This is a genomic window from Neptuniibacter sp. QD37_11 (assembly GCF_047778105.1).
Lineage (GTDB): Bacteria > Pseudomonadota > Gammaproteobacteria > Pseudomonadales > Balneatricaceae > Neptuniibacter.
In genome coordinates, this window is sequence record NZ_CP180552.1 from 2,363,447 (window position 1) to 2,478,500 (window position 115,054).

Annotated in this window: 118 protein-coding genes (2 of these 118 cut by a window edge); 50 read left to right on the forward strand and 68 right to left on the reverse strand. The window is 43.2% G+C overall.

What is annotated here, in order from left to right:
• Positions 1-533, forward strand: partial view of an exodeoxyribonuclease III gene (gene xthA, locus ACMXYT_RS10895; protein ID WP_415898674.1) — the 3' portion only. It extends 283 nt beyond the left edge of the window; the window shows 533 of its 816 coding nt (coding positions 284-816); its start codon lies off the left edge, out of view; it ends in the stop codon at positions 531-533.
• Positions 534-581: 48 nt separating this feature from the next.
• Here xthA and ACMXYT_RS10900 read toward each other — a convergent pair whose 3' ends face one another.
• Positions 582-1,019 carry a BLUF domain-containing protein gene (locus ACMXYT_RS10900; protein ID WP_415911422.1) on the reverse strand — a complete coding sequence of 146 codons (438 nt, stop codon included), beginning with the start codon at positions 1,017-1,019 and terminating at the stop codon, positions 582-584.
• 134 nt (positions 1,020-1,153) lie between these two features.
• Between ACMXYT_RS10900 and ACMXYT_RS10905 the strand changes: the two genes are divergently transcribed.
• Complete coding sequence (locus ACMXYT_RS10905; RefSeq protein ID WP_415898676.1) at positions 1,154-2,428, forward strand: DEAD/DEAH box helicase; 1,275 nt, start codon at positions 1,154-1,156, stop codon at positions 2,426-2,428.
• Between the two features lie 102 nt (positions 2,429-2,530).
• On the opposite strand, the gene ACMXYT_RS10910 is transcribed toward ACMXYT_RS10905, so the two are convergent.
• Together ACMXYT_RS10910 and ACMXYT_RS10915 are read right to left on the reverse strand one after the other, a co-directional pair.
• Complete coding sequence (locus tag ACMXYT_RS10910) at positions 2,531-4,084, reverse strand: methyl-accepting chemotaxis protein (RefSeq protein ID WP_415898677.1); 1,554 nt, start codon at positions 4,082-4,084, stop codon at positions 2,531-2,533.
• A 171-nt stretch (positions 4,085-4,255) separates the two neighbouring features.
• Positions 4,256-4,537, reverse strand: coding sequence for a hypothetical protein (locus tag ACMXYT_RS10915; protein ID WP_415898678.1), 282 nt, complete (start codon positions 4,535-4,537; stop codon positions 4,256-4,258).
• Between the two features lie 368 nt (positions 4,538-4,905).
• Here ACMXYT_RS10915 and arsB point away from each other — a divergent pair, with 368 nt between their 5' ends.
• Complete coding sequence (arsB, locus tag ACMXYT_RS10920; RefSeq protein WP_415911423.1) at positions 4,906-5,928, forward strand: ACR3 family arsenite efflux transporter; 1,023 nt, start codon at positions 4,906-4,908, stop codon at positions 5,926-5,928.
• A gap of 48 nt (positions 5,929-5,976) precedes the next feature.
• Here arsB and ACMXYT_RS10925 read toward each other — a convergent pair whose 3' ends face one another.
• Complete coding sequence (locus ACMXYT_RS10925; protein WP_415911424.1) at positions 5,977-6,396, reverse strand: BLUF domain-containing protein; 420 nt, start codon at positions 6,394-6,396, stop codon at positions 5,977-5,979.
• A gap of 180 nt (positions 6,397-6,576) precedes the next feature.
• On the opposite strand from ACMXYT_RS10925, the gene ACMXYT_RS10930 reads away from it, so the two are divergent.
• Positions 6,577-6,909, forward strand: a complete 333-nt coding sequence (locus ACMXYT_RS10930; protein WP_415911425.1) for a hypothetical protein — start codon at positions 6,577-6,579, stop codon at positions 6,907-6,909.
• A 30-nt stretch (positions 6,910-6,939) separates the two neighbouring features.
• Here the strand turns inward: ACMXYT_RS10930 and ACMXYT_RS10935 are convergent, their stop codons facing one another.
• A complete protein-coding gene (locus ACMXYT_RS10935) occupies positions 6,940-7,545 on the reverse strand; it encodes a LysE family translocator (RefSeq protein ID WP_415911426.1) in 606 nt (201 codons plus the stop codon).
• 112 nt (positions 7,546-7,657) lie between these two features.
• Positions 7,658-8,581 carry a LysR family transcriptional regulator gene (locus ACMXYT_RS10940; RefSeq protein WP_415911427.1) on the reverse strand — a complete coding sequence of 308 codons (924 nt, stop codon included), beginning with the start codon at positions 8,579-8,581 and terminating at the stop codon, positions 7,658-7,660.
• Positions 8,582-8,871: 290 nt separating this feature from the next.
• Here ACMXYT_RS10940 and ACMXYT_RS10945 point away from each other — a divergent pair, with 290 nt between their 5' ends.
• The gene (locus ACMXYT_RS10945; RefSeq protein WP_415911428.1) at positions 8,872-9,489 is read left to right on the forward strand and encodes a LysE family translocator; all 618 of its coding nucleotides are present in this window, start codon (positions 8,872-8,874) and stop codon (positions 9,487-9,489) included.
• A gap of 53 nt (positions 9,490-9,542) precedes the next feature.
• Here the strand turns inward: ACMXYT_RS10945 and amt are convergent, their stop codons facing one another.
• The 3 genes from amt to ACMXYT_RS10960 all read right to left on the reverse strand — a co-directional run bounded on the left by amt (position 9,543) and on the right by ACMXYT_RS10960 (position 13,577).
• Positions 9,543-11,837 carry an ammonium transporter gene (gene amt, locus ACMXYT_RS10950; protein WP_415911429.1) on the reverse strand — a complete coding sequence of 765 codons (2,295 nt, stop codon included), beginning with the start codon at positions 11,835-11,837 and terminating at the stop codon, positions 9,543-9,545.
• Positions 11,838-12,041: 204 nt separating this feature from the next.
• The gene (locus tag ACMXYT_RS10955) at positions 12,042-12,659 is read right to left on the reverse strand and encodes a nitroreductase family protein (protein WP_415911430.1); all 618 of its coding nucleotides are present in this window, start codon (positions 12,657-12,659) and stop codon (positions 12,042-12,044) included.
• Positions 12,660-12,668: 9 nt separating this feature from the next.
• Complete coding sequence (locus ACMXYT_RS10960; RefSeq protein ID WP_415911431.1) at positions 12,669-13,577, reverse strand: EamA family transporter; 909 nt, start codon at positions 13,575-13,577, stop codon at positions 12,669-12,671.
• A 113-nt stretch (positions 13,578-13,690) separates the two neighbouring features.
• Here ACMXYT_RS10960 and ACMXYT_RS10965 point away from each other — a divergent pair, with 113 nt between their 5' ends.
• Positions 13,691-14,191: a MarR family winged helix-turn-helix transcriptional regulator gene (locus ACMXYT_RS10965; RefSeq protein ID WP_415887601.1), complete on the forward strand. Its 501-nt coding sequence runs from the start codon at positions 13,691-13,693 to the stop codon at positions 14,189-14,191.
• Between the two features lie 268 nt (positions 14,192-14,459).
• Here the strand turns inward: ACMXYT_RS10965 and ACMXYT_RS10970 are convergent, their stop codons facing one another.
• The gene (locus ACMXYT_RS10970; RefSeq protein ID WP_415911432.1) at positions 14,460-15,392 is read right to left on the reverse strand and encodes a universal stress protein; all 933 of its coding nucleotides are present in this window, start codon (positions 15,390-15,392) and stop codon (positions 14,460-14,462) included.
• Positions 15,393-15,604: 212 nt separating this feature from the next.
• On the opposite strand from ACMXYT_RS10970, the gene ACMXYT_RS10975 reads away from it, so the two are divergent.
• The 9 genes from ACMXYT_RS10975 (at position 15,605) to ACMXYT_RS11015 (ending at position 23,609) form a co-directional block, all read left to right on the forward strand.
• Positions 15,605-16,018 carry a DUF2892 domain-containing protein gene (locus ACMXYT_RS10975; RefSeq protein WP_415911433.1) on the forward strand — a complete coding sequence of 138 codons (414 nt, stop codon included), beginning with the start codon at positions 15,605-15,607 and terminating at the stop codon, positions 16,016-16,018.
• A 243-nt stretch (positions 16,019-16,261) separates the two neighbouring features.
• On the forward strand, positions 16,262-17,476 hold the full coding sequence (locus tag ACMXYT_RS10980; protein WP_415911434.1) for a GGDEF domain-containing protein: 1,215 nt from the start codon (positions 16,262-16,264) through the stop codon (positions 17,474-17,476).
• 177 nt (positions 17,477-17,653) lie between these two features.
• Positions 17,654-18,100 (forward strand): hypothetical protein, encoded by a 447-nt coding sequence (locus ACMXYT_RS10985; protein ID WP_415911435.1) that lies wholly within the window; start codon positions 17,654-17,656, stop codon positions 18,098-18,100.
• 48 nt (positions 18,101-18,148) lie between these two features.
• Positions 18,149-21,124: a DUF3857 domain-containing protein gene (locus ACMXYT_RS10990; RefSeq protein WP_415911436.1), complete on the forward strand. Its 2,976-nt coding sequence runs from the start codon at positions 18,149-18,151 to the stop codon at positions 21,122-21,124.
• 160 nt (positions 21,125-21,284) lie between these two features.
• A complete protein-coding gene (locus tag ACMXYT_RS10995; protein ID WP_415911437.1) occupies positions 21,285-21,584 on the forward strand; it encodes a hypothetical protein in 300 nt (99 codons plus the stop codon).
• 55 nt (positions 21,585-21,639) lie between these two features.
• Entirely contained in the window at positions 21,640-21,936 is a 297-nt protein-coding gene (locus ACMXYT_RS11000) for an antibiotic biosynthesis monooxygenase family protein (RefSeq protein WP_415911438.1), read from the forward strand.
• 30 nt (positions 21,937-21,966) lie between these two features.
• Entirely contained in the window at positions 21,967-22,665 is a 699-nt protein-coding gene (locus ACMXYT_RS11005) for an esterase/lipase family protein (RefSeq protein ID WP_415911439.1), read from the forward strand.
• A 121-nt stretch (positions 22,666-22,786) separates the two neighbouring features.
• A complete protein-coding gene (locus ACMXYT_RS11010) occupies positions 22,787-23,146 on the forward strand; it encodes a hypothetical protein (RefSeq protein ID WP_415911440.1) in 360 nt (119 codons plus the stop codon).
• A gap of 124 nt (positions 23,147-23,270) precedes the next feature.
• Entirely contained in the window at positions 23,271-23,609 is a 339-nt protein-coding gene (locus tag ACMXYT_RS11015) for a zinc ribbon domain-containing protein YjdM (RefSeq protein ID WP_415887586.1), read from the forward strand.
• Positions 23,610-23,687: 78 nt separating this feature from the next.
• Here the strand turns inward: ACMXYT_RS11015 and ACMXYT_RS11020 are convergent, their stop codons facing one another.
• From ACMXYT_RS11020 to ACMXYT_RS11040, 5 genes are all read right to left on the reverse strand, one after another.
• Positions 23,688-24,068, reverse strand: coding sequence for an NUDIX hydrolase (locus tag ACMXYT_RS11020; protein ID WP_415911441.1), 381 nt, complete (start codon positions 24,066-24,068; stop codon positions 23,688-23,690).
• Positions 24,069-24,146: 78 nt separating this feature from the next.
• On the reverse strand, positions 24,147-24,494 hold the full coding sequence (locus tag ACMXYT_RS11025; protein ID WP_415911442.1) for a Fis family transcriptional regulator: 348 nt from the start codon (positions 24,492-24,494) through the stop codon (positions 24,147-24,149).
• Between the two features lie 57 nt (positions 24,495-24,551).
• Complete coding sequence (locus tag ACMXYT_RS11030; protein WP_415911443.1) at positions 24,552-25,841, reverse strand: hypothetical protein; 1,290 nt, start codon at positions 25,839-25,841, stop codon at positions 24,552-24,554.
• Complete coding sequence (locus ACMXYT_RS11035) at positions 25,841-26,659, reverse strand: outer membrane lipoprotein-sorting protein (protein WP_415904075.1); 819 nt, start codon at positions 26,657-26,659, stop codon at positions 25,841-25,843. The genes ACMXYT_RS11030 and ACMXYT_RS11035 overlap by 1 nt, the downstream gene beginning before the upstream one ends.
• A complete protein-coding gene (locus ACMXYT_RS11040; protein WP_415911444.1) occupies positions 26,652-29,222 on the reverse strand; it encodes an efflux RND transporter permease subunit in 2,571 nt (856 codons plus the stop codon). Before ACMXYT_RS11040 ends, ACMXYT_RS11035 begins: the two co-directional genes overlap by 8 nt.
• Before the next feature lie 355 nt (positions 29,223-29,577).
• Here ACMXYT_RS11040 and ACMXYT_RS11045 point away from each other — a divergent pair, with 355 nt between their 5' ends.
• From ACMXYT_RS11045 to ACMXYT_RS11055, 3 genes are all read left to right on the forward strand, one after another.
• Positions 29,578-29,862, forward strand: coding sequence for an ArsR/SmtB family transcription factor (locus ACMXYT_RS11045; RefSeq protein WP_415884646.1), 285 nt, complete (start codon positions 29,578-29,580; stop codon positions 29,860-29,862).
• A 130-nt stretch (positions 29,863-29,992) separates the two neighbouring features.
• Positions 29,993-30,394, forward strand: a complete 402-nt coding sequence (locus ACMXYT_RS11050) for a hypothetical protein (RefSeq protein ID WP_415911445.1) — start codon at positions 29,993-29,995, stop codon at positions 30,392-30,394.
• A gap of 155 nt (positions 30,395-30,549) precedes the next feature.
• On the forward strand, positions 30,550-32,397 hold the full coding sequence (locus ACMXYT_RS11055; protein ID WP_415911446.1) for a methyl-accepting chemotaxis protein: 1,848 nt from the start codon (positions 30,550-30,552) through the stop codon (positions 32,395-32,397).
• A 74-nt stretch (positions 32,398-32,471) separates the two neighbouring features.
• Here the strand turns inward: ACMXYT_RS11055 and ACMXYT_RS11060 are convergent, their stop codons facing one another.
• A complete protein-coding gene (locus ACMXYT_RS11060; RefSeq protein WP_415911447.1) occupies positions 32,472-32,771 on the reverse strand; it encodes a DUF1330 domain-containing protein in 300 nt (99 codons plus the stop codon).
• Between the two features lie 129 nt (positions 32,772-32,900).
• Here ACMXYT_RS11060 and ACMXYT_RS11065 point away from each other — a divergent pair, with 129 nt between their 5' ends.
• Positions 32,901-34,181, forward strand: coding sequence for an MgtC/SapB family protein (locus tag ACMXYT_RS11065; RefSeq protein WP_415911448.1), 1,281 nt, complete (start codon positions 32,901-32,903; stop codon positions 34,179-34,181).
• A gap of 62 nt (positions 34,182-34,243) precedes the next feature.
• On the opposite strand, the gene ACMXYT_RS11070 is transcribed toward ACMXYT_RS11065, so the two are convergent.
• The 4 genes from ACMXYT_RS11070 to ACMXYT_RS11085 all read right to left on the reverse strand — a co-directional run bounded on the left by ACMXYT_RS11070 (position 34,244) and on the right by ACMXYT_RS11085 (position 39,824).
• Positions 34,244-34,939 carry a response regulator transcription factor gene (locus ACMXYT_RS11070; protein WP_415898701.1) on the reverse strand — a complete coding sequence of 232 codons (696 nt, stop codon included), beginning with the start codon at positions 34,937-34,939 and terminating at the stop codon, positions 34,244-34,246.
• Positions 34,936-36,444, reverse strand: coding sequence for a sensor histidine kinase (locus ACMXYT_RS11075; protein WP_415898702.1), 1,509 nt, complete (start codon positions 36,442-36,444; stop codon positions 34,936-34,938). The genes ACMXYT_RS11070 and ACMXYT_RS11075 overlap by 4 nt, the downstream gene beginning before the upstream one ends.
• A gap of 54 nt (positions 36,445-36,498) precedes the next feature.
• A complete protein-coding gene (locus ACMXYT_RS11080) occupies positions 36,499-36,900 on the reverse strand; it encodes a hypothetical protein (RefSeq protein ID WP_415898703.1) in 402 nt (133 codons plus the stop codon).
• A gap of 182 nt (positions 36,901-37,082) precedes the next feature.
• Positions 37,083-39,824, reverse strand: coding sequence for a GNAT family N-acetyltransferase (locus tag ACMXYT_RS11085; RefSeq protein WP_415898704.1), 2,742 nt, complete (start codon positions 39,822-39,824; stop codon positions 37,083-37,085).
• A gap of 370 nt (positions 39,825-40,194) precedes the next feature.
• Here ACMXYT_RS11085 and ACMXYT_RS11090 point away from each other — a divergent pair, with 370 nt between their 5' ends.
• Together ACMXYT_RS11090 and ACMXYT_RS11095 are read left to right on the forward strand one after the other, a co-directional pair.
• Entirely contained in the window at positions 40,195-40,782 is a 588-nt protein-coding gene (locus ACMXYT_RS11090) for a HupE/UreJ family protein (RefSeq protein WP_415898705.1), read from the forward strand.
• A gap of 251 nt (positions 40,783-41,033) precedes the next feature.
• A complete protein-coding gene (locus ACMXYT_RS11095; protein ID WP_415898706.1) occupies positions 41,034-41,255 on the forward strand; it encodes a PA3496 family putative envelope integrity protein in 222 nt (73 codons plus the stop codon).
• A gap of 51 nt (positions 41,256-41,306) precedes the next feature.
• Here the strand turns inward: ACMXYT_RS11095 and ACMXYT_RS11100 are convergent, their stop codons facing one another.
• Positions 41,307-41,528 carry a hypothetical protein gene (locus tag ACMXYT_RS11100; protein ID WP_415898707.1) on the reverse strand — a complete coding sequence of 74 codons (222 nt, stop codon included), beginning with the start codon at positions 41,526-41,528 and terminating at the stop codon, positions 41,307-41,309.
• Positions 41,529-41,656: 128 nt separating this feature from the next.
• On the opposite strand from ACMXYT_RS11100, the gene arfB reads away from it, so the two are divergent.
• Positions 41,657-42,070, forward strand: coding sequence for an alternative ribosome rescue aminoacyl-tRNA hydrolase ArfB (gene arfB, locus ACMXYT_RS11105; RefSeq protein ID WP_415898708.1), 414 nt, complete (start codon positions 41,657-41,659; stop codon positions 42,068-42,070).
• Between the two features lie 153 nt (positions 42,071-42,223).
• On the opposite strand, the gene ACMXYT_RS11110 is transcribed toward arfB, so the two are convergent.
• Entirely contained in the window at positions 42,224-42,802 is a 579-nt protein-coding gene (locus ACMXYT_RS11110; protein WP_415911449.1) for a YaeQ family protein, read from the reverse strand.
• A 61-nt stretch (positions 42,803-42,863) separates the two neighbouring features.
• On the opposite strand from ACMXYT_RS11110, the gene ACMXYT_RS11115 reads away from it, so the two are divergent.
• Positions 42,864-43,931, forward strand: coding sequence for a nucleoid-associated protein (locus tag ACMXYT_RS11115; RefSeq protein WP_415898710.1), 1,068 nt, complete (start codon positions 42,864-42,866; stop codon positions 43,929-43,931).
• Between the two features lie 54 nt (positions 43,932-43,985).
• Here the strand turns inward: ACMXYT_RS11115 and ACMXYT_RS11120 are convergent, their stop codons facing one another.
• Positions 43,986-44,351, reverse strand: coding sequence for a VOC family protein (locus tag ACMXYT_RS11120; protein WP_415911450.1), 366 nt, complete (start codon positions 44,349-44,351; stop codon positions 43,986-43,988).
• Between the two features lie 210 nt (positions 44,352-44,561).
• Here ACMXYT_RS11120 and ACMXYT_RS11125 point away from each other — a divergent pair, with 210 nt between their 5' ends.
• Positions 44,562-44,810 carry a hypothetical protein gene (locus tag ACMXYT_RS11125; protein ID WP_415911451.1) on the forward strand — a complete coding sequence of 83 codons (249 nt, stop codon included), beginning with the start codon at positions 44,562-44,564 and terminating at the stop codon, positions 44,808-44,810.
• Between the two features lie 15 nt (positions 44,811-44,825).
• On the opposite strand, the gene ACMXYT_RS11130 is transcribed toward ACMXYT_RS11125, so the two are convergent.
• Positions 44,826-45,755 carry an AEC family transporter gene (locus ACMXYT_RS11130; protein WP_415898713.1) on the reverse strand — a complete coding sequence of 310 codons (930 nt, stop codon included), beginning with the start codon at positions 45,753-45,755 and terminating at the stop codon, positions 44,826-44,828.
• A gap of 222 nt (positions 45,756-45,977) precedes the next feature.
• Between ACMXYT_RS11130 and ACMXYT_RS11135 the strand changes: the two genes are divergently transcribed.
• The 3 genes from ACMXYT_RS11135 to ACMXYT_RS11145 all read left to right on the forward strand — a co-directional run bounded on the left by ACMXYT_RS11135 (position 45,978) and on the right by ACMXYT_RS11145 (position 48,199).
• Entirely contained in the window at positions 45,978-46,283 is a 306-nt protein-coding gene (locus tag ACMXYT_RS11135) for a hypothetical protein (RefSeq protein WP_415890744.1), read from the forward strand.
• 150 nt (positions 46,284-46,433) lie between these two features.
• Complete coding sequence (locus tag ACMXYT_RS11140; RefSeq protein WP_415898714.1) at positions 46,434-47,636, forward strand: EAL and HDOD domain-containing protein; 1,203 nt, start codon at positions 46,434-46,436, stop codon at positions 47,634-47,636.
• A gap of 164 nt (positions 47,637-47,800) precedes the next feature.
• Complete coding sequence (locus ACMXYT_RS11145) at positions 47,801-48,199, forward strand: hypothetical protein (protein WP_415898715.1); 399 nt, start codon at positions 47,801-47,803, stop codon at positions 48,197-48,199.
• A gap of 218 nt (positions 48,200-48,417) precedes the next feature.
• Here ACMXYT_RS11145 and maoP (ACMXYT_RS11150) read toward each other — a convergent pair whose 3' ends face one another.
• The 5 genes from maoP (ACMXYT_RS11150) to maoP (ACMXYT_RS11170) form a co-directional block, all read right to left on the reverse strand.
• Complete coding sequence (gene maoP, locus ACMXYT_RS11150; RefSeq protein ID WP_415898716.1) at positions 48,418-48,765, reverse strand: DUF413 domain-containing protein; 348 nt, start codon at positions 48,763-48,765, stop codon at positions 48,418-48,420.
• A gap of 114 nt (positions 48,766-48,879) precedes the next feature.
• Positions 48,880-49,110 (reverse strand): hypothetical protein, encoded by a 231-nt coding sequence (locus tag ACMXYT_RS11155; protein WP_415898717.1) that lies wholly within the window; start codon positions 49,108-49,110, stop codon positions 48,880-48,882.
• A gap of 56 nt (positions 49,111-49,166) precedes the next feature.
• Positions 49,167-51,212 carry a flavohemoglobin expression-modulating QEGLA motif protein gene (locus tag ACMXYT_RS11160; protein ID WP_415911452.1) on the reverse strand — a complete coding sequence of 682 codons (2,046 nt, stop codon included), beginning with the start codon at positions 51,210-51,212 and terminating at the stop codon, positions 49,167-49,169.
• Entirely contained in the window at positions 51,196-52,233 is a 1,038-nt protein-coding gene (gene gshB / locus ACMXYT_RS11165; RefSeq protein ID WP_415885240.1) for a glutathione synthase, read from the reverse strand. Before gshB ends, ACMXYT_RS11160 begins: the two co-directional genes overlap by 17 nt.
• 119 nt (positions 52,234-52,352) lie before the next feature.
• Positions 52,353-52,622, reverse strand: a complete 270-nt coding sequence (gene maoP, locus ACMXYT_RS11170) for a DUF413 domain-containing protein (RefSeq protein ID WP_415898719.1) — start codon at positions 52,620-52,622, stop codon at positions 52,353-52,355.
• A gap of 132 nt (positions 52,623-52,754) precedes the next feature.
• Between maoP (ACMXYT_RS11170) and ACMXYT_RS11175 the strand changes: the two genes are divergently transcribed.
• Entirely contained in the window at positions 52,755-53,633 is an 879-nt protein-coding gene (locus ACMXYT_RS11175; protein WP_415911453.1) for a LysR family transcriptional regulator, read from the forward strand.
• A 100-nt stretch (positions 53,634-53,733) separates the two neighbouring features.
• On the opposite strand, the gene ACMXYT_RS11180 is transcribed toward ACMXYT_RS11175, so the two are convergent.
• From ACMXYT_RS11180 to ACMXYT_RS11250, 15 genes are read right to left on the reverse strand one after another with little or no spacing between them, the layout of a single operon-like run.
• Positions 53,734-55,479, reverse strand: a complete 1,746-nt coding sequence (locus tag ACMXYT_RS11180) for a hydrogenase maturation protein (protein ID WP_415911454.1) — start codon at positions 55,477-55,479, stop codon at positions 53,734-53,736.
• A complete protein-coding gene (hypE, locus tag ACMXYT_RS11185) occupies positions 55,479-56,525 on the reverse strand; it encodes a hydrogenase expression/formation protein HypE (protein ID WP_415898721.1) in 1,047 nt (348 codons plus the stop codon). Before hypE ends, ACMXYT_RS11180 begins: the two co-directional genes overlap by 1 nt.
• Positions 56,526-56,541: 16 nt before the next feature.
• Positions 56,542-57,699 (reverse strand): hydrogenase formation protein HypD, encoded by a 1,158-nt coding sequence (hypD, locus tag ACMXYT_RS11190; RefSeq protein ID WP_415898722.1) that lies wholly within the window; start codon positions 57,697-57,699, stop codon positions 56,542-56,544.
• The gene (locus ACMXYT_RS11195; RefSeq protein WP_415898723.1) at positions 57,696-57,944 is read right to left on the reverse strand and encodes a HypC/HybG/HupF family hydrogenase formation chaperone; all 249 of its coding nucleotides are present in this window, start codon (positions 57,942-57,944) and stop codon (positions 57,696-57,698) included. Before ACMXYT_RS11195 ends, hypD begins: the two co-directional genes overlap by 4 nt.
• Positions 57,935-60,391: a carbamoyltransferase HypF gene (gene hypF / locus ACMXYT_RS11200; protein WP_415911455.1), complete on the reverse strand. Its 2,457-nt coding sequence runs from the start codon at positions 60,389-60,391 to the stop codon at positions 57,935-57,937. The genes ACMXYT_RS11195 and hypF overlap by 10 nt, the downstream gene beginning before the upstream one ends.
• 11 nt (positions 60,392-60,402) lie before the next feature.
• Positions 60,403-61,857: a sigma-54-dependent transcriptional regulator gene (locus tag ACMXYT_RS11205; RefSeq protein WP_415898725.1), complete on the reverse strand. Its 1,455-nt coding sequence runs from the start codon at positions 61,855-61,857 to the stop codon at positions 60,403-60,405.
• Entirely contained in the window at positions 61,857-62,780 is a 924-nt protein-coding gene (gene hypB / locus ACMXYT_RS11210; protein ID WP_415898726.1) for a hydrogenase nickel incorporation protein HypB, read from the reverse strand. The genes ACMXYT_RS11205 and hypB overlap by 1 nt, the downstream gene beginning before the upstream one ends.
• Complete coding sequence (gene hypA / locus ACMXYT_RS11215; RefSeq protein WP_415888098.1) at positions 62,780-63,112, reverse strand: hydrogenase maturation nickel metallochaperone HypA; 333 nt, start codon at positions 63,110-63,112, stop codon at positions 62,780-62,782. Before hypA ends, hypB begins: the two co-directional genes overlap by 1 nt.
• A gap of 11 nt (positions 63,113-63,123) precedes the next feature.
• Positions 63,124-64,242 (reverse strand): nickel-dependent hydrogenase large subunit, encoded by a 1,119-nt coding sequence (locus ACMXYT_RS11220; RefSeq protein ID WP_415898727.1) that lies wholly within the window; start codon positions 64,240-64,242, stop codon positions 63,124-63,126.
• A gap of 8 nt (positions 64,243-64,250) precedes the next feature.
• The gene (gene hybE, locus ACMXYT_RS11225; protein WP_415898728.1) at positions 64,251-64,787 is read right to left on the reverse strand and encodes a [NiFe]-hydrogenase assembly chaperone HybE; all 537 of its coding nucleotides are present in this window, start codon (positions 64,785-64,787) and stop codon (positions 64,251-64,253) included.
• A gap of 2 nt (positions 64,788-64,789) precedes the next feature.
• Complete coding sequence (locus tag ACMXYT_RS11230) at positions 64,790-65,014, reverse strand: rubredoxin (protein WP_415898729.1); 225 nt, start codon at positions 65,012-65,014, stop codon at positions 64,790-64,792.
• Positions 65,011-65,880: a hydrogenase expression/formation C-terminal domain-containing protein gene (locus tag ACMXYT_RS11235; RefSeq protein ID WP_415898730.1), complete on the reverse strand. Its 870-nt coding sequence runs from the start codon at positions 65,878-65,880 to the stop codon at positions 65,011-65,013. The genes ACMXYT_RS11230 and ACMXYT_RS11235 overlap by 4 nt, the downstream gene beginning before the upstream one ends.
• A 12-nt stretch (positions 65,881-65,892) precedes the next feature.
• Positions 65,893-66,324: a hypothetical protein gene (locus ACMXYT_RS11240; protein ID WP_415898731.1), complete on the reverse strand. Its 432-nt coding sequence runs from the start codon at positions 66,322-66,324 to the stop codon at positions 65,893-65,895.
• A gap of 11 nt (positions 66,325-66,335) precedes the next feature.
• Positions 66,336-66,623, reverse strand: coding sequence for a HypC/HybG/HupF family hydrogenase formation chaperone (locus ACMXYT_RS11245; protein WP_415898732.1), 288 nt, complete (start codon positions 66,621-66,623; stop codon positions 66,336-66,338).
• 17 nt (positions 66,624-66,640) lie between these two features.
• The gene (locus ACMXYT_RS11250) at positions 66,641-67,279 is read right to left on the reverse strand and encodes a HyaD/HybD family hydrogenase maturation endopeptidase (protein WP_415898733.1); all 639 of its coding nucleotides are present in this window, start codon (positions 67,277-67,279) and stop codon (positions 66,641-66,643) included.
• A gap of 289 nt (positions 67,280-67,568) precedes the next feature.
• Between ACMXYT_RS11250 and ACMXYT_RS11255 the strand changes: the two genes are divergently transcribed.
• On the forward strand, positions 67,569-67,787 hold the full coding sequence (locus ACMXYT_RS11255) for a hypothetical protein (RefSeq protein WP_415904103.1): 219 nt from the start codon (positions 67,569-67,571) through the stop codon (positions 67,785-67,787).
• 107 nt (positions 67,788-67,894) lie between these two features.
• Positions 67,895-68,998, forward strand: coding sequence for a phosphoribosylaminoimidazolesuccinocarboxamide synthase (locus tag ACMXYT_RS11260; protein ID WP_415898735.1), 1,104 nt, complete (start codon positions 67,895-67,897; stop codon positions 68,996-68,998).
• 64 nt (positions 68,999-69,062) lie between these two features.
• Here ACMXYT_RS11260 and ACMXYT_RS11265 read toward each other — a convergent pair whose 3' ends face one another.
• On the reverse strand, positions 69,063-71,306 hold the full coding sequence (locus ACMXYT_RS11265) for an ABC transporter substrate-binding protein (RefSeq protein WP_415911456.1): 2,244 nt from the start codon (positions 71,304-71,306) through the stop codon (positions 69,063-69,065).
• Positions 71,307-71,718: 412 nt separating this feature from the next.
• On the opposite strand from ACMXYT_RS11265, the gene ACMXYT_RS11270 reads away from it, so the two are divergent.
• Both ACMXYT_RS11270 and ACMXYT_RS11275 read left to right on the forward strand, forming a co-directional pair.
• Complete coding sequence (locus ACMXYT_RS11270) at positions 71,719-73,353, forward strand: methyl-accepting chemotaxis protein (RefSeq protein ID WP_415898737.1); 1,635 nt, start codon at positions 71,719-71,721, stop codon at positions 73,351-73,353.
• A gap of 67 nt (positions 73,354-73,420) precedes the next feature.
• The gene (locus ACMXYT_RS11275; RefSeq protein WP_415898738.1) at positions 73,421-73,783 is read left to right on the forward strand and encodes a DOPA 4,5-dioxygenase family protein; all 363 of its coding nucleotides are present in this window, start codon (positions 73,421-73,423) and stop codon (positions 73,781-73,783) included.
• On the opposite strand, the gene ACMXYT_RS11280 is transcribed toward ACMXYT_RS11275, so the two are convergent.
• From ACMXYT_RS11280 to ACMXYT_RS11305, 6 genes are all read right to left on the reverse strand, one after another.
• The gene (locus ACMXYT_RS11280; protein WP_415885260.1) at positions 73,764-74,633 is read right to left on the reverse strand and encodes a patatin-like phospholipase family protein; all 870 of its coding nucleotides are present in this window, start codon (positions 74,631-74,633) and stop codon (positions 73,764-73,766) included. The two genes, ACMXYT_RS11275 and ACMXYT_RS11280, sit on opposite strands and share 20 nt — an antisense overlap.
• A 67-nt stretch (positions 74,634-74,700) precedes the next feature.
• A complete protein-coding gene (locus ACMXYT_RS11285) occupies positions 74,701-76,152 on the reverse strand; it encodes a nickel-dependent hydrogenase large subunit (protein WP_415911457.1) in 1,452 nt (483 codons plus the stop codon).
• A gap of 2 nt (positions 76,153-76,154) precedes the next feature.
• The gene (locus tag ACMXYT_RS11290) at positions 76,155-77,150 is read right to left on the reverse strand and encodes a HupU protein (RefSeq protein ID WP_415898740.1); all 996 of its coding nucleotides are present in this window, start codon (positions 77,148-77,150) and stop codon (positions 76,155-76,157) included.
• Positions 77,143-78,471, reverse strand: coding sequence for an ATP-binding protein (locus tag ACMXYT_RS11295; RefSeq protein WP_415898741.1), 1,329 nt, complete (start codon positions 78,469-78,471; stop codon positions 77,143-77,145). The genes ACMXYT_RS11290 and ACMXYT_RS11295 overlap by 8 nt, the downstream gene beginning before the upstream one ends.
• 48 nt (positions 78,472-78,519) lie before the next feature.
• The gene (locus ACMXYT_RS11300; RefSeq protein ID WP_415892008.1) at positions 78,520-78,879 is read right to left on the reverse strand and encodes a TraR/DksA family transcriptional regulator; all 360 of its coding nucleotides are present in this window, start codon (positions 78,877-78,879) and stop codon (positions 78,520-78,522) included.
• A 256-nt stretch (positions 78,880-79,135) separates the two neighbouring features.
• Positions 79,136-79,432, reverse strand: a complete 297-nt coding sequence (locus ACMXYT_RS11305; protein WP_415890717.1) for a c-type cytochrome — start codon at positions 79,430-79,432, stop codon at positions 79,136-79,138.
• Positions 79,433-79,616: 184 nt separating this feature from the next.
• On the opposite strand from ACMXYT_RS11305, the gene ACMXYT_RS11310 reads away from it, so the two are divergent.
• The 3 genes from ACMXYT_RS11310 (at position 79,617) to ACMXYT_RS11320 (ending at position 82,870) form a co-directional block, all read left to right on the forward strand.
• Complete coding sequence (locus ACMXYT_RS11310) at positions 79,617-81,275, forward strand: EAL domain-containing protein (RefSeq protein WP_415911458.1); 1,659 nt, start codon at positions 79,617-79,619, stop codon at positions 81,273-81,275.
• 281 nt (positions 81,276-81,556) lie between these two features.
• Positions 81,557-81,901 carry a hypothetical protein gene (locus tag ACMXYT_RS11315; protein WP_415898743.1) on the forward strand — a complete coding sequence of 115 codons (345 nt, stop codon included), beginning with the start codon at positions 81,557-81,559 and terminating at the stop codon, positions 81,899-81,901.
• 72 nt (positions 81,902-81,973) lie between these two features.
• Positions 81,974-82,870 carry a LysR family transcriptional regulator gene (locus tag ACMXYT_RS11320; protein WP_415911459.1) on the forward strand — a complete coding sequence of 299 codons (897 nt, stop codon included), beginning with the start codon at positions 81,974-81,976 and terminating at the stop codon, positions 82,868-82,870.
• Positions 82,871-82,957: 87 nt separating this feature from the next.
• Here the strand turns inward: ACMXYT_RS11320 and htpG are convergent, their stop codons facing one another.
• Together htpG and ACMXYT_RS11330 are read right to left on the reverse strand one after the other, a co-directional pair.
• Positions 82,958-84,883 (reverse strand): molecular chaperone HtpG, encoded by a 1,926-nt coding sequence (gene htpG / locus ACMXYT_RS11325; RefSeq protein WP_415911460.1) that lies wholly within the window; start codon positions 84,881-84,883, stop codon positions 82,958-82,960.
• 164 nt (positions 84,884-85,047) lie between these two features.
• On the reverse strand, positions 85,048-85,761 hold the full coding sequence (locus ACMXYT_RS11330) for a DUF599 domain-containing protein (protein ID WP_415898746.1): 714 nt from the start codon (positions 85,759-85,761) through the stop codon (positions 85,048-85,050).
• A gap of 103 nt (positions 85,762-85,864) precedes the next feature.
• On the opposite strand from ACMXYT_RS11330, the gene ACMXYT_RS11335 reads away from it, so the two are divergent.
• Complete coding sequence (locus ACMXYT_RS11335) at positions 85,865-86,185, forward strand: DUF3301 domain-containing protein (protein WP_415898747.1); 321 nt, start codon at positions 85,865-85,867, stop codon at positions 86,183-86,185.
• A gap of 95 nt (positions 86,186-86,280) precedes the next feature.
• Here the strand turns inward: ACMXYT_RS11335 and ACMXYT_RS11340 are convergent, their stop codons facing one another.
• The 5 genes from ACMXYT_RS11340 to ACMXYT_RS11360 form a co-directional block, all read right to left on the reverse strand.
• A complete protein-coding gene (locus tag ACMXYT_RS11340) occupies positions 86,281-86,484 on the reverse strand; it encodes a cold-shock protein (RefSeq protein ID WP_415883947.1) in 204 nt (67 codons plus the stop codon).
• A 312-nt stretch (positions 86,485-86,796) separates the two neighbouring features.
• Positions 86,797-87,114, reverse strand: coding sequence for a hypothetical protein (locus ACMXYT_RS11345; RefSeq protein WP_415904115.1), 318 nt, complete (start codon positions 87,112-87,114; stop codon positions 86,797-86,799).
• 55 nt (positions 87,115-87,169) lie between these two features.
• Positions 87,170-87,799: a glutathione S-transferase family protein gene (locus ACMXYT_RS11350; RefSeq protein WP_415898749.1), complete on the reverse strand. Its 630-nt coding sequence runs from the start codon at positions 87,797-87,799 to the stop codon at positions 87,170-87,172.
• Positions 87,800-87,838: 39 nt separating this feature from the next.
• The gene (locus ACMXYT_RS11355; protein WP_415898750.1) at positions 87,839-88,282 is read right to left on the reverse strand and encodes a MarR family winged helix-turn-helix transcriptional regulator; all 444 of its coding nucleotides are present in this window, start codon (positions 88,280-88,282) and stop codon (positions 87,839-87,841) included.
• 55 nt (positions 88,283-88,337) lie between these two features.
• Positions 88,338-89,804: a protein adenylyltransferase SelO gene (locus ACMXYT_RS11360; protein WP_415898751.1), complete on the reverse strand. Its 1,467-nt coding sequence runs from the start codon at positions 89,802-89,804 to the stop codon at positions 88,338-88,340.
• Positions 89,805-89,903: 99 nt separating this feature from the next.
• Here ACMXYT_RS11360 and ACMXYT_RS11365 point away from each other — a divergent pair, with 99 nt between their 5' ends.
• Positions 89,904-90,227, forward strand: a complete 324-nt coding sequence (locus ACMXYT_RS11365; RefSeq protein WP_415904117.1) for an MGMT family protein — start codon at positions 89,904-89,906, stop codon at positions 90,225-90,227.
• Here the strand turns inward: ACMXYT_RS11365 and ACMXYT_RS11370 are convergent.
• The 5 genes from ACMXYT_RS11370 to ACMXYT_RS11390 all read right to left on the reverse strand — a co-directional run bounded on the left by ACMXYT_RS11370 (position 90,224) and on the right by ACMXYT_RS11390 (position 95,223).
• Positions 90,224-91,228, reverse strand: coding sequence for a class I SAM-dependent rRNA methyltransferase (locus ACMXYT_RS11370; RefSeq protein ID WP_415898753.1), 1,005 nt, complete (start codon positions 91,226-91,228; stop codon positions 90,224-90,226). The two genes, ACMXYT_RS11365 and ACMXYT_RS11370, sit on opposite strands and share 4 nt — an antisense overlap.
• Positions 91,229-91,291: 63 nt before the next feature.
• Positions 91,292-91,876, reverse strand: coding sequence for a DNA-3-methyladenine glycosylase I (locus tag ACMXYT_RS11375; RefSeq protein ID WP_415898754.1), 585 nt, complete (start codon positions 91,874-91,876; stop codon positions 91,292-91,294).
• Positions 91,877-91,903: 27 nt separating this feature from the next.
• The gene (locus ACMXYT_RS11380) at positions 91,904-92,473 is read right to left on the reverse strand and encodes a phosphoribosyltransferase (protein ID WP_415898756.1); all 570 of its coding nucleotides are present in this window, start codon (positions 92,471-92,473) and stop codon (positions 91,904-91,906) included.
• A 98-nt stretch (positions 92,474-92,571) separates the two neighbouring features.
• The gene (locus ACMXYT_RS11385) at positions 92,572-92,979 is read right to left on the reverse strand and encodes a hypothetical protein (protein ID WP_415898757.1); all 408 of its coding nucleotides are present in this window, start codon (positions 92,977-92,979) and stop codon (positions 92,572-92,574) included.
• Positions 92,980-93,210: 231 nt separating this feature from the next.
• Complete coding sequence (locus ACMXYT_RS11390) at positions 93,211-95,223, reverse strand: methyl-accepting chemotaxis protein (protein ID WP_415898758.1); 2,013 nt, start codon at positions 95,221-95,223, stop codon at positions 93,211-93,213.
• Between the two features lie 443 nt (positions 95,224-95,666).
• Here ACMXYT_RS11390 and ACMXYT_RS11395 point away from each other — a divergent pair, with 443 nt between their 5' ends.
• Both ACMXYT_RS11395 and ACMXYT_RS11400 read left to right on the forward strand, forming a co-directional pair.
• Positions 95,667-96,188: a cytochrome P460 family protein gene (locus tag ACMXYT_RS11395; protein WP_415898759.1), complete on the forward strand. Its 522-nt coding sequence runs from the start codon at positions 95,667-95,669 to the stop codon at positions 96,186-96,188.
• A 93-nt stretch (positions 96,189-96,281) separates the two neighbouring features.
• Positions 96,282-96,695 (forward strand): MmcQ/YjbR family DNA-binding protein, encoded by a 414-nt coding sequence (locus tag ACMXYT_RS11400; RefSeq protein WP_415898760.1) that lies wholly within the window; start codon positions 96,282-96,284, stop codon positions 96,693-96,695.
• A 6-nt stretch (positions 96,696-96,701) separates the two neighbouring features.
• Here ACMXYT_RS11400 and ACMXYT_RS11405 read toward each other — a convergent pair whose 3' ends face one another.
• Together ACMXYT_RS11405 and dctP are read right to left on the reverse strand one after the other, a co-directional pair.
• Positions 96,702-98,969, reverse strand: coding sequence for a putative bifunctional diguanylate cyclase/phosphodiesterase (locus tag ACMXYT_RS11405; RefSeq protein ID WP_415898761.1), 2,268 nt, complete (start codon positions 98,967-98,969; stop codon positions 96,702-96,704).
• Positions 98,969-100,039, reverse strand: a complete 1,071-nt coding sequence (dctP, locus tag ACMXYT_RS11410; protein ID WP_415898762.1) for a TRAP transporter substrate-binding protein DctP — start codon at positions 100,037-100,039, stop codon at positions 98,969-98,971. The genes ACMXYT_RS11405 and dctP overlap by 1 nt, the downstream gene beginning before the upstream one ends.
• A 295-nt stretch (positions 100,040-100,334) precedes the next feature.
• Here dctP and ACMXYT_RS11415 point away from each other — a divergent pair, with 295 nt between their 5' ends.
• The 4 genes from ACMXYT_RS11415 to ACMXYT_RS11430 all read left to right on the forward strand — a co-directional run bounded on the left by ACMXYT_RS11415 (position 100,335) and on the right by ACMXYT_RS11430 (position 106,604).
• Complete coding sequence (locus tag ACMXYT_RS11415; protein WP_415898763.1) at positions 100,335-101,213, forward strand: AraC family transcriptional regulator; 879 nt, start codon at positions 100,335-100,337, stop codon at positions 101,211-101,213.
• Between the two features lie 263 nt (positions 101,214-101,476).
• The gene (locus tag ACMXYT_RS11420) at positions 101,477-103,087 is read left to right on the forward strand and encodes a methyl-accepting chemotaxis protein (protein ID WP_415898764.1); all 1,611 of its coding nucleotides are present in this window, start codon (positions 101,477-101,479) and stop codon (positions 103,085-103,087) included.
• 177 nt (positions 103,088-103,264) lie between these two features.
• Positions 103,265-104,311: a spermidine/putrescine ABC transporter substrate-binding protein gene (locus ACMXYT_RS11425; protein WP_415898765.1), complete on the forward strand. Its 1,047-nt coding sequence runs from the start codon at positions 103,265-103,267 to the stop codon at positions 104,309-104,311.
• Positions 104,289-106,604 carry a putative bifunctional diguanylate cyclase/phosphodiesterase gene (locus ACMXYT_RS11430; protein ID WP_415898766.1) on the forward strand — a complete coding sequence of 772 codons (2,316 nt, stop codon included), beginning with the start codon at positions 104,289-104,291 and terminating at the stop codon, positions 106,602-106,604. The genes ACMXYT_RS11425 and ACMXYT_RS11430 overlap by 23 nt, the downstream gene beginning before the upstream one ends.
• 1 nt (position 106,605) lies before the next feature.
• Here the strand turns inward: ACMXYT_RS11430 and ACMXYT_RS11435 are convergent, their stop codons facing one another.
• Together ACMXYT_RS11435 and ACMXYT_RS11440 are read right to left on the reverse strand one after the other, a co-directional pair.
• On the reverse strand, positions 106,606-107,064 hold the full coding sequence (locus ACMXYT_RS11435) for a CreA family protein (protein ID WP_415898767.1): 459 nt from the start codon (positions 107,062-107,064) through the stop codon (positions 106,606-106,608).
• A 58-nt stretch (positions 107,065-107,122) separates the two neighbouring features.
• Positions 107,123-109,588, reverse strand: a complete 2,466-nt coding sequence (locus ACMXYT_RS11440; RefSeq protein ID WP_415911461.1) for a methyl-accepting chemotaxis protein — start codon at positions 109,586-109,588, stop codon at positions 107,123-107,125.
• Between the two features lie 219 nt (positions 109,589-109,807).
• On the opposite strand from ACMXYT_RS11440, the gene ACMXYT_RS11445 reads away from it, so the two are divergent.
• Together ACMXYT_RS11445 and ACMXYT_RS11450 are read left to right on the forward strand one after the other, a co-directional pair.
• Complete coding sequence (locus tag ACMXYT_RS11445; protein WP_415904121.1) at positions 109,808-110,656, forward strand: substrate-binding periplasmic protein; 849 nt, start codon at positions 109,808-109,810, stop codon at positions 110,654-110,656.
• A 179-nt stretch (positions 110,657-110,835) separates the two neighbouring features.
• The gene (locus tag ACMXYT_RS11450; RefSeq protein ID WP_415898770.1) at positions 110,836-111,258 is read left to right on the forward strand and encodes a hypothetical protein; all 423 of its coding nucleotides are present in this window, start codon (positions 110,836-110,838) and stop codon (positions 111,256-111,258) included.
• A gap of 65 nt (positions 111,259-111,323) precedes the next feature.
• Here the strand turns inward: ACMXYT_RS11450 and ACMXYT_RS11455 are convergent, their stop codons facing one another.
• Entirely contained in the window at positions 111,324-111,869 is a 546-nt protein-coding gene (locus ACMXYT_RS11455) for a TetR/AcrR family transcriptional regulator (RefSeq protein WP_415898771.1), read from the reverse strand.
• A 519-nt stretch (positions 111,870-112,388) separates the two neighbouring features.
• On the opposite strand from ACMXYT_RS11455, the gene ACMXYT_RS11460 reads away from it, so the two are divergent.
• The 5 genes in view from ACMXYT_RS11460 to ACMXYT_RS11480 are tightly spaced (at most 52 nt apart) and all read left to right on the forward strand, a layout consistent with a single transcriptional unit that may run on beyond the window.
• Positions 112,389-112,865, forward strand: a complete 477-nt coding sequence (locus ACMXYT_RS11460) for a YHS domain-containing (seleno)protein (protein WP_415898772.1) — start codon at positions 112,389-112,391, stop codon at positions 112,863-112,865.
• A 52-nt stretch (positions 112,866-112,917) separates the two neighbouring features.
• Positions 112,918-113,205 carry a DUF2282 domain-containing protein gene (locus tag ACMXYT_RS11465; protein ID WP_415883922.1) on the forward strand — a complete coding sequence of 96 codons (288 nt, stop codon included), beginning with the start codon at positions 112,918-112,920 and terminating at the stop codon, positions 113,203-113,205.
• Between the two features lie 27 nt (positions 113,206-113,232).
• A complete protein-coding gene (locus ACMXYT_RS11470) occupies positions 113,233-114,144 on the forward strand; it encodes a DUF692 domain-containing protein (protein WP_415898773.1) in 912 nt (303 codons plus the stop codon).
• Positions 114,134-114,916, forward strand: a complete 783-nt coding sequence (locus ACMXYT_RS11475) for a putative DNA-binding domain-containing protein (RefSeq protein WP_415898774.1) — start codon at positions 114,134-114,136, stop codon at positions 114,914-114,916. The genes ACMXYT_RS11470 and ACMXYT_RS11475 overlap by 11 nt, the downstream gene beginning before the upstream one ends.
• Before the next feature lie 15 nt (positions 114,917-114,931).
• Positions 114,932-115,054 carry the beginning of a DoxX family protein gene (locus ACMXYT_RS11480; protein WP_415898775.1) on the forward strand. Its footprint extends 357 nt past the window's final position, so 123 of the gene's 480 nt are visible here — the first part of the coding sequence; it begins with the start codon at positions 114,932-114,934; its stop codon lies off the right edge, out of view.

Here is a 115,054-nt window from a genome sequence, read left to right on the forward strand (position 1 = left end):
ACTACGAAACTGACGAAGGCAACGTAGTGACAGTTTTGAATGGCTATTTCCCTCAAGGTGAGAACATTGAGCATGAAGTTAAATTCCCAGCTAAGCGTAAGTACTATGCAGATTTACAGAGCCACTTAGAAACAAACTACACACCTGATCAAAACATTGTGGTGATGGGCGATCTAAACATCTCACCAGAAGATAAAGATATAGGTATTGGTGAGCCAAACCGTAAGCGTTGGTTAAAAACGGGTAAAGCCAGCTTCCAACCAGAAGAGCGTGAATGGTACGGTAAACTAACAGGCTGGGGCTTAACCGATTGCTTCCGTCATCAGAATCCAGATGAAGATCAGGTATTCAGCTGGTTTGATTACCGCTCTCGCGGTTTTGACGCTGAGCCAAAGCGCGGCCTGCGTATCGACGGTATTCTGCTAACAGCACCGCTTCTAGAAAAGTGCACTGACTCAGGCGTCGATTACGAAATTCGTGGCATGGAGAAACCATCTGACCATGCACCTATCTGGGCAGAGCTAAGCGTTTAATTCAGTTTTTTCGGGGCTGGTTTACAGAGCAAAAGTAAGCAGCCCTGTTTATGGCAGATCAAAAAACTTATCGTCCATCTCGCTAAACTCAACCAAAGCATCATGAGCAAGCTGACCATTCGGGTTAGATATTCTCAATAAGCGCTTCACCCGTTCATCTAGATGCTGGTAAGAGCATTCATCTCCTGTCCCTAAAAACCTAAAGCCCATCCGCCAACGGGAAAACTCGCGCTCTGCTAAATTATCATTGTTGTAGATGATATCCATATCTCGATGGCGCTTATCTGCTTTGATATCTGCGGCGATCTGCTTAATGGAGACTTCCGGCCCTTCAAGCACTTGAAAGAACAATGGAGGATCAAACAGCAGCAAACCGGTTAGCTCCAAGCGCTTATTCTTCGCCCGAGACTGAACCATCAGCTCTCTCAAGCCTTCCAACGTAAATTCATCAACCTGATGACTGATGTAAACAAACTGATGTAGCATCCTTCACCTCAGTATCATTACCTCACAAAACTTTGGCTCCTTATAATCAGACTAGCTCAAGAACAATCTTCTGATAGCGACTTCTGTTAGAATAGCCCATCACTTTATCTTCCACCTTGAGTTATCACTTCAATATGTCGTTTTCTGCGCTCGGTCTATCTGATTTCTTGCTATCTGCACTGTCTGATTTAGGCTACGAACAACCTACGCCTATTCAGCAACAATCTATCCCTGTGACACTAGAGGGAAAAGATGTTTTAGCTGCAGCAGAAACAGGATCCGGTAAAACCGCCGCATTTACATTGCCGATTTTACAAAGCCTAGCGACAGCCCTACCGCCACGAAATAACTTAGTTACCGCACTGGTATTAGTGCCTACGCGTGAACTGGCAGTACAGGTGGAAGAAGCGATCCGTCAATACGGGCGTAACTTCCCAAGAAAGCTTAAGTCTCTGGCGATTTACGGCGGCGTATCCATCAATGCACAGATGCAGGCGATGCGCGGTGGCGCAGATATTGTGGTAGCAACACCCGGGCGACTGATCGATCTATTCGAGCGTAATGCCGTAGATCTACGTAATGTCAGTACCCTAGTACTCGATGAAGCTGATCGCATGTTGGATCTAGGTTTCGCTGATGAACTGGATGACATCCTTGATGAACTGCCAGAGCAACGCCAAAACTTGCTGTTCTCAGCGACCTTCCCAAAAGGTGTGCAGGAACTTACCGACGATTTTCTGGATAACCCAGTCAAAATTAAGATCGAGCAAGAGAGCACAATCCCAGAACAATTGGTTCAACGTGCGATTGAGGTCGACCACAACAACCGCACTATGCTGTTGAAGCACCTGCTTAAACAGCAAAATTGGGCTCAAATTCTGATCTTTGTTGCCAGCAAACGTACCGCTAACAATGTCGAGATGAAGCTTTACCGCTCCGGTATTCAAGCGAAAACCCTACATGGTGATCTAACACAGAAAGAGCGTAACCAAGCGCTTCAAGAGTTTAAATCAGGCGAATGTAAAATCCTGATTGCGACCGACCTTGCAGCCCGTGGTATCGATATTCCAAACCTACCCTGCGTACTTAACTACGATCTACCTCGTGCCGCTGCCGATTACGTTCACCGTATTGGACGTACTGCTCGTGCGGGTGAGATCGGTGAAGCGATCTCTTTTGTCGATCACGAAGGCGACGCTCACTTTAAATTGATCGAAAAGCGCACTCAGCAAAAGATACCGCGCGAGCAAATCGAAGGCTTTGAACGCTCCAAAGAAGTACCCAAAGAAGTGTTAGCTAAAAAAGGTAAAGCGCCTGTGAAAGGTAAACGTAAAAGCAAGAAAGACAAACTACGCGAAGCGGCTGCGGCTGAGAAGAAAGGCATCGTTAATCCATGGAAGAAGTCATAGCCAAAGTAACGAGTAGCTACTGTAAAGATCAAGGCTTAATCGGCTCAGCCCTAATTGAAGCCCTCAATGCTAACTTAGGGCTCCTTTCGACTAAATCAAAGCCTATCTCTTAAACCCGTTCACCAGCTCTTTCATCTCTGCAGCCACCTGAGTAAGCGAATCTACTTTACCTGTAGTTTGATTCACTTTATCGAGGCAATGGGTGGCTAGAGAGGAAATATTAGTAATCTGTCCGTTAATCTCTTCAGACACCTGCGCTTGCTCTTCTACAGCAGCCGCCATCTGCAAAGTCATCTGAGCAATATTACTCATAGCTTCTGAAGTTTGTTTAAACATAGATTCTGATTCCAGAACCTTCTGTAATCCCTCTTCTGCACCTACCTGCCCTTTATCTGCAGTATTGATAGCATCTTGAGAGCGCTGATGTAGCCCTTGAAGTATTGCGTGGATCTCTTTGGTGGTTGATTGGGTTCGCTGGGCGAGCTCTCGAACCTCTCCTGCAACAACAGCAAAACCTCGACCTTGATCCCCCGCCCTAGCAGCCTCAATTGCAGCATTAAGCGCCAACAGATTAGTCTGCTCTGCTATATCATCAATAACTTGGGCGGCCTTTACTATAGCCTCAGTTTCCTCAGTTAACTTGGTCACTGAATCGGAGATATCCTGAACGGTCATTTTAAGGTGCTGCATCTGTTGGATATTGGAATCCGACATATTCAGCCCTTCAATGGCCAACTTATCGGCATTATCGGCTTTGTCCGCAACACTCTGAATATGACCGGAAACTTCCGAAATGGTAGTAGACATCTCATGCATCGCCGCTGCAATTTGATCCGTCTCGGCTTGCTGGCGCTGCATATCGATTTCTGACTCCTGTGCAAGCGAGTGTGCAACATCAGCGTTATTAGCAACATTCTCAGCGGAATCTTCTATACGGGTTAACACCGTGGTTAAGTGAGACTTTTCGCTCATAATGGACACCCTGACATCACCCAAAGTGACCGGATCATCAGTATATGTCGCTACGGCAACCGGATGGCTAAAAGCTAAAGACAGTTCGGATTTAAGTGATGAAAGCTCTTTTTTACGACCAAACAACTGTAATCCTACAAATCCCAAAGCCAAAACAGACCACAGATAGAGCCCTGCAGCCTCACTGATAGCCAAAGCTACAACGACAGAAACAAGTAACGCAACAACAAGCCCTATTTGATCAAGACGGCCACTCAAAGGACTTATAAATGACTGGCCTTTATTTATTTTGGCGTATATTTTTTCGGCACGTTTTACATCTTCCCTATTGGGAGGTACACGTACAGATTCATAACCAATCACCTCGCCATTTTGGGTAATTGGCGTGACATAAGCATTAACCCAGTAATAATCACCATTCTTACATCGATTCTTTACCAGTCCCATCCAAGGCCTACCGGCCTTAATATGATCCCAAAGAATGCTAAACGCTGCTTCAGGCATATCAGGGTGCCGAACGATATTGTGTGATTTACCGATAAGCTCTTCTTTAGAAAAGCCACTAATCTGAACAAACGCGTCATTACAATGCGTAATAACACCACGCTTATCCGTTGTCGAAATTAGCTTAACGTGTTCTGGGAAGGTTTGTTCATTTTCTGTGACTGGCAGATTCTTCTTCATTGAAAGCACCAAAACGTCATCAAATACTTGTCCATGAACTACAGAATAGACCAAAATTAGTGACTAATAGCTCAAAAAAAAACGAACTATAAATCTCAAAAATTTTAACGAATAAAAAATATCACTAAATCATGAATTGATCCCAAAAACGATAAGGTAGGGCTGATAAGATCAGTGTGTTTGGATATCGTCGTCTACTTTAGAACACAATCGATCGGCATATTCTTCAAGAGCTGTTTCATACATTTCTCTCCAAGAATTAAAGCTCGTATGCGTTGCTATGACTTTATCAAGTTGCTCGTTTTGTGTATTAGGATAAAGCTCTGACTTTATATTGCACTTATGCAGCATCTGCCACAGATTTGTAAAACAACTATTACTGGAAAGAAAAGCCCTAGGGAATAGCTTTTCTAGCTCGCCATCATCTAAGCTAGCATCATCAAATCTGTTCATTTTGAAAATCCTTTCCCATCAACAGTACACACATAAAGTGTAGGCCTTTATTTATCAGTTTTACTATGAAACTTAGGTACTCGCCCAAAAGGCTTAAGAATACAGCTCTATTAAGTAAGCGTATTACACCGTTAATAGACGCCAAAAATGCGTAATACGCTCTGCTTTTACACCATTCAAAATAGCTGTGTAAGTAAACACCACGTTTATAAGCAGGAATTAACTATTGAGAACAATTACGTCAGAAAGTAGCTACCAGATCAGCCTTTGTATTAACAGAGATCCTTATATATGGAATTACATATATATGATTTTGCGTATATAATCTAAACTCTCTTTCTTATCAAACAAGATTAGGTTTTAGCTTTATGGGCATATTCGAACGCTTCCTCACCCTTTGGGTAGGTGTCTGTATTCTGGTGGGTGTCGTACTGGGAAATCTTATCCCAACCTTCTTTGAGCAGATCGCAGCGCTAGAATTTGCACATGTAAATCTAGTGGTCGCTGTATTTATCTGGGTGATGATCTACCCGATGATGGTCCAGATCGACTTCACAGCGCTACGAGATGTTGGTAAACGACCAAAAGGTATCGCGCTGACGCTAGTGGTAAATTGGCTGATTAAACCCTTCTCTATGGCACTCTTAGGTTGGCTGTTCTTCCGGGTACTCTTTGCAGATCTGGTCGACCCTGAAAGTGCCAGTGAATATATTGCAGGTATGATTCTACTGGGCGTCGCTCCATGTACCGCAATGGTGTTTGTCTGGAGCCAACTCACCAAAGGCGATCCTAACTACACCTTGGTTCAGGTATCGGTAAATGACGTTATTATGGTGTTTGCCTTTGCACCGATCACCGCCTTTCTTCTCGGTGTGAGTGATATCAGCGTGCCGTGGGATACCCTACTGCTATCCGTCGTTCTATACGTATTATTGCCGCTAATTGCTGGCATCTGGACAAGGCATAAACTGGAACAAGCAGATAACGGCCAGCGTCTAGAATCATTCTTAACCACGCTAAAGCCTTGGTCGATCCTCGGCCTACTAGCCACTGTAGTTCTTTTATTTGGTTTCCAAGCAGAGAAGATCGTTAACCAACCGCAGTCGATTCTGCTGATTGCAATCCCGCTACTAATCCAAACCTACGGTATTTTTGCACTGGCCTACTTTGCCGCGAAGTGGATGAAACTCCCTCACAACATCGCTGCCCCTGCCTGTATGATCAGTACCTCTAACTTCTTTGAGTTAGCTGTGGCCGTGGCTATCTCCCTATTTGGTCTGCATTCCGGTGCAGCATTAGCAACGGTGGTGGGTGTATTGGTGGAAGTGCCTGTAATGTTGTCGCTGGTGGCGTTTGCTAATCGGACAAGGCATTGGTTTCCCACGGCTTAAAGGCCGTGGCTAGAGGCTAGCAAATAAAGGGAGGAGAGCCCTTTAATCTCACAACGATGGAACAGACTCTCTTAGTGCTAGCAGCATTTGGAATGCGCTTTCTCCAGACATTTTATAGGGATCGAATTCAGGTGTGCCCGAGAACTTTAGATTAATAGGTGCGGTTAGACTCGATTCCGGAATATAGCCCATAGACCATTCACTAAACTCCCTCGAAGTTATCTCTTTGTAATCGAGCATGATGATATTACTGTGCCGCGGGTCATTTAAAATATTGTAATAGATTTTATTAACCTGCGTGCGGGAGCCTTCGAGGCACTGGAGGAAGTACTTTCGGTTGAAACAGAGCATGCCGGTCACATTGTGCTTTCTGTTATTCTTCCGAGCAATCTCTATTATGGCTTCTATGTCCTGCGGAGAAAAATTATCTGCGATTGTGCTCGTGTACACTAACCTTGTTAAGAACATAGTGGCCTCCTAGCTTTGTTTTAGTTAAACATAGTGTATTAAGCATTATTCTCAAGGCGACACTAACAATTTGGTTTATAAGCTTTAGTTGTAATTGGGAGCTAACATTCAGTACGGAGCCAGTTCACCTTATAATAAGTTATAATATAACTTTTCTTGTCAGCATTAAGGCTCTACCCCATGTCATTTAAATTTTTCTACACCGACTACTCTACTGATAAGCATGTGCGCTCGGATGAAGCTGTATCTGAAATCTTAGAGAACGTGATTGAGCATATGCAGAATATGCTGAATGAACCGGATAACTTTATCGGTTTGATTGATGAGAACAATCTGATGCTGCAGTTTATGGTTGAGGATGATGGTTCGATTCTTGTAGATGTACCGATGCATGAACGTAAAGGTTCGTTTACTAAACATGCTGACCTGAATGAGTCGATTGAGATTGTGCGCAGTCTGAATGATGAGATTGTGTGGGAAGAGATCGACGGTCTTCAGTTTAAGAGCTGGTAAGCCGGATACCGGAAATGAAAAACGGATCGCTTATAAAGCGATCCGTAGTGCTAGACCAATCATCACCAAACCACTCACTTGATCGATCTCTTTGGCCTTTTTCTGTAGGGCTTTGATCACCTTCTCTTTCGACAGTACCACTGCCACGCTGCATAGCCACAGCATATCGATACATACCACTGTGCCCATATAGATCAGCTTTTCGGTCACCGATTGATCGGCTGAGACAAACTGCGAGAACAGAGCGATAAAGAACAGCGCCAGTTTCGGGTTCAGGACGGAAATCATTACCCCGTCACGTACCGCTTCTGAATACGGCCCTACGGTTTTGTCTTTACCGAAGTTAGCATTGCCTTTTGAGCGAATCGCTTTTAAACCAAGCCATGCTAGATAAAGCGCGCCAACATAAGTGATCACTTGGTAAAGCATTGGGTGTTCCGATACCACAACGCCCAAGCCCCAGAGGGTTAAGATCGCCCAAACCGCTACGCCAGTTGAGTGACTTACTGCGGTGATCACACCATGTTTACGGCCATTTCCTAATGTCTGACGCAATACCACCGCCAAGCTTGGGCCTGGAGACATAGTGCCTAATAGACATACAACAACAAATGAAAGCCAGATGGCCAGATTCATGGGAGTCACCTCGATCAGTAGATGGAGGAATTGTAGTTAGCTGAAAGGAATTACAAAAATGCAAATATTAAATACCGACTATGATTTAAAATCATATCCGGTTTAATAAGTGCTATTCCGTTGCATGAGTGTCGATATGCATCTCGTCACGGAGTAGATCTGCGATCAAATTGCGTAACCAACGGTGGGCTGGATCTTGATCGTGAAGTGCATGCCAGCAGAGGTGGTAGTTGTTCTGCGGCACTTCATCTAACGGTAGTTCAGCGTAACTCAGAGGGAAATGCACCAAAGCATTGCTAGCGATATGCTGCGGCAGGATCATCAGCATCGGCTCGCTTGATAACACCTGAAATGCCGCGGAGAAGAACGGTACTTCAAACTGGATGCGACGTTGTAAGCCTTGGGCTTCAAGTGCACGATCAAAGAAGGAGTCTTTATCGCCACCGCTATTTAAACGCAGGAATGAGTACTCCAGCATCTTTTCTATAGTGAGGCTTTCACCCGCGAGCGGATGGTCTTTTGCCATTAAACACACAGGGCTGTCTTGGCCGATATGAATGCTCAGTACATTCTCTGGCAGACTGTTGGTAGTGGTTGAAGCGAGATCGAGGGGAAGCTGGCCTAAACGTGTTAATAGCTCCGGTCGCCACATCTCGTAGCTAATATCGATCCCCGGTGCTTCTTGGCGGAGCTTTTGCAAAATATCTGGAAAGATAAACTGCGCCACATGATCGGTACAGGCAAAACTAAATCGGCGCACACACTCAGCGGGGTTAAAGCTGTCGCCCTCCCCTAGTTCATCTACCTCAGCCAGAATGGCCTGCACTTTAGGCAGTAACTCTTTAGCTTTGGCGCTTAACAGGTAGTCATTACCTTCGCGAATAAGCAGTGGATCGGCAAAGTGATCGCGTAGCTGACTTAACTGTCGGCTCATGGCTGATTGCGTAAGATGTAACCGATCCGCAGCACGGGTTACATTGCGCTCTTCCAACATGATGACTAATGCACGCAGCAGGTTCAGATTAAGTCGATTCACAAAGATTCAGCCATAGCTCTAAAAGCTTAATCATAATCTATCTGATCCGATCCATCGAACACTAGAGTATGCCCATGAAAAGCTAGGGGCTATCCAGTAAACGCTAGAGCCTATCTGTACCCTTTTTAAGAGCAATACAGTGCAACTGTATTGGATCTGTGACGGTTAATTATCTCTTTTCTGCCTCTGCATCTAGAACTTTACTTATACGACACTATATAGCTTACGAACATTTCCACTTTTGTATTTAGTTGCCTGTTACAGAACTTATAAGTTACGGAACTCTTTTTATGGAAATCTACTTAGCGATTTTAGTTTTTGCGATCTCATCCACGGTAACGCCAGGCCCCAACAATATTATGATTATGACCTCAGGGCTTAACTTTGGGGTTAAGCGCAGCATGCCTCACCTGCTAGGCATCTGCTTGGGCTTCCCACTGATGGTTGTGGCTGTAGGTTTGGGTTTTAGCGCGGTATTTGAGAAGTTTCCGATTGTTCACGAGATCATCAAAGTACTTGGCGTGACTTATCTGCTTTACCTTGCGTGGCTGGTGGCTTCTTCTGCCCCTACGTCGATGGAGGGAGATCAGAAATCTAATCCGCTGACCTTCATGCAGGCGGCACTTTTCCAATGGGTAAACCCGAAAGCATGGGTGATGGCGACCGGCGCGATTGCGGCTTATACCTCGCAAGATACAACGATGCTGCTGCAAGTCATGGTGATTAGCCTGTCCTTCTTTGTTGTGAGCTTCCCTTGTGTAGGCGTATGGCTAATCTTTGGGTCAGGGCTGAAACGCTTTCTAAAAGAGGCAAAGTACCAGCGAGTATTTAACATCTCGATGGCACTTTTATTGGTGGTTTCGGTATTGCCGGTATTGAACGAGTTGAGAATAACTTACCTCGCTTAAAACAAAGAAAAGGCCGCATAATGCGGCCTTTTGTTTCATTCCCATTTATAGTTTTAAGCTGCGCGTCTATTGGTTTTAAAGCTGGCAACCACGCTTTCCAGCTGCTCCATATCAGAATGCATGTGACTCGCATGCGTTTCCAATTCAGAACTTAGACCTTGAGCGTTATTTGCTTCTGTGTGAATACCCTGTAATCGGTCTTTTAGCATCTCAGATGACTGTTTCTGCTGTTCTGCAACTACAGCTATCTGCTGATTCATATCATTGATCTGTAAAACAGAATGGGTAATTGCACGCAAAGATTCTGCGGCGGATAGAGAGCGATTGACACTCTCTTCTGCAACTTGCTGACCGGATTGCATAGTCGTGTCTAATTTACCGATCTCGCCTTGTAGGCTCAGAATTTTCTTTTGTATCTCTTTAGTCGCTTTTTCAGTTCGTACTGCTAGGTCACGCACTTCATCAGATACAACCGAGAACCCTCGACCTTGATCTCCTGCACGAGCAGCTTCAATCGCAGCATTAAGTGCAAGTAAGTTCGTCTGCTCTGCAATGGTTTGAATAAGTTGGATGATTTCACCAATAGACTGACTTTCATCTTTCAAACGCGTAGTGTATTGAGAAGCCTGTAGGATATTATCTGCAAGTTCGTCAATTTTGAGTTTCACCTGCTCTACTTCAGATTCACCCTGACTCACCATATCCGATACACGACTAACCTCAGAAGCCCCCTGCTGAGTGCTAACTGCGGTCTGTTCTGAAGTAACGGCAAATTCCCGCATAAGCTCAGTCGCAGCTTCGGTCTCATAAGTTTGGGAGTCCATACCCATCGCCGTAGACTGAGAGGCTGATCTAACCCGCTTTGCTGCATGCAGTCCCCTTTGGGAGACCTGAGCCATAGTATTTACCGCTTGTTCCAGTTGATCTAGAAGAGCGTTAAACGCTTGTGCGGTTTCACCTGCCTCAGTTCCAGCTTCAACCTCTGCCCTTAAGCTCAAGTCACGGCTAGCAATAATCTTCTGAACTGTATTCATGGTGTCTAACCATGCAGTTCTGGCATTGTGTTCTGCGACGTTAAGTCCTACCTGCTCCTCTTCTGGAGAGATACGTAATTTGCCAAACGTTCTCAGCAACCAGAAGAAGATCAAACCTGTTGTAAACGCCCAAACAAAGACACTAAACGCACCGGTTAGCTGCACAACAAACTGATCAAAACGACTATCTAGAGGTAAGTTTTCAATTGGAGCGAATAGCGCCAAGGCAATCGTTCCCCAAACGCCACAAACGCCATGAACAGCTACCGCACCAATTGGATCATCAACCTTCATCCAATTTAGTAATACATACTCAGCCATATAAAGAACCATGCCTGAGATAATACCTGTAATAATGGCACCCCAAGGGCCCAAAACCTGACAACCTGCAGTGATACCTACAAGACCACCTAAGGCACCATTGAGTACCTTGAGGATGTTAACTTTACCTTCATCCATTACCAGAGAGATCAATAACACAGTCAAACCACCTGCAGCCGCAGATAGGTTGGTGTTCACTAAAATCATCGGTACATCTTCATTAACGGCTAATGTGCTGCCGCCGTTAAAGCCAAACCAACCAAACCAAAGTAAGAATACACCTAAGGTTGCCAAAACTAGGTTATGGCCTGGAATGTCCTGAACTTCACCTCGGTCATTAAATCGACCTAAACGCGGCCCTAAGACCAAAGCGCCAGCCAAGGCAACCCATCCACCAACAGAATGGACAACTGTAGAACCTGCAAAATCGACAAAACCTTGCTGCTCTAACCAACCGCCATCACCGCCAACTAGGGCACTACCCCAGATCCAATGACCGGACACCGGATAGATCACACAAGAGATCAGCACAGAGATATATAAGTAGTCCTGAAAGCGCATCCTTTCAGCAACTGCACCCGCCACAATAGTAGCGGCAGTACCTACAAACATTGCCTGGAATAGGAAGAAGGCATAATCTTGAGGACCAGATATATGGTGATCAGCCGAAACAAATTCGCCTATAAATCCACCACTATCAAGACCAAACATTATGCCAAAGCCAAGCAACCAGAAGCCTAAAAAGGCAATGACAAAGTCAGCTATATTTTTTATAGCGACGTTGTAACTGTTTTTAGCTCTGATACATCCAGCTTCTAAAGCGGTAAAACCGGCCTGCATTAGAAAGACTAAAGCAGCAGCAAGAATTACCCATAAACTATCGATCCACACCTTTGCATCAACCAGCTCTTCAGCCGCTTGTACTGGCAACGATAGAACTAAAGCTACTACGGGTCCCCACCTAAGTAGCTTAGTCTTTTTAAGTGCTTTCATGTCATATCCCCCTAGAAAGCGTAAAACTTTATTTCGCAGTCGCAAAAAACAAGCCAGCTTTGCAAAAAAGGGCTGAAAGCCTTAAACCATGAAGTTTATAAGGAAAACGCGATTTATCTATAATTTACAATGAACTACCGCAACGCACAAAAACGCAGCATTACACGCACCACCTGCTTACAAGCGCACCACTTAAGTGCAACACTAAACAAACATAGTGACATCTTCCATTGGCTGGCGTGGTTTCTGCGGCCAGCTCTGTTTCGCTGGGTAGCCAAGCGTTACCAGCATTACTGGAATATCGGTCTCTTTAAGCTCAAACTCAGCGTGCAATTGACCTGGATCGAAACCGGTCATAGCACCTGATGCGATGCCCATGCCATGAGCCGCCAACATCATAGTCATGCCCGCTAGTGAACCCGAACGTAGTGCTTCATCTCTCTGAAGGGTGTAATTGTCTTCATGTGAGTTCGTTGCCATCTCAATCCAACCATCCGCCACTGCTTGCGACATGATTTTAGCTTCTACCACTGGGCTTAGCTGTTTCGGCAACTGCTGATACCCCTTAAGCGTGCCGCAGATAATCACTGTGGCAGATGCGTCTAAAATTTGTGGCTGGTTAAATGCAATTGGATGCAGCTTCTGCTTCGCTTCTTCACTGCTAACAACAATAAACTTCCAGTTCTGCATGTTATAAACCGAAGGTGATAGCGTCGCTAATCGCAATAGCTCCTTAAGCTGAGAATCTGATAACTGCTTGTCTGCATCGTAACGTGCTACTGAGGCACGGGTTTCAATCAGTTGGGTAATCATATCTTTCATAACAACTCCTTACTCTTTAGCTTCAGCAACAACAGGCTGTTTAGAACGTGAAATAGATTTCGGGGATGAAGAGATTTGCACGACTAAAATACTGACCAACACTGTGATCAGACCAAGTAATGCAAAGCCCTGTAAACTTTGATCTAACAACCACCAGCCCAGTACCACTGCAGTAACAGGGCTCAGCAGTCCTAAAGATGACACTGCGACTGGCGGCAGTGTCGCAATACCTTTAAACCACAGTAAATAAGCGATTAACGCTCCAAATATGGACAGGTAGGCGTAACTAAGTATTTCTGTACTGCCCAACGCAGGCAGAGCAGGATCGAGAAAATAGGCAGCGGGTAGCAACATCAGTCCACCCAGCAATAACTGCCAGCCGGTAAACGCCAATACCGGAAGCGAGCTATGCCAGCGTTTCGCTAAGTAGGTTCCGGCCCCCATGGAACACGCGCCAAGAAATGCCGCAATAATTCCCCATAGATCCCACTCAGCATTCGGCGACAGAAGCAATGCAGCCATGCCGATAACACCAAAGGTGGCTGCAATCACTGTAACTACACGTGGCGCTTTGCTATCCACCAGCCAGATCAACAACATCAGCAATAGCGGCTGAATAGCTCCGACAACAGCCGCGATCCCGCCGGGTAAGCGATATGCCGCTACAAACAATAACCCTTGGAACAGTCCAATATTTAGCGCGGAGAGAATGATCAACCTTCCCCACTCTTTGCGCTTAGGCAGATAAAAACTCATCAATAACAGCAAGAGCCCCGCAGGAAGTACACGAATCAATGCAGCGGTATAAGGACGATCAGCAGGTAAAAGCTCGGTCGTAACGATATAAGTCGAGCCCCAAATTATGGGTGCTAGTGCCGTTACAACAATGCTCACGCTGTTAAGTAATTTACCGATCATCCTCGTCACCTTGGTTATTTTATATCGATGAAGAATTTATCTTGAATTCAAGATATAATTAAACAATGACAGCAAACTATCTTGATATCAAGATAAATTTTCAGGTGTAGCAAATGACAGATAAATCAGCGGATGCCGTAGATAAGATAATTTCGCAGTGGAAATCAGAAAGACCAGAGCTTAATTCTGAGCTGATGTCCGTAACGGGGCGTATCAAACGAAGCTCGGCATTAGTGCAGCAAAGGCTAGAAAAAACCTTTTTAGAATATGGACTTAACTACTGGGAGTTCGATGTTCTGGCAACACTTTGTCGATCTGGCGCACCCTATTGCTTAGCACCGACCGCGCTGTTTTCTACCCTGATGGTGACCTCTGGCACAATGACCCATCGTCTTAAAGGATTGGAAAAAAGGGGTTTAATCAGCCGCTGCACTAATCCCGAAGATGCGCGCAGCATGTTGGTTAAATTAACCGATGAGGGTTTAGAACTGATTAACGAAGCAGTAAGCGCCCACGTTGATAACCTTGACCGGTTAATGAGCGCCTTCTCTGAAGAGGAGAAAATTCAGATGGACAAAAGCTTAAAACGCTTACTAGAAGTACTAGAGCAATAAACTAAAATCTATAAAAACAGGGTCAAAATACAGAAAAATGGCGCTATCACCGCCAAAGTAAAGCACTTCCCCATCACCTGAAATAAACTATGTTGCGGATTCTTCCAAACGTAGAGCCCGTTAATTAACAAGGTAATAGGGATGGCGAACATGCCTATCAAAAAAGCAGCCAAGCCAGCCCAGGAACCATTACCTTGATTCATACTGGCAATAATAAAAATTACTAATGCCTGAAACGACGAAGGCAAAATAACACCAATAAATACCCTCATGATTCTGGTACAGGGCAAACAAAATCCGGATGCTTAACAATCATCACGTCACAATCCACATGATCGACTACATGCTCCGTTGTGCTGCCGACTAATAACCGATCCAGAATAGTACGGGCCACACCACCCATCACAACCACATCGATATTATTGTGTTTTGCATAATTGCTGATGGTCAGATCCGCTTCGCCTTTGATGATGTCGACCAGATCAGATTCGATACTCAAACCGTATTCTTGGAGAAGTTCATCACAGGAGCTAAAGTGACTTCGTTCCACTCGCTTCTGCAACGCTTCGTAGTCTGTAACTACATGCTCATCAAAAATCACTTCTTGGGGTAAGGTGTTATAGCAATGCAAAATCCTTAACTCGCTATAGCCATCATCCATCATTTCACGGGTTCGCTGTATCAGTTCCCGATCTAATACACCTTTCTCATCACCTTTATGTAGGGGGTCGATACAAGTCACAACACGTTTATGGTCGCCCCAGGGGCGCTGCTTCACAAACAGAACAGGTACGGGGCATTTCCTCGCTAGTTGCCAATCAACAGGGGCAAATAGGTAATGGCCCAATCGAGTATGCGGCTGAATTGAATGAAGGACTAAATCTGGTTGAAAACGCAGAACCTTTCGAACAATCCCCTCGCCAGTATGACGATTCCAACTGGCATCAAACCCCGTTTTTATACCTAAAGCTTCGATATTTAGGCAAAGCTCTTCAAGCTTGGCTTCGGTTTGTTTAACGTAGGCATGCTCGGCTTTTAATTCTTGCTTGGAATCAAACATGTGACTGTGTTTGAGCGAGCGGTTGTAACAGCAACTAAACAGCTCTAGAAAAGCAGAATGTTGTTCAGCTAGGTTTACTGCTTTCTCTATAAGGCTGGAGTTATCGTGTTTAAAATCGATATTAACCAGTAACCTATCCATCTCTTCCTCACCAGCAAGTGGTTGATATTCCTCTCTCTATACTTGCAGTCTGGATCCTAAACTGAAGGTTTTCCAGTTCGTTTATTCTCTGCCTTATAACAAAGCATGCTTTCACTACATTTAATTATAAAAACTTGAACTAAGCCCGATCTTTATATTAGATATAACTCATATATAATATTTCTAACGACTTTCTACTTAAAGGAATCATCATGTCTCTTAACGCCGCGCTTCGTCTGATGGCTGGCAGTGTCATATTAGCTAGCTTAGTTTTAGGTACTTACGTGAATGCTAACTGGTACTACCTCACCGGTTTTGTTGGCCTTAACTTATTCCAATCAGCTTTTACCGGCTGGTGCCCTGCCGTGTTTATTTTTCAGAAGCTGGGGTTAAAAGCAGAAAGTTGCAATTGTGAAGGCATGACTATAAACCAAGGCCTGCACATTATTGCTGGATGCGTGGTGATGCTAACAGTTGCTCCAGTGATGTTCTTACAAGCACCGCAAGCGTTATTAATCGTAACGGCTATCGTAGGTGTGAGTCTGACCCAATCGGCACTAACTGGCTGGTGCCCAGCTATGATGATTGCGAAATTTTTAGGTTTTAAAAGCACGCAAGCGAGCTAACTTAATCCGCTTCCCATCGACCTAGCTTCCCCACCCCTTGTGCTAGGCCACAAAAACAAGCCGGAATATATCCGGCTTGTTTAACTTCCTTCATTTTGTTGTCTAAAAACAATATTTTTATTTGTGATGCAGATACAATAACGAATCTTATTTAGCTTCAGAATTTTATAGATATACATGCTATTGCGATCTGCCGGTTTAATACTGCCCTCTTTTATTCTGCTGTGTGCGGCAGGCCTGTTATTGCCTATTACTGCTCAACTGAGTGAGGAATACCAACAGATTCTCACTCTGACGCCTTATCCTCTGGCGATCATTGTTGCGCTTCTCGGTTATGGGTTTAACCGCAGTCGCATCTTATTTGCCGCTGTAAACCTTTGCGGAGCCTATTGGTTAATTCAAAATGGTCTCCAAACTAGTCTGAATCAGCCAGATGCCTTTGTCCTTTTTAGCTGTATATCGATATTGCTCCCTTTCCATCTTGGCTGTATTGCGCTGTATAAAGAGCGAGGCTTATTTACCCCTGTTGGCATCATTAGACTGTCTATCATCCTGATTAGTTACGGGGTTTTGTATCTAATTTGGTCGAATGGGTCCTTAGGACTCTACCTAGCGAATCTGCCGATGATGATGTTAGAAATGCTGTTGCACGAGTATTACCTAAGCCAAGCAGCCGCACTAGCATTTGGCCTTGGGCTCGTACCAATTATGCTCTCGTTTGTCTTTAGGAAGACATATACAGATGCCGCTTTGCTGGCGAGTTTATTGTCTGCCCTGATTATGCTGAGCTGGTTCCATCAGCCGATGATCTCTGCGCTATTTATTTCGGCAAGCATGATCGCACTGGCTATTTCGGTTGTTCAAAACTCTTATCAAATGGCATTTATTGATGAACTCACCTGCATTCCTGCCCGTCGTGCATTGCTTGATAAGTTCTCAACCCTAGGTAAAAAGTACACACTGGCGATGTGTGATATCGACCACTTTAAAAAGTTTAACGATACCTACGGCCATGATGTCGGCGACCAAGTTTTGAAAATGGTTGCAGCCAAACTAAACCAAGTCAGCGGTGGCGGTAAAGCCTACCGCTATGGCGGTGAGGAATTCACTCTCGTGTTCCCAGGGAAGAGCGAAGCAGAAGCCCTGCCGTACATAGAACAACTGCGTGAAACCATCGCCAATTACCCTATGCATATTCGTAATAATGACCGCCCAGACGATAACGAACAGGGCCAAAAGATGCGCAAAAATGCCCCTGAAAGCGAAATTGTCAGTGTCACCATCAGCATAGGCTTCTGTGAAAAAACACCTGAAATTCCTGACCCAATGGCAGTCATGAAAAAGTCCGACGAAGCTCTGTATGAATCAAAACGTAATGGCCGAAACTGCTCTACCGCTGTTCATTACAAACCGAAGCCTAAGACTCAAAAGCGCGGTCATCGGAAGGATTATGCTTAAGAGGATTCAGCCTCTGTTGTTTTGCTGATAACCTCATTGGTTAGCAGCTTACCCTTCCCCGCTCTCTAGCAAAGGCACTTTTATACACTGTACTTTTTTACGCTTTTATAGCATCAGTAGATGTGTAACCATATGTTAGCCAAGGAGATATTGGCAGCCTGCTTTAAAGGAATAAATGTGAAAAGCATTCTACGTTTAATCACTAAAATATCGTTTTCTTCTTTAGCAGCTCTTACATTGTTCGGTTGCGTCCATACTCAGCAAAGCGAATTTAGTAAGGCTGAAGATTTTGTAAAGCCTATAGATTCCGGTCTCTACTTTCTTAGAGAAATGGCTGGAGGTCTATTGGGTAAAGAAGGTAGTACGAGCGATAGGTGGAATAACAGAGCTCTAGAACTCTGCCCTCAGGGATATAAGGTTCTGCTTATCAATGACGATGACCTATTTTCACAAGGTATTAGCGTCAGCGCAGCCGGTGGATTTATCTTAGCCTTACCCGACATACACAGACACTCTGTTATTGATGGTGTCGTTTTATGTAATTCTTCACCTTTAACTGAAACTCAGGCAAGACAAGCACTCATCGATAAACATTATATTTTTCCTGAGAATACCGATCAGTAGCGGATTCATTAAATACTCTTGTACGGATAAATTTAAAGGACTAAAACGTTGCCCGTAGTAAATTCTAAAACCCCAAATTGGCTAAACTCTTTCTTTGCTTTTTTTTGCTTAATCCAAGCTCATTTGTGCTTAGCAGAAAGCGATATCAATGTAGCGCCTTACCCTAACTGGGTTACCCCTCAAGCCTTACCCAAAACAGATGATATTCCCCTAGACCACATTCAAAATGGAGTTCATTACCTACTCGTAGATGCTCAGATATCGGTAAATCCTAAGCAAGAACCGCACTACTTTTATCACTATGCAGAACACATAGTGAATCAGGCCGGCGTGGAAGGTAGCTCACAATTAAACCTAGATTATGATCCCAGCTACCAACAAATCGTATTGCACGACCTACGTATCGTGAGAGAGTCAGAGGCAATCGATAAAACAAAAACAGCGCTGATGAAGCTCATCCAACGAGAAGAAGATATGGATGATCTCATCTATAACGGGCGTACAACGCTTAATATTATTCTCGACGATGTCCGTATAGGCGATACTATTGAATACAGTTATTCAATCATCGGTATGAACCCTGTATTCCAAGGCATCTTTGCTTACCGTCACAATGTAAATTGGGCTGTACCAGTAGAACAACTTTATCTGCGTCTGCTTTGGAATAAACCATCAAAGCTTCAATACCAGCTAGAAAAAACCAACATCAACGTAACTCATACCAACACCACTAAAGGCAGTGAGTATGTTATCCAAGCAAACCAATTGCCCTCGATTCAAATAGATGAAGGTGCTCCATCTTGGTTCTCTCCTTGGGGGCGGGTCTATTTTAGTGAATTAAAATCTTGGGGGGATGTCGTCAATTGGAGTGAAGAACTATATACCAATGCGATTAAAGCTGATAGCAATACCAATCAACTCATAACAGATATCAAAAACAAGCACCCTGAAAAAGATGCCCAGATTTCAGCTGCCCTCCGCTTCGTTCAGGATGAAGTTAGGTATCTAGGTATTGAACTTGGGCAAAACTCTCATTTACCGAATGCCGCACATGAGACGCTTCAAAATCGCTATGGTGACTGTAAAGACAAAGCCGTTCTTCTCTTAACCCTACTTGAAGGCCTTGGTGTGGAAGCCTCTCCAGCTCTCGTTAATACCGAGGAAAAACTGGATAACGTGTTGCCAAGCATCCATGCATTCAATCACGTCATTACCTATATGGAACATAATGACAAAGGCTACTGGCTAGATCCTACTCGAACCTACCAACATGGCAGCATCGATACTATCCACCAGCCTGATTTCGGTCATGCGCTTATTCTAAAAACAGGCAGTAAAGACCTAACCCCGATGCAACCCGATCAATCGATGCATGGAACATTCGTAAAAGACACCTTTACGCTATCATCGGAGCACGGTGCCTCATTTACCTCCATAACAGATTTTTACGGCTGGAACGCAGAACGCGAACGTAGCCGTTTAGAGGAACAAGGCAGAGATAAATTCCAAGAAAACTATCTGGAATTTTTTAAGTCTTACTATCCGAGCATTAACACCGAGAAGCTTATTGAACACAATGAGCGCCCTCTATACAACGCGTTAACATCAACGGAAAATTACAAAATTCCAGACTTTTGGCAAGAAAGCCAAGATAAACAACGTATCGAGGGGGATTTTCATCCCAATTTGATCTCGCCTTATCTAAAAGTTCCTGATGAACTGGAACGATCGCATCCCCTCTATTTAACTCACCCACTTCATTTAGAACAGACTATAACGGTCAATTTTGAAAAGGATGACTGGAACTTTAATAATGAATATTTTGCTGAACGAAATCCATTTTTCACATTCACAACGGATATCAAATTTGTACCTGAAAATCAGCAGTTGATCCTGACTTACGGTTACCAAAGTAAAACAGATACTGTTTTGCCTGAAGACTACCCGGAGTATCTTCAAGCACTAAAAAATACAGCTAATTATAAATATTTTGGTATTCAACGACCGATCGTTTCTGGTCAAACCAGCACAGAGGCAACTTGGTATTCGGCTTACTTGACCCCAACCTATGTCATCATCGCCTATTTATTGCTCTACGTATTAATCTTAGTTCTGTGGTTACTTGATAAAGATAGGAAAGCTAAAGGGGACTCAATCTTTTATCCCGTCTCTGCAACAAAATTAACGATAATGTGGGTTCTCACATTCGGATTTTATGGTGCCTTTTGGTTCTATCGAAACTTCCGTTATATCAAAGAAATAGAGAATAACGCGTCAATGCCTGTCGCGCGTGGCATTTTCTTCAGCTTTTGGTATTACAGTCTGTGGCAAAAACTAAAAGAAGACTGTGATGAAAGATTTACCTGCTCCCATCTTCCGAGCCGTTCAATCGTCACCGTTTTAGCTGTCGCTTTTTTTGCCTCTATATTCGTAGGTAATGCGGATGTACTCATGGTCCCTTCGTTACTAGTGAGTGCTGCACTTGTATTACCTTTAGCGAATTATATTCAATTCGTTAATGGCCAAGATTCCGCAAGCCTAAAAACAAATTCAAAATGGAAAATTCGCCATATACTCCTCGCAATTCTCAGTCTGCCTCTCTGTGTTCTATCAGTAGGCTCTGAGATCGGTTTTCTGCCAAGCGAATCAGTTATAAAAGGCGACAAACTATGGTCATCAGATATCACAACAATGCAAAGACGAGGCATTATCAGTCCAGGTGATACTATCGAGTATTTCTATAGCGATGCGTTTTTAACCATCGGTGATGACGGTAATGGCTTTACCCAACGTCACGTTTTCTCTTACTGGAAAAATGAGGATGGTTCAGTTGAACAACAATTGGCTGAATACAGCCATATTCAAGACATTCAGATCCAGTGGAATACAGAATTTGCAGGGAACTCTATAGTCACAATTGTAAGAGAAGATGGTAGTCAATTTTTACTGTTTGTTGCTAACGCCGAACGCAAAGATAAGGTTTTTGTCAAAAAGCTAAAAGCGAACTGGATTCGTTATAGATAACCTATATTTGAAGTTGTTTAAGCTCGAGTTGTTTAAGCTCGAATAGAGGGATGACATGGAATATCCTCACACTGAATTTGTTACTTTAATCTTAAGCGCTGCGACTATTAAGTTTTATGAATCGATCGCTTCAAATATATTGTTGTAGGATAAAGTCGCTATGATCTTTGCAGAGATAGCATCCGATATTAGCTACTACGATATCTATCCCAAGCTGCTTCAGCTTGTGCAACAGGCATTCTCAAATGTTGAGTCTGGGGTACAAGGTGATGCTTGGATTTGGATCTATGAGGGTGAAGAAAAGGTCGCTCTAGATACCTTTACCAGTATGCGCTTTCAAATTAAGTCCGATAGTATTAACTGCCTTTTGGTACAGAAAGTCATTTCGAAAATAGACGAACACTACGAACTTTATATTTACGATGAGCCCGAGTTAGAAGGTGACGAAGATACGTTTTAACTCTTAAAGCTAATCCTCAAAGTTGTAGTATGACGATAAGAGATCGGAGATAAAAATGGTAAGAGTCGTTTATCGTTGGCAGGTTCCAGTAGAGAACTTTGAAGAGTTTAAAGCGATCTGGACCGATACAACCAATCATATTCATGAAACTGTTAACGGTGCCCTTGGTAGTTTTATGCTGAAGTCCGTTGAAAATGAAAACGAAGTGATCACCATCGCAAAGTGGGACTCCCTTGAATCCTGGAAAAATTTTTGGGGAAATAAAAACCCAGAACAGATGCAGAAGATGAGAACACTAGGCAAACGTATATCTGCGGATGCATACGAAGAGATAGAAGACTATACCCGCTAGACCAATTAAGGATGATATGGACTAATCAATATGAAAGGACTATTGGCATTTTTCTTACTCGCTTTTTCCATCAGCACTCAAGCCTCTTGCGTGATTCTAATTCATGGCCTCGCCCGCTCCTCTAGCTCGATGGAAACGTTAGAAGAACCTTTGATCAAAGAAGGTTTTCTACCGATTAACATCGACTACCCTTCCAGAGATTATCCGATAGAACAGCTTGCCGAATTAGCCATTAAACCGGCACTAGGTCAGTGCCCTAAGAACATGAAGGTTAATTTTGTAACTCATTCCCTTGGTGGAATTTTAGTTCGCCAATACCTAAGAACTCATGAAATAAACAATTTAAACAGGGTTGTTATGCTTGGGCCACCCAATAAAGGAAGTGAAATTGTCGATAAGCTTGGCAAAGTTCCAGGGTTTCATTTTATCAATGGTGACGCAGGCCTACAGCTAGGTACTGGAGAGCTAAGCGTTCCAAATACTCTCGGCAAAGCAAACTTTGACGTAGGGATTATAGCCGGTACCCGTAGTATAAATTTGATATTGTCCACACTGATCCCAAGCACAGATGATGGCAAAGTTTCAATCGAAAACACAAAGCTCGAAGGCATGAACGATCATATAGCAATGCCTGTCACTCACCCTTTTATGATGAAAAACAAGAAAGTAATCGCTCAAGTGGTGAACTATTTAAAGAACGGTAACTTTGAGCATAGTAAAAACCTCTGATCTACCTAACAGCTAACATTTGCATGTGAAATTCAAAACACATATATAGACTAAAACGTTTGAGCGATGGTAGGTCACGCTCTGCGGCACTTCTAGCAATGATGATAAGGGAATTATCGAAATGAACATGGTTGGATATCTACTAGCAGCCATTGGTTTATACGCACTTTACACAGATGGTATCGTTTTAGGCTGTGCAATATTTTTCATCGGTGGTCTTCTCGCCGGCAAGCTATTTTTCTGCTTACGCAGCCTTGGAGTCATCATCATTGCAGCCACTGTTGCACATGGCTATCACAATAGCTTCACCCCAGAAGTGTTGTTTTGCCTTGCTGTAGGCGTATTTTTAGCCACCTTTAATCGAAATCGATCCTCACGGAATAACGACGGTGATAACGGCTGGGGGATTGATTTTGATTTTTCATCTTCAGGATCAGATGGAGGGAGTTGTGGCGGTGACTCCGGTGGTGGCGGTGATTAATCCTCTAAAGGAGAGCCATCTCAATTAACTGGAAAATTTCGTAATATCGGCGGTGTAAATCACTCGCTTAGTTTTCTTATAACTATTACCATTCACACTCAACTAATTTAAAGAAGTAGAAAGTATGTCTTTACCACCTTGCCCTGAGTGTAATTCTGAATTTGTTTACCAAGATCAAGAGCTATTGATCTGCCCTGAATGCGCTCATGAATGGAACCCTGCTGAAGCAGATGCTGAAGAGGACGTCTTTGTTGTTAAGGATTCCAACGGCACCCAGCTAGCTGATGGCGATAAGGTGACTTTGATCAAAGACCTTAAGGTTAAGGGCAGCTCTATCGTTTTGAAGATCGGTACCAAAGCGGTAATCAAACGTATCGTTGAAGGTAAAGATCACGAGCTTGACTGCAAAGTAGATGGTGCAGGCGATATGATGGTGACAGCTAAGTTTGTAAAACGCGCTTAATTTTATTACCTACCAGCGCTCCATCTGCAGGCTGAAACCCTCAGCCTGCTCAAAGGATTATGCATTATTAGATGCTTCTCACATTAACTCAGCAGCTACTAAAGCTTTTTTATCCGCTTCGCTGATACTTAAATTGTGACTAGGCTTAACCCACTCAACATCTTGCGCCTCCAGTGCCATCACCTCTCCAGCCCATTTATCAACTAGGTAATAATGCAACATCTGATCAGGCGACGCTGCAAATGGATGCGAGCCTAAAAACTTATAAGATAACGGTATAACTGAAAGCTCTTCCTCTACCTCTCTCTTCAAGGCTTGTATGTGGGATTCGTCTGGTTTGATATGCCCACCCGGTATATTAATAGCTGCTGTTCCAGTTTTATCATCAGCCCAGCGATGTTCAAATAAAACTTGGTCATCCGTCGTTAAAACAAAGCAAACACAATCTTGTACTGACACAGAGATCTCCCCAAATAAAACTGAGGTTTGTACGTAAGAAATAACAAATTAGAGCTATTTATATGGGTAGAAGGAGCTTCATAAACGACTAAGCCTTAAATTCCAATCTCCGCCACAAACTTCTTCGCAGGCTTCTTCTGAATCAAAAATAATCTGTTGGGTGGGCTTATTAAGCTTTACACCCGCTTGAGCCAGCTTCTCGGTGATTAAACTTTTTAAAAACTGATCCTCATGGGCGTTTCTAGCAAGCGTTAGAAGTGATTCATCATCAAAGACAGCAACAACCTTTAGCGATTCTGGGTAACGAGAAAAATCCACTTTATGAGTGACCCAGCAAAAGCCTGGTACTGATTCCAACGCAATATCACAAACGTCGGTCAGCGTTTCACGAAGTGTTTTTTCTAGTTTTTTATCTGATTTTTTCATGTGGCTTATTCGAAATAACCATAGCATCTAGGAAAGATGATCATAACTGATTTAGCATTAATAACCCCACCTGATCCTCGCATAAAGATTAGATGCATCTTCAAACTGACCGAAGAATGTATGTGCTTCTTGACCACCAAAAAGATTCGCGCCAACGATCAGTTGTAACTCATCACTGAAACGATATTTTGCCGAAGGTCGATGATAGTAATCATCATCTGTCGGTGAATAAAAACTAAACCAACCGAGTGTTAGATTATCCTGTAAAGCCCGATAACTTAGGCGTAGGGTCCATAGCTCTCGGTTCTGATCAGATCGATAAGGTGAGTTGCCATCATTAGCAATCAGCGCGGCATAATCTTGTGTGTGTTCAAGATAATACTGCAGCCCTACTGTAAATTTCGGCAATAGCTCCTGCTCATATCCAACTAGAAAGCGCACTTGGTTATTGGGTAGCAGCGGATTTGATCCTTGATCGTCTTCACCCTTATACCAAGCAATTTCACCGTGCCCTATTCCCTTCCCAATATTCGCTCTTAAGCTTGCCCCAACAGCTTTTAGTGGCGAGAAATAGGCATGGCCTTGGACGTTCAGTGTATTGGGCTGTTTCCAAAAACCTCTATAGGCATATAAAGCCCATTCGGTATTACTCGCTCCCCATTGCGCATTCCCATAGAAACGCGCCGCGAATTCACCGTTTGAAAAGTTCTCTTGGGGATAATCCGAAACCAACGTAGATTCAGGTGAGGCTACCTGCTGACCAGCCAAAGGTGAGAAATAGGAATAACGCTCACCGTTAATAAATTGATCATTAGTAAAAACAGGCGTCCAAACCAGATCTAAATTCGCTTTATTACCATAATAAGCAAGTTTGATGCTGGTCGATGGCGCTTTTAAGTATTCATCATCGCGCCCAGAAAAAAATGACTGCCAATCCTTTGCAAATAGATCATTCAGGAACAACAAATCACCCGTTCCCCAAGTTAATACCTGATGCCCTAAACGTAGATCCAACGAATCACTGAGTTGTAGATCAACCAATGCTTCCCTTAGATTAAATTCAGTCGCTCCTTCCACCCCATCAGTGTAGAGATCGGCTTTGAAGCTATAACGGTTATCGTTCGAGAAGTATTCTGTTTCTACCCGTCCTCGAAGTTCAGTAAGGGTTTTATTTTCATCTAGAACAGGATCATTGTTTAATCGCCCACCTGCACCCATTTCGATAAATCCGTGCCACTGAAGGGTTTCACTCGCCTCTTCGTCCCAATCGCTTTGCTCCCAATCATCAGCTTGAGCCACAAAACTAACGGCTATAAGACCTAATAGAAATAAGCTTGCCCGAAACATCACTTCCTCCGAAGCCACTGGCGAGGTGGCTTACGTAATGAACGTTCTGAAAACACCGCTTGTTCCATACCTAGATCATATTTCTGATAACGGAACTCCATGATCGTTTCAGCGCCACTACGCAGATCCATCGCCTTAGATTGGATTACGGTGATATAGCCTTGAATCACGTCGCTTTTGATTACCTCAATGCGGCGATAGAGCTGGCCGTTATCGTCGAGATATTCAATTTTTTCCGGCAGATAATTTTGTTTATTTATCCATGTGGAATAACTACTAAACTCAACCTCTGCAGCTTTTATAGGCGTACTTTTAATTTGATAGTAGCTTTCACCTGTTTCGATCAATTGATGGGTATCTTCTTCGATACCACGTCCAGATACATCCTCATAAAAGAAATGTGAGCCAACAAAGCTAGTTCGTTTATCACCAGCAGAGATACGTTTAACCAAATCTAGCCCTGGAAGATATAACCAACGGTCATCATCCTTACCGGGAGTTTTAGCAACTAAAAACGCTGTATTTCTCACATCTGATGGGCGGCTAAAGACAACCAGAAAATCCTGCTTACCACCATCCTGCCTATCTCTTCTTAAAATCGTAAACTGACGTTTTTGCACTCGGCCTTGGCTGTCTTTTATCAACATCCGAGCTTCAGAGCGGCCGTCATCACCGGCGTAATATGCTGTTAAATTCGCCTTTGCAACAATCTCGTTCGCATCCGTTAAATCTAGGGCCAACGTGTTGGTCGCATTAGCAACTAACACAGAGAACAAAGCCACAAAGAGCGTTGTTTTTAAAAAGTTAGGTTTATACATTTTGCTTTTCCTCTGTGGATACGCTTCTCTTTGGATCACCAAAAAGTGAGGCTTTATTGCTAATCAAACGGATAACGGCTGGCAGTAAAATCACAGTGACAATCGCAGAGATGCTCATAATTAAAGCCAAGAAAAAACCAACTGTGATGTAAGGCACCAACGGTGCGAAGAGTAAAGGGGTAAATCCAACCGCGACCACGACCGCATTGCGACTAATCGCTCTAGCAGGCCCTTGATAGACTTCATTAACTGTCTTCGGCCAGTTGCCAGTACGTCGATAGATAGCACGGCAGCGCTCCAAAAAGTGAATAGCGAAATCGACCGACAAACCTAGGGTCAACGCTGAGAGAACGGCGATCGGCATGTCATAGTCCTTGCCGATAAAACCGATCAGACCATAGATAAATAGGATGGTAACCGTGAGCGGTAACATAGCGAGCAGACCGATCTTTATAGAACGAAACAGCACAACCATCATCAACAACACCATGAAGAATGCGCTAATCAAGCTATTCAACATGCCGTTTACCATCTGCTCTTGCCAAACGACATTAATGTAGGTCAGACCCGCCCAGTTCATCTCGACACCTTGCGGTAAAGGGTTTTCAGATACAAAGCGATCGACCAGCTCAATTACTTGGCTCATATCTTGGTTATCACCGCTACTAAGCTGTAGCCACAGTAAAGTGGCATCGTACTCAGGTGTAACCATGTGCCAAAGATCGTCAGGTCGATGGGACGATTGAAAACTCAAGACCGTTTGAGCGGCCGCAGAAGCATCAGCAGGCAATTTAAACTGATCATCCTCCCCACCTCTTAATTCACGATTCACCGTTTTAAGTAAAGTACCTAGAGAGTTAGTTTTACCCACCAGTTCGGTTTGATCTAAGTAACTCTGTAGCTGATCTAGATACGCTAAACCTTCAGGTGAAAGAAAATACTTTGCCTCTTGCTGAGCTACTTCGACTTTATCTAGCAAACTTAGCCAAAAGTCTTCATGAACAGGGTCATCAAACGATAGATCATCGAATGCAAGGGCTAGCGCCTGTAAACGTTTACTCGGTGAATACGCCTGCGTCTCTGCTCGCAGCTGAGTTATTTTCAGCATTACCGCCTCTGGCAACGACTGGCTTGTTAGCTCCTGCCAAAACGATTCACCTAATTGTTCAGACGGTTTCTCCAGCACAAGGTATGCATTATAAGTCCCTGCAAAATGAGCGTTCATAACCTGGTCGGCTATACGTAGGCGGTGATCCTCTTTAAACCAACGCACTGGGTTATCGTTAATTTGAATGGTACTTACACCATAAATCGATAACGCTGATATCAACGCAAAAACAATTAAGATCCCCTTAGAGCGGTTGGTAGAGAAACGCCCCGCAGCGCTCATTAGCCAACTTAGTTTTTGCGATGAATCCTCTCTAACCGAATGATCTTTAAGCACTTGTAAACGCTGTGGCGATAGACTCACGATAAATGCTGGCACAAGAAAAACAGTCAGAACAAAGGCCAACATAATGCCAAACGCAACGTGCAGGCCAAAAACCTGTACAGGTGGAATCGGGGTTAACGCTAAAGAAGCAAAACCCACTGCAGATGTAATCGATGTGTATAGCATCGGTGTGAATAGATGACCTAGTACCTCCTGTAACGCCTGCTTAAGATCTTCCCCCGGTTTATATCTATCAGAAAATTCAGAAAGTAAGTGCACCGAATCTACGACAGCAATAGGCATCAAAAAAATAGGGATCATCGAACTCATGATATGTACTGTATGGCCCTGCCCGATCAATACGCCCATAGTGATAATCACCGTAGCCATAGCGACCAGCATAGGTGCAGTAATCAGTAGTAGGGAACGGAAGAAAAACCACATCAACACAAAAATCATCAAACCGGCTAAGGGTGCAGAAATGGCCATTTGGATAAACATTTCAACACCAAAGGTATCTTCTGCAACAGGCAAACCCGCAATATGAAATTCGTTACCTGAATCTGGATACTTCAGTTGTAACCCATCAATAACCGTTTGAATTTCATTCGCTAAACGGTAGCTTTCTGACTTATCAATGATTGGAATATAGATCGCCGCCGCTTTGGCATCGGCCGATACCAAGGTATTTTTTAACAGAGGGAGGCGCTCGACCGCGCCTTGAATTGTGTCTACTTCAAGTTGAGTTGAAGGGGGAGTTTTCATCATCCATTCAAACAAGATTGCGCCATCCTGCTCAAATGACTGGCTGATGTTATCAACCGTGTTTAAAGCCATTAGATCTTGACGAATAACCCCTTCCATCGAATCAACTGATGTTGAAATATCATACAGCACAGATAGCGTTTCAGGGTTATAAACCCCCTTTTCCTGTAGGGAGTTCACAATCCCGACCACAATCATGTCGTATATGCCAAAACGCTGTTTTACCTGATCATGGTACACACGGTCAATCTGGTCGTGAGGCAGCATGTTTTCTGGGTCTGTATCAATTTTAATGTTTGAAATTGGCAAAATTGCTGTAAAAACAAGCATTAAGATCAAGCCAAAAACAAACTTAGATTTCTGCATTGGTAAGACCAACCAGCTAATTTTTCTCCTCATTTTCCCTCTCAATTCGACCAAAAACCATTAATATTAGACTATACTAATATATAAAAGAAATAATAGTCAAATTGCGAATATAAGGTGATCAGGGTATGATTCACTCCGTTATAAAAAATGCACTATTCATAACTATAAGTTGATATAAAAATCGACAGAAGCTGCAAATTGGGGATGAAGTCTGGATTAAGTCAAACAAATGAACCGAAGAGTTCGTAGACTAATCCTTTGTGAGCCCATAGATAAAAACAATACAGCGCTTCGGAGTGTTAACTTGAACGAGACCAACAACGCGACCTTAGATCCGGAAACATTGGAACTTATGAGAACCAATGCCGGCAAGGCTGCAAAATTGATGAAAGCGCTAGGCAATGAAAGTCGACTACTCATCCTATGCTACCTGGATGGGAAGGAGCTTTCAGTTACTGAACTGAATAATTGCCTAGATTTAAGCCAGTCTGCTTTATCCCAGCACCTGGCAGTACTAAGGAAAGATGGATTAGTGAAAACCCGTCGGGAATCACAAACCATCTACTATTCCCTACAAGGGGACACTGCGAAACGGATCATTCATACCTTGCATGAGATGTTCTGTGCTTCTCTTTAAAATAAAGGCCGCTTAGCGGCCTTTTTTTATCCCTCCAGTACACTACTCACAACAGTATTTCCTTGCTTTTTATCACACCTCAAGTCAACCTAGACTTTCCAGCCAACGGATTGAAAATGCTTTAACACTTATGGACTTACTGCCGGGAAAAGCCCTCTCAGACCTTTTTAACCACGCGACTAAGTGGCTTACTAACCTCTACCGCGCCAACGAAGCACGCAAGCAAGAATCTATCGTTGCTCTTAGAAGTGTAATCACCGCAGCACGTGAGACCGCAGTCTATATGCGTCAGTTAGATGATTGCGGCAAACGAGACCATAAAACAGAACGCCACCTGTCTCTGCTATGGACCAAACTTGGCTTTACCCTAGAAGACCTCGGGATCGATAAGTTAGCCAAACGCTGCCAAATCAATGGAAAGCATTGGTCAAATCCAGATCACTATTCCCCTACCTTTTTGAAAAAAGCCGACATCAGTCTAGATAAGATGGAAAAGCTAGCCCGTTCGCTGCTAACACAACTCAATTCCTAAGCTTTAAAAGCGTACTTTTGTTCGACCTTTCTTGTTTAAAACATCACCCAGAAAAAACCTCCTACAATTTTTTGGCAACTTCTCCATTCTCTGACTATATTCAAATTCATTACAGTTTTGTGACATGGAAGTAAGCCCACGACAAGGAGGTAGTTATGTCCATTCGCCGCGCTTTTATTCTTGTTTCCCTTTTAGTCATCGTTGCTATGGCAGCAATGACTTGGATGCTCTGGCAAACCAGTAGCCGAATTTCTGGTTTGGGTCAGCAATACGCTGTAGCCAAGGGCCTCACCAACGACATGTTAATGCTACGTCGACACGAAAAAGACTTTCTCTTACGCAAACAGCTCAAATACGTGGATAAGTTTGAAAAACGTATTGCTCTTATGCGTAACAATATCGACTCACTAGCATCGCAATTAACCTACGCCCCAGAAGTTCAAAAAGACTTAGGCACAGCACAACATCAACTCGATATTTACCAACAAAAACTGATCGCACTGGTAGAGCTCGATAAAAAAATTGGCCTTGATAAAGACAGTGGCTTACGCGGAGCTTTTAATCAGGCAGAAAGAGCGCTCCAACAGAAAGTAGCCAACACTGGTGATAGCCAAGCGATATCAAAGATATTGAACCTGATCTTGTTAGAAAACGACTTCCAAAACAGTTACGACCTCAACTCAAAAACTCTACTGCGCGAAAGCCTAAAAAATACTCACAGCTATATGCAGCAAGTCAATCTGCCTGCTGCAGACAGCGTCAAAACTTTTGAAGATACCGCCCATGCCCTTGCCGAAGCGCTCCAGCAACGTGGCTTAGACCAAAATTCAGGATTACGCGGTGAACTTCGCAGCAGTATTCATGAAGTAGAATCTATATTTGGGGGCATCTACACCGACCTTGAAGGTGCTATTTCTAACGCTTTGCATAGCTCACGAATGCAAGGCGTCGGCATGGCAACAGCCCTCACAGCGATCATTGCCGGCTTGCTCTTATGGCAAACCTTCCGCGTACTTAATCGCTTACAAACGGCTAATTCTAAAATGTCCAATATCAGTCACGGCGGTGGTGACCTCACCCAACATTTAGATCTCCCAGGTCAAGATGAAGTGACCGAACTTGCTCATTCGGTAAATGATTTTATTGATACCACAGCAGGGCTGGTTCGCGAGATAAAAGAGAAAGGCGAGACAGTAGAAAGCAGCGCACATCATTCCGTTGAGCTAAGTAAACGCTCCCAAACAGCTATTGAGGAGCAGCGTAATAATACATTAGCGGTGAACCAAGCCGTGCAAGAACTCGTCACTGCAGTAGAGCTAATTGCATCCAGCAGTACCCAAGTTCAAGACAGTGTTAGTAGTGCTGATCAACAGATGAATGAAGGTAGCCAGATCATGGCTGAAACCCACCAACAAATGGAAAAATTAACTGACAATATCAGCCGAAGCAGCGACCTAATGCATTCCCTTAGCCAATCTAGTACTAAGATCGGCAATGTCATTGGCGTGATCAGAGATATCACAGAACAAACCAACTTACTCGCCCTCAACGCTGCAATTGAAGCAGCCCGAGCAGGCGATAAAGGCCGAGGATTTGCGGTAGTAGCCGACGAAGTAAGAACATTGGCGCAACGCACTCAAAGCAGTACGGTAGAGATTGAATCGATGATCGAAACACTGCAGCAGCATGTCACAGAATCTGAAGTAGCCATGCAAAGTAGCTTGAAGCTCAGCGAAACGATGAACAACTCCATTGGCGCAGCTAATTCAACTATGCAATCCAACAAAGATGCCATGGATGAGATTCGTGAAATGGTGATTCAAATTGCAGGGGCTACCGAGGAGCAGATGTACACAGTCAAAGGCGTAGAGGATGCTACACAGCGGATATCCTCCTCTGCTGAGCAACTACTGTCCGACTCATGCGAGAGCTGCAGGAACTGCGAGTGTTTAGAAACCCAAGCCCATCAGATGCGCGAGGACGTCTCTAAATTTATTGTGTAATTGAAAACGACTTGGTCTAGTCAGCCCCCAGCTGGCTGGATCAAGTTCTTGCTGAAGCAATAAAGGTAAAGAACCTAATCGGAACAACCTTGAGTCAAGATAACATTCACCTCAGCACAAGACTGCCTTAACTCTCGCCAAGGCCGATATTCATCAGAGTCATACCAAGCTTTAAACAACTCCACTGATGGGAATTCTTGAACAACAATCAGATTACTATCCCAACTACCTTCTAATACCTCACCGAAATCGCCTTTGACTAAAAACTTACCGCCGAATTTTTCCAATGTTGTCACGTGTCCTACCACATACTCATAGAACTTTTTCTTATCGTGAATTTTGACAATATTCACAATGTTGTAAGCTTTAGACATCTAGAAAACTCCACTTATCTTGCACAGGGTTATAAAGGCTCAGGGATTAACAACTTAAACCTTACCCTCTTTTCTTTCTTATTGCTCTGTAAACTGGCGATAACCCTGAAACTGACTCAATATTTAATTATGGATGTTTCGTTTTTCTCTACACCAATCAATCTATTTTGGTCCCTTCTTATTGCCTTGGCTCTAGGCTTGATCATAGGCATTGAACGAGGATGGTCTCAACGCCATCGCTCTGAGGGAAGCCGTATTGCAGGAATTCGTACCTTTGCTTTGACTGGGCTATATGGCGGTTTATGTGCTGCACTTGCCAAGGATTTTTCAAGTTGGCTACTTGGGTTCGGCTTAATTCCGCTGATTATTATTCTCGCCGTCGCCTTCAGTATCCGTCATAAAGAGAGCAACACCGTCAGTATCACGGGCATTGTAGGCCTATTAATTACCTATACGCTTGGAGCACTCGCCGTGTCTGGGGAGCCTGTTATTGCCTCTGCAGCCGCCGTGATCGTAGCGTTGATTCTGGATGGTAAGCCCGAGCTGCATTCGGCACTTCATAAGCTTGAAGAGTATGAACTTGACGCTGGCTTAAGGCTGTTATTAATCTCAATCGTCTTGCTACCGATCCTGCCTGATGAGGGCTATGGCCCTTGGAACGCAATTAACCCCTATGAGATCTGGTGGCTGGTCGTACTGATCGCCAGCATTTCTTTTCTAGGCTATTTTGCAATCCGTATTGGCGGGACTCGTCGCGGCATTATGTTCACATCCGTTTTTGCAGGGTTAAGTTCTTCAACTGCATTAACGATCCAGTTCTCTAATCTCTCTAGGGAACAACAGCCCCTATGCCCTCTACTAGCAAGCGGAATTCTGTTCAGTTGTGGAACAATGTTTCCTCGAATTCTAATGGTATTGCTCGTCATCAATGCACCACTAACATATCAGCTATGGCCCTCTATGCTCATTATGATGGTTGGTTTCTATCTTCCTGCGCTCTGGATATGGCTTAAATACAGCGATGGAGAAACGAACAATATCAAAACTCAACGTAATCCATTAGCGCTAAGCTCTGCGGTTTTCTTTGGGTTTGTCTTAATGCTGGTAATGCTGCTCTCACAAGCACTAACAGAATGGTTTGGAGATACAGGAACACTGCTTTTATCAGCCATCGCAGGTTTAACCGATGTGGATCCCATTACTCTGACACTAGGCAGGCAGACACCTGAATCGATAGACGTAGAAATTGCTTTAGCAGGAATATTTATAGCGGCTACAATGAATAGCTTAGTTAAGATGCTGATCGTAATATTTGCCGGTGACAGATCCTTATCGATTCGAACAGCGCCGGCAATGCTTGGCGCCATATTACTTGGCGCTCTGACTATTTATGCTACGCATCTAGCATAAGACCACACAAGGTAATTAGGGCAACACGAGGAACATTTGGGAATAACTATTCCCCATCAAATTTATCCGACGCCTTTTAATTTATATCCAATTCCATAAACCGTTTGTACGATTCTGGGAGCTCCTAAATCTTTTTCCATTTTTTGTCTTAAGACCGAAAGAAACTGATCCAAAGTTCGGCTATTAGGTAGGTAAGCTCTCCCCCAACATTTGTCCAAAATTTCATCTTTCGATAGTACTCGCCCTCCACTTGCGTGAAGCATCTGTAAAAACTCAAGTTCACGCTTACTCAAGCAGACTTTTTCATCAACATAGCTTAGTAGCATACAGTCAACATCAACGGTTAACTCACCTAGTTGAAATATTTTCGATTGTGCAGGCTGTCTCGATTTAAGGTACTGTTCTCGCCGAGCCAAAGCAGTGACTCGTGCAATGAGCTCATCAGGGTTAAAAGGCTTTGTCATGTAATCATCAGCACCTAAGCGAAAACCTTCGATCTTATCGACTTGCTCATCAAATGCAGTAAGAAGAAGCACTGGCTGAAATAAGCCTCTTTCACGCATAACTGCACAGAGCTCTATACCGCTAAGATAGGGCATCATCACATCAAAAATGCATAAGTCAGGTTTGTATTCACCAAGCTGATACAGTGCATCTTTACCATTTTTCACGGTATGACATTCAAAACCTTCTTTTTGTAATAACAGCGCCAAGCCTTGGTTTAGATGAAGATCATCATCAGCAATTAATACTTTCATTGGCTTTCTTCTATCGGCAATTGAATGGTAAAAACGGAGTGCTCTACATTTTGGTAACTTATCTGACCACCTGCACTTTCTATAAGCTGTTTTGTTACAACAAGGCCAAGACCAAACCCTTCTTCGCTTTTAGTTTTCTGGGGATCATATTGAAACAAACTTGTTTGGCGCTCTGCTGTGATGCCGTCCCCGCCATCTCTGCAGGTAATCATCAAGCTATCGTTTTGTAGCAAAAAATCCAGTTGCGCGGGCTGGTTCGGCGCGTATTTAGTAAGGTTATCAACGAGATTTACAACCGAGCATTCGAGGGCTTCACGAGCTACTGTCACCATAGCTGTACATTGAATATCAATGGTCAAATCGATACCACTATGTTTCAGTCGTGGTTCAAAAGGATTAATCAGTTGATGGATAAAAGGCTCTATATCAAGGGTCTCGAGTTTAGGCTTACTCACCAGATCAGCATGTTCGAATAATATGGCGTTATTTAAAAAGCGTCGCATACGAAAAAATTCAGCATCAAATACATCCATATAACCCAATGTTTCTTTATGCGACTCACTTCGGCGAACAAGATCTGAATAAAGCCTCAAATTTGCTAGCGGCGTTTTAAACTCATGTGCAACTAATCTCAAAAAATCAGTCTTTCTTTCATTTTCTTTAATAGAGCGTCGCTGTGCCCAAAATAACCAAGCTCCAAGCCCTAGCATGAGTACAATTAGAGGAAATAAGATGGCTACATATACAGGTTGAAGGTGTTGTGTGTCGGCATTGAGAGGTTGATATATAAGTTGCCAATCGATAAAAATTCCACTTAAGGGCCAAGTTAGATTGGCACCGTGCTGTTCAAGGTTAGCCTTTTCTTTATGATTTTGTGAAACTGAACTTAACTGCAACTGATCACTTTGATCAATTCTAGGTAAAGCACCTTCCAACTCTTCTGCTAACCATCGCTGCTTAAGCAAAACACAGTAATTTAATTCTGATTGCCAACAATGTAACAAGCGAAGATCTGAAGAATAGCCTAGCGATAAAGTAATAGACTCAGACGCTAAAGAAATATCTTGTATTTGCTTTTCTATAACGGCTTCAAACTGATCGAGTAGATATTGCTCTCGTGGCAATGCTTGGATTTTATCAGGAGGAAAAATTCTGTTTAGTTGCTCATCGTAGATCAAAGTTAAATCGATAGCACCGTCGCTCATCACCAATTTTCGGAGATCATGACGACTACCATTTTTGGACTCAATCGACTCTCTTACTTTACGGAAAGCACTCTCTATCTCTTGAGCAAGCTGGATTTCGATTGCCTTCATCGTCATTTCCTGACGATACTGTGATTCTATTTGTTTTAAAGCGGTCTCTTGATTAAGAGCTTTTACTCCTAGTAAAGCCAATGTTATTGTTGAAATGAGCATTAACAATAAAAGTGCCAAATTTGGCGATGATATCCCTCTCATTTTATCTAAAGAAATCCCCTCAAAAAGGAGACAGGTTTTTACCACCTGCCTCAAGCGCTCATCAAAAATCAGATTGAGCCTTTTAAAACTGAGGTTTGTTTATATACCGGATGAAACGGGATAACAAATGTAAGTCACAAAGAGTAAGAAGGCCCACAAACCTATTTCTAAGGTTTCTGTAATAGGCTGTATCCTCCGAATTGCCCCATAAATATGCACTACTAACATTAATGTGAAGACGACAGCCAACATATCAAATGTGAACTGCAAACCACCCTCTGTATAAGCACCTTTGAGGATAAAAAACTCAACTACTAATATAAATGCGCCTACACAACGTCCGAAGTATTCTGCTAGATCAGTGTCTTCAGGAACCCTCCACATCATCAACTTAGCCCAAGTCAGAGGCACAAAAAACAGCGGGAGTGCAAAAGTAACCGTGGTTATCGATCCCAACACCCAAAGATAAGTTAAAGCGAACTCCGAATACTGCCCTAGCATTTCAATTTTCCTTATTAGAATTTTGAAACGTAGGCTAATCGCATTTAAAAAGAAGAATGTCAGTTAATTGTAAGGATTAGATTGAGAAGTCTAATACTTTACGGCTAAAAATTAGGAAGGGTAGTTTCGATACAGTCACCCCAGTTTCCACTGGGGTAACTAATAAACAATCAGTTGCTTTATTAATGAGGTAACTGAAGGCGCATGCGCTGCCAATCTTCTGTGGGTGTATTCAACATCATTTTCATATCGACTACGTCTTCTTCAATATTGAAGCTGTTCTCAAAACCTAATTTTTTAGCCAAGTTTTGCATGCCTTTGTTGTTCGGCAGTGTCGATCCAATAATCTGCAATGTTCCTCGGCTGCGACAGTAATCAACAATTTTGCTCATCAGGGCAACACCAAGGCCTTCACCTTGAAGATCATCACGGATTACAACACTGAACTCAGCTCTAACGTTATCGGCGTCGGTCACCGCTCTTACAACCCCTAGAGTTTCCATCTCTTTAGAACCTTCACGTGGAACAGAGATGATAAATGCCATTTCACGGTCGTAATCAATTTGAGTCCAGTTCGCTAGTTCCTGATGGGTCGGTACACCACGGCTGTAGAAGTAACGCAGACGGATAGATTGCGGGCTAAGCTTGTTATAGAACTCGAGATGGTTTGGTTCATCTTCACCACGAATCGCACGCATGATTGCCTTGCGGCCAGAGCGCTTCAATGTGATCTCTTCGGTGAGATGTTCTGGATAAGGAGAGATTGAGAGATCCCCCTCATCTACTGAAATTGACACAGAAACATCTGTCGCCAAAAGACCGGCCTTATTGACCAGTAGCGGGTTAATCTCTAAACACTTAAGGTTTGGCAGATCAACCACCATTTCTGAGAGATTCAGCAACAATTTGCACAGTTGCTTCATATCTTGCTCAGGGCGATAGCTGTTTTCTTCGATTATTTTACAGATACGCGACTGACGAATGAGCTGATGCGCCAGGGCCATATTTAAAGGCGGTAACATCACATGACGGTCCGAAAGCACATCTACAGTATGCCCACCAGCGCCAAAGACAATGACGGGACCAAAGGTAGGATCTCTGGTAATACCGACATTGATCTGTAGCGATTGGAAACCGCGTTTCATCTGTTGGACACAGAACCCCATCTGCTCTTCAGGACTGTAGGTCTCGCCTACGCGGTAGGATAGCTGGGTAGTTGCATGCTCAACTTCGGCTAGAGAGAAAAGATCCTGTGCAACATCCTTCCAACGCTGGCTACCCTGCGCATCATAGCTAAATGGATAGACATTATGAGTGTGTAGTGCTTTTACCCTAACCGAGTTCTCAATGTTTCTCGAGAGCTTAACCACATCGTTAATATTATCGCTGTAGTAAGTATTCGAAACCGGGATGTCGTATAGATCTAATAACGCACAAGCTTCTTTGTGCTGTAAATAGTCTCGGTTTTCCGCTAAGGCGTTTTGGATTAGATCTCTCGCCTTAATGTGGTTGGGTGTATTTTGCTCAATATATGGAGGCGGCGTTTGACGCATCACCTCTTGGTTACGGCGAAACTCAACCATATACATAAAGGCATCGATAGACTCTTCTGGTGTTAAGAAGGTTGGGATACCTGCAGTGTTACAGCGATTTCGCGCTTCAATCGCAGTTGCTCGGCCCATGAAGCAAGTCAATACATTACGTGGGGTTTTCTTAGCAACTTGAATAACCTGTTCCGCGGTTTCAACACCAGGCGCAAGTCGCGTCGGTGCATGTACCATCAGAACCGCATCTACATTTTTATCTTTGGTGAGCAGGCGCACAGCCTCAGCAAAACGCGCAGGGTCAGCATCGGCGTTCAGGTCTACCGGATTGGATCGATCCCAATGCGGCGGCAGGATTTCAGCTAATGCTTCTACCGTTTCCTCAGTTAAATGGGCTAGTTGACCTTTCTTATTCAAAAGGTGTTCCGTCGCCAGAGCATTAGGCCCCGTGCCATTAGACACAATCGCCAAGCGCTCACCGCGCATACGTTTCATGTGGGTTAGGGTCTCTAACGCGTTAAATAACTCATCAGAGGTTTCGACACGTACAACACCCGCACGTCGCAATGCAGCATCGTACACCTGATCATCATCATAAATACCAGGTGCGAGTTCTGTACCAGACTTTTCACCACTAAACGTATCGTTTTTAAGTACCAATACCAATTTGTTTCGCGATGCAGAACGAACAGCCGATAAGAAGTCTCTAGCAGAGCCATCTACTCGATTGAGCTGTAATAAAATCGCATGGGTATATGGGTCTTGAGCGAGATAATCGATCACCGATGGAAGATCGACATCGGCACCGCCACCTAAGGTAAGGAAGTGAGAAAAGCCAATCTCCTGACCAGTTGCCCAATCGATCATGGCCGTACCTAAAATACCGGACTGCCCCACATAAGCGACCTTTCCTTTTAGGATATTCACATGGGAATAGCTGGCATTCATATTATGACCAGGTACCAACATCCCCATACAATCTGGCCCTAGGATTCTGATGCCGTAAGGCTTAGCGGCTTCTCTAACTTGATCACGCAGGGTCTGGTGATTTTCATCTTCAATAGATAGACCACCAGTTAAGATCATGGCTGCTTTGACCATACTCGCACCCAGTGCGCGAATGATGTCTGCGACGGTTTCCGGTGGTGAACAAATTATGGCTAGCTCGGGCATTTCGGGTAGTTGATTAAGTTGGCTATAGCATTTAATGCCATGAACTGTGTCATACCCTTGGGAGTTAACTGCGTATAAAGATCCTTTAAAGCCGCTTTCTTGTAAGTTTTGAATAACCACGCCGCCCATACTATTTTCGCGGGCAGAGGCACCAAATACAGCGATAGATGCTGGTTTAAAAAAGCGTTTAAGATATTTTGTAGACACGCCAGTAATCCCTCGTAAACGGATAGCTTGCAGTGTACTCCCTTTTGCACTGCAGCAAAACAAAAAATATAGACCAAGGTCTTATAAAAAAGAGCATTTTCACTACTTATGAGTTAGATCAATTTTTGTAGTGACAGCCGACTGGTTACTAAGTTTCCAGCTTTAAACGTTTTTGCTATCAAAATGGGCTTTTTAAAACCCTGCATCCATTTCAACAGATAGTTTCGCAGCGCTCAATAGGGCTAACCATGGGCTGTTGGCTTAATCCTCATGATTTCTAAAACTTGGCACTTCCGTTGCTAATATCTTAGAAACGAGAGTAAGTATCCAAAGCCTCTCCTCATCCATACAAAATAAAAAGGATAGTCTAATGAGGACAATTTCCACCCCAGTTAAATCCAGTCTAGCGCTAATCGCAGGCTCACTAATTGCCCCATCAGCATTTGCTCACAGCAACCTATTAATGGAATCCAGTTTGATATCTGGCTTACTCCATCCACTAACAGGGATCGATCACCTACTAGCACTGTTAGCTGTCGGTTTCTGGGCCGGACAGCAACACCTTAAAAATAATCACTTAGTGCCTTTCGCACTTTTTAGCATGCTATTAGCAGGCTTCTTCTTAGCACTTAACGGCTTGATGTTCCCTGCAATCGAAACAGGCATTGCAGTATCCGTATTGGTGCTAGGTCTAATGGTTTCTAAAGTGATCAATCTAACAAGTGCTGTAGCCTTGCCGCTGATTGCAGTGTTCGCGATCTATCACGGTTCAGCTCATGGTGCCGAGTTAGGTTCCGCCGGTATCGCAGCTTTTGCTTCAGGCTTTATGTTGAGTACTGCGCTGCTATTTTGGTCAGGCAAAACGCTAGCTGATCAGATCAACCGTACTATTCCAAAATTAAATACTTGGGCTGGAACAGGCATCGCACTGTTCGGCGCTATGTTTCTGGTCGCTTGACCATCTGTTATAGCGAGATAGCCATCCACTTCTGCTATTTCGTTATTCGCTGGCAATAGTTACCTAACTAATTGCCAGCACCTTTCTTTGCTTCACCACCCCCAAAGTGCCTTGTCGGGTAACTTTTACCCGACTTTTTTCTCCTTTTTGCCTTTAGCTAACATATTCAGCATAAATCTCTTTCCTATTTCTAAATCTGTACCATACTCAGGCTATATAGAGATCGATTTGTTTATCCCTGAGGCAAAGATATGAGTCACCAAGGCCCCATAAATAGCGAATCTAATCAACAGACCCTGTCTGATGAATCCGTACTTGAAGACGAGTTTCTAGCGTCTGAAGAGCTATCGACCATTTATAAGAAAGAGAGCATCAATCCAGCTAAGCGCCGTCGTTTAGAAGCTATGCGTGAAGAAAAAGAGCTGCAAAAAGATCTACGTGAAATCTTCGACGATGACGACTGGAAAGACTAACTAGGAAGAGGCTTAGATTGATTTAATAATGACACGCATCTGCCTGTGTTATTAAGCACAGGCAGATGGTTTGTGCTCAGTCATTTCCGACTCAGGCTGGACTATATCCAGTAAATAAATTTCATGTTCTGTGAATTCAAACATCGTGTTACATAGCTGACAGCGATAGATACTGCTGCTTGGTGACGCTCTTTGCACGTTAAGATGCTGATGGGGTTCACTGATAATTGAAGATTCAATTAACTGCCTGCAGTGGTTACATTTGGAATCCATGTCCTCCGCCCCCTGTTAATTTGAGTGGTACATCAAGAATGGTTCAGGTATGGCGGTTATTCAAACTCTGTCAGCACTTTTTTCTATCTTTTTTTCATTCCTTTTCACGCTATTGATACAATACATTCATGTTAAAGATAACCAACCGCGTTTTTATCTATCCGCACGAGCTAGAGTTCAATGCTATCCGCGCCCAAGGCAGCGGCGGCCAAAACGTCAATAAAGTCTCTAGTGCGATCCATCTTCGATTTGATATCAAAAACTCCTCTCTGCCTGAATTCTACAAAGAGCGACTACTTGCCTATCGTGATCAACGCATCACCAAAGAGGGCGTGATTGTGATTAAGGCGCAAAACTCCCGCGATCAGGAACGTAACAAGGACGATGCAAAACAACGACTGTTAGAGCTTATCCAAGCCGCTACCGTTGTAGAAAAAGCAAGAAGAGCGACCAAGCCCACACGAAGTTCACAACGTAAACGCGTTGATAAGAAAACTAAGCGCGGGCAGATCAAAAAGAATCGAGGTAAAGTGGATTATTAGTGCTTTTACGCTTCATCGATTTGATAATGCTTTCGATGAGGGTTTCCTTTCTGGATCAATAAAACATAGAACATCACAAAATAGCCTAATCATCAGAGATGGGCTTTGCGACTTAGCTAAAGCGAAACACCCTAGCCACTAGCCACTGAAATTTTATGAAAGCGCACTAACCTCAACTTCAACTTGGTTATCACCGGCAGCTACGAAGATCTGGTTTTCGCTCAGTGTAATCGTTAACTCCATCGTACGGTCACACAATGCTTCTAGCTGAGTCACTTGTTCGGCATCGAATCGAAACACCTCTGTTTTTGGCAAAGCTTTTAAGCCATCTCCGTTTTTAGCCCACCAGATATCTACTTCACTACCGTAGGCATAGAGAATCACCTGTTCTGCACGGCTTACGCCCTTGCGCATACGTTCTGGGGAAGCTTGTCCCACTTCGATCCAACAACTTACAGAGTTATCAGGACGCACAATCCAAAGATCAGGCTCGTCGGCTGTTGATAAGCCTTTGGTGAAATCAAGATCTTGATCATAGTTCAGCGCATAAGCAAGGATACGCACCATCATTCGAGTAACCGTTTCTGATGGGTGCAGAGCAACTGTTAGCTTTTCGCTCGTGTAAATATCCCGATTCATATCCACTAAATTAAGGGAAACTTTGTGGATAGTTGGTTTAAGCGCCATGAGCTCAGCCTTATTCATTGGATTGGGGGCATCTTTATACTGCATCTCCTCTGAGTTTTAAATACAATCCTTGCTCTGCTTTTTGACAACGCTGCTGAGGTCATTCATGGAATTAAAACATCTAGCTATTCGAGAACTAGTTAAAGAATCTGAAGATGCGCCTGCGCGTATTACAGATCGTGGTGGTGTTATTCCGACAACTGAACCGATCGCTAATCAGCTATTCGAAACACTAAATTCTGCATTCAGCCGTCGTTCTAGTCTGACTCACGGCTCGTTCAATCATGAGAATGAAGAGGGCTACCCATTTATCTCAGCTTTCGAAAGCTTCGTTAATGCAGAATGTAACGAGCAGAGCTTTGTTGAGTTAACCGATAAAAGTATGTCTCAGCTAGCGGTTGCTATTAACAACCCATCGGCTCATACCGCTCACGGCGGATATGTGCTGTTTGCTATGTATGCAAGCGATCGTTATGAATATATGTTGATCGCACTCGTACGAGATAAAGCAGGGATTGGTTTTGACAATGATCTTCATCCCACTGAGGTGATGGAAATTAATCTTGATCAGTTGCATCAAGGTGCGCGGATCAACCTAACCACTTATAGAAAAAAACAGGACAGCTACCTCAGTTTTATTGGCAGTAAAGAGAAAGGTGAAATCACCCATTACTTCTCTACTGCGTTTGGTTGTACAGATGTCACCCCTTCACGTAAATCAACGGGTGAGTTGATTCGTGCAGCGAGGGATTTCTGTAACCAAAACAATATGAGCGATCGTAAAGAAGAAGTGGTTGAGGATGTCGTTAGCTATCTATCCAAGCAACGTACTGAAAAAGAATCCGCTAATCTGAACGACATTGAAAACCTGTTTGATGCTTACATTCCACCAGAACAAGCAGAAACAGCGGCAGGCACCTTTGGCACATTTGCCAATAAAGGCCCGTACAATGTTAGCCAGGAATTTCAGCCTCACACCAGCACAATCAATCGCTTCGCAAAACTTAAAGTAAAAGCTGATAACTGGAGTTTAGATTTCAATAAGCGCAGCCTTGGCGATCTAAATGGCAGTAAAGATATCGAATTTGATGAAGATAATGGTCGAATTATTATCAACCGTCTGCCAAGTAAGGTTATCAATCAACTGCGCGAGGCTTTAGAGCAGGAAGATTAATCTGCGATCTGATGTAGTGTTTTGTAGCTTAATCAAAAGCTGAAATACAAAACACTACATGCTGAATATCGAAAGGATATTTCCTTCAAGATCCTTAAAGTGACCTAACGTGCCACCCCAAGGTTGTTTCTCTGGCGGAGCAACAAACTCAATCCCTCTTTGAGTCATATCTTCATAAGCCGATTGAATATCCTCAACTTGAAGCGTGACACCCACGAAGCGACCCACTAAATCGTTAGCTTCCTCAGTATCAGCATCAATCAACTCTAGGGCTATTTTAGCCGCACCCAACTCAAACTCAGCCCAGCCCATATCTTCATCCAAAAACTCGGGCTCTAAACCCAAAGCTTGGGAATAAAAACCGACTGCCGCATTAAATCGAGTAACAAAGATACGCTGTGCATAAAACGTAAATGTCATTGGAGTTACCCCTCCTATCAAACTTAGTAGAGACCCAAACATCACTCATTGAGTTTAGCCAAAAATCAGGTTTTTAAGCTCAAAAAAACCACTGCATGAAAATTTGTATGCATATTCCTATACAGACAGCACCTCATCATCAGCAGAAAATATATTGCAGATAAAACAATTTAACTGCTCCAAAAAGCAGTCACAGATGAGGATAATCAGATGATCATCAACGGATTTTTATTTGGGATTTCATACAGAAACAAAAGCCCTGTCCTACTAAAACTGATGGATTTACTTGCAGAACAAGGTTATGCCATGAAAAATTTCAAATTGGATGGCGACTACTTAGCAGTCGAGGTCATCGATCTGAAGAAAGATCGAAAAGAGCATGTGGTTGAGATAATTAACCAGCCTCAGCAGCCTGAAGAGATCATGTTATTTATTCATGATGTACAACAAGCTGCGTAAGCTCAGCCAAATGAATTATATTAAAAAGCTAACCCAACAGGATACGCTGACGAGCGCAGCCATGGTTGATAGCACGACGGTTAAGGAGGTTTCTTTCTCTTTTACATCGTAGCGGATAGCCATAACGTGGGCTAAAGCCCCTGTTGGCAAGGCAGCCAGAATCACTGCAGCTAACAGCCAGTTTTGATCCTCAACGCCTGCTACTTTAAAAATGGCTAACGTGAGCAATGGATGAATAATCAGCTTAACTATAACCAACCAGAACAGCTCAACTTTACTTTGCTTAAGGGTTTTAAACTCAAGACTCGCACCTAAACAAAACAGAGCGACAGGCACGGTGGCTGGCGCTAGCAAATCCAAAGTAGATGCCAAAACATTAGGTAGCTCTATAGTAAATGCTGATACTAATACACCAAAGAACGTGGATAAGAAGATAGGGCTGCGCAGCAATGACTTATCTAAAATAGCAAGGAGTTGCTTAAACCCCGTTCCTTCTTGACGCTGACTTTCCATTAAAAATTGTGTACCGCCAATCTGGAACACATTTCCCAACAAGATAATACTGATCATCGCGCCATAAGCAGCTTCCCCCAGCAAACCAAACACCATCGGAATGCCCATATATGCATAATTGGAGAAGGTTCCATTCAAAGCGCGAATGATAAGCACCTCTTTATTACGTTCTGAGAAGAACATTGCGCACCCCAGTGCAGCTGTGAGTGCAGTTGCAACAACAGCGACGAGGAAAGCGAATAGATAAAGCGGCTGAAACAAACTGTCCAAAGATAGTTTATAAACAGAATTAAACAAAAGCGCTGGCACAGCAAAGTAATACACAAAGGTGTTAAGCGGAGCTAAGGATTGCTCTGCCAAAACGGTACGTTTGCCTATGTAACCTAAGCCAATCAGCAAAAATAGCGTCAGTATTGTTTCTATGCCTGCCATGGGAATGCTCGAGATCGTCAGAAATTGAAAGCGACAATTAGATCAATTAGTCCTCTTAACGTCCAGACATCATTCTGTCATAAGCGAACTCTATGTTTAGAAATATGTAGCGGAAACATTTTTTGTGCACTGCACAAAAAAGTGTTGACTTGGTCAAAAATCAAGCTAAAATGACCCTCATATTGTGCAGTGCAACAAATTAATTTTTTAGAGAGAACTATCATGACTAATACTGTTGATTTCCAGAAATCTTTCGATGCCGTTCAGTCTCTGATGAACCTTCAGGCTGCTGCGATCACTAAATCTATCGAACAGCAGAAAAAATCTGGCGAAGAACTAACTTCTTTCTTCCAGGGCGAAGCTGAAAAAGCGAAAGAACTTAAAACTCCTGAAGAGCTAATCAAGTTCAACATGGAAGCTAACAAAGCGCTATTCGAACTTCTAAAAGGTCAAGGCGAAGCTTTCACTGCAATTGCAAACGAAACTCGCGAAGCTGCATTGGCTGAACTTCAGGCGATCACTAAGTAAGTGATAACCTTCTAAAAAAACCGGGCTTATGCCCGGTTTTTTTTTGCCTAACGAGCTTAAAACCACTAGTTATACTTGGTAATTCCGCTACTATGTCAGGTAGTTAGTTTGAAACTACTATCCTATTGATTGTTTTTATGAGGTGCCTAGGTGTTAGAGCAAACTCTGCTAGCAAGACAACCAATCCTCAATGCCAATTGTGAGACGGTTGGCTATGAACTTCTCTATAGAGATCCAAATGGTTGCCCTCCTGGCGAACTATTTGATGGCACCGCTGCAACATGTGAAGTCCTCCTTAATGCGTACACTGGCATTATTCAGCGAGGGGCCCAACGTATCCTCCCTGCTTTTATGAATATGAATGAGGAACTTCTTTATCAGGAGTTACCGAGTTTCGCTGCAGACAATGTTGTTCTAGAAATAATCGAAGACGTTCCGATCAACGATAAAACCATCGAACAGATTCGCGGGTTATCTGAAAAAGGCTTCAAAATCGCCTTGGATGATTTTACTTGGAGTGATGACTTCAAACCGCTGATGGATATAGTAGACATTGTAAAAATTGACGTGCTGGAAACAAAAGGTAAGGACCTATTCCGCACAATGGAACATCTAGAGCCCTATAATCTGACGCTACTTGCTGAGAAAGTAGAATCACTTACTGAATTTCATCGCTTTAAGAAATTAGGCTTCCAACTCTTCCAAGGCTACTTTTTTGCCTTTCCTGAACATATTGAAGGCAAACGCATTAGCGGCAACGAGCTCACAATTATTGAGCTGCTCGCTAAACTCAACGACAGCGATGCGACACCTGAAGATCTAGAAGCGATAATTTCGAAAGATCCGCGCCTTGCGGTAAAACTACTCAAAATTGTCAATTCCGCGACCTTCTCACTACAGCGCTCCATCTCCACTATCAGTGAAGCTGTTGTAATGCTTGGCCTCAATGAACTAAAGCGCTGGGCTATTATTGTTTCCCTTTCCGGTACCTTAGATGTCCCAGATGAGCTATGCCGAGAACTGTTAATTCGCTCTAAGATGTGTGAACACATCGCACCTCAGTACAATGCTGAACCCGGCCTAGCCTTCTTGATCGGTATTCTTTCTGGTGCGGATGCTTTGTTCTCTATTCCAATGGAAACTCTGCCTGAGCATATTCCATTAACTGAAGAAGCCAAAATGGCTTTGGTAGATCGAAAAGGCAATCTCGGCCTAATGCTAAATGATGTGATTAACTTCACCCGTTATGAATGGAGCAATCTCTCAGGTCATGTAGATGAGCACACGTTGCTGCAAGCTCAATCTGAAGCGATCACATGGGCCATCGAAAGCCAAAAAGTGGCAACATCTTAAGTATTCAGATCAATGAAATATCAAAGAAACCCTAAACTAAAACATATCGTAGTTTAGAGCTCTCTAATACTGGACTAAAATACACACAGTAACTGAAGCACTCCGTAAGAAGTACTTCAGTTACTATGCAAGCGACTCCTTCCTCTTAAGACAGGATGTCTGTTATGAGTATTTTCGTTACCAGTTTAGGTGCGACAGATAATGAAATCTGCGCTCCTTTTACGCATCAAATCTTGAATACCTTAAATAACAAAGGCTTTAAATTTCGTGGTATTCCAGCCGTAGAATCTAGAGTGTTGATCAGCACCAACAAAGTCTGCTTTGCTCTGAGGGTTTGTAACTTAAGAACTCAGCTAGTCACTTTTGATTTTAATGATGTCTATGATTTCACTTCACAGTATCGTCTCAATCGATGCGTATGCCCTCAAATCCAATCCATAGTGGAAACACTACTTTACGAATTAGAGGACCTAGCATCTAACTGCAAAGATAACTGCCACTGCTCCGAGTGCGTTGTGACTAATCGCGGCCCTAATCCAAATAAACTGGCGTTTAAACACTAACCACCCGATGGCTCGCCAGATATACAGGTGTGCGAACCTTGGGTAGTTTTTAAGGCCATGTGGCAGCAAATGCTTGTTAATGTAATGGCAGTGAATTTACCTTTTAGAGATAGTCTGCCTAAAAAAGGCTGTGCCCAAAACAGTCAATTAGGCACAGCCAAGATCAGAAAACAGTTAGTGTTTATCCGATGAAGCACAGATTACTCCAAGGAGAAAAGCTACAACCTTTCCTCCACTAGCTCTGATTGGCCTAATCTTTTTTTGTTGAAGCTGATGGCATTAAGCGCAGCTGTTACTTTGCTCTGATACCTTTGCCACACTCGCTCATGAATTGTCTGTGCTTGCTTTTTACCTAAGCAAAAAGCCACAAATTCACGCTCAGTTTCGCCTTTAGGTTTTCTCAGCCCTAAAGCGAGCTCTTGATAAGCAACACCTTTTAGTTCTAATACCCTAGCTTGCTCGATAGTGAACTCTCCACTTTTTGAGAAACCATAAGGGAAATGCACTTTATCTTCGAAGCGTTTATCTGTGCGGAAGCAATCATGAAACTTAGTTTCGAGTCCCATCACCAACTCCTTAAACCTATATATTTTCTGCAAGTATTGATGCAGATTCATGGAAGGTAAAACGATGTTTTTTAATCGTTATTGATCGAAAATTCTTATCACTTCTTCAGCATATTAGAAGTCATAATTTCCATAATCCCATTCACTGTCTTCGCGCAAAGCTTTCTTAGCCAGTCGGTCTTCTATATCTCTCCAACGCGTCTTCCTTTTATTACGTTTATTCTCCTCAGACTCCTGATCCCACTCATCATCAGGTTTTTTATGTCGTGCCGTTTTCCTGAAATGGGAGCCTCCCTCTTCAGGTTCATATTCATAATCTTCATCAAAAAAGTCGTTTTTATTCATGTCATCTTTCTCGAAAAAGGGCAACACCCCTTACCGAAAGGTGCTGCCAAAGGAGCCTATGCAGTGCCCCGTAAGTCACTGCACAAGTTATCCATCAAGCAAACAGGAGCTGTAGGCTTAATAGAGGAAACAAGGTAATTCAATATATCTGAGACAAATTCAGGCTTAGCTAAGTATTCAGGTACAAATTGAGGTTTTGCAATCAGTTCTCTTTCAATAAGTTCATTGATAATACCGAGGTATGCAAAACCCGTTTTTCCCACATATAAGCTGCTAATATCACAATCTTTATAGAGCCGTAGTGCCTCACTAACACCTCGAAGGTATAGATAGTCCTTAGTCAAACCACCACTACGATGAACTCGGACAGATAATTTAAACGCATCATCTGTTGGCATTTTCATCTCTTCATGTAAGTAACTGTAGGTATGACGAAAATCACCATACTTAAGCATCTCTTTAACAGCGATGACTCTGAGCGCAAGTCCCTGCAATCGTGTTAAGCACATATTGCCGCTATGGAATTCATTCAGAATGGCCAAACCTTCCTGAGTCATCGTGTTTCCAGGTAACCCTAATGAGAATATTTTTAAAGGCTGTGAGGCAGCATTCAATGTTGTTGCCATGTGCACACCTAATTCATGGTGCGCTAATGCGTTTACTTCAGTTTCAGTCAATAACGCGTCTTTATTCACGAACAAGGTACGCTTCGCACCGGAAACCATTGCGGAAGCTACTATTTTTGAGGAAAGCTCTACTTTACACTTCATTCCCCAATCAGAGGCCTTCAAACGGAAGTACTCCACAGCCTCTGCAGCATCTATACGCTTATCAGTTTCCGGATCATATTTAGCCGCATGTAAAAGAAATTGAGCATTAGCCTCATCTTCTAAGCTTGGTTCGCCGTAATATCGTAATGAGCTGTAGACAAACTGCGGACTGCCCGCATTCACCAATAAATCGATCTTGCTAGAGAGACCATCGATCACTTGGCAGTACATCTGTTGAATACCAACGTCTCGAATCTTATCAACAGGTAATCGATAGAGCTTTTCACGAAACTCATAAGGGTTAATGGCTAGAGGTTTATATCTAAACTCAGGTTGATAATTGCCTTTCTTAGCTAAGAACTTTCGTTTTTCCTGCGCAATATTGACAGGATTAATATAATTGAGGGTTTCCATTCCCTTCGCTAACTTAGCCAACTCCTTATCAACTTTAATGATCGCTGGATCCAATTTAGAAGACAGCATATCTAAACGGCGCAACCTAGGCTTTTTAGAATGCGCTCTCGCGAAATATGCGCCGATATCACTTAGCACATGCTTAAAACCTGACTTAAGCTCATCAAGAACAATTGGATATTTTTCGCCTGAAGCTTCATTCATGAAGACCTTTTTGACTTCACAAGGAATGACTAAGGTATTTTCATATCGGCTGTTGATGTGAGAAATAAGATAGCCGCGGCCATAAAACACGTCGTCCAATGCCGCAGAAACAGTCTCATTTGATAGTTCCAGCTTACTCATAGATACGCGAAACTTATCAATCACACGTCCCCAACGATCAATATCAATCTGTTCAGTGCCGACATTAAAGGTAGGTACCTGCCTTTCAATTCGTTTGTAATTGTAAGAGTGCACATCAAATATTATGCAGGCCCCAAAAAGCTCTTCCACTTTTGCAACTAACGCATCAAGTACGCGGTAAAAAACTTTGTGCTTCTCTGTACTTTTACCCCTCAAACTCTTCGGCAGATTTTTAACCCAAACATCTTTACCCCAAGCCTTGGTGTAGATACATCTTGCTAACGGCCTATTTAGGTCATACTCATATCTTGAATCCTTACCAATTAATGTAATGGGCATAGATTCGATCAATTCACCGGTAAAGGGGTCTTCTTCATAAAGCCTTTCAGCTTCAGATAACGCACAAAAAGGCACCAACTCTTTACTGAAATTATGCCCATCGTGAACAGCAGCACAAACAGCCGGAGTGTATGCCTCAACTTTCAACGCAAAGGCTCCATCTAGATGCTCGCATTCAAAGAAAGCACCTTCAGAGATTAATTTTAAAATCTCTTTTTCAGACAGTTTCTGCATCTTCAATTACCTTTCTGAAAGCGCTCTTACGCTCCAAAACCAGCTCTTTAGCTGAGACAACATTCTCAATAAAGTCGACAACTTTACTCTGCAGTTTCACTCTATTAAGACGATTGATACGGGTGATACCGCCTGGGCTAAGTACGTTGACCTCTATCAACTTCCCATTGATTACATCAAGCCCAACAAAATAGAGCCCATCACGAACCAATTGCGGCCCTATAGCGCGACAAAGCTCTTTTTCTTCTTTAGTAAGGTGATGTTTAACTTCTTTACCACCAGCATGAATATTTGAACGGACATCATCTCCAGCAGGCACTCGACGCATTGCGCCTATAGGCTCACCATTGAGCATTAGAATACGCACATCTCCTTGATCTGCTCCAGTGACATACTCTTGTAAAATAACGTAGTTGCTCGAATCTCCCGATCCGATATAGAAATCCAGTAATGACCTGAAATTCTGTCTCGCATTTTTCTCAATGACGATAACGCCCTGACCACCAAAACCATTTAGCGGTTTCATGATCATTTTTTCAGTCGGTGAGTCCTTCAGAACCTGCTCCAGGTATTCACGATTTTTTGAAACATGAGTCGCAGGCACAAAGCGACTGGCATCACCACTAAATGAAGCCGGATAAAGTTTATTGTTCGCGACGCGCAGACCATCAATGTCATTCATAATGAACACATCATTTCGAACGGAATCTAAAAAGTTCAGTGCGACTGTATCCAAAGGTGGATTCGCACGCATAATAATCACGTCAAAACCGGCTAAGGGCAGTTTGCACCGTTTAAATTCAGCCTTACGATAAAAAGATGGAATATTGCTAGATAGCTTTGAATCACGCCTCAAAACATTACAAAAAGCGTGAGCTATGCTATCTCTGACAGTCAAACTATTTGGTGTAGTAAGTGCAACGGTATGACCTCTAGAAGCAGCCTCATGGATCATCCTTAAAGTAGTATCACTTTCAGGTGAAATACGTTCCCATGGGTACATCAAAAAGCAAATTTTCATTTCCACACCAAATATCGATTTATATTTTTAATCAAAAGAAAAAGACAAAAAAAAGCAGCCTATGTAAAAGAGAACTCTCGTCCATAGGCTGCTTTCGTATTTCAGATATTGAGGTCTAACTATAAAACAGCAGCCTTTGAGACATAACGCAACCACGTTCGCTCATGGATATTTGAAGGTTGTTTATCCCCCTTACAAAAATCCACAAATTCCCTTTCTAGAAGGACTACAGGCTGCCTGATACCTGTAGCGAAAGCGCAATATGCATGACCATGTTTTTCTAGCAATGCAGCCTCTTCTGCGGTAAAAGCATCGCCTTTACAGAACCCATCTGGATAATTTTCATGATCACTGAAACGACTTTCAGTCAAAAAAGCTACTTGAAACATTGTTAGGCCTAAACATTTATTTAAAGGTGCCAAACGGCTTAATTACCTTCAGTTGCAATTATTAATGCAGTGTTATTAACTGTAAAACGATGTTTTTTTATCATTTCAATCGATTTTTTTTATGGAAAAATTATGGATATAGGCCTGCTCAGAACATTCCTAGAGGTATCAAAAACTAGGCATTTCGGTAAAGCAGCTGAAAATTTATACCTGACACAATCGGCCGTTAGTTTTCGAATACGTCAGTTAGAAGAGTTAGTTGGACTGCCTTTATTTTCTAGGCAAAGAAATAACATTATGCTGACAAATGCTGGGGAGCGTCTAATTCCTCATGCAGAGAACATTCTCGCTTCGTGGCAGATCGCACTTCAGGACGTAGGGCTACCAGAGCAACAAGAGATGCATTTATCCCTTGGAGGGATCTCGAATTTGTGGGGTACTTTCTTACAATCCACATTGCCTAAATTAGCTGAGGCCTTTCCCCAAATATCGATTAGAACGGAAATCAACTCGCACTTAGAGCTTACCAGAGCACTCATCGCTGGAAGGCTAGATATGGCCGTTGTATTAGACCCCCCTAACATGGCTGAACTTAAGACTAATAAAATTGGCCAAATTGAGTTGGCTTTAGTGACTAATAAAAACGCTGCAAAATTCAGTGATATCTATGACTTAGGCTATGTTTTTGTAGATTGGGGAACCGCTTTCAACTTAAAACACGCTAAGTTATTTAAGAAACCGGTAGCGCCTGTACTCCACACAGAGCAAAGCCAAATAGCATTAGAATTTTTATTAACAAACGGGGGAGCAGCTTTCTTACCTGTCAGCCAAATAGAAAGCTACTTACAAGAAGGTCAGTTGCACTTAGTCCAAGGTGTCAAACCTGTGAAACGCTCCGTTTATGCGGTATTTAGTAAAACAATGAAAGACAATTTAAACATAGGGCCTATTCTAGAGCTATTAAATGAAGTAGAGCTAAAACCCGAAGCGACACTCCAACCTATCGAATAGAAACTAGATAACAGATTACCAATAGCAGATAGACGTACCTCGAAGAGGTACGTCTAATCTATGCACAACGACTAACACATGCAAATTCAAACTCGATTTTTCACATCGATTTATTAACCACCCTGTGGCTCGCAAGATAAGCCGGTGTGCGAGCCTTGGGTAGCTTTTCCACAAAGTGGTAGCGAGCGACATGGTAACTCGGATCGAAACCGAAGAAGTTAAGCTTCATCTGGTTTAGCTCTTCGTAACGGTATTGCTGTAATGGCTTTTGCAGCTCATCTTGTTGACGCTGCAAGTTCTTGAGCGCCAGACGCTGCGCATATTCAACGGATGTAGCCAGATGCGTTGCATCGGCCTTGATTCGATTAAGAAAGCCTTCCCGGCTCTCATTGATACAAGCATCGATTAGCCCACTCTGTTCAGCTTCTGTAGCCGACACAGGTAAGCGATTTTGCATCAATTGCTGCGCTTGTTCATCACCAACCCTTTTAGGTAATAGATAGGTCCAATACTCAGAGCCATACAAATTACCCATGGATTTGTAATGGGGGTTAAGCACGATATTGCTCCGCGCCACTACTTGGTCAGCGGCTAAAGCCAAAAAGACACCACCGGCTCCAGCATTGCCTTGCATAGCCACCATGGTTAATTGGTTAGGTGAGTTAATGATCTCTAAACAGAGGTCGTTCATCGCATTGATATTACACCACGACTCTTCTGCAGGACTCTCAGCTGCTTCGATTTGATTTAGGTGAATACCATTCGACCAGAACTCCTCCCCTCCCATGAGTACCAGCACTTTGATTGGTTGGGCTTTTGCGTGGGCCACCGCTTGTTGTAAGCGCTGACATTGATCGCTATCCATAGCGCCATTGTAGAAATCAAAATAGAGATAGCCTACATCGCCTTCTTGGCGATAACGAATCTCCTGCCACGTTGCACCATTAGGCATAGTTTCAGGTGCTAATGGCAATTCTGGCACGCGTTGCTCATGAGGTGCTGAAGCAAGCTGCTTCGCTAAAAAGTGAGTCGCAGGCAATTTAAAGTTGAATTCGCCGTCTTCTGGGTTAACGCGTTTTAGATGAGTCACCCACACTGCAGCATCGCGAGTTTTAAGACAGATCGCACCGTCTCGAGTAGCGAGAATAGAGCCCACATCAGCCTGTTCTTGCCCTAACGCTTGTTCCGCAAAAGCGTTATAAAGGTAATAATCCTGTCCCCCGATTCGATCCTGCACACCGGGCGCTGAATCCGCTGCTCTTATCTTTGTTAAGATCTCTTGAGTGGAATCGTTTTGCCAGTCGATCTTACGATCGCTTTGCGCCATCAAACAGTTCCACTGCCCCAAGATATCTGGCTGATCGTAATCCAGTTTTTGCGGTTTAAATTCACCCGATAGAAGACGTTCTAGCGTTTGCTTTACTGCAGTCACTGCAGCATCACTGATCTCATTACGATAAAGGCTGCTTTTACTCGCCTCTCGCATTGAAAAATCGACTGACGCCCAGATATCGCCTGCATCCATCTCTGCATTAGCTTCTAGGCAGGTCACACCCCAAGAGGCCTCTTGATTCAATATGGCCCAGTCAACAGAGGACGGACCTCGATCACCTTTGATGCCCGGATGAACAATAATACAGCGATGCTTAGACCAGATAGATTCGGGAATCGCTCGTTTCAAAAACGGCGCAATAATGAGCTCAGGCTTGAACAATTCCACCGCCTGTTCTGCTATTGCATCGTTGATATCAAATTCGATAGAGACATCGTGGCCGTCTTTGCGTAACTCAACAAACAAACGTTGGGTCAGGCTATTGAAACTGTGGGTTAAAAATAAGATACGCATTAACAGATCCTCGGTAGCTGTTCACCGTTGATCCAATCAACCATTCGGTTACCACCAAAGGCCGTCTGCATCTGCACAAAGCTCAAAGGATCGTCGGTCACTTCACCAACAATCGCAGCCTCTTGCCCTTTAGGGTGCGCCTTCATCACCTCTAATAGCTGCTCTGCCTTATCTGCAGGGCAGAAAGCCACCAGCTTACCCTCATTCGCAACAAACAACGGATCTAGCCCAAGGAATTCGCAGGCAGCTTGAACTTGTGCTTTTACCGGCAGCTGCGCTTCGAAGATCTGCATACCCACTCGGGCCTGCTGAGCGATCTCGTTCAGCGTGGCAGACAAACCTCCACGCGTAGGATCTCGAAGGCAGTGGATCTCAGGGACAGCTGAGACCATATCTGCAACAAGGTCATGCAGCGCTTGAGAATCCGATTCAATCGTCGTCTCAAACGTTAGATTTTCACGCAAAGACATAATGGCAACCCCATGATCTCCCATGGTACCGGACACTAAGATTTTATCTCCCGGTTTCACTTGGTTAGCGCCAAAATCCAATCCACCCTCAATTACGCCAATACCGGTTGTATTGATAAAACAGCCATCTCCTTTACCCCGCTCAACCACCTTGGTATCACCGGTCACTATAGCAACCCCGACCTCTTCAGAAGCCTTAGCCATCGAATCTACGATGGTCTTCAGATCCGCCAATGGGAAGCCCTCTTCCAAGATAAAACCTGCTGAAAGATATTTAGGCGTTGCGCCGGACATAGCGACATCGTTAACCGTGCCATGAACAGATAATGAGCCTATATCGCCACCGGGGAAGAATAGCGGTGAGATCACATGACTATCCGTCGCCATCACCACTTTACCGGCAGGCAAGCCAAAACTCGCCTGATCATTCATCTGCTCTAGCCAAGGGTTTGAAAACGCTTGTAGGAACAGCTGATCGATCAACTGAGCCATCGCCTTGCCACCGCTGCCGTGGGCCATTTCTACTTTGCCCTTAACCAGATCGAGCTCTGATGTATAAATCGTTTGTGTACTCATGAAAAAGCTCTCTAAATCAGGCTGCGGGGTGGGTTTTATCAGATGCAAAGGTATTGTCTTGGTAGCGACCGTAGCTGTAGTAAGCCGCACAAGCACCCTCACTGGATACCATACAAGACCCCAAAGGGTTCTCAGGTGTACAAGGATCGCCAAACAAGGTGCAATCCCGTGGAGATTTCACGCCGCGTAAGATCGCGCCGCACTCACAAGCTTTGTTCTCTCGGGTGCTGCGATACTCAACCGTAAAACGCTTTTCTGCATCAAATTCGGCAAAGGCATCTTTAATACGCAAAGCGCTGTAAGGCACAACACCTAGGCCTCGCCATTCAAATGAGCGGCGCAGTTCGAAGGTATCTGCCACGATGGATTTCGCTTGGACATTGCCCTCATAAGTCACCGCGCGGGAAAATTCATTCTCAATCTCCGCACGACCATCGTTAACCTGCCGCACTAACATTAAGATCGCCTGCAACACATCCAGAGGTTCAAACCCCGCGATGACCACAGGCTTTTGATACTCTTCGGCGAAATAGTAATAAGGCTGTGAACCAATCACAGTGCTTACATGGGCTGGACCGACAAAACCATCTAAGCGCAGAATGCCCAGTTCTCTCACCTCAGGGGACTCCAGAATATTACTGATCGCTGCTGGGGTTAGAACGTGATTACAAAAGACGGTAAAGTTCTTCAAACCAAGCTTTTGTGCCTGCCGAATCACCAAAGCTGTAGGCGGTGTTGTAGTTTCAAAACCTATGGCAAAAAACACGACCTCTCGGTCTGGGTTATCTTGCGCAATGCGCAGAGCATCCATGCAGGAATACACCATCCGTACATCCGCCCCCTCCGCTTTAGCTTTTAGCAAGCTACGTTTACGCGAACCCGGCACACGCAACATATCGCCGTAAGAACAGAGAATAACTTTATGAGTAACCGCCAATTCGATAGCTGAATCCAAACGATTAATCGGCAATACGCACACAGGGCAACCTGGGCCGTGGATCATTTTCACATTGCTAGGTAGCAGATCAGGAATCCCATAGCGGAAGATTGCATGGGTATGTCCACCACAAAACTCCATAAAGTGATAATACCGATCAGGATCGACCTCTTTACTAATCTTGGCTGCAATCTCTTGAGCTAGTGCGCCATCGCGATATTCATCAACATACTTCATTGAGATGCCTCTATCGCTTGTTGTTGCTCAAGTTCATCTAACTCGGCAAACAACGCTAAGGTTCGAGCAGCTTCCTCAGGATCAATCTTATTCAGCGCATAGCCTACGTGCATAATGACGTAGTCTCCTACGACCAGATCGGCAATCAGCGCTATATTGATCTCTTTTCTCACCCCACCTATATCTGCAATTGCAGACTCGGCATCAATAATCTCTTCAATACGAACAGGGATGGCTAAACACATAGCGACTCTCTCTCATTGTTTTTGTTCTTGTTCTTGTTCTTGTTCTTGTTCTTGTTCTTGTTCTTGCTCTTGTTCTTGTCGTTCTTATTCTTGTTTTGACGAGCCAAGTTAGCTCGTTCTAAGGCGATCTGCGCTTGCCCTAGCGATATAGAACCGTCATTACATGGCAGTTTTTGAGCCGTAACGACTTGTAAATCTTGAGCCTCTAAATGCTCTTTAATCCCTTGAAGTAGAAGCTGATTTAAAAAACAGCCTCCCGCTAATACCACGTTATTAATCCCTTCTTTTACTGCGCTATCAGCCACCCAACGCGATAACGCTGTGATTAGCTGCTGATGAAACAAGGCGGCACCATACCCTTGATTCTCACAATCAAGCAGACGGGCAAATAATGGCTCTAAATTTAAAGGAGACTGCTTTGTATCAATCAGTAATGATTCGTTCGGCCATGGGTGTGATTTAAGGTAACGATAAGCTGCTGATTCAAGCGCCATTGCCGCTTGTGCCTCAAAAGAATTTATCTCTTTCAATCCTAGTAAGGCAGCCACCGCATCAAATACCCGCCCTGCACTGCTCGTCATCGGTGTATTGATATTTTTTTGTAACAACTGGCTGATCATAGGAGCTGCTTTCTGATCACCAAAACGGGTTTCAATCTGCTCTGTTCGATCTAACTGAAACAATACACCTGAAGCTACCCGCCATGGCTCTTTTGCAGCACTGTCGCCTCCGGGTAAAGGAATTGGGCTTAAACTGGACAGACGCTGATAATCACCCTTATGAACCTTGAACAGTTCGCCACCCCAAAGCGTGCCGTCATCCCCCAAACCCAAGCCATCTAGGGCTAGACCAAGCACAGGCACTTGAACACCACGCTCAGCTATAACTGCAGCGATATGGGCATGATGATGCTGAACCTGCAACATAGGGATCTTATTTGCCTGGCTAAACCGTTGTGCAAATCCGGTGCTGTAAAACTCAGAATGCAGGTCGGCAACCACGAGTTCAGGTTTGATGTCCAACATAGCGCTTAATTGCTCGACGGTATGATTGAGCTGGCGGCAACACTCAGGGTTATCAAGATCACCTATATACTGCGATACGTATGCTCGATTACCTTTAGTCAGGCAGACCGTATTTTTAAAGTATGCTCCAACCGCCAAAACAGAAGGTAACTTCGCATCGGCTGCAAAAGGTAACTTAATATATTGCGGCGACAATCCACGGCCACGTCTAACCAGCTCACTACCTTGTTCAGAAACCATCGACACTACAGAATCATCGCAACGGGTGTGAATATCACGATCATGCATCAGGTAGCCATCCGCTATCCCCCGCAGTTGAATTAGCGCTTCTGCGTTGTCGATTACTTGAGGGTTGCCACTGCGGTTTGCACTGGTCATCACCAAGAGGAGATCTTGCTTTTCCGCGAGCCACTGAATTCCGTCTGGACTGCCTGCATCTTTGTGAAACAGCAAATAATGTAGCGGCGAATGAGGTAGCATCACACCTAGCCATGCTTGATCAGGTGCTAACTCTTCAGGTAATGGCTCTTTGGCAACTAAAGCGGAGTTTTCTTGTTTAGGTACAAGGCAGATAGGCGCATCCATCGCTTTGAGTCTTTGTACCCGTTGATCCGTTAGCTCAACATAGGATTGCAAAGATTCAGGGTTAGCCGCCATGACCGCTAAAGGCTTTTCATCGCGATGTTTACGCTCTCGTAACCGTCTAACTGCTTCTGGGTTTCGTGCATCGCAAGCCAGATGGAAACCTCCCACACCTTTTATCGCAACTATTTTACCCTGTTGGATAAATTCAATTGTTTGCGCAACAGGATCATTACACTGCAATTGCTGCCCATCTTCAGAATAAAAACTGAGTTGCGGTCCACATTCACCGCATGCAGTCGGCTGGGCATGGAATCGTCTATCCACAGGATCGGTATATTCCGAATCACAACGATGACACAGCTGAAACTTTGCCATGGTGGTATTCGGACGATCATAAGGCAAAGCCGTGATTAGACTGTAGCGGGGGCCGCAGTGAGTACAATTAATAAACGGGTATAGATAGCGACGATTGTTTGGATCGAACAGCTCACTTAAACAGTCCTGACATAGCGCAGCATCCGGTGTAACAGAAAGATCGAGTTCTCCCTGCTCACTCTGAATGATTTTAAACTGGGTCAGACCTGTTTCTATTGCAATAGAGCTAACATCTAGAGACTCTATCTCTGACATCGAAGGTTGTTCAGACGTCAGTTGAGCAACAAACTGATCAAGTTGAGCCTTGTCGGCTTGAGCAAAGATCATCACCCCTTTTGGACCATTCGCCACAGATCCGATCACCCCAAAGCGTTGCGCGAGGTTATACACAAAGGGACGGAAGCCAACCCCCTGTACTTGACCTCGAACTTCTATATGCAACGCTGAAACTGCCATACTCATGCTCTGATCTTTTAATGGAAATCTTTATTCAGGCCATATCGTTCCAGTTTGGAGCGAAGTCCAACTCTGGATAACCCAAGCTCGCGAGATGCTTGGCTTTTATTCCAACGATGACGAATGAGTGTTTCCCTTAAAATACGCTTTTCCAAGGTTTCGATACGCTCTTTTAATGTGCCATCCAAGCATGCGAGCACTTCTGTCTCGGCAGTCTCTTCAACCGGAGCTGCACGTAACACACGAGGACTCAGCAAATCCGCGGATAACCACTCATCCTCCGCTAACACCAACATGCGGCGAATCTCGTTCTGCAGTTCCCTAACGTTACCCGGCCAGCAATAACGGCGCATGCAATCTAACGCTTCTTCTGTAAAACCTTTTGCTGGCTTATCAAACTCTTGAACCGATTTAGCCAAGAAGTCTTCAGCTAATACGGGGATATCCATAGCACGACGTTCTAATGCTGGCAGCTCAAGGGTCACTTCGGCCAATCGGAAGTATAGGTCCTGACGGAATCGGCCTGCCCTGACCTCTTCTTCTAGATCACGGTTGGTAGAGGCCACCACGCGAACATTTACCTTTCTGCGCTGATGTTCGCCCAAACGACGTACTTCACGCTCCTGCAAAACACGTAGTAACTTCACTTGGAAAGCTGGACTGATTTCGCCAATCTCATCTAGAAAAATCGTGCCGCCATCTGCACGCTCAAACAGACCGACATGGTCAGTAATTGCGCCCGTAAACGAGCCTTTCTTATGCCCAAATAACTCTGAAGCTAACAACTCATCCGGCATAGCACCGCAGTTTTCAACCACAAAAGGACGCTCTGCTCGTAAACTGTTGTAATGTAGTGCGCGAGCAAACAGCTCTTTACCGGCACCAGAAGGCCCAGTCACTAAAACCGAGACATCATAAGGAGCGATTTTCGCGGCCTGTTCACACAGGTCGTTTAATGGACTCGTCGAATGTCTGCGAATTTCATCCAATTGGTAAGTCTGTTTGAGATGCTGTTTTTTCTCTTTAACATTTTGCTCTACTTGAGAAGCGGAGTGCCGCATCTCCATCGACAGTAGTTCATTTTCATTCTGTAATTCATACAGACGACAAGCTCCACGAAGAATAAGCAGAAGGTTGTCTGGGTGCCAAGGTTTAGTGATGTACTGCAAGATTCCGGCTTCATTTAAGCCTTTAATAATGTCTTCAGAATCGGTGTAACCGGATAGGATTAGTCGTGCCGTTTGCGGCCAACGCTCACGAACCTCAGTTAAGAACTCTACCCCTGTTTTGCCCGGCATACGCTGATCACACAGAATCGCGTGAAAGGTGTGCTGCTCTAATAGGCTAAATGCTTGATCCGCATCTGTCGCCGTTAGCACATCAAACTCTTCATCTAAGGTACGCTCTAGCGTTTCTAAAGAACGCACCTCATCGTCTACACAAAGTACTAAAGGTCGTTTTCGAGTAGGCATTAGAGAAGGGCCTCAAACTGCTGGATTTCAGACTTCAGCTGATCAATCCGTGTCTGAATCATCCCTTTTCGATTTTGCTCTAACCATTCCTGCCACTCCTGCATACCCTCGCCAGACTTCGCAGACAGTTTTAGTACTTTAATATCAGGGTTTACTTGGCGCGCAAACTCAATACATTTTTCCACGTCAAAATCTAAATGTGGCAGCAGATCCGTCTTATTTAGAATCATAATATCTGCAGCATGGAACATATCTGGATACTTGAGCGGTTTATCTTCACCCTCAGTAACAGACAAAATGGCTATCTTATGCGCCTCACCAAGATCGAAGGCAGCTGGACAAACAAGGTTGCCGACATTCTCAATAAACAAGAAACCACCTTGCAGATCATCTAAGTTATCTAACGCATGACCTACCATGTGAGCATCTAGATGGCACCCCTTGCCCGTATTAACCTGTACTGCAGGCACACCGGTTTCTCGAATGCGGTCAGCATCATTAGCGGTTTGCTGATCACCTTCAATCACCGCAACTTTGCGCGATTCTTTTAAGCGATTGATAGTTTCTGTCAGTAGCGTTGTTTTACCCGAACCCGGACTAGAGACTAGGTTGAGAACAAACAAGCTTTGCGCTTCAAAACGCGCCCGATTAATCTGCGCATAGCGATCGTTCTTACCTAAGATATCCTGTTCAATCTGCACCATACGGCTTTGACTCATTCCCGCCACATGGGCATGAGCTGGGCCTTTTCCAAAATGCAGATCTTCACCTTGCTTCTCGATCACATTATCGTCATGCCCCTGATGATGCTTATGCTCACTATGAGAATGATCATGATGAGTCCCCTCATGATGAGAATGCTCATGAGTATGCTGACCGTCGATCTTTACATTGCCTTCAGCGCAACCGCAAACAGTACACATTATTCCACCTCCAGCTCTTTAATTCGCATCTCGTCCCCTTGGACGACTTGAAGTTGATAACTGCCGCACTCAGGGCAACTATCGTAGCGTTGGCTAATTGGAACGTTTTTCAAGCACTGCATACAGAATGCCTCACCAGGTATATTTATTATTTTTAGTTCAGCACCCTCAGCGAGGGTACTACGCGTTACCGCTTCAAAACAAAACGTTAACGCTTCTGTTTCTATCATTGATAAAGGGCCAAGTTCTAGCCAAACAGTTTTTACTCGATCGTACTGCTGCTCTTTGGCCTGATCTTCCAGCACTTGGACAATGCCTTCCGCAATCGACATCTCATGCACGATTAATTGACCTCAACTTCATAAGCGACACATGGATCTACTGATAATATTAGTTTACCCACCAGATCCGCTGCTTTATCTTCCGGAACCCTAACGCCTTCAAGCATACTGACCAGTGTTCCTTGCGGATGAAAATTCCACTCTGTCGGCGCAATAATACGATACTGATCGATCTGCTCACCTTCGTTATGACGGCTGATGCTCACTCGATGGATTAAAGCGCCTCTTGCTGCCTCAACCCAAGCAAAACCCGGTTTATCGGATCTAATCAACAGTTCATCATCGACCTGTAAAAGTCGATGAGGCATCGCTTTTAACTCTAACAACAATGCCAAAAATCTCTGAGCAATGGGATTGATCGTAAGTAGCCCAGATTCTTTAATCATTGAACGCTTACAATTACGTGTCCAGATACTTGTTTCAAAACAACCACCCTCACCTTGAGGCAAGGCACAGAAGCTTTGCCCTTTCTGCTTTAGCTGCCAATCCAAGTAATCACTCGACAAGTCCATTTCTGGACAAGACGGTCCTAGGCTAATGCCATCATATTTATCACTCAGATCTGCAACCGCTTTTCCAATAGGGTGTGTCTGGCTTTGCGCATATACCGCTTCTTTAAACTGCAGTTCATCAGGCCCTGTAAAGCTTTTCAACATACCCTCGAGCTCACTAATAAAACGCGGTAGCGGGAAACGCTTTTCCGGCATAAAAGGATTTAATCGCAAACACCAAGACAGCCGTGTTCGAAAGTCAGCAAACCAATTTAAAAGCTCAGGCAAATTTAATAGCTTTTCGCTGCCCAACCAATCACGCCCTAAACGCAGACCTAGCTCTTTTGTCGTTTCCGCAAGCAGTAATAATTTTCGAGCCTGCAATACATCGGCATCACATGTTTTCCCTTGTGCCGATTCAATCGCAGTTAATGCTGCAATGGTTTGAGCACAACTGCAGAGACTGAAAAGTAAAGGAACTCGCTGCACTACTTCTTTTGGGCTTTTACCTTCTAATAGACGCGTTAATTCAGTTGGCCGCGAGGACTTAACATTTACGTTGCGAATACACCCGTCGAGATAGTCCACCCCCACATTGATTTTACCTGCAAGATTAAAACTACCGTCCATAGAATCACCTAAGGCTCGTCTGCAAAGGCTGCAGTCATAAATTTACGTCGACTTAAACCTTCTTTGGTTCTGGCGCGAACTACACTCTGGTTTTCAGCTCTCTCTTCCTGTTCTCTTTTTTGCGCTTCTTTAGCTAATTGCAGATCAGTCTTACCACAATTTTCAGTATTCAATACTGCTTTCAGCACCTCTTCTGCTGTAAGAACCGCGGCCTCTTGATCAGCAAATTCAAGCATTGGAGAAAACAGAGAACAACTGCCGTACGCCCCTAAGGCCTCACTTCCAGCATACAAAAATTCATAGCTTCCAGAAGGCAGCGACACAATCTTTTTGCTCCCCACTTGAGCCTGATCATATTCAGGTTTTTCTTCGGCTATCAGAATCAGGTTCATACACCAAGGGGTAATCAGTACAGCTAAACAACTTCCTTCAAGAACAGAGCCTTCAACAACATCTACTTGCAAAGCGGAGTTATAAAACTCCAGCTCAGCCATAGTGACAGCCGCCTCTTGATAACTAGCTTTCAGTTGTTGAAATAGATCCACCGCTAATCGTCCATCACCATAAATTGGTCTTTTTCACCATCGCATTCAGGGCAGCGCCAATGGTCAGGAAGCTGACTAAAAGGTGTACCAGCCGGGATCTGCCAAATATCATCCCCTGCTTCTGGGTCATAAACATGCCAACAAATTTTGCACTCTAGGCGTGCATTATCAGCTATACGATCACTGTCTCCTAAGTAACTACCTTCGAATCCTTGATAGTTTGTCATACCAGAACCTCACGGATCTCAATCAAGCGTTCATACGAGTCACTTAGATCTTCTGGGGCCGCGCAAGCAACTAGAGGAATATCGGTGATTTCTAAGGTATCTAGAATCAATTGATCGGTACTGTTGAAATACTGAACTCGCCATAAGCCATCAACACAGGTTGAGGTGATACGGCAATTACCATAACCACGCGATAAGATTGTCACTGGACCTTGTCCTACAACGTGGTCGAGATAGCTGTGATCTTGTGGGGAGAATGGCAGAAGCGATAGATTAATCACATGTGGTGCTTCAGGCTTTTCAGCTTGTGTACTGTAGACCGTTGAAGCCTCAGCGATCTCAATCAATACGGACGGAGCATTCAATACGCCTTCCGGAATCTGCAACTGCTCGGCATTCAAAGGCTGAGATGATTGAAAAGCTTGCTCTCGGCTAACACTGGGTACATCCGCAACTTCGATCGATTCACGAATAACATCGCCGTTTTTATCAAACTCTCTTAAGCGCCATACACCCGCTAACACCGTCTCTTGTGCTTTGATCTCTGTCTCACCCGACAGAGTCAAACTGACTTCGCCTTCACCCAAAATCTGGTTAATCAGATCCAGATCAGGTTCTGGCATTGCTGATAGCAACATAACAGGAGGTTCATCACCAATGCGATAGGTTTTAAGGTGATGTTGTAACTGCTCCATCACAGCAAGTGCTTGCGGACACTCTGCTGCCTGCTCAGGTTCCGGCAAGATTGGAATATCATAGCTATCCATTTCTGAAGGCATCTTCATATAGTCTAAAACCATATCACCTTCTTCTTGGCTACCCGGCCCCATTGGAACATTAACTAGAGGGATACCATTGTTTTCCATATTACTCACCTTTTACTGACCACAAGCAGATTGAACAGGGTTAACCACCACAGGTATGCCAATACCTGGATCACGACGGGGTTCTAATGCAAGAATGCTTGGGATTTCGGCAAGATAGATATCCCAATCTTGAACCTTGCTGATGGTTCCTAAATAACGCCCCTCTTTTAAAAACACTAACGAGGGCCAAACGGTAAAGTTGTATCGCCCTTGAACCTTCTTTTCATACTCAGGCGCGACAATCGCTGGCGTTAATTCAGGAAAACGCTTTACCAACTCAGGAAGAATCACTGCGACATCATTACTTTCTGGGAAACGATGAGCCTGTTCGGTACAGAACAAAACTGTGAATTCTTGATCTTTAATGAAACTATCAAAGTTCTCTTCATTAAGGAGCGGATAGCCCCTTTCAACAATCAACTGTTCTATCAGTGGAGAAGTCATATCCAGCTCTCTTAATTATTATTCTGTAGATGGGGTGGCAGTTGCGGGGGCTGCTCGATTAAATCGGAAAACAACCGATCAACATCAGCGGTATCCCCTTGCATGATGGCTTGAACAGCAGCGAGCGCATTGCGAATCTCGGTAGCCTTTTGCTCGGTCAACACTTCACGAGCGGTACCCAGAAAGACGAGAACCCAAGTACCTGCAGGTTGATCTCCTAACAGGGACAGATCGATACGCTCAATCTGGTCTCCATTTTCACACTCCGCCGATAATCCATCACAGCATACAATTCTCATTGGTATGCCAAGACACATTAACTGGTACCTTCGGTCGACTTAATAAATCGTGGATCACCCTGTCGAAAAGCTTCATATTCAGATGGTCGACCACCCTCATATGAATTTAACCCCAGCTCACCCGGAGCTAACTCTTCAGGAGTGCAGTTATCGCCAATTGGCTCAACCCCTAATTTTTTAAGGTAAGCCAAAGCGATCTTAATAGCAGGCTCGATTTGAACGCGAACAGATTCACGCAAGCTGCCACCAAAGTCTTCTAATTCAACTGGCTGGCAACCGATGAGGAGCAAATGCTTTGGATAGCTGCCTGTAAACTCAGCCATAGCCAACACTTCTTGAAAACCAGTTTGATGAAGGCTCATCTGTTTAGCCCCCATAAACTTAGGCACGTCATCATCATGTATGACTTTTAACGTACCCGGTTCCAAACCGTAGTCGATGGCATCAAACACGACAAGCACATCAGCAGCCTGCACATGTTGCACAAGGTATATCCCTTGTGTCCCACCATCCATTAATTTGGTTTTGTTTGAAAAGCGGTAGTGTTGGTTTAGCGTCTCGACACAACGTACACCAAAGCCTTCATCCGCCCAGAGGATATTGCCTATTCCTAAGATAAGCACATTTTTATCTTGATAGAGCGTATCTTCTATCATTTACAGCACACCCAACTCTGTCTTGAAATTATTTTTGTTATTGCAGAAACAATTTACAAAGAATGTGCCAAGTCATTAATAATGACTCAAACGCCCGTGACGCCTAACTTTCAAGCAAACAGGCAAACAAAACCCAAAAGACAAATGAAACAAAGCATTTCAATTTATAGTAAAAATGAAAACCTACTTATCACTCATGGGATTTCACATAAGTTATTGGTCGTATAACATCCAGTTCTGCTATACTGTCGTTCTATTTTTTTGCTGTTTCGGAGTGATCAATTCCCACATGACTGAAGATGAGTTATTCAGTCGGCTCGCTTCACTTTCATCAGAGCAATTGGACGCCATTCATAACAAGCTGTTACAGAAAGTAGAACAAAAGAAAGCTGAACGAGAGCGACTTAAAAAACTACCCCCGCGAAACTCCAACGACTTGGAAGCACTCGCTGAGATACAAGGTTTAGATTTAAGCTCACTGCTTCGCGATGCCAAACGCTATTCCTAAAATGGCATCTAATGAACGTAACGTGATAGTTTGTAGCAAAACAATTTTCACGCTTTATCGCGCATAAAGCATTTACACGATTTATTTCTAGATACAGGACATTTTCCATGGGTCTTGCTGATAAAGTATTGGCTGTTAATAACGATCTCCCTATTCGTACTGATCTACCAGTTCATAGCGGCAAAGTTCGCTCTGTTTATTGGTTAACAAAAGAAGACAGCCAACGCCTGATCAAAGAGAAAGGTTACAACGTTCATGAAGGTGCTGAACTTGCAGTTATGGTAATTAGTGACCGCATTTCTGCCTTTGAATGCATTTGGACAGGTGAAGGCGGCATGCAAGGCGTACCAGGTAAAGGCGCTGCGCTAAATGCAATCTCTAATCACTGGTTTAAACTGTTCCGAGAAAACGGTCTTGCTGACAGCCATATTCTAGATATCCCTCACCCACTGGTTTGGATTGTTCAGAAAGCAAAACCTATTATGATCGAAGCGATCTGCCGTCAATACATTACAGGTTCAATGTGGCGCGCATACGCAAAAGGCGAACGTGAGTTCTGTGGCATTCAAATTGCTGAAGACCTAGAAAGAGATCAAAAGCTACCTGAGCTGCTTATCACACCATCAACCAAAGGTATTCTAAAAGATGTTCCGGGTGTACCGGAGGTAGATGATGTCAATATTACTCGTGATGATATCGTCAATAACTTCGAAGCATTCAAGTTCCTACAAGCAGATGATGTTGAACAATATGAAAAGCTTTTGAAAGAAGGCTTTGAAGTAATTAGTAGTGAGCTAAGCAAGCTTGATCAGATCTTTGTAGATACCAAATTTGAGTTTGGTTATGTCACTGATGCCAAAGGCAATGAAAAGCTTATCTACATGGATGAAGTTGGAACGCCTGATTCTTCGCGTATCTGGGATGGAGCAGCTTATCGCGAAGGCGAAGTGATTGAGAACTCAAAAGAGGTTTTCCGCCAGGAGCTTCTAAACCATTTCCCTGACTCCGACATTCTAGTAAACAAAGACCGCATGGAAGAGCGCTATGCCCTTGCACGCGACAATGAGCTGCCAGCTGCTTTGATCCAAAAAGTTTCTGACACTTATGTAGGTATTGCTGAAAAGATTATCGGTAAAAAGCTACAACAATCTGATAACCCTAAAGCGGAGATTATTGAGATTCTGCGCGATGAGTACCAATTGATCGATTGATCATTTGTTACAATGCCAGCTCAAAAAAAGGCCGCTTACTTTAAGCGGCCTTTCTTATTCCATTCTAATTTATTCGGACACAGTTTTTACCATCACCTTTGGCTCGATATAAAGCGCTATCGGCTCGCCCTACCCAACTTTCAATACTCTCACCTTTAGAATATTGAGCCACCCCAAAGCTACTGGTCACAGCTTCAGGCAGGCCAAAGTCACATTTTTCTATCGCCCCTCTAAACTTCTCTGCTATAGCTTCTGCATCTTGCAGACCTGTTTCCAGCATCAAAAAAAGAAACTCTTCTCCACCCCAACGACCAAAGCGGTCAGTCTTACGCGACATATCCCCTACCAACTTAGTGAGTTCTATTAAGACTTTATCGCCTTTAACGTGACCATAGGTGTCATTAATACCTTTGAAATCATCAACATCAAAAAAGATCAACGATAACTTCCAGTCATGGCGTTTCGCCAACGAAGTAAACTCTTCGAGCTCAGTACGCAGTTTACCTCGGCTCAAAATCCCTGTTAACGCATCCTTTTCAGCAATAGTCTTTAGCATTTTATTGTAAGAGAGCATATGCAGGTAGCGGTATAACCCAATACCTGTCAATACAGCAACGACCGCTAAAATTCCCCACAACAAACGGTAATCAACAGAATGCTTATGTTCGATCTGAGCCCATCGTCGATAGATGTTTTTATGCTCTTCAGCAGAAATTGAATCAATTGACTTGTTTATCGCATTCATCAAATAAGGAGAGCTATCCTGAACAACTGCGACACTTATATCCCAGTTATCGCGTAATTGATCACTCAACACTATACTGTCTATTTTTTGTGAACGCAGAACATGAGTAATACTAGTATGCCCCCCCACGAAACCATCAATTTCGGCAGAGAGTAACATACGAATACCCTCTCGGTTTTCTCTGACCGGTACGATTGTCATACCCGGATAACGGTCACGCAAAATATCATGGAACGCAGATTTATCGACCACACCTATAGTCATATTAGGCAATGACTGCGCATCACTATCGGCCCTCAAAGCAACGACCGCAGGAACACTTAAATAGGGGCGAGAAAAGGCCAGATAGTTACTACGATTAATGGTTTGCATAGCACCAGCAATTACCTCACATCTGCCCGTTCTAGCAAACTGGATAGTTTCACTCCAGGTTTTCGTAGGTATGACCTCAAAGGGAATATTCAAGTTACCCAAGATTAACCTGAGGTAATCAGCCGCCATCCCTACATGCCCACCATTCTGGAAAGACTCGTACGGATACCAATTTGGATTAACACAGACCTTAACTTTGCCGCGATTTTGAATATAGGCCAATTCAGCTTGGCTTAGACGAAAAAGATTACTAGGTGGGCGGTAGACAAAATCAGAGAAGTCATAGCCAAGGAAAATACTACCAGTAATGAGATAGACCTGAGCCATCTCGTTGAATTTATTCACCGATAATGTGCCAAAGTTACCATCCTTATCAAAGGCAACTTTCTTAAGTTCTTGCCCCTCAAAGACCAAGGCATCGATACTTTTTCCTTGAGAGTTATAACTATCAAAAATAACTTGGGCAGTTTCTTGAATATTATCAAAGGCATACATCCAGCCTTTGATAGATGCCCGATAGAACTTATCAACAATTTCAGGCTTCTGTTTAATGTAGTCTCGAGAGGTAAACAAAATGTCAGAGTACATATCAAAGCCATAATCTTTCGGATGAATTATGTTGTACTCCACCCCCTGCTGGTCCATCAGGTAGGGTTCGTTAGAGATATAAGACGCCATAGCATCTGTTTTGCCGTCAATAAGATCCTGTACATTGTAACTATGCTGCTGCTGTTCAAAATCGGAAATGGTAATACCCGCTTGTAACAACATAGCTATGATTTCACCAACTTTTTTTGCGTCATTGGTAATCATGATCTTCCGATCTTTAAGATCGGACGACAGCAATATGCCTGAATCTTTCCTGCTTAAAAGCATCAACGGCGACTGCTGATAGGCTGCAAACATTGCAACCACGTCAGCACCCGCATTTTTATCGATCAATAACGAGATGCGTCCCACCCCAAACTGGCTATTACCTGATGTAACTTCTCCCACCAGATCGATACCGAAATCAAACTCTTTCAGTGAGACATCTAGACCTTCTTCTGCATAAAAACCTTTTTCGATCGCCATGTAATAACCGGCGAATTGAAATTGATGCTTCCATAACAACTGCAAACTTATTTGTTCTTGGGCGTGTACAGAGGTAACGACAAAGTAAAATAAGATCACTCGAACAAAAATGCCCATTGAGTATTCCTTAAACAACAGTAATGCGCTTTTCCTATTGTAGAACAGAGAAATGCAAATAGAACTTAGCAAGTTTAATTTCTTTGTAATTTATCACCTAGATCAGATCAGGGTATTACAGTCATTCCAATCAACTTAAAACACGCTCTACATTCTTTATTAAATATTAACTAACTGCATAAAAAACAATCAGTTACTATAAAAAACAACACAAAATTTGATCAATATATTAAATATCTCTGAATAAGGTTAATTAATTGTTGTAATAAAAGATCTAACAGCTATAACTATAATAACAATGGATGTAGGCAGTAGTTAGATTACTGTTTGGTCTGTGGGGGACCAGCCAGGGATCGAACTTGATTGTTCATGGCATTATTGATTTTTTCTCCGAACGTCGTGGGGACATATAATGTTATTAAGCGGTTTGAGCATTCGCACTAAGCTCGTACTTACTTCCATACTCCCGGTTATTGCTGTAGCCATCATTATCGCCACCTCTCTTAACGAATTAAAGCAGGCTGATGATGGTGTTGCGCGCATCTATGAAGACCGTGTAGTACCTCTTGAAGATCTAAAACTCATCGCGGATGACTATGCCGTGTATGTTATAGACGCCGTAAACAAAGCTAACGCCGGAATCATGACAGGTGCAGAAGCTTTGAAAGGTGTCAAAGATGCACGTGCCGAGATTTCCGAAAAGTGGCAAAAGTATATGGCCACTACACTTACTGCTGAAGAAGCACAATTAGCTAAAGAAGCTGAAGCCCTATTTATAGCGGCAAACCAATCTTTGGATAGACTTGAAAGCGCTATGAGCTCAATGAGCAGCGGTAACATTGCCGGTCAGCTACAAGATTTCGATGGCCCGCTATACGACACGATCGATCCAATCAGCGAAAAGATTGCCGAACTTATTAGCCTTCAGCTACGCGTAGCCTCTGAAGAGCGCGAAACAATTAGCACTGCTTACGATAACGCAATTATCATTATTATTGGTTTAGGTGTTGTTGTCGTAGCGCTCTTAACTATCCTAAGTAAGCTTGTTTATCATTCGATCCGCACTCCTCTTGATGCATTAAGCCAATCAATGGATAAAGTGGCTAGCCAATCAGACCTAACCGCTGACGTACCAGTGCAAGGTAACGATGAACTCACTGAGATCAGCTCGAACTTTAACAAGATGTTAGGCCACCAGCGCAAGCTGATTGGTGATATAGGTAATGCAACTCATCAACTAGCTTCTGCAGCGGAACAGATGTCTTCAATCAGCTCCCAAGCGAACCAAAGCATCAATAACCAGCGCCTTGAAATTGAGCAAGTAGCGAGCGCTATGAACGAGATGGTATCTACCTCTCAAGACGTGGCAACCAATGCTGAACATGCTGATAGCCAAGCTCGCATGATGCTTGAGCAAGCCTCACAAGGTAACGAGATCGTATCCGCAGCTGTAGCCTCTACAAATTCTCTTGTGGGTAACGTATCGCAGGTTTCCGAGCGTATTACCGCAGTTGAAAACGACAGTGAGAGCATTGGTTCTATTATTGGCGTAATCAACGATATCGCTGAACAGACTAACCTTCTGGCACTGAACGCTGCAATCGAGGCAGCACGTGCGGGTGATCAAGGTCGAGGCTTCGCCGTAGTAGCGGATGAAGTTAGAACATTGGCGCAGCGTACTCAGCAATCTACTACCGAGATTGAAAACGCCATTGAGCGCTTACAATCCGGTACACGAACTGCTGTATCCGCAATGGAACAGAGCCAGCGAGAAGCAGAACAAGCGGGTAGCAAAGCATCTGAAGCCGGTGATGCACTGCAAGGCATCTCTGAAGCTGTGGGCATGATTACTGATATGAATACTCATATCGCCTCTGCCAGTGAAGAGCAAACCAGCGTAGCCGAAGAGATCAATCGATCCCTCGTTGCGATCAATGACGCTTCGCAAGAATCCGCAGACGGTGCCACTCAGATCTCAGCAGCCAGCGAACAATTATCGCGCCTATCTGTAGATCTGAATGGAAAAGTGAGTCAGTTCAAGATTTAATATTTCTGACTCAGCTACTGAAAGCGCCCTATAATCAGGGCGCTTTTTTATTTGTAGGGATTAATCTATGCAACTATTTAACGCCTATCACGCCCACATATATTTCGATGAATCTACATACACCGATGCCGAAACACTTGTGCAAAAAGCGAGCGAAACGTTAGAGGTAAAAGCAGGTAGGCTTCATCAAAAGCCGGTAGGCCCTCACCCAACAGGCAGCTGCCAACTGAGTTTTAGTGGCAACCAGTTCGCGGAAGTTGTCCAATGGCTGAATTACCATAGATACAATCTCGATGTCCTTATTCACCCAGTGACTGGGGATGATCTTAAAGATCACCGTGATTACGTCATGTGGTTAGGAAAATCTTACGAAATAGATCTATCTATCTTTATTAAACGACAGAAACAATCTAATCCAGCGTTGCAATAAAAGCGCGCGCACGCTGCTTGCCAAGCTCGATAAGTGGCTCAGCTTTATGGAATTCCAAGATACCGCAGGCATTTCGAGGGATTTCAATGACGCCATTTGGCGGATAAGCCGCTAACTTCTGCCGAGCAATAGTTCCCTGCATGGTATCGAAGGCCTGATGAGCAACATCGTACATACTCAATGAGCGACCTTCCTCTTCATCTGACTTATATAATTTTTCGACAAAGCTATGCACCCGCTCTTTGAAACTAAGATCCGTTTCCTCTTCATGTCTCTCTTCAATAAAGAGTCCATGTTCAACAGCGCCGCCTAAATTTACTGCAAAGATCTGATCGGTTTGATCATTAAAGCAAGGCGCGATAGGAACCGGATTTAGAATCCCGCCGTCAACAAGGAAAGAGTCTCGATACGGTACGGGAGAGAAGAACATCGGTAACGAAATAGACGCCCGGATCGCATCAAAAAGAGATCCAGAACTCATCCAAACCTCTTTTTCATCGTCGATATCAGCAGCGATTGCAGTAAATCGAATAGGCAGATCTTCAATTTTCCAATCGCCGACTAACTGGACTAAGGTGTCCATTATCTTATCGCCCTTCACAAGGCCATCAGATCGCCACGTCAAATCGAGCAAACTTAGGATATCCGTCTTATCAATCGCCCGGACCCAAGCCTCAAATTCAGCTAATTTTCCAGCAGCGTATACCCCACCAATCAAAGCGCCAATAGAACAACCGGAGATCGATTCAATCTTATATCCAGCTTGTTCCAGCTCATGAATAATACCTATATGAGCTAGACCTCTAGCACCACCGCTACCCAGTACTAAGGAAATTGACTGATCTTTCATAAACTAAGCATTCCTTACTTCGATATTATTCCGAAAAACACTATGATCTATTCACAATGAAACAGTTTTAATGAACCGTACAGACCATACAAGGATCGAAAGAACGAACTATATGCTGTACAGACACTGGTTCCTTTTCTCCTTCGTGAACAGGTGCTCCTACTAAAGCTTGCTCTAAAGCCCCTGGGACAGATTGCCCATCTCTCGGTGAGAAATTCCATGTTGTCGGCGCAATGATTTGGTAATTACTAATTTTGCCTTTTTCAACATTGATCCAATGACCCAAGCTTCCCCTTGCCGCCTCAATCATACCAACACCTGAACCCTCTTTTGGCATTTGGCCGTGGTGGCAGAAATCAGCCTGTGGATTAAGTTGCGCAGCCCATTTCTGCATTTGAGGAATCACTAGTGCAAGCTCCAGCAATCTAGCAATAATACGATTTTCAACATTACCACCAGAACGGTTAACAAGGTCGGTGATAAGCGGATGGCCATTAATAAGCTGCCGGGAAAGTGCACCTACTTCCATGACTTGGCGATTAAACCTTGGTGCTTTACACCAAGTGTAAGCGTCTTCATTAACAAGCGACGGGTTAGTTTTACCTTCTTGAGGCGGTAATGGCTCGGGCTCAGATTCCATCCAAGAGTATGCAAGGTCTTCTGTGATAGAACCTGTCTCTAATACGCCTGTCTCTCCATGAAAATTCACCCCCGATTTAAACATCGGCTCACCCTGAAGTGGGTAATTTCCATAACTTAAAAACTGGTTAGTACTGCGGCCTAAATTTTTCAGCTCTAAATCAGCACTTAAATGTAAAAAAGTGCGGAAATCACTCTGCCCCCAATGCTCTTTTGAAGACCATTGTTTCAGCGCTGATAGAGAATCTAACTCACCTATTTCTTCTAGGTCAGCGCCAAAGAGCTGCTCTTCAAGAAACCCTCTAAACGCAGACAAAATAGTTAGCAGTCTAATCCTTTCTTGAGATTCGATTGGCTTAGTTGTTCCCCCAGGCTGAAGGCTCAAGGTATGTGGCCACTTACCCGCCATCAATCCCATCAGATGCAGAAACTCAGCTCGAGCCGGAAGCATCGCGCGTGTTGCTGTACCCGTTTTAGCTTTAAATCGCTTACTCACAGTCGAAAACCAATCTTCACCTGCATAAATATCGCGACTAAAATCAGGCATAAAGAACAAGTAAAAGTGGGTCAGCAGATCCGTCATATTTTCGTTAGCTAACACGAGGTTGGTCGCTAGCTCACCATTCTCTGGCATTTCGAGCTGCATCATGTCCGCTAATGCTCTGGCACAAGCGACTGATTGACTAACCGAACAGATACCACAGATACGTGGGGTATACACCAACGCATCCATCGGATTTTGCCCATGCATAATCCGCTCAAACCCTCTAAACATAGGAGAGTTCACTCGAGCCCCTTTCACCTGTCCATTGGCAATATCTAAGCTAACTTCCAGATCCCCTTCCACACGATTGAAAGGCCCCACGACAATTCGGCTCATATCTAACTTTTTCTCTTGTGGACTGTGGGTGGATAGATCAGCGTTTCCGAGGTCGCGTTTTTGCGCAAACGCTCCGGTGTTGCCGCTTTCGAAAGGGAAGCCAAAGCGACAAACCAAGCTTTAGGCATATCTGTAGGCAGGCCTACCGGAATGCCCGCAACTTTAGGGGTTTGCATAAAGCTATGCATAGGCTCTTCAAACTCTGGCGCTGTGCAATTAATGCAGGCATAGCCACCTTTGGTACATGACCCCTCACCGTTCCAAGGGCGGGTATTACAATCCGCATGCGCTTGGGTACCAAGGCAACCCATATTTTCCATCATGCAACCAAGGTCGCCAGGATTTTCCGCGCTGGCTTTGTACTCATAAAATTCATTACGGCTGCAACCATGATGTACGAGGTGATCAGCATACATACGCGGCCGACCAAATTGATCTACAGCCTCTTCAGAATGTTCACCTAAAGCCAAACTGATCAAGGTTTCTGTTACCCAATTAGGGTGAACAGGACAGCCGGATATATTAACCGTATTAAAACCTGAGGCAGAGCGATATTCAGCCCCTAAGATTCCCCCGGGCACCTCCCCTTCAAATTGAAGACCTGCAGCGTCTGTAATATTCTCGCCAGCTGCAGATATGCCTCCATAGGCCGCACATGAACCAATCGCGATGGTATATTTAGCTTTCTGCGCTAACTTCTGGACCCAAGTCATCATTGGCGTATTGGTACCACCCAAAATGTGGAATCGGCCTGTGCCTTCAGGGCCTCTGGGGACAGCTCCTTCGATACATAACGCATCTAGCTTGAGTTCGTCTGCGAGGATCTTGTCTAAAAGTTCCGTCACTTCAGAGCCCGTCTCTTCACTGAGTGAAGGGTGCCATAACAGATTTATATTAGCGGCTTTAAAGGTAGAAATTAGATCGGGTGATTCAGCGTTCAATAGAGACATCGAACAGCCACCACAACCAGCTGACTGAAGCCAAAGAAGATTAAACATTACTAACCTCCTCTGTCGGTAACACTAAGATCGCCATCGCCCCACCCTCATCACGGTTTAATATACGAAGTTCACCACCGTGCTCTGAGACAATGCCATAACTGATCGACAGACCTAAGCCAGTGCCCTGACCAACAGGCTTAGTGGTAAAGAATGGATCAAACAGGCGAGAAAGATCCACCTCACAAACGCCTGGCCCTGTATCACTGACCTTAAATTCGATTCTGTCGTTAAATGATTCTGCCTCTAGGGTTAAACATTGCTGGTCACAACCTTGCATCGCATCAACGGCGTTTTGGACGAGGTTCACAACTACTTGGTGGATTTGGCCAGAATGCCCAACCGCTTTTAAGTCTGAAGGGATAAGATCAATAACCTCTACCGGCTGTTTACTCTCTTTAATTATCCAGTGCAGCGCCGTTCTGATCACATGGGTTAGATCGAACACAGTTTTCTCAGATTCTTGAGTAGAAGAGAACTGTTTAAGATCATTTACGATCTCTTTAACTCGGTCCGCTCCCTCCATAGTGCCAGCCACCAGCGAATTAAGGTCGCGGATTAACTTATCTAAACGTAGCTCTTCGCGCATCTCTTTCAGTTTATCACGAGACTGCCCTTCGTTGATCGCATCGAAGTACTGACTTAATCGATCGGTATAGCGCTGCAAAGCATGCATATTGCCATAAACAAAACTGATCGGATTATTCAGTTCATGGGCTACGCCAGCCACCAATCGACCTAGAGAGGCCATCTTCTCTGATTGCACCAAACGCTCTTGAGCCAACTTAAGCTCAGCATGGGCACTATTGAGTTCAATATAGGCTTTTTGCAGTTCACCTAAAGGCCTACCGATTAACACCATACCCACTAAGCGACCACGATGATTTTTACGCGGTGAACAGTTCATAGAAAGCGGAACAGAACCATCTACACCCTGCAGTTCTATCTCACAATCACGTACAGGCTGGACCCGCACCTGATTAATCAAGCCATTAACCTTTTGTAAAAAGCGAGGATCTACAAGATCTGTGAAATGGCTACCGACAAGTTGATCGCCCAACTTACCGGTTAACATCTCTAAGGCTCGATTAACCTGCTGAATCTGACCTAAGTGATCGCAGACAATCAATACATCACTCATAGAGCTCTGAACACTATCCAGAAACTGCTTATTCTCCTGTAGTTCGGCATTCTTCTCTTCTACTTCTACTTGAGAATGCACAAGGTCAGCATACGCCTCATCCATTTTCCGGATAACACTCACCCAAGCGTCATCGACACCCGGATCAAGTTGCGGCGCATTATTATTCTTATCTGACATAGTGGCTCTTTAACTAAAACACTCTTTACCTTGAAACAAACGATACCTTTAGGATTCTTGTTCCTGCTGGCATTTAAGGCAATATAAAGATTCCGGCCGAGCACTTAATCTCGCAAATGAGATAAGCTCACCACAACCCTCACAAAACCCATATTCTTCGTTATCAATTTTTTGTAATGCGTCTTCAATCAGTTGAATGCGTTCTTGGCATTGGCGCAGATTCGCTTTCGCCATGCTTTGCTGTTGTAAAGCATCCCCGCGTGAGACTCGTCCGAATGCTTGCTGATCGAGATTCACAGGTTCGGCCGTATGTTTCAGCGCAGAAGCCTCCTCCCCCAATTCATCGCGCAACTGATGGAGTTGTTTAAGTAACGTTTCTACTTGGGTTTCATCAATAAAATCAGCCATATACGCCTCATACGAATTTAGCTGCAACAAACCTAATATACAGTTTAAGGTCTGAACAAGAATAGGGGTATTACTTACATTGTTAATTCAGTACAGCGTGGCATAAATAAATCATATAAAAAAGACTGAATTATCACCAAGCGTGAACAACTCTGAAAATAGCTAGGGAAGAAAAGAGGAAAGGAAAAATTACGTGATAACTATCGAAATACAGCAGAGGGCTCTGCCATATCCCGATAGAAGAAGCTCAAATGAATTATTGAGCTAGAAGCACTTCAACGGCTTCTTTAATAGTCGCTTCATCGCAGTCAGTACAAGTACCGCCTTTTGGCATAGCACCTTTACCCTGAATTACAGTCTGAACCATTGCATCAATACCCGCAGCGCTGCGTTTATCCCACTCAGCTTTATCACCTGGTTTTGGAGCGTTACCTACACCTGCAACATGGCAGCCTTTACAATGCTTATCATAAACAGCTTGACCATCTGCCTGTGCGCCGAAAGAAACAGCAACTAACAAGCCACAAGCGATACCCTGAACTAACTTACCCATAAATCCACCTCACTGAATTTTTGATTTTAATTCAACAGCAAAATAGCCTAAAAATCCTTGATCCAGCGCATAAAGACTAAAAGGTCTGTTCAATTTCTGCATAACTTTCATCCTGTAGATGAATTTTGGTGATACAACAATTTATGGTAGCGTTGATCCACTACAGGGATTAGGTGAGCTAATTGTGAATACGCAAACTCTTCGCTTATGGAACAGGCAATACCTCGCACCTGCGTTAATGAGCGCAGTTATTACGTTGTTAATCACTCTATTCATAAGCTACGAGCAAGTAGAGCAGCATAAGCAGCTTCAACAACGCGACCTTAAAATCAAAGCCCAACAACTGTCCGAATGGCTCGATATCAACTACAGCATCATTAATAATGTGCTGATAGATATGGAGCAACTCAGCAAACAATGCAGCGAAGATATCCTCTTTGATATGCGCAGCATTATGTTTAACGTCGCCCCTGTAGTAGAGATGGGGATCGTCGATGCCAACGGACAGTTGGTGTGTACCAGCTGGAAAAAACACGACCTGCCTATCTATGTTACACCGCCACCCACCGAACCCGGTTTACGCTTTCTAGGCCCTGTTAATGTCGAATATATGCAACAACCTGCTTTTGTACTTGCGAGAAGTCTGAAGCAAGGTGGTGAAGTTAACGCACTCGTAAGAATAAGCTGGCTGAAGAACCAGTTACAAAATCGCTCCAGTGAACTAGGTTTTACCGGTCTGATCCATAGTGATACCGGACAACCAATTATTATGAATGGCCCTTATGCCAGCCCAAAATCAGGTTTGGCGCTACCTATAGATCAACCCAGAGTGCTCAAAGGTGCATTTGATAATGGTCTAGACCAAGTTGCAGCCTATAGCCCGTTGATTACCTTCCCTGACTTGAGCGTAGTTATCAGTGATGAAAAAAAAATCATCTTTGGTGATCACAGTAATTTTAGTATCCAAGGTGCTGCGCTATGTTTAAGCGTATGGCTGCTTCTTACCCTGCTTTTTCAATATCTCATCATCTACTTATCGGATAGCGCTCATCTACTCAAAAAAGCGATCAAGCACGGAGAATTTTTCAATCTCTATCAGCCACTAATCAATGCTTCGGATAAACAGATCATGGGCGCAGAGGTATTAATGCGCTGGCAGCATCCTGCCGAAGGCTTAAAGAACCCAATTACCTTTATCCCCGAAGCTGAAGAGAAAGGTTTTATCAACAAGATGACATCGCAGCAGCTGAAAAACTGTTACGACGAACTGCGCCCTATCCTGATACAAAACCCAGATTTCATCGTCACTATCAATATATCGTCCAACCATTTACTAGACGCTAAGTCAGTACGCGAACTAATTCACTACAAAGGCCTTATTACAAACTTAGTGTTAGAAGTCACAGAAGACGTATTAGTGGATAGCAACGACGATCGAATTCAAAAAGCCTTTATTAAACTTACGGCAGCAGGTATCGATATCGCCATAGATGATTTTGGCACAGGATACTGTGGCCTAAATTACCTTGGCCAACTACCGGTTAAATACCTTAAAGCAGATAAGTGCTTTGTCGCATCTATAGGCACAGATTCAATCAACAGCCATGTACTAGAGATGATTGTTGGCTTATCCAAAAAGCTTAACCTCATTACCATCGCAGAAGGCGTAGAGACACCGCAGCAAGTCGCACAACTGGATAAACTCAACATTGAGATCCACCAAGGCTGGCACTACAGCAGAGCAGTGCCTGCTAATGAACTGATTAAATCTATTGAGATAACAAAGCAACGAGTAAAAGGAAATGAGGAGCATCTCAAAGAGGCAGTTACGGTGTCTAGTTGAAAGGCTAGGACTTTGTTTAGCACTTAAAGGCGAGAGAGCGGCCTCAATTTTAGGACAGTCGCTTTAGTCCCCTTCGTCTAGAGAAAATTTCGCCTAGAGATTCTTAGCTAACTTAAATGCCTTAAACTTTTCGCCCAGCATCCAAAAAAACAGAGCATTCAAACTCACTTGCAACCTTTTTCATCGAATTATTCGAAGTAGAGCACTTATAAAAACTGTTCAAAACAGATTTATTCTAAGCAAATATACTCCAAACAACATCAGAACATTGGAGTGTAGTCATGAAAGCCATTTTGAAATATCCATTAGAACTCTCTGACAAAACCCAAACTCTGACCCTAAGAGAAGGTTTTAAACCCGTTAGATTTGAGTATGTTATTTCGGATCAATCACTCTACTTATGGGTCGAAGAGCCACTACTCAGCTCCATTCCGTCTCAACGTTATAATTTCAAAGTAAAAAGAACAGGCGAGCCGGTCAATGATCAGTTCTCTTATCTATTAACCGCTCTGGATTCTTTTGGTCCAGAGGCTTACCACCTCTTCATGGTAGAAGAAGACAAGGCAACTGAAGCTAGGCATAAACCACCTGTGTTAAGCACAGTTCAACATTCAATTGCCTCTTAAGCACTTCCCCTTTTGATGAGGGTTATACTTACTTATCATTTCTGAATTCACTACAACGGGTGAAACCGATTTATGAGTAAGTATAACCTTCGTCATCTTTATTTCTTTTGGCTGGTCGCTAAGGAAGGTTCGATTGCCAAAGCCAGCGAGATTGCAGATTTAACGCCGCAAACGATCAGCAGCCAAATTTCTTCTCTAGAAGAATCCATTGGTGGTCTTCTGTTCATGCGAAAAGGCCGTAACTTACTTATTACCCCTTTAGGAAAGCAAGTCGCTCGATATGCCGATCAAATGTTCAGCATTGCAGAGGAACTAGATCGTTTTCTGGAGGAAAAGCCACAAAACCGACCTACAAACTTAAACGTTGGCATTTCATCTTCGATCCATAAACTCATCGCCTATCACCTTATCGAACCTGTATTTGAGATTGATCAGGAAGTGACACTAAACAGTACAACCGGAATCCCCGCTCAACTGCTAACACTGTTAAGCCAGAAAAAGATCGATCTACTACTGACTGACGAACTCCCTGAATACAATTCAGATTCCAATCTATTCATCTATAAACTCGATTCATCGACCGTATCCTTGTTTGCAGAGCCTAAAAAAGCAGCCGAGCTACGCGAGAACTTCCCCATCAGTATGGATAAAGAAACCTTCTTATCCAATGCAATTAATGCCCCTTGGTTTGCCCAACTAATTCAGTGGTTTGAAGAACACCAAATAAGGCCATATGTAAAAGCTCAAATTGATGACAGTGCGTTAATTAAAGTCTTCGGATCTAAAGGGCATGGGGTTTTTGCTGCACCAACAGTCATAGCTGAGGAAGTCTGCCGCCAATATGGCGTTGAGTGTATTGCTGAAATTACCGAAGTAACTGATGACCTCTACGGAATTACGCGCAGAAGCAGTTCAAGTAACCCAACAATCAACGCTATTTGTAAAAGAGATCAATCCTTACAAATCTGATATTTCAAACAGGCCGTTAATTTAGTGTATTGCACCCACAAAAAAGCGGCTCATACAGAGCCGCTTGTTTAGAACCTAACTACTAGATTAAGCACTTAGCTCAAGTAGTAGTTTGTTCAAACGCGCAACATAACTTGCTGGGTCATCTAGTTGTGCACCAGCGGCTAGGCCTGCTTGATCGAATAGAACAGAAGCTAGATCACCAAAGCGATCTTCATCTGCTTCTTTATCTAGTTTTTCAATCAGTGGGTGCTCTGGGTTTACCTCAAATGTAGGCTTAGTGTCTGGCACTGCCTGACCTGCTGCTTCCATAATCTGGCGCATCTGAAGACCCATATCCTGCTCACCCAGAACAAGACATGCAGGAGAATCAGTTAGACGGTTAGTGATGCGAACATCAGCAACCTTTTCCCCTAGACTAGATTTCAAACGCTCAACTAGGCCTTCTAGCTCTTTAGCTGCTTCTTCCTGTTCTTTCTTCTCTTCTTCAGTCGCAGTGTCTTCTAGATCTAGCTGACCTTTAGTGACATCTTGGAAGGCCTTCTCATCGTAGTTATGTAGCTGGCTCATCATCCAGTCATCGATACGATCAGTCATTAGCAGTACTTCGATACCTTTCTTACGGAAGATCTCCAAGTGCGGGCTGTTTTTCGCCGTGTTGTAGTTATCAGCAACAACATAGTAGATCTTGTCCTGACCTTCCTGCATACGCTCGATATACTGATCCAGAGATACATTCTGCTCTTCGCTATCAGCATGCGTAGAGGAGAAACGCATCAATTTAAGGATCTTCTCACGGTTACCGTAGTCTTCCGCAGGACCTTCTTTTAGAACCTGACCAAACTCTTTCCAGAACGCTGCGTATTTTTCTTCATCGTTCTTGCCTAGTTTGATTAGCATATCCAGTACACGTTTAGTTAGTGCACTGCGTAGCTTATCCACATTGGCATCTTTCTGAAGAATCTCACGAGATACGTTTAGGGATAGATCTTTAGTGTCTATCACACCTTTCATGAATCGTAGGTATAGAGGCAAGAACTCATCTGCCTGATCCATGATAAATACACGTTGTACGTATAACTTAAGGCCTTTTGGCGCTTCACGGTTCCACAGGTCGTATGGTGCACGCTCTGGCACGAACAACAGGCTAGTGTATTCCATGTTACCTTCAACGCGGTTATGCGCCCAAGTTAATGGATTACCAAAGTCGTGAGAGATATGCTTGTAGAACTCTTGATACTCTTCTTCAGAGATCTCTGATTTGTTACGTGTCCACAGCGCTGTTGCACTGTTTACTGTTTCATCTTCTGGCTCTTCAGCAGCGGCTTCTTTCTCTTCACCCTTTTCACCGAAATTAGGCATCGCCTCTTTCTGCATGATTACAGGGATAGAGATATGGTCAGAGTACTTACGTACTAAACCACGTAGTGCAAAACCATCAGCAAAACTTTCTTCACCCTCTTTTAGATGAAGCACAATGCTGGTGCCACGGCCCGCTTTTTCGACTTCACCAATAGTGAATTCGCCTTCACCTTCAGATACCCAGTGAACACCCTGCTCTGCAGGCAAACCTGCTTTACGCGTAAACACTTCTACTTTGTCTGCCACGATGAAAGAGGAGTAGAAACCAACACCGAACTGACCAATCAACTGGCTGTCTTTGTTCTGATCGCCGGTTAACTGAGATAGGAATTGTGCAGTACCCGATTTAGCGATCGTACCTAGGTGTTCGATCACATCATCGCGGCTCATACCAATACCATTGTCCGCGATAGTTAGGGTCTTAGCTTCTTTATCAAAGCTGATGTTGATCTTTAGATCACCATCGTTTTCATAAAGCGCGCCATTTGAAAGCGCTTCGAAACGCAATTTTTCTGCAGCGTCAGAGGCGTTAGAGATTAGCTCACGCAGAAAAATATCTTTATTTGAATACAAGGAGTGAATCATCAAATGAAGCAGTTGCTTCACTTCAGTCTGGAAACCGTGAGTTTCTGTACGCGTTTCAGTAGTCATCAACACTTATCCAATATGTCTGTTATTTCTAAAACTACAGCGCTGCCCTAATGCAACAAAACTGTAGTGGAGAACTTGCTGAACCTTAGCAAGCTCTCCGCCAATAACTGGAATATTGGGACGTGCTAGACCTTTTCAAGCGCAAAGGGAGAGGTTTTTAACTTTTATTCGCCAGCACTCATCATCAACGTTTTGAGGGTAGAAGATTTAAATTCACGTCGATAGAGGACGAACACAACGCCGGCCGTCAGACCCATGAAGATCCATGGGTTGATAAACCAGCCCAAGATCGCCAAACAGAAATAGTAGGTACGCAGACCAAGGTTAAAACTGTTCGCGGCCATTGAGGTCATTTTAGCGATACGATTAGAGTGCGCATCCGCCTGCTGCTGAGAGATGTGCTCATCAGGTCCCGGCGCACCGCCAATCATGATTGAAACAAATCCATACTGACGCAGACTCCAGGTAAATTTGAAGAAGGCGTAAACAAACAACGTGATCAAAAGAAGGATCTTTAATTCCCATTCTGCACGGGTCGCGTGGAAGGTAAACGGGATATCCGCGACAACATCAATCGCTTGTTGAGTAGAGCCTAGTATGGTCATCAGACCGGCAAGTATCAGCATGGTGGTGGATGCAAAGAAGGATACGCTACGCTCCAGATTGGCAATCGCCGTTGTATCGGCAATTCGCACATCTCGGGTGAGCATGCGTGTCATCCACTCTTTTCGATACATATGTAAAACACTGGCAAGGCAAGGCGTTTCATAACTGCGTTTACGTGCGTAATACATATAGCCTTTGAAGCAGATCAAAAACCATATTAATGCCAGAAGATTAAGCCAGTTATCCATTACAAACTGGGAGATAGATGACATCTATTCGATCCTGAGTAGAAAATTAATCGTGCAATCTGAAACAACTCATTGTAAAACAAGTCACAATCAAAGGAACCCATAAATCCTTGGAAACAAGAAATCGATGTATATAGATATTGAAGCCCTCTTCTGGATTACCTTAATCATCTTTGCAATGTATCACTGGTGGCAATCGCAAAAGATAAAAGAAGTGGCACTAAGATACACCCGCAGGCAGTGTAAGGAACTTGAGTTACAGCTTCTTGATGACAATATTAACTTGAGAGGTTTTTGGCTTAAACGTGATACTAAGGGGCAGATCAGGATCTGGCGTTCATATAATTTCGAATTCTCATCTACAGGCGATGAGCGTTATAGCGGAAGGGTCGTTATTCTGGGCAAAGCGATCTCCGATTTTCAGCTTGATCCCCATCGTATGCAGTAATACAGACTGAATGGTTAGCCAAGATGCCAAATTTCAGGCATAAAAAAAGCAAGGCCTTAGCCTTGCTTCTTTTTCAAACTGAATATCAGTAAGGATTAAACCTTAACGATGTTCTCAGCTTGTGGACCTTTCTGGCCTTGAGTTACAGTGAACTCAACTTTCTGACCTTCAGTCAAAGTTTTGAAGCCGTCGCCTTGGATCGCAGAGAAGTGAGCGAAAACATCTGGGCCGTTTTCCTGCTCGATGAAACCAAAACCTTTTTCTTCGTTAAACCATTTAACTGTACCAGTAGTAGACATATCTATAGTCCTATATCTTTCAGAGTAATTTTTGCCTTTTTACAGGCGGATTGTGCTGGAAGTGCTGTGATTACTTATGAAAAACAGGACGAGGTACTGATAGAACTTCGAAATGGTGTACATAAATATACGGCTTACTTTCAAGCGATCTTCATTCTATAGAGCTATCTATGGAAAGGTCAACGATTTTTTTCCCTTAAATTCAATCATTTCAATCTAATTGTAGAGAGATGAATGAATCGTAATATTTGAGCCGTTTTTACCCCTCTTTGCTTAGCTAAGAGGGGTAAATTATGGTGACCGAACTAATTGTTAAAGACGGGTTGTTAACAAGTTCTGAATCATTGCGAATTGTGCATCGCTTTCCCCTCTTTTCTGCCGGCTTCCAACTACAGTTTTATCAGCTTTAGCTACGTCACTTTTCAAATACGGCGTATTTAAATCTGCGATCATTACTTTAGATTGATCAGCTACCGAACTTCCTTCGGCATTAGCCTGATGCTGGACATCAGCAGTGCGCGTTGCAGGACTGTGAAGATAATTGATCATCTCCTCTTGTTGATCTGCAAAACCCTGTGTTGCAGGAATTAGAAGTACAGCCAATAACATACTTTTATTTAACGTTTTCATAACACACCTTTTTCATTTGGTTTTATTTACACAATCTAAATGCATATACATGCTTTTAGATCATAAAATTCTTTAAATTTTGCTTTGTTTCCATCCACCAAAGCTGATTTTCTAAACGCTGCAGCCACTCATTTAGATTGCTGTAGCCCTCAATAGGGATCTCAGCCTCTCGCCAGAACATCAATGTAGAGGCAACAGAAATGTCAACGATGCTAATATCATCTGAAATCAGAAAATCCTGCCAAGATAATTGCTGATCTAAAATTTCTGCATATCTCTTAAAAGAGTTATCCAGTGTAGCTAACCTCTCTTCATCTGACGCTAAGCCCCAAAAAGGCCGCATCACACGATGATGGGCAAAACCGCTACTGGCAGGACTCCATTCAGAAGCTTGCCAATTCAGCCAGCGCATCACCTCAACCTCCTCCTGGAAGTTTCTCGCCGACAGTGACGAGTTATATGCCTTAGCTAAATAGAACAAAATTGCGTTAGATTCCCACAACACTTTGTCCTTATCCTTTAAAACTGGAATCGTGCCATTCGGGTTTAAACTTAAAAACTCTATCCTCTTTTGTTCACCTTTATTCAAGCTGATCAGTTTTAGCTCAGGTTCAATCTGTAATTCAGCCAAAATCAAGCTGACCTTGATTGCGTTACAAGTTAAAGGGTAAGTAAAAAGCTCCACAACCATCACCATGCATATACATGTATTTATACGTAAAAATTAATCCAATTTCACAACGCTATCACTTAAAGAAATAAGCTGCTCACTTAACTCTGGCCCTAATTCCTTATAGATTTTCTGCTGTGCTTTAAACCATTGCTCTTTTGCCTCAAGGAACTTAACTCTTCCTTCTGGTGTTAGACTCAGATTTTTCTGACGTCTATCCGTCACACTAGGTACTGATGAGAGGTAACCTTCTCTAAGCAATGGCTTCAAATTTCTTGTCAAGGTTGTCTGGTCCAAAACCAAAATACTCTGTAGCTTTTTATTTGTAGCTACATCTAGTTCATGAACAACATATAAGATACTGAATTGCCCACCCGTTAAACCTGCCTCAGCTAAATACTGATCATAGATTCGGTTTAGAACCCTGACAGCCTTCCTCAAACTGAAATTAATGCACGGGAGCTGTTCTAGCTGCTTTATGTTGTCTTGAGTATCCATGAAATCAATTATATATGTATATACATGATAATCAACCTCTATTACAAAAATAGTTTTAAGAGGAGCAAGTCAGGCAGATCCCACCCGCCCATTCTGGAGGAGATTCAGCATAACGCTCAAAAGCTAAATTATCCTGCATCGGATTTTTCAGTAAGGCCATTAGATCATTAACTAAAGTAAAGTCACCATCAGCTGCAGATCGAATCGCCTCTTCTGCCATATAGTTACGTAGAATAAATTGAGGATTTACCGAGCGCATTTGCGCTTTTCGAATCGGTTGGCTCGCAGGCTCATGTTCCAAACGCTGTTCGTATTTCAATAACCAAGGCGTTAAAGCTGATGGGTAGCTGATCAGCTTCATCAAATTACCGATCGATTCATCACTACCATCAAAATTAGAGAGGGTGCGGAAGAATCGATTCATATCGACATTTTGCTGCACAAATAGCTGCAGTAACTCACGCACAAGCTCATCGTCGCATTGCTCTTCTGTCTGTAAACCTAAACGACGTCTAAATTCAGATAGCTCTGCTTTTTTATACCGCTCGGGATAGCTATCTAATAGTGCGATCACATCATCCTTATCAATCAATGTTAATAAGGCCTGACCGAGACAGGACAAATTCCACTGCACAATTTCAGGCTGGCGCTCAAAAGCATAACGACCTTTATGATCATTATGATTACTCACAAGCTTCGGTTTATAAGTATCCAAGAAGCTGAACGGGCCATAATCGAAAGTTTCGCCTAGCATCGACATATTGTCAGTATTTAAGACAGCATGAACAAAACCATAAGCTTGCCATTTAGCGACCAATTCAGCGCTGCGCTGAATCACCTCTTCGTACATCGCCTGATAAGGGTTATCAGCCTCTTTAAACTGCGGATAAAAACGATCTAAACAGTAATCAGCTAAAACTTTTAACTCATCATGCTGGCGGGAGTAATAAAGATATTCAAAGTGGCCAAAGCGGACATGACATTGAGTCACACGCAAAAGAGCTGCGCAGGGTTCCATCATGCCATCACGCATCGCTTGCTCTTTACTGCCAACCAACGCCAACGCGCGAGTTGTTGGAATCCCAAGACCAGACATAGCTTCGCTGATCAGATACTCGCGGATGCTGGAGCGAAGTACAGCTCGACCATCACCAAAACGAGAGAACGCTGTTTTACCAGAGCCTTTAAGATGAAGATCCCATCGTTCCTCTTTACTGTTTACAACCTCTCCTAGTAATAGACCACGACCATCGCCCAATTCAGGGTTATAAACCCCAAACTGATGACCTGTATATTTCATAGCGAGGGGCTGACTGCCTGCTAATAGCGCTTGACCGCTGAAATATTTAGTCATATCGGCAGACTGGACACTCTTAGCATCTAGATCCAGTAAAGTTGCAACATCAGGGTTAAATGCAATTAAAAAGGGATCACGTAAGGGAGTGGGCTCTATCTGTTGATAAAACAGATTTGGCAACCGCAAGTAGCTGTTATCAAAGTTGAGGTTTTCAAGCGAAGCCATAATGATAGTATCCCTTAACTCTTGGTGTAGACTTACTATTACCCTAGCATTTTACTCAGGTACTATCATCCCCTCTCTTATAAGGTTATTTTCATTGCTATGACTAACACCTCAAACAACCCGAGTTACCAAGAGAAGATCTGGCAGATCGTTGCCATGATCCCAGAAGGAAAAGTAGCTACCTACGGTCAGGTTGCAGAACTGGCGGGGTTATCAAATATGGCTCGTGCAGTAGGTAGAACACTGAGTCAATTGCCTAAAGATACGCAGTTGCCTTGGCATCGAGTGATTAATGCCCAAGGAAAAATATCTTTCCCGCAAGATAGTGAAGCTTACAGCCGTCAAAAAGAGCGATTAGAAAATGAAGGAATTAGCCTGATCAACGGTAAGATCAGGCTGAAGGTTTATCGCTGGCAACCTTAGAAATGTAGCACTGCTATTTTTAGTGGATGCTGCCCATCAACAGAAGGGAAATCAATTTCAGGTTGAAGTTGTTCGTAATCCACCACAGGCTGCCCTGCTTTATTAGCACAGCGCTTAACCAGATCTAGCCACTCATCCATCTCTACTTTGGCAACGTTGTTAGTACACACCAAGGTTCCACCTGCTTTCGTCGATAAGATGGATGGTTTTAAAACGCTTTGATAATCACGAATCAGATCGACCGTACCAAAAGGGCTTTTCGCCCAACGCGGTGGATCTAGATAAACCAGATCAAATTGTTGTTCATCAAGCTTAAGATACTGACGAGGTTTCTGACCTCTCTTCACACGCTGCTTGATTGGCATGCCTGCAAACTGTTTTGCTGCGGTAAAGAAGTCACTTTGAATAAACTCAATTCGATCTCCAGATAGCTGATTAAGCTCAGCATTCTCTCTGCCTACATCGAGGTTTCGCTCGGCAAAGTCGACATTCACAACGTTAGCTGCGCCCGCAGACGCTGCACAAACACCCACACCGCAGGTATAGGAAAACAAGTTCAAGACCGACTTATCTTTTGCATGCTCTTGAACATAACGACGACCAACACGCATGTCTAGAAACAGTAGCGGATCTTGTCCCGCATGCTTGCCCCTCACACGGTAATTAATATCCAGCTCCTGACCAACGAGTTCTAATCCACGTTTATTATGCTCATCTTCACGGCGAGAGTTTCGTGCGCTGCGATCGTTATACACGACCTCTTCTATTTCAAATAGACACGCATAATGCTCAAGAATCAGATCAACTTGAGCAGCAGATAAAGCTTCATGAAAAGTTTGGATTAAAAGCTGCGGACCGTAACGATCGATGGTTAAACCGGATACTCCCTCATTCGTACCATGAAATAGGCGGTAACAGTTGGTATTTTCAGCATGTAACGCAGGTAACAATTCAGCACGGGCTAAATCAGCATGCTTTAACAGGGAAGTAAGATCCGACATTTGAACGTCCATAAGCAGAGAAGCGCAGCATTGTACCCCTTCACTTGCCTATCAGCTAAATTTTTATCGATCTGTTCGGCACCAACACTCAGCAAGATGATCATCAACTAAGCCGACAGCTTGCATGTATGCATAGATGATTGTTGATCCGACAAACGACATGCCACGCTTTTTAAGATCTTTGGAAAGCGCATCACTGATCTCAGTGGTCACAGGCACCTCTTCAAATTTCTGCCAGTGATTCACAATCTGCTTGTTATCAACATAAGCCCACAGATAACTTGAAAACGAGCCAAATTCTTTCTGTATTGCGCGGAAGGCTAGCGCATTTTTACGTGCGGAATAGATCTTAAGTTTATTGCGGATGATCTCCGGGTTTTCGCGCAGCGCTTCCAACTCAGCGTCAGTCATGTTCATAACTTTTTCGACATCAAAGTTATAAAAGGCTTTGCGATAGCCTTCTCTTTTGCGCAAAACAGTTTCCCAACTTAGGCCTGCCTGAGCACCTTCAAGCATCAACATTTCGAAGAGTTTTTGATCATCATATTCTGGAATACCCCACTCATTATCATGATAATCGGCATAAAACTCTTGCCCTGGTTTATTGCCAAAACAACGCTTCTTGCCATCTCTTTCCGATACTTTCATAAGGGTTCCTTACTAACGTCCAGACGCTTAAAAACGACCTAATTCAGCCATCTTGGCTGCGACAGCCGCAAATTCTGGCTTATTCTGCAAAATTTCAGTTTGAGTCAAACCTTCAAGCTCGTGGGGGAACACTAACCAATCCTGACTTTTATGCACATAAAAATCAGGCTCTGAATCTGTTTGATTATTTTCTGGCTTGTAATAAGGAGTCGCTATTTTGATCTCTGGCGTGTTCTTCTTACACGCCGCTTTAATCTCTTTAATCGTTTGCGCAATGCTTAACCCCGAATCATGCACATCATCTACGATAAGGAGGGAATCCTCAGACTCTAAGCGCTTAATCAAGTAGGTTAAACCATGTACTTTGATCTGTCGGCTGCGCTCACCTATGCCGGTGTAAGATGAGGTGCGTATCGCTATATGGTCAGACTGAACTCCAAGACATGCTAGCACCTCCTGTACAGAGATCCCGACGGGTGCCCCTCCTCGCCAAACACCGGCAATGTAATCTGGGCGGAAACCACTTTCAAAAATCTGCAGCGCCATCTGGGAAGAATCTTCCAGTAATTGTTGAGCGCTTATATACACCTTGTTCATCCGACCTCATTCACCCCCTATCAAATACGAGGGATATCATAGCCTTTCATAGCGTTATTTAACAAAGCTGGATAATTGGTAAATATAGAAAAGTCCTATCAGATTTGAGTGGCTTGGCGTTCTTGCCAACGACGGCCTTTATGAAATTTGCGGCGCTCTCGCCCTGAAAACTTTCCGCCTAACTGATCACCAATCTTTTGTGCCGTAATGATGTTATCAATCCGTCTTTCGTTTTCAGGATCACGGCGGTCAGCATGGTGACGATAGCGACATTCACAGTTTTTTGAAGCACTACACCCCGGCAGTGGAATCATAGGGGCTTTATCTGGGAAGAAGCGCCGATCACCTAATTGATCGACAGCTGCACAAGGATATAGACCTGACTCTATAGATACCGCCCTATAGCGCTTATCTGCCTTACTCTTGAGTTCGCGTTTAGTTTTGTATTGCTTGTTTAAATACAAGCCGACAATGACGACGATAAACAACGCCAGAATCCATTCCATTGCATCTATCCTTAGATCAGAAATCACATAATTTTAGTTATTGTTAACTCAAAGCCCTTCTTTTAAATCAAGAGCTTCTAATATGAGGAGGTACAACTTACTATAGTTAAACTTAATATGTAAAGTACTTAACTAACGTAACTTGGTTTGTTTTATCTAAATAGTAAGGAATAAAAAAGCCACACTAAAAAGTGTGGCTTTCCCTAAAATTCAATTCACCAATAAATTGAGCTACCGTTGAATATCTAACTGCCTTAAGCGATCAATCGCTTCTACTTCACGGTCGATGTGATCCATCTCAGATTCGACATCAGAGATATAATCAATACTATCGCGAACCTGCTGATCAGCTTGTGTAGAAGACTCAACCAAACTCTGCATCTCCGAACTCAAGTTCTTTGAGCTGTCAGAGATCTGCACCATAAACTCTTCTGTATCAGTAATAGTTTCTCGGATAGAGTTGATCGAGCTTGTTACCGCATCAACTGTTTTACCTGTCTGATCCAAACTTTGCTGAGTATTATGAGATAGCTGACGGACTTCATCTGCTACTACCGCAAAACCTCGACCCGCCTCGCCTGCGCGTGCCGCCTCAATCGCAGCATTCAAAGCCAATAGGTTAGTTTGATCAGCAATACCTGAGATAACACTCAAGATAGATAGCACTTCTTCCGAATTATGTTTGAGATCTTCAACCTTAGTGTGTAACGCCTGTCGGTCACTACTCTGTGTTTCAATATCTTGGGAGAAGCCTAAGAATCTGCGTTGGATGTCATTCAACACACTACCAGTGCTTTGTGCATAACCCGCAACTTGACCGAAGCTGTCGACCATCTTACGCAGCAACGGACGGTACTCACCCATGCACTCAACAAGGTTGCTTTGTAGTTGGTTAATCTGTTCCAGACTATTGATACGAGAATTCAAGAAGTACTGGCGGAAGTTACTGTAGTGGAACGGGAACTTATCCGCGTACTCATCTTTAAACTGCTCACCCGGTTGTACTTTAAAGAAGAACAACGCCGTTAGGGTTTGGTTCATGTGTACGCCTAGCAGCTCACCAAAGGTAGAGAAACCAGCTACTTTGATATCATCGAAGTCATGAACTTGAGATAAGTTCATCGCATTGTTTAAACGACGTAAAACACAATCATTCGCCAGCATAGCTACAGGCTTACCTGGTTTACCATGCATAAAGTTGCGGAAAGATTGACTGGTACTTTGCGCAAAATCTTTCGCCTTGACCAAGAATAGGCGGTCACCAAAATCTAAGTCGCAAAAGAACGCGATACTGCCATCGGCTTCATTGATACCGGCAATAGAACGAACGAATAGCTCTCCACCGATCTCTACCGCAAAGGAATAACCATTCAATGCATCGCCTAAACCAGAAGCTGAACAGTTAAAGTGCTCACATAACAAATCGACAATACTGGTTAATTGGTAATTGCCATCTTTGATAACAGATTTAACAGTACGAGAATGTACATCGGATTCGGCAATAACAAAGGAAGTCGGCGTTTTTTCAAAGTTATGCGACTTAAATACACCGTAACGGGTATTTTCAGCTAACTTAACAAAGATCACTACAGCCTGGTTATGCGCAACACGATCACCGTCATAAACCAACGCTTGTTGGAAATCTAACTTACCACCAGCCGAACCACCGACGAAATAACAAGGGAATTCACCACTTTCATACAAACCTTGCATGAAAAAGTTTTCGCTCGCGGATAAGCCATCAAAAAAGGTCAGCGCCAGCGTATCTTGATAATTAATATCGAAAGGCACGTTAACGCGACTGAACTCAGCAGCAAGTTTATTAACACGCTCTTTACGTGTCATGGTGACATTGCCAGACCGGATATCTTCACAATGAAGAGGGATAGAACTGATATGAACATCTGCAAACACAGCTTGGCTATAGCTCTGCACGACAATGTGATCCCAATGACTATCAGCTTCGTGGTAAAGGCTAGCGCCACAAGAACTTAATTCCCCAGCGGTCATAATACCAACCACTTTAGAAACATCAGGTAGCGCTGATTTTAACTGACGTACCGTACCTTCAAAGTCTAAGTGGGGTGATATAAATGCCAAAACCAGTGCAGTAGGCACTCCCTCAAACTTGAGGGATTCAAGATTATCAGCAGAAATTTCTCTACTACTTAACGACTGGACCTTAATAACATCGTTATCTACAACTGATTTTTTAGAGGATTTACTACGACCAAACCAAGACATGCTACTTCCACCTTATGTGACAAAAGCACTGTTATTTTTCTTATGAAGTATAGGAGTGCTAAAGCAACGTATAACTACAAAACTTTACAGAACAATCTGCTATTTAACGCATTAAAGCGACTCCTGCCCCTTGTGAACAACCGCATCCAGTAAAAACACTACTTAAGCAGGAGCAAAACCAAACTAAAGCACTAACCTTTAAATTAACCTTAGACGCTTAAACAAAGTAACCCTAAGTAATAAAAGGAATTTATAAAATTCCATACAACATAAGGCTCACTAGCATTTTTAAGTATAGATAGGATTAGCTAGCTTAAAAGTTAGGGATCTAAAACTACCTTTGGCCAACCTACTAAGGAGTCATTGATCAAATATAAAACATGTACTATAAATGCATTTTATAGATTCTTTTACAACAAAAATAAATACAGTGAGGATGTAATATGAAACTCTTATCCGCTATGGCAGCAGGCATGTTAACGACTACTCTATGCTGGGCAGGTCCAGGCGATCAGGTTGACTTCCCTGCAGACTACAAAACCAATTTCACCCCTTATTTATCTCTTAACCGTACTCAAAATCACGACCAATACATTCGTTTATATATAAACGATAAAGGTCTGAGCGGTACGCAGGAAAATGGGCAATTGCCATACGGTTCAGTCATTGTGGCAGAAGTGTATAAAGCGAAAAAAGATGCCGAAGGTAATGTGCTTACCTCTAAACTCGGTCAGCGCCTTAAAGATAAATTCGCACTGGTAGCGGTAATGGAACGCCGTGAAGGTGCTGCAGCTGAATACCCTAAAGGCATGGGCAATGATGACTGGGATTTTGCTGCATTTAAGCCTGATGGCAAACGCGCCAACAAAGATCTAACTGCTTGTGCAGCTTGCCATGCACCTTATAAAGACAGCCATCACTTGTTCTCTTACGAACATATCCTGACAGAACAAGCGATGAAGTAATCTGTCTGGTATAGCTAAACCCTGCTTAAATCAGGCATTATGTCTGAAGCAGGGTTTTATTTTTCATCACCATTCAGATCATTGGCAAAACACATGGATGCGAAAAGCGCTCAAGAATACTGTCTATCCCGTCCGGAATCACAACTAGAATTCCCCTTTATGCCCGATGTACCGGTCTTTAAGGTTAAAGGTAAAATGTTTGCTCTGTTAGGTCAGTGTGGGTCAAAAGGTAAAGAGCTTGGGCCTGAATTCGCGGATTGTCATTTCATTAATCTGAAATGCGATCCTGAAGAAGCGATGATGCTTAGGGATGTTTTCCCAGAAGTACGAAGTGCTTACCACATGTCTAAGAAACACTGGATCAGCGTTGTTTTAAAAGCTTCTATGCCGACAAAAGAGATCGAACGCCTTATTGATCGTTCTTATGGCTTAGTAGTGAAAAGTCTAAAGAAAGTAGAACGCCAACAACTAGAGCGTTTATATTCTGAAGAAGAGCTCTACCGATAAGATCATCTATGCATCGTTTTCATTAGCCTTAGTGTGCTCAGTTAGCCAAACGGCATATTTCTCTGGTGCTATCGGAGGTGAGAAATAGTACCCCTGCGCCATATGGCATCGATGTCGGATCAAAAATTCCAACTGATCTGAAGTTTCAACACCTTCTGCTACCACTTCTATATTTAATGCTTCAGCCATTGAAAAAATCGCATTAACAATCGCTATATCACCTTGTTCAAATGGCAACGTATGAATAAAAGATCGGTCAATTTTCAAAACATCAACAGGCAACTGTTTCAGATAACTCAAAGAAGAGTAACCAGTCCCAAAGTCATCCATCGCAATGGATACCCCTAAAGTTTTTAGCTTCTTCAGAGTACTCACTGAATGCTCAATATTCTCTATAACTGCGTATTCAGTAATTTCTAACTCAAGTTGACCAGGGTCGATGTCAAAGCGTGTCATTCGCTCTAAAAGGTAGTCAAAAAGGTTGGCGTCTTTAAGCTGACGAGGAGAAAGGTTAATCGCGATTTTATGTCCAACAATGCCCTCCTCTTTCCATTTGGCTAACTGCTTGCAGACTTGGAAAATGACCCAATAACCTAGATCGCAAATCAGATCGCTTTTTTCTGCTATCTCGATGAATTGATCAGGATAGTAAACCACCTCGCCGTCATCCAACCAACGAATTAGGGCTTCGGCGCTGTTGTATACATACTCGCCATCTTGGATTCGCACTTTAGGCTGATAGAATAGCTGCAGCTCATTTTTACTTAGCGCTTGTTTTAGTTCCTGCTCAATCCTTTGCTGGGCTTGCCGTTGAAGCTCCAAATCCGAGGAGAAAAACCGAACCTGTCCTCGGCCTGCCTCTTTCGCCTGATACATCGCTGTATCCGCCTGAATAATCAGGTCTTTGCCATTGTCAGAATCATTAGGGAACGTAGAGATACCGACGCTGGCCCCCGGTTTCATCACATGGCCATCAATAACAAAGTTTTCACCAGCCTGAGCGACAAGATCATCAGCAAGACCAATAAGATCGGTCGCATCATCAAAGTGAGTAACAATCACGGTGAACTCATCACCACCTATACGATACAAAATATCCGAATCGCGCAGGCGTTTTTTAAACTTTTCTGCAGCGCTGATCAGGAGCTTATCGCCAACTGCATGACCAAACTGGTCATTGGCCCATTTAAAATTATCTAGATCTAAATAGAGTAAACCAACTTTGGATTTCTCCCGGCGAGCACGTTTAATCTCTTCGTCTAAACGCATTAAGAAAGAGTGACGATTGGGCATCTCGGTTAGCGAGTCGTAATAAGCCAAAGCATGCAGTTTTGCTTCTGCTTCTTTTTTATCCGCAATATCGGACAATACACCTACATAAGTGACCTTATCATCTTGTCTCTCTACCCTGTTAAGGTTAAGCCAACCAGGGAACGTGCTACCATCTTTTTTCCGGCCGATCACTTCACCTGACCAACTACCATCAACAAGGAATTTATCATCTATCATTGCTCTGAAATCCACACCTTTCTCATCGAAAGGCTGAATATCGGGAAGCAACCCTAAGATTTCCTTCTCCTCGAAAAAAGTGATCTTGCTATAAGCAGGATTGATATCTACTAAACGGCCATGCTCATTAGTCACCAACACGGCTTCATCTAATGCATCTAAAGCTTGTTGCGCTACCTGTAGTGAACGCATAGGGGAAACTAGAGCAAATCTCAGAATGATATAGAGAGAGCCTACAAAAAGTAGACTTACAACCGCCACTTGTGTGATTTCTACAATAAGATTTTGATAAAGGCTTTCAGAAAGGGCCTTATCGCTGTAGCTCACCTCAACATTGCCGATACTAACCTCACCGGTTTTTATAGGGTATCGAATTCGATTATCAAAACCGCCCCATGCCACTGCGTGTTTCTTATCCTCAAACTGACGAATCTCTCCATCAATTTTGATTCGCCCCATATAAAGATGGCCGAAATTACCGTAGACCTTAATGCCCTCAACAAAGGGCGATGCCATTTCAGAATCAAGGATGGCAGAGGCCAGCTCTACCGAATAGGTGCGGTCATAAGCTTTTTTATAGACGTTCCAGATAGTAGGCCTAACCGAGTTGGCGACTCGCTCAGCAACAGAGAGGCCCCTTTCTTGCAGATTACTCTGCATCAATTCGGAAGCTACGCTAAATCGCACGATCACAAATACAGTCATTACTAAGAAAGTGATTAAACTCAGAATGACAAGGAGACGAACGGTCAGTCTACTAAACATTATTTATCGTATGGTCCAAACCACTGATAATAGTTGTTGTATGCTTCCTTGAACTCTTGTTTTTTCTCAATGATTTTCTTACTTAATGGATCGCGAGAAGCGTAGTCATCCAAAATACTATCTGAGACGATTCTCCAACGCTCGATATCCGCTGGACTCCATTTATTGATATTAAAATCATTCGCTAAGAATAGATTAAAGGCCTCAAAATCTTCCGTTTTAGCCTTTAATGTGGTGGTTAAAGTATAGGATTTAATTGCTGTTTCGAGAATGGCTTGCAGATCTGGAGGTAATTCATCAAATGCTTCTTTGTTAATTAGAAAATCTGCTAGAACAGATGGCTGCCATATTGCAGGAACAATGGCGTGCTTACTAATGTCATGTAAACCAAGGTTCCAGGCCCCACCTGCTGTGGTCCATTCTACTGCATCTAAGTCTCCGTTTTCCAAAGCAGGACGTATCTCTTGAGGTACAGTTGGCAGCGTATAAGCACCTGCAGCTGCCGCTAAAACTTCACCAGGCAAACCAGGTCCGATGCGAATCTTTTTTGCATGCAGATCATCTAAGCCTTTGATCTCTGTTTTTGACAACAATCCGAACTCCATCCCTGCCCACCACGCAGGGCGCCACATCAAGCCATCGGGGCCAGAAAGTTCATTAGCTAATCGCTGACCTTCTCCCGCATAGAAGAACATCATTGAGCCATCAAGATTCATAAAATCAAAGGGCCCTGCATTCATAAGTGCCCAAGCAGGGTGCTGCCCCGACCACCAGTTCGGCCAGCCATTACCCATTTCGACACGGCGCTCTTTGACCGCATTGTAGATATCTGGCCCACCGGTAATTACGCCACCTGGATGAGGCTTAATAATAAATCGGCCGCCGCTCATCGCTTTAACATTAGCAGCAAAGCGCTTTAGCTCTTTAAAATCGATACTGGTTTCAGTCGCTTGAGACTGCAGCTGCCAGGTATACACTTTTGCTTCTTTCTCAGTACAGCCAGTAAGTCCCAGCACGAATAAGATAGAAGAAAACGAAACGAGAAAGAACTTTAAGACCTGATGAAACATAATCTACTCCAGACAGACTATAACTTCACAACTACAATTGGGTGCTAAGTTAACTATAGAAACTAATACGCTTCTGTCTATTCACTATTATTCTCAATTAATAATTAAAACCTCGTAACGTACATTGGTAACACAATATCCTTATCAATCCTAGGATTATTAACTCACCCTCAAGAATAAACCCTCAATATTTCAATAAGTTAAAATCTTAACCTTTACTCCAATCAATACTAATCTAAATTGCGCAAACATTATCAGATAGAGCTCCTATAGCATGGAGATAGGAGGAGACATCATGAAACGAAGTACCGGAAACAGCTACAGACGACGCTTATGTAAAGTGATCGACTATATCTACGATAACTTAGAGAAGGATTTGGATGTAAACAAGCTAGCAGATATTGCCGCTATGTCTCCCTACCACTTCCATCGAATCTATCGAAAAGTCGCTGATGAAAACATCAATGCTACGGTGCGACGTCTTCGCCTACAAAAAGCAGCTTCAGAACTTATTCGGACTGATAACTCGATACTAACCATTGCACAATCAGTTTCCTATACCAGCTTGGAAGCATTTAGCCGTGCGTTTCATAAACAGTACGAAGAAACACCCAGTCAATATCGAGCTCGCTATAAACAGCCATCAGTAATCGAAGATAGTTTTCAGGCTAAGATCCCTCACATAGCGCAGGAGCGAAGGAATATGTTTGATGTCGAATTTATTGATATAGAAAAGCAAGGTCTGATCGGATATGAACATCGGGGTGACTACATGGAGATTGGGCAGGCATTTGAAAAACTATTTATGTTTGCCGGCACCCACAATCTTGTCACAGACGAAACCCGTTCGTTTGGTATTTACTACAACGACCCGGGTAGCGTTGACAAATCCGAGCTACGATCACATGCCTGCTTGACCGTTGAAGCTCCCATAAAAGCCAACATTGAAGATCAACCTGAATATTTAGAAATACCTTCTGGCAAATGTGTAACGATTGTATTTAAAGGCCCCTATTCAGAGCTAGAGAAACCATATGATTGGCTTTTTGGGGAGTGGCTACCACAAAGCGGTATGGAAGCAGCAAACTTCCCACCATTCGAGGAGTATCTCAACGACCCTAAAAATACACCGCCATCAGAGTTACTCACTCGAATTTATTGCTTAATAAGTTAAATAAACACGTGTTATGCAGGCTTATCCCAATTCTATAAGCCTGCTTTACACACATTCAAACAACTGTTTACAAAACCGCATATTAACCTTTAATTTCAAAAGGTTATTTACGCCTAAAAATCCCCCAGAAAGCATCATAAAAACAATACCTTCGATTACTTATAAGATCCCTAATATAAAGTGATTATCGATTAACCACTAAAGAGCAGAAATTCGATATAACCTAATTATCAAAGGGTCTAAGTACGATGGTTGTCACTAAGATGTCTGTTACGCACAAGTTAACAGCAATCATCCTGTTATTACTGAGTGTTAGTATCGCGATGAAAGCATACGACCTCTGGGAATACAGATCAGATTTATTACACGAACGTAAACTACAATCTAATCATGCTGTCTCCATGGCATATAGCATTATTGAGCATTACCAGCAGCAACAGGCTTCTGGTGTTCTGAACCAAACCGCAGCTCAAAAACATGCGCTATCAGCCCTGCAAGCTATGCGTTATGACAATGATAACTATGTATGGATCAATGACCTTGACGCTCGGATGATAATGCATCCCATCAAGCCTGAACTTGATGGCAAAGATATGAGTAGTTTTAAAGACGGCCAAGGTAAAGCCCTGTTTACGAATATCGCCAATACAGCCCGTCAAAACAACGAAGGCTATGAAGACTATCTTTGGCCTCGCCCTGGCAAGAGTATCGCAGTAGAAAAAATATCCTACTTTAAGCTTTTTGAACCTTGGGGTTGGGTGATCGGTACCGGCGTCTATGTTGATGATTTAGATGCTAGTTTCTATTCAAGACTTACAGAGGCTTTAGTATTTCTGGCTATTGTAATCCCATTCGTAGTTTGGCTATCAAGTATCATTTCCCGTTCTATAACTAAGCCACTGAGTCACATGACTGAAGTGATGGAAAATGTAGCTAAAGGTAAACTGATGGCTCGCATTGATATTCAAAACCAAGATGAGCTTGGCGATGTCAGTAAAGCAATTAATCATACCTTAGATATCCAACAACAGTTGATTCAAAAGTTAACAAACTCCAGCCACCACATTTTGAGTTCGGCTGAACAGATGGCTTCAACAACAGAACAAACTTCTGCGGGAGTTAAACAGCAACATGGGGAGACTCAGTTGTTAGCCACAGCTATGCAAGAGATGTCAGCCACAGCTCAAGATGTAGCTAACAATGCTCAACAAACGGCAGAAATCACCGTTCAAGCAGAAAGCACCGCACGCTTAGGTGATGAAATAGTAAAAACTACCATTTCTGCAATTAATGATTTAGCCGCGCAAGTCCAGTCCCAAGCCGATGTAATTACAAAACTCGAGCAAGACACGCTGCAAGTAGAGAGCATTCTGAGCGTTATCCGAGATATATCCGATCAGACCAATCTACTTGCTTTGAATGCCGCAATTGAAGCGGCCAGAGCAGGTGAGCAAGGCCGAGGATTTGCCGTTGTTGCAGATGAGGTACGCGTTCTGGCTAAGCGCACCTCTGAATCAACAGATCAGATTCAATCGCTAAATGACCGTTTAAAAACAGCTTGCCAGGGTGCCGTTAGCATGATGAGCAGTAGTCACTCAGAAGCACAAAACTGTATAGATCGTGCTGCTTCTGCAGGTGAACACCTTAATGATATCGTTCTTAATGTTCAGCAAATAATGGAGATGAACAGCGCTGTAGCCGAAGTGGTTCAGCAACAAAGCCAAGTAGCGGAAGAGATGAGTAACAACCTCAACAATATCTCGATGATTGCAGAACAAACTCAAGGCGGTGCAACACTTACAGCAAATAACAGTGAACAACTGGCATCTTTGGCAAGAGAGCTTCGCCAACAGGTACAGCATTTCCAAGTGTAATCTCGACAAAGTGGTAATGGCCTCAGGCCATTACCACTCTTCGCACTCCATTCCCTTATCTCTAATTCTTAATATTCCAAACTCCGAATAAGCCTCTATCAATAGCGCTCGAAGGCTGCTATAAAAAAGATAATGCTAATTGAGCCCGATCAAAAATAATAATAATGAGAGTCTGGTATGCGACGTTATTGGTATTTTTTACTATTACTCCTCCCTCTTCAGCTCAAAGCTGAAACTATTCAAATGCTCAACTGGGATGCTTATCTCGACCCCCAAGTAGAACAAGAGTGGGAAAGCAGCACGGGTCATACTGTTGAGGTAATCAAGTTTGATAGCGATGAAAAACGTGATGCACTCCTACTAGAAGCAAATCAGCACAATATTGATATAGCAGTTGTTGATGAAATCGTTGCAGAGCGCTTTGGAGAAGAAGGACGATTTGTAGAAATTAACGAACAAAATTTACCTAGTATTGAGCTGATGGGGAGTTTTTGGCGAGAACGTTGTGGAAAATATGCAGTCCCCTACTTTTGGGGAACATTCGGCATTATTTACCGTTCAGATAAGGTAACTCCACCACGCTCGTGGAAAGAGATAATTCAGCCTTCAGAGGACCTCAAAGGTCATATAGGTATGCTTAATGACTATACCGATCTCTTAGCTCCAGTCCTCTTCATGAATGGTGATCCTCTTAATACTGACAATTTAGAAACATTAAAGAAAACATTTAACAGCTTAAAACAGCAAGTTGATTATGTTTTGACATACGACTATCCCATTACATTTATAGAATCTTCACCTAAAGCGGATCAACTATATATGGCTGTGGGATATGGCGGTGATCAATTAGCAATGAATGAAAAAGTTGGTCAAGAGGGGCTTTGGAAATACGTTGTCCCTGAAGAAGGTACAGTGTTGTGGGTCGACTGTTTGGCGATACCTTCTAACTCTACAAATGTCGAAACAGCACTAAATTTCATCGAGTATTTAAACCAACCTAAAGTTGCTGCCAAAAATGCTGAACGTCTTCACTACGCAACCCCGAATGAGGCAGCACTGAAAGAATTATCAGAAGAGTTTAGAAATAACCCTGAAGTTTTCCCTAGCCAAGCGATCCAAAACAAAAGTGAACTCTACAAAAAGCTAAGTAATGAGAACATCAAACAACGTCTACGAATCACGAATGCTATAGTTAATATTCATGAATCTAAACAAACGCGCTAGCTTTCTCATACTTCCGATTATTTTTGTCAGCTATGCGCTAGCCGCCTTGTTTGCGTACGAACAACAAAGCCAATCTATTCAAAAATTAGAGCAACACAAACTCAATCTTCGCTTAAGCGCGCTGCACTCTGAATTCTCGACCTATGATCGTTTTCTAGATGCTTATCTTGTTTCTTTACTTGAAGGGGAAACCCTAGAAAACTTTATTCGAGACACCAGCAATATTTACCGGGATCGAATGCTAACGAATAACTTAGAATCAGCGATCGAGCGCTATTTCAATAATTTAACCGAATTCATTTCCCTAGCTGTTTTAGATGAAAATGATGATGTTCTTTTTTACATAGAAAACAGCACTGATCCTTTTTCTACCATTCGAGATGAACAACTTCGTTTAGCCGAAAATATTCAAGAAGAAAAGAAACTAAATATTTGGGAACACCACTTTCAATCGCATGGCACCATTATGCAACAGGGAATTGCGATCGATTCACGCACTCTCACTACCCCGTTGATCGTGCAACTGGAAGACACATATAAAGTCATCATTGCTGCAAAGCCCAGCGCCTTTGATACTTTATTAAAAGAAGTACAACAAGAGTTCCAAGCGATCGTTGTATTTACCGATAAGTACAATCAACCTCAAGCCAATAAGCTGTATGCAAATATTCAGCTCAAATCGAATTATTATTTAGGTATAACACCCTCACCTTCTTATTTGGGTAATCTACTAGCCAACCTTAAACAACGCTTACTATTTATTGTAATTTTAGGATCACTAATTACCTTCACTCTGTTGCAACTGTTGATCCGTAAATTTATCACTGCGCCAATATCTCAACTGGATCAACAGCTCACGGAGATCACGACGCATGAAAGACAAAATATTGATGCCCCACAATCTGATGATGAAATCGGTCGACTCGGCCGAAAGTTCCACAATCTCTATGAACAACTGCATCAGTCTTATCAAAAAAGCCACCAGCAATCTCGAACAGATGCACTGACTCAGCTACCCAACCGCGCAGCTTTTTACGAGACAGCATCTCATCAAATAGCGGAAGCCGAAAAAAGCGAAAGTGTTATAAGCTTGATCTATCTAGACTTAGATAACTTTAAATTTGTAAATGATAAGTACGGCCATGAGGTGGGGGATAAATTACTCCAAGCCGTAGCCCTGCGTTTAAATAACATTATCAACATTACCGCAAAAAAATTCGACGCGGAGCTTCCTCAAGCATTTCGCCTATCTGGCGATGAATTTATAGTTCTGCTGCCAAATGTATCAACCGAACAAGCACTGAAACTATGCGAGAAGATCCTGCACCTATTCGCCGACGGTTATCACTTTGAATTAGGGCACTTTCCAGTTACTGCCAGCATCGGCTTAGCAACTTACCCACAGGACGGCCATACATTATCCCAGCTAATCTCCAATGCTGATTTAGCTATGTATCAAGCCAAGAAATCCGGTAAAAACAAACAAGCGGTCTATTCAAAAGAGCTGGCTAAACGTGACCGTCAAAGAAAAGAGATTGAAACTAAGTTAAAGAACTTAAATCCCGACAAAGAGTTTACTCTCAACTATATGCCAATCATCAACCAAGATGGCTCGATCAAAGGATGTGAAGCCCTATTACGTTGGCACTCAAAAGAACTCGGTTTTGTCCCACCTGACCTATTTATTCCAATTGCGGAAAGTACAGGTATTTTTGAAAAGATTGATCTCTGGGTAGCCTGTAAAGCCCTCAATGACCTTCCCGAATTAGGTGAACTGTTCGGAGAACAGTTTGAGCTTTCTATAAATATATCTTCCGCGGAAATAGGGTCGGAACGTTTTATAAAAACACTAAAAAAGCTGAGTACAAATACGCAGATCCCGCTGAATAAAATTATTTTAGAGATCACAGAAACTTTCGCCTTAAACCAAGAACAGAATGCCTTAGGTTGGTTGAGTGAGCTACAAAAATTAGGCTTCCAAATCGCCATCGATGATTTCGGTACGGGCTATACCAGCCTGATGCAGATGGTTGATTATCCAGTGGATATCATCAAATTTGACCGCGAGCTGGTAAATAGAATCACCCTACCCGAGAAACAAACACTGGCAAAAGGCTTGGTAGACCTATGCCACTTCCAAGAGATTACGGTAGTTGCAGAAGGGGTCGAGACAGAAGAACAGCACAACCTACTTATTGAAGCAGGCTGTGACTTCCAGCAAGGCTATTACATCGCAAAACCAATGCCGATTAGCGACCTAGAACAATGGTTTACAGAGTACCAAAACAGCTAATTTACTTGGTTTTCTGATACGCCTCTGTTCCCCAAAGAGGTACAGTAGACAAGCTGTGCTTATAACTACCCGATGTTTCCTTGGTGGAGTAGGAGACATACATTAAGGTTTGCGATTTAGGGTCGTAGATACGGCGGATTTTCATCGATTTAAAGAAGATACTTTTCGACTGTTTAAAAACCACTTCACCTGATTTAGATTTATCGATTTTCTCAAGCATCGCTTTATTAATAATCCCTGTGCGACGGCAGGCAATGGACGAATCACTTGGATCAGCAAAGTCCAAGTCTGCTTCGATACTTGCCACATGACAAGTAACGCCTGTTACTATTGGGTCAACCAATACACTGATCTTAATATCCTTAGTAGTTAAAACTCCAAGCGATACATCCCCAACTTCCTGCTCATCACTACAAGCAGACAAACCTAACAGCGCTGCAACCAATAATAGTTTTTTCATTTTCATCCCTAAATAAATTTACGCCCGCTAAGTTTGCATGATTTTTCTGAAAACAGCCTTAATCTTCCGTGGTAAAACGTGTCATCAATTCATTTAAACGATTTGCTTGATCATGCATCGATTCGGCAGCAGCAGAAACCTCTTCAACCAATGCCGCATTTTGCTGAGTTGAATTGTCGATAGAGATGATAGAACCACTAACTGAATCGATACTGTCGGCCTGATTTTTACTGGTGGCTGAGATCTGACCTACCAATTGTGACATTTGCTGAATACTCTCGGTAATACCTTGTAAAGATTCAGAAGAAAGTTGTACTTGATCAGATCCCTCTTCAATCCTTTCCTCGGTGTCAGCAATCAACTTTTTAATATCATTGGCCGCTTGAGCTGAGCGTTGCGATAGTTGACGAACTTCGCTCGCTACAACCGCAAAGCCGCGACCTTGTTCACCTGCCCTAGCAGCTTCTACCGCTGCATTAAGCGCTAATAAGTTGGTTTGGAAAGCGATGCTATCAATTAAACCGGTAATCTCGTTGATGCGTTTGCTGGAGTCTTTAATTTCTGTCATTGCATCGATAGCACGAGCCATCACCTCAGTACCTTGCTGAGATAAATCCTGAGCTTGATCAGTCACTTGCTTGGCCTTTTGAGCATCACCTGCTGTACTGCGTCCTGCAATGCTGATCTTATCCATACATGCACTACTTTCTTCCAAAGCAGCAGCTTGTTGCTGAGTGCGCTCTGAAAGATCATGGTTACCTAGCGAAATTTCTTTAGTAGCCCCAGAGACATCGAGCACAGCGTTTCTTACCTCTTTAACGAGCGTCCCCATACTTTGCTGACCGAAGTTAATAGACGCCTGCAACTCTTCAAATCGGCCTGAGTACTTTCCTTGAACCCTGGCAACTAAATTACCTTGTGCTTGAAGATCTGAAACTCGGACCACCTCAGCGGTAGCAGCACTGATCGTTTCTAAAGAATCATTCAGATTTTCTTTAAGCGTATTTAATTGCCCTGGAAGAACATCATTAATACGGCCATCGAAATTCCCCTTAGCCATCGCAGCCATGATGTTATTCACACTCGCTACCGCACTACCAATATTTGCCATAGCATCCTGAGTAATAGTCAACATGACCTGATATTGGCCCGGTAGTTTAGTATCGATCTGGCTATCAAATTCACCCGCAGAGAGTTGCTCCATCAACTGACCAATCGCGTGCATACTTGCTTCAGTTTGATCGGCACTCTGATTAATCGCTGTTTTGAGATCGGCTAGATCACCTTTCAAATTACGCTTAACCCGCATTGAAAAGTTACCCTCAGCCATCTGACTCATAACTTGCTTAGTATCTGCTAACGCTTGTTGAGTCATCTCCAATAAAGTATTTACGGCAAGGCTTGCCTGACCAATTTCATCTTGCGAATTCACGGGTAATCGAGCTGAAAAATCACCTTTTTCTTCAACATCCGAAATGGTTTTCGATAAGAGTTGGATTGGTCGTGTAATACCTGCAGAGATTTTCCAAGCAAGGACGATAATCGCGGTAGCGCCGAGAACACCAATGATCGCTATCCAGAGTTTTAGCGTTGAGACTGCAGCAAAGGCTTCGGCTTCATCTATTTCAACTAATAGAGCCCAATGAACCCCATCAAGATCTAAACGTGTGAATGACGACAATACTGGGTTACCGTTGTAATCGACGATTAAACGACTGCCTGTTTGGCCACTCAATGCATCCTTAACCGCTTCCGTTTTGACGCTCCCTTTTTTAGGATTTGCAAAAGATGCTTCTACTGAATGATTTACCGGATCCAGGTAGGAATCAGAACGCATGAGGTAGTCAGATCCCACCAGATAGGACTCTCCACTCTCACCCATACCTTCGCGGATTCCCATGATCTTATTGATAGGATCAAGAGGAATTTGTAAAGCAACAACTTGTATCAACTCTCCAGCATCATTAAACACTGGCGCTCCAATAAACCCAGCAGGCGCACCATTACTCGGTGCATAAGGCTCAAAATCAACTATCGCGTATGATTCAGTCTCAACTACCTTTCTAAAAAGATCGCCTAAGTTGGAATCTTTGTACTGCCCAGACATTAAGTTGGTTTGATAATCCGCTTCTAAAGCCACGGTATAAGAGATAAAGCCATCAGGCTCAATCAAGAACAGGTCATAGTAACCATAGCTATCTAAGTATTTTGAAAATAAGTTTTTACCCTCAACATTGACCTCCAAAAGAACGTCGGACAATGAATCAGTTTTGATAAAGGTAGCGACAACATTAGAGAGCCCAATGACATCGCGCTTACTCACTTCAAAAAAATTTTCGATTTGTTTAGTTTTAATACCGCGCACGGCATCTAACTGTTGGTAACTTTGCTCCGATAAGGAGCTACTCGCTTTATAGATAGCGATCAAAGCCAATACGGCAAATGGAATCAACCCAATTAACAAAAAGTTGATTCTCAGCTTTTTACTAATATTCATACCGTCGAAGAACGATGTCTTACTCATCTCAAGGCTTGCCTTTTAGGTCATTAACTACAAAAAATTACACTTAATAACGCAAGTATACTGCACCAATTTGGCGCAATTATTAACGGACAAAATGCAAGGGTATAAACCAAGGGGGAGAACGACCCATTTACGCTTCGCAAAAAATAATGTTAGCTATACTGGAAGTAGTTTCAGCTTTTCAGAAAGCTGACCTTCGGCTTAAACTCAGAGAAAAATATGAAGTATTTTCTATCGCTGTTTCTCCTGTTATTCGCACTGTCACCCATAGCTAACGCTAATGAGAAAACTATCATTATGGGCTACAAAGCGATTGCTAAACCTCCTTTAATTGGAAGCAACGGGGATAATTCAGGGCTTTATTTAGACCTCTTTGAAAAAGCAGCGGAACGTATCGGCTATGAGCTAGTTGTTGTCAGAATCCCCAAAAAGCGGCTTCATTTTGAGCTCTCGAGGGGAACAGTCGATTTCTATCCCGGTTCCTCTTTCTCACAAAAGAGAACAGGCTATATTTTCTATCTTCCAAATGGACTGCAAACAAAAGAGGTACTCATATCCCTAGATAATCGACCTGAAATAAAATCCATGGATGGGATTGAAGGACGGCTTATTGTTGAACTCTCAAGCAGTAAGCTGGAATGGAACCAAATCTACCCTAAGTTGACCATTTCTCAGATGGGCAAGCTATCCATGGAAAAGGTCATCGAAGCACTCAAAACAGGTAGAGGTGACTTTTACATTGCTGATATCGAGATCGTAGATCACTATAAGAAAGTAAATTACTTAGATAGATATGAAGATATCGGGATAAAGATCCACCACAATGCGATCAACCAAGCTTTTATTCCGATGAATATGGGATTCTCCCGCAAGTCCAAACTCTTTTCTGAATATCCAAACCCTAACTTTTCACCTGATGACGAAATCAGTATTAAGAACTTTTACACCATAGTGGACAAAGACTCAGTCGCTTATCAGTTTTACCAAGCATTGGATCAACTGAAACAAGAGGGTTACACACAAAAGCTTTATGACCAGTATTTCAAGCAAGCTACAAAGAAGGATTGAGTAGTCCGAACCAAAGGGGAACTTTCTAATTAGCTCCACACCTCGCAGTAGATTCCATACTTTAACTTTGGAGTAACGTCGCTTTTTTATGGACTTATGGTGTAAATAACTTCTAGCAACAACGCTACTCTATGTGGCTCGTGCCCCACTTGGGTATACAGCAACAAGGATAAGCGCAGATGAAAGTCCCATCGAATTACCCTATTAATCAAGCTAATAGTTATAAAATAGACTCAAACAAAGTTGAGTTAAACCAAATTCATTCAGTATTTGATCCGAAAGAACTACAAATTTTGAGCACGGAAGAGGAGCAAAAGATACTTTATGAACAAGCAACGATCCCACAATCAACCGTCATAGAACATCAAGGAAAGCTCATTGCTTCTTTTGCCGAAAACGGTTGGCGGTATTTTGCTAAGAGTAGTGACTTCAATGAAAACTACTCAAATTTATCTGATACCCAAATTATCGCGGAATTGACAAAAAAGTATGGAAAAGCGCTTTCCATTACCAATTACCCTCTAGGTGCAGGCCCTACAAAAGCAGAACTTTTCGAAAGGGTTCATGGCCATCAACTACGATTTATTGATGACCATGTATAATTTTTAGTTTACAAATTAAGAATGGTTTACATGCAACAGCAACTGCTTAAAAATAAAATTCGACATTAGATCTTTTTAAGAATTTCGATGCTTTTATCAGTAATTTCGTCGCAATTACCTGTCATATAGGCCATCGTAATAGCCCCTTCTTGCATAATACAAATTGCATCCAAAAGATCAGGATTCCCCTTCCCTAAATACTTCTGGATTAAATTTCTAACCTCTTGTTTGTGGTAGCCACAGTATTGAGATATTTCACATTCAACATCACTAAACTCGGCTGAAGTATTAATAAAAAAGCAGCCTCGAAAATCTCCTAGTTCTGCTTCCAAGCCCTTAAACCAACCATTTAACGCATTAAACACAGCTTCAATTACATCTGTTTCAGATTGAGTACCAACCAGCTTTTTCTCTAACCAAGCCATAAAGTTGTCATGCCTCTGCTCCAAGGCTGCCAACACCAATGCATCTTTACTTTCGAAATGATTATAAAGGGTACGTTTAGCAACCCCTGACGACTTTAAAATTTCATTTATACCGATGGAATTAATGCCATTTCTGTAAAAAAGCTTTAACGCAGTATCAATCAGTAACTGCCTCTTTTGACTCATTGTTATCTCCTATCAAAGCCATTCCATCTTGGCAAAAGTAGTACGATTTGTCTACTTCTAATAAAAAAACCAACTGATTTTATGCGTCTAGCTGAATGCTCCTTCTACTTTTTGAAAATTAATTTATAAAAAACGATTGACACAAGTAGACCGACCTGTCTATTTTATTGAGTAGACAAACCGTTCTACCACTTTAGGGAGGGATTTATGAATCAGGTTGTTTCAACTCTATTCTGCGGATTTAACTTATCTTCAGTCAGCACATTATCTAAATTTGTTGAATCTCGGCTAAACAAGGCAATGACCTTCAGCTTGATATGCAGTGCCTTAATCTCTCCTATTGCAAAAGCAGAATTTCGTAAATCAGTACCCCAACCAAGTTTTGGAGCATCAACTCCATTTACAGGACTGCTAGCGGCTTACTGTCTGCCTGTCAGTCCTAACCTTCTCTCAAAACCCATCATTCAGTTAGAACCAAAATTCGTTGAGGTTCATTTAATGCTGATAGAGGAAAACCAAATGAAATTTACAAAAAAACTGAAAATGGCTGCTACAGCGGGCGCACTATTAATGAGCAGTATGAGCTTTGCTCAAGCAATCAATATTGGAACCAACGATTTAGCGATCAAAGGTTACGACCCAGTTGCGTATTTCACACAAAACCAAGCGATTGAAGGCTCAGCTAAATTCACCGCAACGCATGAAGGGGCGATCTATCGTTTCAGTAATGCATCAAACCGCGATCTATTTAAAGCCAATGCAGATAAATACGCTCCACAATTTGGTGGTTACTGTGCAATGGGTGTAGCACTTAACAAGAAGCTAGACGTAGACCCAAGTGCTTTCTATATCAAGGACCACAAGCTTTACCTCAATTTAAATAAAGATGTGCAGAAAAAATGGCTGACTGATATTCCAGGTCATCTAAAAACTGCAGATCGCATTTGGCGTGGCATTGAAGACCTAACAATCGCTCAAGCAAACGCAGAAGAATAATTAACAGTGCCCCCATATTTACATGAGTTCAAAGGAACTGGAGAAAACCAAAATGAACAATAAACAACATGTAGCAACAACCGCTCTAGCAGTCGCTCTTTCAACCATTGCAACCCTTCCCTCTGCTCACGCAGCAGGTAAAGAAAAGTGCTACGGCGTTGCACTTGCAGGCCAAAATGATTGTGGCAATTTAGCCGGCACACATTCATGTGCAGGCCAGTCCAAAACCGATAACGACCCAGGCGAATGGAAACTTGTCGCAAAAGGCACTTGTAAAGAGATGGGAGGCCTACTGAAAGCTGAAGCTAAAAAACGTTACGCCGAACAGCAAAAATCGTAATGAAATACGCTCATTAGGAGAACAAAGATGTCCTGCCTCTACACGGATAAATTTACCAAAAAAACCTGTAAAGCGATGATCGGTGTGGGTTTACGCCACCAGCATTATAAGGAGGCATTACTGGGAACATCGTCCATTGATTTTGTAGAACTGCATGCCGAAAACTTCTTTGCCGAAGGCGGCATTATCCCTGAACTATTAAACGATATTGCTCAACAGTATCCAATTAGTTTGCACTCTACATCGATGGGTCTAGGTTCAGCAATTGGGATAAACAGAGAGTATCTGCTGCGCTTAAAGCGCCTGTCACAGCAGATTCACCCCATTTTAATCTCTGATCACGCTTGCTTTACTTGGAGCCATTTAAATGGGAAATCAGTGCACGCAGGAGATCTTTTACCGCTTGAATTTACGCAAGCAAGCCTAAAGGTTATGGCGGAGAATATTGACCAAGTTCAACAATTACTCGGTCGACAAATTCTAGTAGAGAACTTGTCCGCATATATTACTTTTCCCCATTCACAAATGAGCGAAACGGAGTTTCTCTCACAATTAGTACACTTGACCGATTGTGGGTTGTTACTCGACCTGAATAACTTACTTGTTAATGCTCATAATTTCAGTGAACAGCCCGCTTTAACCAATGCTAAAGACTGGATAGATAAAATTCCCATAAACGCCGTAGCTGAAATACACCTAGCAGGTTATGCGCCTGTGACGCAGGGTGAATTGATTATTGATGATCACAGCCAACCTGTATCAGACGAATGTTGGGCGTTGTACCACAGCACATTACAATTAACTGGTCCCGTTACGACCCTTATTGAATGGGATAACGATCTACCCTCCTGGCAAAAACTATTACAACAAGCAGAATACGCAAAATCAGTCATGCAAAACTTAACTCTTCCAACAGAGGAGTTGGCACATGCCATCTGAACGCACTGCTTTAGATAACCGCCAAGCAGCACTTATGAATATGATATTCAGTGGCATTCACTCTTCTACCGAACATCTATTCCACCCTGCGGAACAAGGAATCAAAATCTATAGAAACAACTTGTTAGTTACCGCAACTAGAGCGCTGTCTCTAAACTATCCAGTCATTGCGAAAATGCTGGGGCCTATACCCATGAGGCTTTTAACTCAGCAGCTTCTAGAGATAGAGCTACCTAACAGCGGTGACTGGGCAGACTATGGTAAAAGCTTACCAGCTCTAATAAAGAAAGGCCCTTTACAACAAGACCATCCTTATTTGGAAGCAACCGCAAAGCTTGAATGGCATTTAAAGCAAGCGGCAAGAAGTACAGCGACACATTTGGATATTGCTTCTCTTTCTCACCTTTCCGACACTGATTTAGGCACGGTTTATATCCAACTAGGAGAACATATAAACCTGCTAACAAGTGCCATTAGAGTTGATGAGCTTTGGCGACTCCATCAGCCAGGCAGAAATAAAGACTTACTTAACAGTGAAAACCTATTAACTGTTCTCATACCTCAAGATAAACCGTACTGGTTTGTGATCTACCAAAGAGACCATCTTCCCTGCATCAAATCAATCTCTGAAGCAGAGTATCGATGGTTCTCAGCCATACAAGCTGGCCACAGCCTTTCTGACCTTCTAGGGCAATTCCATCAGTTTGACTTTAGCCAATGGTTATCTGAAGCCATTGAACAACAATGGCTAAAAAAACTCTGCAAGCGATAAGATAAGGAGCTCATAATGATTCACTGGATTAGAAGCACATACCAAAATTATTTAGACCACGAAAAAGTACTCAATAAAGCTCATATTGTGGCATCTATATTGGCTAGGTTTTACATAGCCCAAGTATTTTTCAATGCG

Bases quoted from the DNA above. Each gene is read 5' to 3' on its own strand.
- ACMXYT_RS10900 (WP_415911422.1), bottom strand. From the start codon at position 1,019: ATGCTACATCAGTTTGTTTACATCAGTCATCAGGTTGATGAATTTACG.
- ACMXYT_RS10905 (WP_415898676.1), top strand. From the start codon at position 1,154: ATGTCGTTTTCTGCGCTCGGTCTATCTGATTTCTTGCTATCTGCACTG.
- ACMXYT_RS10910 (WP_415898677.1), bottom strand. From the start codon at position 4,084: ATGAAGAAGAATCTGCCAGTCACAGAAAATGAACAAACCTTCCCAGAA.
- ACMXYT_RS10915 (WP_415898678.1), bottom strand. From the start codon at position 4,537: ATGAACAGATTTGATGATGCTAGCTTAGATGATGGCGAGCTAGAAAAG.
- arsB (WP_415911423.1), top strand. From the start codon at position 4,906: ATGGGCATATTCGAACGCTTCCTCACCCTTTGGGTAGGTGTCTGTATT.
- ACMXYT_RS10925 (WP_415911424.1), bottom strand. From the start codon at position 6,396: ATGTTCTTAACAAGGTTAGTGTACACGAGCACAATCGCAGATAATTTT.
- ACMXYT_RS10930 (WP_415911425.1), top strand. From the start codon at position 6,577: ATGTCATTTAAATTTTTCTACACCGACTACTCTACTGATAAGCATGTG.
- ACMXYT_RS10935 (WP_415911426.1), bottom strand. From the start codon at position 7,545: ATGAATCTGGCCATCTGGCTTTCATTTGTTGTTGTATGTCTATTAGGC.
- ACMXYT_RS10945 (WP_415911428.1), top strand. From the start codon at position 8,872: ATGGAAATCTACTTAGCGATTTTAGTTTTTGCGATCTCATCCACGGTA.
- amt (WP_415911429.1), bottom strand. From the start codon at position 11,837: ATGAAAGCACTTAAAAAGACTAAGCTACTTAGGTGGGGACCCGTAGTA.
- ACMXYT_RS10955 (WP_415911430.1), bottom strand. From the start codon at position 12,659: ATGAAAGATATGATTACCCAACTGATTGAAACCCGTGCCTCAGTAGCA.
- ACMXYT_RS10960 (WP_415911431.1), bottom strand. From the start codon at position 13,577: ATGATCGGTAAATTACTTAACAGCGTGAGCATTGTTGTAACGGCACTA.
- ACMXYT_RS10965 (WP_415887601.1), top strand. From the start codon at position 13,691: ATGACAGATAAATCAGCGGATGCCGTAGATAAGATAATTTCGCAGTGG.
- ACMXYT_RS10970 (WP_415911432.1), bottom strand. From the start codon at position 15,392: ATGGATAGGTTACTGGTTAATATCGATTTTAAACACGATAACTCCAGC.
- ACMXYT_RS10975 (WP_415911433.1), top strand. From the start codon at position 15,605: ATGTCTCTTAACGCCGCGCTTCGTCTGATGGCTGGCAGTGTCATATTA.
- ACMXYT_RS10995 (WP_415911437.1), top strand. From the start codon at position 21,285: ATGATCTTTGCAGAGATAGCATCCGATATTAGCTACTACGATATCTAT.
- ACMXYT_RS11000 (WP_415911438.1), top strand. From the start codon at position 21,640: ATGGTAAGAGTCGTTTATCGTTGGCAGGTTCCAGTAGAGAACTTTGAA.
- ACMXYT_RS11005 (WP_415911439.1), top strand. From the start codon at position 21,967: ATGAAAGGACTATTGGCATTTTTCTTACTCGCTTTTTCCATCAGCACT.
- ACMXYT_RS11010 (WP_415911440.1), top strand. From the start codon at position 22,787: ATGAACATGGTTGGATATCTACTAGCAGCCATTGGTTTATACGCACTT.
- ACMXYT_RS11015 (WP_415887586.1), top strand. From the start codon at position 23,271: ATGTCTTTACCACCTTGCCCTGAGTGTAATTCTGAATTTGTTTACCAA.
- ACMXYT_RS11025 (WP_415911442.1), bottom strand. From the start codon at position 24,494: ATGAAAAAATCAGATAAAAAACTAGAAAAAACACTTCGTGAAACGCTG.
- ACMXYT_RS11030 (WP_415911443.1), bottom strand. From the start codon at position 25,841: ATGTTTCGGGCAAGCTTATTTCTATTAGGTCTTATAGCCGTTAGTTTT.
- ACMXYT_RS11035 (WP_415904075.1), bottom strand. From the start codon at position 26,659: ATGTATAAACCTAACTTTTTAAAAACAACGCTCTTTGTGGCTTTGTTC.
- ACMXYT_RS11040 (WP_415911444.1), bottom strand. From the start codon at position 29,222: ATGCAGAAATCTAAGTTTGTTTTTGGCTTGATCTTAATGCTTGTTTTT.
- ACMXYT_RS11045 (WP_415884646.1), top strand. From the start codon at position 29,578: ATGAGAACCAATGCCGGCAAGGCTGCAAAATTGATGAAAGCGCTAGGC.
- ACMXYT_RS11050 (WP_415911445.1), top strand. From the start codon at position 29,993: ATGGACTTACTGCCGGGAAAAGCCCTCTCAGACCTTTTTAACCACGCG.
- ACMXYT_RS11055 (WP_415911446.1), top strand. From the start codon at position 30,550: ATGTCCATTCGCCGCGCTTTTATTCTTGTTTCCCTTTTAGTCATCGTT.
- ACMXYT_RS11060 (WP_415911447.1), bottom strand. From the start codon at position 32,771: ATGTCTAAAGCTTACAACATTGTGAATATTGTCAAAATTCACGATAAG.
- ACMXYT_RS11065 (WP_415911448.1), top strand. From the start codon at position 32,901: ATGGATGTTTCGTTTTTCTCTACACCAATCAATCTATTTTGGTCCCTT.
- ACMXYT_RS11070 (WP_415898701.1), bottom strand. From the start codon at position 34,939: ATGAAAGTATTAATTGCTGATGATGATCTTCATCTAAACCAAGGCTTG.
- ACMXYT_RS11080 (WP_415898703.1), bottom strand. From the start codon at position 36,900: ATGCTAGGGCAGTATTCGGAGTTCGCTTTAACTTATCTTTGGGTGTTG.
- ACMXYT_RS11090 (WP_415898705.1), top strand. From the start codon at position 40,195: ATGAGGACAATTTCCACCCCAGTTAAATCCAGTCTAGCGCTAATCGCA.
- ACMXYT_RS11095 (WP_415898706.1), top strand. From the start codon at position 41,034: ATGAGTCACCAAGGCCCCATAAATAGCGAATCTAATCAACAGACCCTG.
- ACMXYT_RS11100 (WP_415898707.1), bottom strand. From the start codon at position 41,528: ATGGATTCCAAATGTAACCACTGCAGGCAGTTAATTGAATCTTCAATT.
- arfB (WP_415898708.1), top strand. From the start codon at position 41,657: ATGTTAAAGATAACCAACCGCGTTTTTATCTATCCGCACGAGCTAGAG.
- ACMXYT_RS11110 (WP_415911449.1), bottom strand. From the start codon at position 42,802: ATGCAGTATAAAGATGCCCCCAATCCAATGAATAAGGCTGAGCTCATG.
- ACMXYT_RS11115 (WP_415898710.1), top strand. From the start codon at position 42,864: ATGGAATTAAAACATCTAGCTATTCGAGAACTAGTTAAAGAATCTGAA.
- ACMXYT_RS11120 (WP_415911450.1), bottom strand. From the start codon at position 44,351: ATGACATTTACGTTTTATGCACAGCGTATCTTTGTTACTCGATTTAAT.
- ACMXYT_RS11125 (WP_415911451.1), top strand. From the start codon at position 44,562: ATGATCATCAACGGATTTTTATTTGGGATTTCATACAGAAACAAAAGC.
- ACMXYT_RS11130 (WP_415898713.1), bottom strand. From the start codon at position 45,755: ATGGCAGGCATAGAAACAATACTGACGCTATTTTTGCTGATTGGCTTA.
- ACMXYT_RS11135 (WP_415890744.1), top strand. From the start codon at position 45,978: ATGACTAATACTGTTGATTTCCAGAAATCTTTCGATGCCGTTCAGTCT.
- ACMXYT_RS11145 (WP_415898715.1), top strand. From the start codon at position 47,801: ATGAGTATTTTCGTTACCAGTTTAGGTGCGACAGATAATGAAATCTGC.
- maoP (WP_415898716.1), bottom strand. From the start codon at position 48,765: ATGGGACTCGAAACTAAGTTTCATGATTGCTTCCGCACAGATAAACGC.
- ACMXYT_RS11155 (WP_415898717.1), bottom strand. From the start codon at position 49,110: ATGAATAAAAACGACTTTTTTGATGAAGATTATGAATATGAACCTGAA.
- ACMXYT_RS11160 (WP_415911452.1), bottom strand. From the start codon at position 51,212: ATGCAGAAACTGTCTGAAAAAGAGATTTTAAAATTAATCTCTGAAGGT.
- gshB (WP_415885240.1), bottom strand. From the start codon at position 52,233: ATGAAAATTTGCTTTTTGATGTACCCATGGGAACGTATTTCACCTGAA.
- maoP (WP_415898719.1), bottom strand. From the start codon at position 52,622: ATGTTTCAAGTAGCTTTTTTGACTGAAAGTCGTTTCAGTGATCATGAA.
- ACMXYT_RS11175 (WP_415911453.1), top strand. From the start codon at position 52,755: ATGGATATAGGCCTGCTCAGAACATTCCTAGAGGTATCAAAAACTAGG.
- ACMXYT_RS11180 (WP_415911454.1), bottom strand. From the start codon at position 55,479: ATGCGTATCTTATTTTTAACCCACAGTTTCAATAGCCTGACCCAACGT.
- hypE (WP_415898721.1), bottom strand. From the start codon at position 56,525: ATGAGTACACAAACGATTTATACATCAGAGCTCGATCTGGTTAAGGGC.
- hypD (WP_415898722.1), bottom strand. From the start codon at position 57,699: ATGAAGTATGTTGATGAATATCGCGATGGCGCACTAGCTCAAGAGATT.
- ACMXYT_RS11195 (WP_415898723.1), bottom strand. From the start codon at position 57,944: ATGTGTTTAGCCATCCCTGTTCGTATTGAAGAGATTATTGATGCCGAG.
- hypF (WP_415911455.1), bottom strand. From the start codon at position 60,391: ATGAGTATGGCAGTTTCAGCGTTGCATATAGAAGTTCGAGGTCAAGTA.
- ACMXYT_RS11205 (WP_415898725.1), bottom strand. From the start codon at position 61,857: ATGCCTACTCGAAAACGACCTTTAGTACTTTGTGTAGACGATGAGGTG.
- hypB (WP_415898726.1), bottom strand. From the start codon at position 62,780: ATGTGTACTGTTTGCGGTTGCGCTGAAGGCAATGTAAAGATCGACGGT.
- hypA (WP_415888098.1), bottom strand. From the start codon at position 63,112: ATGTCGATTGCGGAAGGCATTGTCCAAGTGCTGGAAGATCAGGCCAAA.
- ACMXYT_RS11220 (WP_415898727.1), bottom strand. From the start codon at position 64,242: ATGGACGGTAGTTTTAATCTTGCAGGTAAAATCAATGTGGGGGTGGAC.
- ACMXYT_RS11230 (WP_415898729.1), bottom strand. From the start codon at position 65,014: ATGACAAACTATCAAGGATTCGAAGGTAGTTACTTAGGAGACAGTGAT.
- ACMXYT_RS11235 (WP_415898730.1), bottom strand. From the start codon at position 65,880: ATGGAAAACAATGGTATCCCTCTAGTTAATGTTCCAATGGGGCCGGGT.
- ACMXYT_RS11240 (WP_415898731.1), bottom strand. From the start codon at position 66,324: ATGACTTCTCCACTGATAGAACAGTTGATTGTTGAAAGGGGCTATCCG.
- ACMXYT_RS11245 (WP_415898732.1), bottom strand. From the start codon at position 66,623: ATGAGAATTGTATGCTGTGATGGATTATCGGCGGAGTGTGAAAATGGA.
- ACMXYT_RS11250 (WP_415898733.1), bottom strand. From the start codon at position 67,279: ATGATAGAAGATACGCTCTATCAAGATAAAAATGTGCTTATCTTAGGA.
- ACMXYT_RS11255 (WP_415904103.1), top strand. From the start codon at position 67,569: ATGACTGAAGATGAGTTATTCAGTCGGCTCGCTTCACTTTCATCAGAG.
- ACMXYT_RS11260 (WP_415898735.1), top strand. From the start codon at position 67,895: ATGGGTCTTGCTGATAAAGTATTGGCTGTTAATAACGATCTCCCTATT.
- ACMXYT_RS11265 (WP_415911456.1), bottom strand. From the start codon at position 71,306: ATGGGCATTTTTGTTCGAGTGATCTTATTTTACTTTGTCGTTACCTCT.
- ACMXYT_RS11270 (WP_415898737.1), top strand. From the start codon at position 71,719: ATGTTATTAAGCGGTTTGAGCATTCGCACTAAGCTCGTACTTACTTCC.
- ACMXYT_RS11275 (WP_415898738.1), top strand. From the start codon at position 73,421: ATGCAACTATTTAACGCCTATCACGCCCACATATATTTCGATGAATCT.
- ACMXYT_RS11280 (WP_415885260.1), bottom strand. From the start codon at position 74,633: ATGAAAGATCAGTCAATTTCCTTAGTACTGGGTAGCGGTGGTGCTAGA.
- ACMXYT_RS11285 (WP_415911457.1), bottom strand. From the start codon at position 76,152: ATGAGCCGAATTGTCGTGGGGCCTTTCAATCGTGTGGAAGGGGATCTG.
- ACMXYT_RS11290 (WP_415898740.1), bottom strand. From the start codon at position 77,150: ATGTTTAATCTTCTTTGGCTTCAGTCAGCTGGTTGTGGTGGCTGTTCG.
- ACMXYT_RS11295 (WP_415898741.1), bottom strand. From the start codon at position 78,471: ATGTCAGATAAGAATAATAATGCGCCGCAACTTGATCCGGGTGTCGAT.
- ACMXYT_RS11300 (WP_415892008.1), bottom strand. From the start codon at position 78,879: ATGGCTGATTTTATTGATGAAACCCAAGTAGAAACGTTACTTAAACAA.
- ACMXYT_RS11305 (WP_415890717.1), bottom strand. From the start codon at position 79,432: ATGGGTAAGTTAGTTCAGGGTATCGCTTGTGGCTTGTTAGTTGCTGTT.
- ACMXYT_RS11315 (WP_415898743.1), top strand. From the start codon at position 81,557: ATGAAAGCCATTTTGAAATATCCATTAGAACTCTCTGACAAAACCCAA.
- ACMXYT_RS11320 (WP_415911459.1), top strand. From the start codon at position 81,974: ATGAGTAAGTATAACCTTCGTCATCTTTATTTCTTTTGGCTGGTCGCT.
- htpG (WP_415911460.1), bottom strand. From the start codon at position 84,883: ATGACTACTGAAACGCGTACAGAAACTCACGGTTTCCAGACTGAAGTG.
- ACMXYT_RS11330 (WP_415898746.1), bottom strand. From the start codon at position 85,761: ATGTCATCTATCTCCCAGTTTGTAATGGATAACTGGCTTAATCTTCTG.
- ACMXYT_RS11335 (WP_415898747.1), top strand. From the start codon at position 85,865: ATGTATATAGATATTGAAGCCCTCTTCTGGATTACCTTAATCATCTTT.
- ACMXYT_RS11340 (WP_415883947.1), bottom strand. From the start codon at position 86,484: ATGTCTACTACTGGTACAGTTAAATGGTTTAACGAAGAAAAAGGTTTT.
- ACMXYT_RS11345 (WP_415904115.1), bottom strand. From the start codon at position 87,114: ATGAAAACGTTAAATAAAAGTATGTTATTGGCTGTACTTCTAATTCCT.
- ACMXYT_RS11355 (WP_415898750.1), bottom strand. From the start codon at position 88,282: ATGGATACTCAAGACAACATAAAGCAGCTAGAACAGCTCCCGTGCATT.
- ACMXYT_RS11360 (WP_415898751.1), bottom strand. From the start codon at position 89,804: ATGGCTTCGCTTGAAAACCTCAACTTTGATAACAGCTACTTGCGGTTG.
- ACMXYT_RS11365 (WP_415904117.1), top strand. From the start codon at position 89,904: ATGACTAACACCTCAAACAACCCGAGTTACCAAGAGAAGATCTGGCAG.
- ACMXYT_RS11370 (WP_415898753.1), bottom strand. From the start codon at position 91,228: ATGTCGGATCTTACTTCCCTGTTAAAGCATGCTGATTTAGCCCGTGCT.
- ACMXYT_RS11375 (WP_415898754.1), bottom strand. From the start codon at position 91,876: ATGAAAGTATCGGAAAGAGATGGCAAGAAGCGTTGTTTTGGCAATAAA.
- ACMXYT_RS11380 (WP_415898756.1), bottom strand. From the start codon at position 92,473: ATGAACAAGGTGTATATAAGCGCTCAACAATTACTGGAAGATTCTTCC.
- ACMXYT_RS11385 (WP_415898757.1), bottom strand. From the start codon at position 92,979: ATGGAATGGATTCTGGCGTTGTTTATCGTCGTCATTGTCGGCTTGTAT.
- ACMXYT_RS11390 (WP_415898758.1), bottom strand. From the start codon at position 95,223: ATGTCTTGGTTTGGTCGTAGTAAATCCTCTAAAAAATCAGTTGTAGAT.
- ACMXYT_RS11395 (WP_415898759.1), top strand. From the start codon at position 95,667: ATGAAACTCTTATCCGCTATGGCAGCAGGCATGTTAACGACTACTCTA.
- ACMXYT_RS11400 (WP_415898760.1), top strand. From the start codon at position 96,282: ATGGATGCGAAAAGCGCTCAAGAATACTGTCTATCCCGTCCGGAATCA.
- ACMXYT_RS11405 (WP_415898761.1), bottom strand. From the start codon at position 98,969: ATGTTTAGTAGACTGACCGTTCGTCTCCTTGTCATTCTGAGTTTAATC.
- dctP (WP_415898762.1), bottom strand. From the start codon at position 100,039: ATGTTTCATCAGGTCTTAAAGTTCTTTCTCGTTTCGTTTTCTTCTATC.
- ACMXYT_RS11415 (WP_415898763.1), top strand. From the start codon at position 100,335: ATGAAACGAAGTACCGGAAACAGCTACAGACGACGCTTATGTAAAGTG.
- ACMXYT_RS11420 (WP_415898764.1), top strand. From the start codon at position 101,477: ATGTCTGTTACGCACAAGTTAACAGCAATCATCCTGTTATTACTGAGT.
- ACMXYT_RS11425 (WP_415898765.1), top strand. From the start codon at position 103,265: ATGCGACGTTATTGGTATTTTTTACTATTACTCCTCCCTCTTCAGCTC.
- ACMXYT_RS11430 (WP_415898766.1), top strand. From the start codon at position 104,289: ATGAATCTAAACAAACGCGCTAGCTTTCTCATACTTCCGATTATTTTT.
- ACMXYT_RS11435 (WP_415898767.1), bottom strand. From the start codon at position 107,064: ATGAAAAAACTATTATTGGTTGCAGCGCTGTTAGGTTTGTCTGCTTGT.
- ACMXYT_RS11440 (WP_415911461.1), bottom strand. From the start codon at position 109,588: ATGAGTAAGACATCGTTCTTCGACGGTATGAATATTAGTAAAAAGCTG.
- ACMXYT_RS11445 (WP_415904121.1), top strand. From the start codon at position 109,808: ATGAAGTATTTTCTATCGCTGTTTCTCCTGTTATTCGCACTGTCACCC.
- ACMXYT_RS11450 (WP_415898770.1), top strand. From the start codon at position 110,836: ATGAAAGTCCCATCGAATTACCCTATTAATCAAGCTAATAGTTATAAA.
- ACMXYT_RS11455 (WP_415898771.1), bottom strand. From the start codon at position 111,869: ATGAGTCAAAAGAGGCAGTTACTGATTGATACTGCGTTAAAGCTTTTT.
- ACMXYT_RS11460 (WP_415898772.1), top strand. From the start codon at position 112,389: ATGAAATTTACAAAAAAACTGAAAATGGCTGCTACAGCGGGCGCACTA.
- ACMXYT_RS11465 (WP_415883922.1), top strand. From the start codon at position 112,918: ATGAACAATAAACAACATGTAGCAACAACCGCTCTAGCAGTCGCTCTT.
- ACMXYT_RS11470 (WP_415898773.1), top strand. From the start codon at position 113,233: ATGTCCTGCCTCTACACGGATAAATTTACCAAAAAAACCTGTAAAGCG.
- ACMXYT_RS11475 (WP_415898774.1), top strand. From the start codon at position 114,134: ATGCCATCTGAACGCACTGCTTTAGATAACCGCCAAGCAGCACTTATG.